This window comes from Pelagibius sp. (assembly GCF_965249265.1).
Lineage (GTDB): Bacteria > Pseudomonadota > Alphaproteobacteria > Kiloniellales > Kiloniellaceae > Pelagibius.
Window position 1 is genome coordinate 1,860,812 of record NZ_OZ252224.1, and the last position, 110,044, is coordinate 1,970,855.

Sequence of the window (110,044 nt, forward strand, 5' to 3'; positions counted from 1 at the left end):
AGATGGTGTATCCGCCCATAGTGCTTGTGCTATGGTGGTTTTCAGGGCCTTGCAGTCAGGGGGAAATCTAATGCGCAAGTTCGTAGCCGCGAGTTTTTTTGCATTCGGGATTGTAGCTCAAACCAGCTCCCATGCTGCCTCCTCAAATGATGTTCAGGAGGCTATCGATCTAATCGTCACCTTCTGTGTTGCCGGCGGAGAGTCGGTGACCCTGGTGGCCAAAGGCGAAGTGGAAGGAGGCTTCGCGCTTCGCAGATTGGGAGTCGGCGCCGAAGGTGAGATCGAGTTTACTTCGGAACAATCGAAGGGCTTGGTGAAGGGACTGCAGAGCGAGATCAACAGCCTTGCGGCGGAACAACAATCAGAGGCACGGCGCTGCATGCAGCCCTACATCGATCGGATGCTGCAATTTATCTTGGGTGATCCAGCTGCTGTGGCGCCTACGACGCAGGCAATAGTACGAACCAAATGGTTTTCGAGCCCCCGACTCAGTGCTAAGCGTAATCCAACCCAAGTCGCCGGAAATTTTGTTACGACTTGTGTGCGTGCTCCAGATGGTTGGTTGCTGAAACCTGAAACGGCGCATTTTGATCAGTATGAACTTCGCTTCTCAGCAACAGGGTACAACGTTCGCCTGCCAAGTAGGCTGATGAAGAGTAGCAGTGCGGTTGTATGCGGTGACCTACAGGCGGTTGGGAGTGGCACTGTTCTGGCCACCTTAAATGTTCAAGGCGAGAGACGAGAAGGGCTACACTTTCAGTGACCAACTGCATTCCTCTGCCATAGAGTCCGAAGGGTGGTGCAGTTCCCATTGCTGTCTAGCGTATGCTTGTCTGATTTTTCTTGCTGAATTGCAACCCGAACACCATTCCCTTCATCGCTTCTTCCACGTGCGCCGGCACATCTGCGATATATGTGTCATTGACGAGCGCGACGCTCTCCCACATGCCGGCTTCAGCGATCGTGCGCGCATCGAGCCGATGATCCTGCCGTAGCGTGTTTGCAAAGCTGTGCCGGAACCAATGAGGCGTTGCCTGGGCGATGACGCGAGCTCGGTCATCGAGGCCCATGGCTTGAAGGCGCGCGACGCAGCGATCACGTGCAGTCCTGAAGCTGTGTTGGATGATGCCCCCGCCGCCGATCCTCGGCTTGAAGGGTGTTCGTCTATGAGTCAGGAACATCTCCGGGAAGCGGTCGCGCCGCTGCTCGAGCCATTCCGTTAGCATGTTGACCGCATAGTCGTGCAGGGGCCGCGTGTAGGCGTTGCCGTTTTTTGTCTCGGGAAAGTGAATGCGGCCGCGCCCCGGCACTAGGACGAAGTGCTCCTTCTTCAGGTGGATCGTCTGACCGACCCTGGCGCCGGTGACAAGCAGGGTGGCGAAGAGGGGCCGCAGGTGAGGGGCAGCGCAGTCGACAAGTAGCTCACCTTCGCCCGGCAGATAGCGCTTCATCACGCTGTCACCCTTCTTGTGGGGCACCTTGGTGCGCTCCCAGTAGGGGGTCGCCGGCAGATGTCCCTTCTTCGTGGCGAAGGTGAGAAGGGCATGCATGGTGTTCTCGTGCCGGCGCTGCGTCTGGGGCTTCGCATCGGCAAATCGGCTGCGATAGTAAGCCTCGATATCGCCCCGACTGATTTCAGCGACGGGGCGCTTGCCGAAGGCGTCGAGTAGTTCGTTCAGGTTTCGGAGGTCAGCCGGGCCCGGCCCTACGGCTTTGATGTAATGAGCCGCAATGGTGGCGAGGAGGACAGGCGGGGGCCGTCCATAGACGGCCTGGTCGAGCAGTTCCGCTTCGACTTTGATCCGGAGGGCTTCTGCGGCCTCCCAGGCTTGAGGCGAGCTGATATCAAGGCCTGTGCTTCGGCGCACGCGGACGCTGGTTCCTGCAACGCGCAGAGTTCCGGTGATGTGGAGCTTCGTCGTACCGAGCCGGACGGCGACTTTGAGGCCGTGTCCGCGGCCACGATTGCCGCCTTTAGCGCCTGAAACTGGCTTTCCGTCCATACTTTCGACCTTCCTATGTAGCCGTGCAGCTGTAAGCGGCGGTCGACCGGGGCCTTGCGGAAGTCTTCAGCCAGACGAGTTTGCAGCCATCGCGCGCTTTTGCCAAGCCGTTGTGCAACTTTGGGCAATGTCAGGTGGTCGGGCCTCATTCTGAACTGGATCCTGGTGCCGGTAGAAGCTTCGGCATGTGGCCGCGATCATAAGCAATGGCGATCTGAGGCTTCATGAAGGCCCCGACCGTCTGGCCGTCTGGCAAAACGATCTGAGCCATGAATTCGTCTTCAAACTCTGTGATCCCGGTTTCCACGGCCTCCAGCTTGGCTTTGATCACCAGGGCCAAGGCCCGCCAGCGCTGCCTGACGGCTTGATCATAGGCGGCCTCAATCTGCTCTGCTGAGCGGCGCGTTCGCCGAGCCGGGGTCAAGGTGAATTCTTCATCGTTCCGGTCCGGCATGGGCAGCGTGAAGCGGATTTGCCGGCCGTGGGCTCGGAATGCGACGACGGCTTGGCCGACTTCCCAGCCATAAAGGAACTGGTCGGCCCCGTAGCGGGCGAGAATCTTCTCAATCTCGGCGCGCGATTTATCCGCTGCAACGGTGGTGGACTGCGCGTAGCGGGTCATTCCTCCATCCTCTCCACTTTGACGGACCACTCTCCATGGTCGATGCCGTCGCGCATGAAGGGGCCTAAGCGGAGTTGCATCCTGTCTTGGCGTGCGTCGATCATGGCCTCGATAAGCTTGCCGGCGGCCGTTAGCAACGGGGTGCGCGGCGTGTCGCTCATGCTGTGGCCCTCTGGCTGGCGGGCAGGGGCACCACATAGACTAGGCCGGTGTTGCGCCGGTTGCGGACCCAGAAGCCGGGCGGGAGGCTGTGACGGCGGCGAACCTCTTCCGCCACTGCTGCGATCCGTCCGGGCCGGAGGATGTGGTTTCCGTAGCGCCTAGGCACCGTGAAGGTGTCGAACACGATGTCATAGCGCCAAATGGCGTCAAACAGCCCGCGCCGCACTGCTCCTTCGATGTCGGCGCCCTGTCGGTGGTGCAACACCGCAAGGTGTTTAGCCGTTTCGATCCGGTCGCCGGGCTGGCCGATCAGTTGCCCAGACAGCTTGGCGAGCTTCTGATTGCGCCGGTAGAGTTTCTTATGGTTCCGGTCGTGCCTCCAGGGTTCCACGCGCTCCGCGTTGGCGTCGATGAAGTCGACTTCCAACAGTTGCCCGTCCAGGTCGCGATAGGGCTCCGCGCCGCTCTCCAGGGCTTGCTTGATGGCTTCATTGCGCTGGCAGACCTCCAAGGCGTCGGCTAGCCGGACTGTTCGCTGTGGCTCGGTCATGCTGCCTCCGGGAATTGCTGAATGCGCAGATCGGCCGGCCATTCGGCAGGATCGGCGCCGGCAGGGTCCGCAAGGCGCCGGCCGATGAGCGGGGCGGCTTCGGCGGGGACCTTCAACCCCTTGCCGGCCAAGCCGTTGTGAGGGTCGCTGGCGGCCGTGCCAAGCTGTTTCATGAAGAATGGCACCCCGGCCCGTTTGCAGGCGTCGCGGGTGTCCCTGGCCCATTGCAGATCGAAGGTCCGCGCGTGGTGGCCGCTCTCCCCGCCGACGATGACCCATTGGATGCAGCCGCCGAAGAGTCCTTCGGGGTCTAGGAAGGGCCACCATTTCACCGGGCCAAGGGCGGGTTCGTAACTGACGAAGGTTTTCCAGCCCTGACCGGCCATGTTCTTGAGGGCGGGAAGCCGTAGCTCAGCCATATCCTGGCTCTCAACCGTCACGCCAAGACGCATGTTGCGAAGGGGCAGGGCATGGCTCAGCAGCACATAATCATCGGACAGGTTCAACACCTGCTCGCCAATCGCGTTACAACGGTCCTGGTAAGTGGACCCAAAGGCAAGGTAGTCGCTCATGACCTTTTGCCGTTTCGTAAGGACCAGCCAGTCTAGGTGAGGTGTGAGGGCGATCACGGCCATCGCCTCGTCTCGCCAGACCTCCGGGACCTCCTTATCGAAGAAATCGGCAAGGCTGTTCGTGAATACCCTGATGCGTCGACCTTCCCGGATCGCCTGGCGCTCCAGCTTGAAAGCCGTCTTGATCGCGCTCTTGGACTTCCGCCGCGGCTGGCCGGCACCCCACTTCACCATGCCGCTGCGCTTTCCCCAGGCTTCGGCATAACAGTGATCGCAGGCCGGGCTTACCTTCGTACATCCCATCCAAAAGTTAATCGTCGCGTCCGTCCAGGCGATCTTTGAGGTTTCGCCCACTAGTTTGCGAGCTCTCGCTTGGCTGCTGCGATAACCCCTGGGTCCATGTCCTGCCTCGACAGCCATTGGAGATAGTCCCTGGGCACGTCACTGTATTTCTGCCCACGGTGCTTCCCGAAGGTGAGTTTGGTCAGGTACGATGGCTCTTGGGTCCAGCGCACCATGTCTTGCAGTGTCGCGATGCGCAGGGCCTCCAGCAAGATATGAGCCGTTACCCAGGCGTCCGGCAGTGCCCTGTGAGGCGGCATAGCGCGCTCGTCTAGATTTAGTCCAAGGGCATAGCGAAGCACTTGATTGGTGTGTCTTGGCGCGTCAGGCCAGAGCCGGAGCGCTACTTTGTACGTGTCAACCCAAATTGCCCCCTCTGGGTCGAAGAACGCCTTCTCAAAATCCGCGTTGTGAGCCACGAAGACATCCGGATGGCCGTCCTCCAGCGCAGCCCTGGCGTCATCCCAGGTCATGCCGGTCCTTGCTTGTTCTGCGGTGATGTGGTGCGTCGCCAAGGCCTCCAATGTCATTTCGGTGGTTGGCTGCACTAGGGTTTGCGAGCACGGCCCAACTTCTGGTGGGTCACCAACCAGATCGACAGCAGCGGCTTCGCAAACCGATGCGTCGGGTGGTAGGCCGGTAGTCTCAAAGTCGATTACGCGGATGATCATTTCCGATTTCCTTTTTGTGGTGAGCTTGTCGGCATAACCTTCTGCTCAATCTCTGCCCGCTTCTGGCCGAACGTCTTCCGATCCTCTTCTGACAGGGCGGCAATCTCTGCTTCGTTGTCTTTGCAGAGAGCGGAGACAGCCATGATGGACTCGCATTTCCCCAGGGCGGACAGGAGCGGCCGCAGTGCGGTGGTGGCTGCCTGGGTGGGAGGATCGGCCGGCGGTGTTTCCTCTGCGGGCTGTTCCTGGGCGGGCTCGGTCGGGGCATCATCGCCGAACAGGTCTTCGGGTGGATCGTCAGGGAGGGGCCGTTCGTCCGCCTCGGTGGCCGTCTTGGTCAGTTCTGGCAGGATCGGGTGGACGATCTTTCGCTCCGGCTGGCTGAGCGATTTCCAGTGCTTCTGCAGGGCGTCCTTGCCCAGCGTGGCAACCTCTCGGGCGGCGGATTGAAGTCTTTCCGCGTCATTGTTCTCAGGCGCTGCCGGATCGCCTCCGTCCTGGCTGGCCGCTTCTTTGTTCTTCGTCAGCGCGTTCTCAATCTCCGGCGTGCGGTCGTCTTCGAAGTGTTCCGCCCTGGTCGTCTCATTGTTCCTGATGGAATTGAAGATCAGTTCCAGGGCTGCCAGGTCTTGGGCCGTGGCGATATCGATCGATCTGCCGATCTTCCGTTCGATCTGCTCGCGGGTAACAGAGATGCCGGAGAAAGCACCGATGCAGTTCTTACGCCGCTCGGGGAGGTCGATACCCTTCCCATGCTCGACAGTCTCGCGGCAGATTGCCTTGGCTTCCTCGACCACCTCATGGGGGATGACTTTGAGGATCATCTCCCGGAGGCGCCGCGCTGCCGCGTTGGCGTTGTTCTCGTAGATGTCCCGCATATCGGTCAGGACGACGGCGCCGCCCTTCTTGTCGCGCTTGTGAGGCACGACGAAGCTGGTACTTGATCGGGTGTTGGTTTCCAGATCCCAGGCGACCGCCAGCATCTCGCTTTCGCCCTTCTCATCGTTGCGGTTCAACTCGACCACGCCGTAGTCGATGTTGCCCCAGCAGCGCGCCAGTTCGCAGGCAAGCTTGATGCTGGGACCTGTAACCTGACTGCCCGCGCGGCCATAGAGGAAGAAAGCAGCGGCGGCCAGTTCATGGACCTGACAGGCAACCTTGATCCGCTCGCGGGCTTTCGTCTCGTCTCGCGGCGCGGAGCGTGCCACTAGAAGGGCGCCCTGCACCTGGGCGATGGCCCGTTGGATTTCGACCTGTGTCGCCTCAGTGGACGGCAGGGCCTTGCCGGCGGCTTGGTTCAGGAGGTCTTGTTTGTCGGGTGCGTCGCTCATGCGGCGGTATCCTCTGCGAAGGTGTCGAATTCGCCGGCCTCGTGGCGTTGCTGAAGCTGATACTCGGCAAAGCCGGGAAGGCCGATCTGTTCCACCCGACTCGAATAGCCGGGCCATGTGTCGCGCTCCAGGCAGTCCGCGAATACGCGGATGGCGCGGCGGTTCTGTTGCTGCCCCCACTCGATGGCGATGCGATCCAAGGCGATCACCGTCACGATGAAGGGCGCCTTCTTCTCCTGGACGACAAAGAAGAAGTTCCGCGGCGCCTTGCCTGTCACCGCTTCGATGCCTTCAAGGTAAAGCGCTGCCTGCATGTGATAGCCATGGTTCCAGACGGCGCGTTGAAACTCGGCTGGCTTTGCGCTTACAGCGGTCTTGTAATCGGGGATCCAGTCCTGCACCGCCGGCAGCCAGTCGGGGCGGCAGCGCAGCCACACGCCAGTTTCTTCGTCCTTCCATGCCAGCGTCGGCTCGGCTTGGCCGTTCTCGAAGGCAGCCCCCGCAAACTCATGCTCAAGCACGGCCTGGCGCATGGCTTGGACGCTCTGGAATTCTTCATGCTTGATGACGGTCTTGCCCTCCGCAAGCGCTGCGTCTCTCTCCGCGCGCCCTGCCTTGGTGGTGAGTTTGACACCTTCTCCCAGAACATGGTTGTGGTCCCAGAACGTCTCTTTCTGCAGCAACCAATCATGGGTCGCGCGGCCAAATTCAAAGGCCGGCGTGGTAAAGTGCTCGCGGTGCGGATTGAGGGGCGAATTGACCCAGAAGAGTTTCGGGCAGCCGGCGTCGATGGTGCGAAGTCCGCTGCTGCTGATCGAGACTTCCTCGCAAGGATCGTTGTGATAATCCGCAAGGGAGATGTTGTAGATGCCGGGCGTGGTGATCTTGGTCATGCCCCCAACTCCAGCAGCACCATGATGAAGACATAGGCGACTGCGAAGGCAACGCACTTTCCAAGGGTGGAGAAGACACGGTCAGGCGCTGGCTCGACCTGGCGCTGAGCTTCTTCCTGCTGCTCGGCCGCGGCGGGGTCGTCGTTATCCACGACAAGGGTAAGGCGCTCTGTCATGGCTTTGCCCCGCGCCTCTTCGCCGCTTGGATTGTTCCAGCCCGACGAAACAGAAGGCCGCCAACAGTTTCTTCTGGCATGGCCGTGACGCTTCGAAGCTCGACTCCATCAGCAGCTACAGCGCTCACCAGAAAAAGCCCCCAGGCGGGCTCCCGCTCAGTATCGGCGCAGATTAGCAGAAGGTCATTGGCCATCAGGCGCGAAGCCACCGACGTGAAGTAGTCCGGGCTTGTTACGTCCGCCAGACTGTCGTCTGTCTCGTATCCGAAGACACAGAAGCTTTGCAGGGCCGCGATGGTTTCGAGGTTTTGGGAGAGGGCGCGAGTCATGGCTGTGATGCTCCGCAGTAAGAATCAACGTTGCGGTGATGGGCCTTGAAGGTGACAGCAACTACCCAAGGGTTTGCATCCCAGACAAAGCCGCGCTTGGCGTTTAGGGAATTCCAGAGGATCGCGAAGCCGCCTCTATGGCTGCTGGGAATGTGGTAATCTGGGTCACCATCCGGGCGGGCAATGACGGTCAAGAACTTCTCTTCCGCACCTTCGGACTGCGCATCCTCTTCGCTGATGGCCTGCACCCGCTCTATGCGAACGTCTGTGACTTCAAGGGTGAGGCGCGATGCCCAGCGGGGCATGTGGATGGAGGGGCGGCTATTCCACCAATGGGGCTCGCCGGTCTTGAAGTGCCAGTCCGTTGCTTTGCTTGTCGCCATGTACTGCAATCGGTCCACGGGCCAGCCTTCCGGCCACGCGTCGGCACTTAGGCTCACCCGCCGCCCGCAGTTATTGATTGCCCAGGTCTCCCGCACCCAAAGCAGGTCGCCGGGGGCGTAAGGGAGTTTGATGGGCGGAGTCACTTCGCGTGTTGGTGCTCCGCACGGCTCTCGTCCCTCTTCCCAACGGTCGAACCAACCGGCGTCAGGGTCAACGTCGTCACCCGGCCAGTACCAAGGCGCTATCGGCTGCGGCTTCAGCACCCGCCTTGTCTGCGTCTTCCTGCCGTCAAGGATTGCCCGCACCATTGGCCCGGAGAACAGGATAGGCTTAACCGTCATGGCTGCTTCTCCTGCGCGGAGAGGGCTAGGGCTTTTTCGGCCTCTGCGATGTCGCTCAGACAGTCAGCAAGCCAGCCGGGCAAGCCCTGCTCGTGATAGTCGAGGGCATGGTGATTCACCGCACAGCCCTCAGCGTTCTGGTAAAGCAGCTTCGCGGTTTTCAGCAGTGAGGTAAGCGCCTCTCTCAGCCCCTTGTCTTCGGGCTGGGTGGGGGAGAGTTGAGAAAGGTTTCTCCGCGCATCAGTCAGCGCACGAATGCCGCCCTCGTTCATGCCTGCCGCGTAGTCGGTGGTGAAGGGGCCCTCTTCGCCGCAGGCAACGTTGGTGTAGTTCTGGCGCTGCGCCTCTATCTCACCAACACACGCAGCCACCCCCGCAGCAAAGCCGTCAGAGGGTTGCTGGGGGAGGGCGCGAAGTTCCCGTTGTAGAGATAGATAAGTCTCCAGTTCAGCGCTGGCCGCTTCATTGTTGGGCATAGCGTGGACAATTGGGCGCATCTTCTCTATTCGCTTCTCCACAACCTCTACAGCAGCAGAGGGGGAGGGGCGGCGAAGCAAACCTAAAATTGCGCGCGCGTGTTCTCTGGCCTCGCCTTGTTTGAGGCTGTTGCCATTCTTGACCCACCCGGGCTTCTCTGTGCCCTTCGGCCCGTCATAGGGCATCAAGTTTTCGAAAATGAACTTGGCCGTAATCTCGACAGTCAGCTTTTCTGACGAACACTCTTTCGGCGCAAGGGTGGTGGTCATGTCAGCCGTCATTGGCGCGCTCCTGTGCAAGCTGTATAGCGCGGTCAACGACGCCTGAAATCCGCTCGACACCCATGGTCATTTCGTCGCTATCAACCCCGCCAAGCAGGTGCTCACATTCGGACGCGACATCGGCCAACGCTTCCCGCATTGTCGGGGCTGCTGCTTTCTCTTCTTGGGTGACAATCCGGCTCACGTCGTAGGTGCTGCGGACCCAATCAAGAGCGTCCACCCATGTTGCCAGAACCTTTTCGGATGACCGATGCTGCTCGGCAGCGTGTGAGCGTCCGGTGGAATAAGCCCGCTCGGCAAAACTGGCTTGCTCCATCCGCTGAGCATCCACGCGCGCCCGTTTCTTCCCGAGATCCTCTAGAAAGGACCGCTCTGCCGCACCCTCTTCTTGGGCGCGTGCAATGGCTGCGGCAAGTTCCGCGATGCCGTCAAAAACAGGCACGTTATCTGCCGGTGCTTCAGCGATGCGCCTTTCAAGGCCTGTCAATACCTTCTGGGCTGCCCCAAGCATTTCTTCTGTCGGAGTGGTCATGACGTTATTCCTGCCTGTTAGGCTGCCTCTGACTTGGCGGGTGCGTGCGAGGCGCAGAGGGCCATTAACGCGGCCTTGTGATCCCGCCAGAAGTCCAAGGCAGTTCTGCCCTCCATTTCCAGAATGCGACGGTCATCAAAGCCCGCCCATTCATCATGGCTGTGCAGTTCGCAGCCGATCTGCATGTGAGTGTCGAGAATGTAGACGAGCCAGCGCAGGCCATGAATTTGCAGAGGTGCCTTGGTGATGGTGACTCCTTTGCGCCATTTGGCATCCGCGAGGTTGGCACCCGCGAGGTTGGCACGCGCGAGGTTGGCACGCGCGAGGTTGGCACGCGCGAGGTTGGCACGCGCGAGGTTGGCACGCGCGAGGTAGGCACCCGCGAGGTAGGCATCCGCGAGGTTGGCATCCGCGAGGTTGGCACCCGCGAGGTTGGCACCCGCGAGGTTGGCATCCGCGAGGTTGGCACCCGCGAGGTTGGCACCCGCGAGGTTGGCATCCGCCTTAACCGCCAATTTCACAGCCGCCCCAAGCTTCACACGGTCGCTCGTGGTTTCTAGGCTTGCGTTAAGTTCAGCCTCAAAGAGAACAGAACCATTCCAGCGGTGTTTGATTGCGAATTTGAAGCTCACTGTCTCTCTCCTTCCGTGCCAGCCTTAGGCCGGGCGGTTCTCGTCGCGGTGTGCCCTCAAGGCGCGCTGAAATGCCTGTAATGGAGACAGGCCCTCTTCAAACAGCGGAAACCATTGCTCCGGGAATACGGTGAATTCGCCAGGCCCGTAGCCGTATCCGTCTTGGATGACGTCCAGATTTAGCTCCGCTATCCAGTCCTCAAACGTGTAGGCCGCCTCTTGGCTGGGGGACGCCTTGTTGCCGTAGTTGCAGGCTGCGCAAATCTGTGCGTCATAGAGCCACCGCTTGACTTCGCCGCAGCGCGGGCATTCCTCTTCTTTTTCGGCAAAGTGGCTCATCTCTCTCTCCTTACTGACGGAAGGCCAGATTGCCGACACGCTCTGCGCGGATGTCCGCATAGACCTCATCACGTATCCGCTCGCATTCCACGGCACAGTCGCCATAGCCAACGGCATCCAGTGCTTCGGTAAAGTCCTCGCCCTTCAACAGCCGGGCGCGCAGCAGCTTGAAGAACAGCTTCCGCCAATGACTGCGCGGGGAGTGGCGGTCATCCGCATGGGCGCACTCTGCGATGAAGTCCTTGCAGGTCGCCCGCGTGTCAAACCATGCGTACCAACGCTCGCGGCCAGCGTCTTGCAACGCCTCCTGAAAGCTCCGCAGCGGAAGCTTCAGATAGGAAGAGGTGGGCTTGGTGGCGGTCATTGGTTGCGGTCCTTATTCGGCTGCGTGCTGGCTGGTGATGATGCTGGCGTTCATGCGCCAAGCCATTGTCACGGCTTCGAGGCGGTTTGCTTCGGCAGAGCCCAGGTCAAAGGCTGCGGACCACTGACGGTTTGAGCGCCCGCGACTTTGGAAGGTGACGTTCAGTTTTGGTGCTCTGCTCATTCTCTCGTTCTCCGGGGTTAGGCGGTTACTCGCCGCAGCGAAGGTGAAGCTCGGCCATGTCGATCGCGTCTTTAATCACGATGTCTTGCTGGCCATTGTCGAAGCCCATGAGGGCTAGGGCTTTCCGGGCGCGCTTAACGGCACCGCGGCGCGTGCGGGGGTAGTGCCCGCAAATCCGGCGGCCCCTGCTGTCGCAATGGCGGTACCTGAGATGAGAGTTGACGTTCCAGCGCGAAGCCGACTTGTTTAGCGTCTCAATCAGCGTGTCCTGGACTTCGATTAGCTGCGTCATTCTCTCGTTCTCCTGCGGCCCCGCTGCCTGGGCTGGCGCGCCAAACAGCGGGAGCGATAATCACCAGGAGTGCCCGTCTTGCGATTGCGCCTCGGGGCGGGGGCTCAGCGATTTGCTGATAGAGAGAATGTAATAGGAAAAAGCCTATTTTACAATAGGCAAAATCCTATTTTGTGGACAAAGGAGCTTTTTGCCGGAAGAAATATGGATTCGAAGCTAGGGGTGGGCGGCAGAGAGGTGCTTCAGCCCTGGGGCTAGCTTAAAGGAGGAGCAATGGCAGATGACGAGGTAGATTTGGGCATCAATGGCGCGGGCCGTCGTCACCCGCCAGATCTTGGGGCGCCCGCCCGTGGCGCTGCAACACTTCAATCAGGCCTGCCGCAAGTGCTTCGGTGGTCTCTGCCGTTAGAACCACCTGCATCTCTACATTTTCACCTGTTCGCACAACCAAGGAGAAACAAGAACCATCGCGAGCCTCGCCAACCGCAACAGACGTGGCACTCAGATTTGGCAGATTGGTGAGTGTGTCGCCAACGTCGTGGGTCTTCGAGATGCGCCCGGCCAGCTCGAACAGGGCGCATGCCAAGACAGCGGTATGGTTTGCAGGAATAGTCAACACCCTGTTGACGTCGTCCTCGCCAGCGAATTTGAGCCCAACCGTATTGTTTTCCAAGGGCTGCATATCTATCACGCCCTTTGTGTTCCAAAACTGGCTACTCATTGAATCCTCTTCTGTATGGCGAAGTCTACATCCGCTGCCACTTGGCCACGATCCGGCCCAGGATTCGCGCCTCGGAGAGTGTGCGCTCGTAAGTCTTATATGCTTGGTTTGTCGAGGAAATTCTTATTGTTGGCGGGTCCGAGCCGTCAATGTACTCGACCCTTTTGGCAACCAGACCAAGCCCATCATGAAGCAGAAATGTGCCGGGTGGGGTAGGGCGCTTGTCGGCAACGTTGACTAACGCCTTGTCACCCGCCTCTAGGATGCCGGGCATGGAATCCCCCTCGATGGTGATCAAGTAAACCTCGGTCGGAGAGGCGTTCAACTCCATCCGTAGCCAGTTTGCGGGGAATCCCCAGGAGCCCTTGCGCTCATCATACTCAACTATTGAGCCCGACCCAGCCGAGGCTCGGACGTCCATCTCAGGGATTTCCGCTTGTTCGCCGACTCGCGGCGCGGCTTTGAATTCTGGGGGAGCCTCTTCACCCATGCCCTTTGGGATCATGCCGGTCTTGAAGGCGACCGCCGGCATTCCGAAGACCTCCGCTAGCCGGTCCCTGACGTCTTCGGGCAGGACGCCTGGTTTCCCTTGGGTGAGATACTGATGAAAGTAGGCATGGTTCTTGCCGACCTTGCGCGACAAGTTCGCATAATCCCATTCGTCATCGGATTGGTCTACGAGCTGGCGCAAGAGATCTCGCGCCGGATCCGACCCCTTGTCAGTTGTGCCGCTTCGCATGAACAACAATGTGCCAGCCTGAATAGGATTTGCGCCAATAGGAAAATGCCGATTGACGAATAGGATATTGCCTATTATCTTCCTATTCATCATGGACCCATTCGAGCAATTCAGGCGCCAGGTCGACGATTATCTAGGTGCAACCCAGACAGACCCAACAACCTTTGGGCGGCGGGCGCTGGGCGATCCGAATTTCGTCTTCCAACTTCGGGAGGGCCGCTCTCCACGATCGGCAACCATTCACAAGGTCATCGACTTCATGGAGGCGAACCCACCCGCCGTCTCCCAGCCGGACGCCGCAGCGTGAGCGATGGTCTCGCAATCCCCACGCGTTCTGCAGTCTTGCGCGGCGCCACTCGAAGCGTCGTCTATTTCGCCCAGAACTTGACGACCAGCGCTGTCAAGATTGGCTGGACTATCGATCTCCAGCGGCGAGTGGCGTCGCTCAAGTGTGGTGCCGGCGCTCATCTACGCGTCCTCCGCACCATCGACGGCGGGAGGGCAAAAGAGGCTTGGCTACACAAGCGTTTCGCAGCCCAGCGCGTTTGCGGCGAATGGTTCGAATTCCACCCAGGCATGCTTTCAATCATCCCGCCGGATGAGATCGTCCGGCCGCGAAGGGAGGTTGTCCGACGCGACGTTCGGTTGACCGTTCTGGAACGACTGCGCGATGCCGAGAAGATGGGGCGTGAGATCGGCCTTTCGGATCGCCTCATCCTGACAAGCTTCGTGTCCTCGCTGAACGACGATGAGTCGCGCACGCTTTTTGATGTCGTCAAAAGTAGAAGCCCGGAGGCCGCCTGATATGCCCTTCACCATCTCCGCCGCTATTTCTCCTATCGGTCGCAGTGCCATAGGCCGAGATATGACCGGCGGCGCCGTCTCTGACATCTGGAAAAGGGGAGGGCGCTTCCGGTGAGCGACGCAGCACGGCAGCTTGCGCAAAAGGATTATCTCTCGCTCAAGGCCGCATTTCGCCACCTTGTGGACTTGGCCGGCGGCTGCGAATTGGCCGCCGAACAGACCCGCGTTCAAAAGACTTCGATTAGCGACTACGGAAAACCGCACATGCTGGCCGCGTTCCCTCCGGCTGATGTTGTGGCGGATCTGCAGGCCGCGGTGGGGAGTCAAATCTTCACGCGCACTCTCAAGCAGATCGGGCGGGCGTATGCGAGCCAGGGCGCCGGCCTGACGGGTGACGACGTGATGGCGATGAGCGTCCGCCTTCAGGGCGAGCTTGGCGAGTTTGCGATTGTGGCCCTGGATGCCAATGCGGACGGGGTACTGAGCGTTTCTGAGGTTAACCGCCTCATCAAAGAGGCGCGCGACGTGGCGAACGCCGCAAATCATACCGTCGATCAGCTTTTGCAGCTTCGAGATAAGAAGGCCGCCGGCCCCCGCGAGGTTCGCGATGCCGGCTGAACCCTTCCCTCCGATGGACGCCCCGAAGTCCTTGCCCGTTGCGTCTGTTGTCACGTCCGCGCGGCTGTACTTGAAACTACCCCGCCGGCAGGGTGCCATCAGGCGTCGCGGCTGGTGGGAGATCTTTCAGAAGGGTCGCCGCGCGATCAGCGATGAAGTCGTCAAGTCTCGCGGCGATATCTTGTGCACTCTTGGCTTGATCGCGTGCAGATTCAAGAATGTTATCGATCACCTTGGACGGAAGCTCGGTTTCTTTTGGGTAAGAAAAGTTAACGCTTCCAATAGCGGTGCGGCGCGTTGTCATGTCCAGCGCAATCTCCTCGATGATGTTGTTCGGGAGACGTCCGATCTTTCCAATGTGAGATTGGAAGAGTGCCAGGACCGGCCCTTTAAGCAAGTCATCAGGAAGGTCACGGATTCGTATTGGGGTTTGCTTTACTCGCTCTCTTTCAAGGTGACTTACCATTGCATCCCAAAAGGCGTGAATCATTCGATATTCAGCGGCGAATACCGTGGCTGTGGTGATCGCATCCCTTGCGGCTTGCCGATCCTCCTTTTCGCGTTCTGCTTTGATCTGTTGCGCGTGGCGCAGGTTGGCAGCGCGCACCTGATACAACACACCAATATAAGCCAAGCCCGCCGCGCCGATAGCCAGAAAGCCGGTCATCAACGTCTGCCAGTCTCGCAGGCCGCGCCAGCCGAAGCCCGGCTCGGTAATCGTCGGCCATATGCCCAAAGAGAACAGGGTCAATCCCGCCCCAAGGAGCATGTAAAGCCCTGCCATCGGAAGTTGGTTTCGCATGGCGGATACTCTGCCCGGAGTTGCTCGCTCCTACAAGACACCTTCGACGCACGCCTTACCCCCCGAAGGCGCGCTGTCGTGACTGGTGGACCCCTGCCGCCAGTCCTCCCCGGCCGTCTGCGGACTTTTACGCCTTGGCTGCGGCGGTCGGGGAGCTTTAACTGATGAACGAGGAAGCGCTCCACAAGACCGTCGTGCAGTTCCTGATGTTGGCGTTGCCGGACGATGTCTTCTGGTATCACCCCGCCAATGGCGAAAAGCGTAGCAAGCGCACGGCATCGAAGCTCAAACGAATGGGTGTCCGCCCTGGCGTGCCCGACATCTGCATCGTTCACGAGGGCAGGGCCCTCTTCATCGAACTGAAGAAGCCCGGGACGCCTGTCGGGAATCGAATGGAGGGAAGGGGCTACCTCACGCAAACGCAGTGCGCTTGTCACCGCAGCCTGAAGCAGGCTGGCGCTGAGGTCGTGACCTGCTGGTCATTGGAGGATGTCCAGGACGCCCTAAGGCGCTGGTCGATCCTGCCGCATTCTAGCATCGGCGGCCTGTTCAAAGCGGAGGGCGCGGCGTGACGATAGCGGACCCCGTGATGGTCTCCGTTCTAGATGCGATCAAAAGGCTCGGCCCTGAGGTCAAAAATGCAGACATAGCCAGCAGGGCTGGCATGGCCCATTGCACCGCGCGTAGCTACGTCGGTCGCGCAATCCGTCGTGGTTGGCTTCGAAAGACCGGCCAGCGGTCGACCCGAAAGCTGCGTCTGACAGAGGCGGGTCACAATAAAATCCACCAACACCAGTGCTTTCGAAAGCCGGAAGCTGACCTCCCGGAGACGGTGCAAAGTCGGCCCTGCCTGATGTGTGGGAGGGAATTCGAATCAAGTTGGATCGGCAACCGGACCTGCGGACAGTGCAAGTCGACCGAAGCCTATAAGTCATCGCCGCCGGAGCGCTACTCTTCGGGTGGCAGGATATGAGCGCCCGCGCCCGCCTCCCGCAGCGCCCCAAGCGCCGGAAGATACCGCTATCGGTCAAGGTAATTGCCTGCGAGCGCCGCCTTTGCGAACTCCTGGGCACGGATCGGATTGAGTACAACCACAATCCGGCCCTGATCTATCGCGAGATCCGCGCCGACGGCAAAGACTACATCCCGGCGCAGAACGACCCGAACTGCATTGAAGCGCTCTCCCGCGAGGAACACGCCAAGGATACCAACGGGACTCCGGCAACGACCCTGGGCAGCGTCAAGCACGGTGCGGCCAAGATCGATCGATTGCGCGGCAAGACCAAGCAGGGCCCAAAGCGTCAGATCCCCAACGCCGGCTTTCCCAAGCCTCCGGAGGGCTACAAGTACCGCTGGGGCAAGAGGCCAATGGGCAAGCGGAAGGGGGCGGCATGAGCGAAGACGACAAGATCATCCGGGCCAACTTTGGCGCTCCGCAACCCTATGATCCGAAGGCGGACACGCGCCTTGTTCCGGCCGACCTGGCGCCACCAGTCAATCCGAAGGCCGGCTACGATCCGCTTGTCGCAATGCGTATGCGGGAGATGCTGGAGTTGCAGACCCGCCTTGTGCTGGCACAGGCCGAACTCCAGACCGTCACGGAAAGGCTGCAACAGCTAGCGCAGGAGGTGCTTGATGGCGATGCCGGCTGAAACAGAAGCGCCGCCTTGGGAGGCGGAGCAGCAAAGCGACGCTTGGGCGCCGCCGGCCAGCGAGGAAGCCGAGCTCGGCCTGCTGGGCGCGATCCTGGCGAACAATGCGGCCTATGACCAAGTGAGCGACTTCCTGCGGCCGGATCACTTCTTCGTCGGGATCAACGCAAAGATATTCATGGCCTGCGAAGCTTTGATCAACCGCGGAGAAACCGCCAACGCTGTAACGCTGGCCGGTCTGTTTGAGAACGAGCCGGCCCTGGAGCAGGTCGGCGGCAAGCATTACTTGTCGCAGATCCAGCATAACTTCGTGACCATCATCAACGCCAAGGATTACGGCAGGACGATTCACGACTGCTGGCTTCGGCGCCGGACGATCAACATTGCGGCCGAAATGTCCGACTATGCCTACCAGCCCGGAATCGATGTCGACGGACCCGCCATTGTCGAGCGGGCGCTGGATGAGCTTACGGACCTTTCCGAGTCGGGGCAGCGTGAAGGGGGCCTTGTCGGGCTATCCCCGCTCTCCAGGCGCGTTGCGGAGGAAACAGAGGCGATCCGCAAGGGTGAGGCGGTGCCGGGCCTGCCGACTGGCCTTGTGGACCTGGATAGGGCCCTTGCCGGCGGCTTCCAGCCCGGCCACCTGATTGTCATCGGCGCCAGACCATCCATGGGCAAGTCGGCGCTGGCTACCAACATCGCCCGCAATGTCGCCGCGGCGCAGCGCCGGGAACTGGACGGAGAGGGGCAGCCGGTCGACCAGAGCCAGCCTGTCGCCTTCTTCTCTCTGGAGATGCCCGATGAAGACCTTGCACGGCGCATTGCCTGTGAGCGTGCCGGGATCGAATTTGAGCGCACCAAGCAGCAAGACGGCATGAACGAAGATGAGGCCAGCCTTTTCATGCGGGAGTGCCTGGCGCTGGACGAAATCCCGCTGTTCATTGACGACACGGCCGGGCTTACCCCTATGGCGATCAGGAGCCGCGCGCTGGCCTTCAAGCGGCGCCATGGCCTCGCCCTGGTGATCATCGACTACTTGCAGCTTATGTCGGCCCAAAACGAGGCCGGAAACCGCAATGAGCAGATCAGCGCCATTACTAAAGCCCTGAAGGCCATGGCAAAGGCGCTGGGCGTCCCGGTGGTTCTGCTGAGCCAACTTTCGCGAGCCTTGGAGCAGCGCGACGACAAGCGCCCCATGCTCTCCGATCTTCGGGACAGCGGCACCATTGAGCAGGATGCCGATGTGGTGATCTTCCTCTACCGCGAGGAATACTATCTGGCCCGCAAGGGCGAGCCGCAGCGCCGGGAGGGCGAGGAAGACACGCGCTTCTATGAGCGCGTCAACGGCTATTCAGGCGCCCTGGAGGCCGCCCGCAACCGCGGCGACATCATCATCGCCAAGGCCCGTAACGGGAAGGTCTGCACGGTGCCGGCGATCTTCGACGCGGCAATGATGCGGTGGGGCGATCTGGCGCATCGGCAGCATGAATTCGAGGGATACTGATGAGCTACGGCAAGGTGCATGAGGGCTTTTGGGAAAGTGACCGTATCGGTGGGCTTAGCGACGGAGCGGCACTGCTGGCGCTTTTCTTATTAACCGGCCCGCATCGCAACGCTATCGGGTGTTTTAGGCTCGGCGTCGGCGCTATTAGCGATGTGCCGCGCTTTAATAAGTGGGGCGTCGACAAGATAAGCTCTTATTTGGATGAGCTTTGCTCGAAACAGTTCCTTATTCGAGACACAAATAAGGGCTGGATGCTGATCGATAAGGCGCTGGAGAAAGACCCGATCAAGGGCGAGAAGGCGGCTAAACATGCGCTCTCTTTGTCGACGTCAGTCCCCCGAAAAAGCGCCATATTTGAATCGCTTAGGGTCAGGTTAGAGCCTCAGTTAGTGGAGTTTTCTGAAGCCCTTTCGGATAAGGATGGGTGGCCCATGGAAAGGGCATGTGATGCCCCATCGAATGGGGATGCTATACCCCATGCTTCTCCTTCTCCTTTACCGGAACCTTCTCAGGACCCAGAACCAGTTAAACCATCTGCTGACGCAGATGGTCCCCCGAATAAGCCCGGCGCTGTCGAAGTCGATGAGGTGGAAGCAGCCGTGGAAGCCTGGAATGCATTCGCTGAGCGACACGGCTTGGCGAAGGTTCAGCGGATCACCGCCAAGCGGCGCAGTGCTTGCAAGATCCGGCTGACGGAGTGCGACGGCCTGGACGGGTTCGTGAACGGAGCTCTGCCCGCCATTGCCCGGAGCCCCTTCTTGCTCGGCGAGAACGACCGCGGCTGGAAGGCGGATTTTGATTTTCTGATGCAGCAGAAGAGTTTCACGAAGCTCATGGAGGGCGGCTATGACCGCAGCAAACCAACTCGCCCGAACGGATCAGACGCCCATACCGCCCAGGCTTCCGCCTTCGCTAGCGTGGCTGCCGGATTTGACGATCATGGGGGCGATCACAGCGATGCCGGAGAAGCTACCCCGGGAACAGGTACAGGAGGTCCGGGCTTACTTGAACCACCTGGAAATCTGGATGAAACCGGCGAGCCGGGCCTGGATCTCCGGGAGGGTAGTGACGCTTCTGGCGCACTATGCGGCGGCCAATGTGTCGGAGGCGATCCTGAGGGGAGTAGCGGAGGATTGGCTGGCGAAGCTGAAGGATCTCCCGGCCCATGCGATCCAGCAAGCGTGCCTGGATTGGCTGGGGCGGCCGAACGGGTACAAACCAACGCCGGGGGAGATTCGGGCGCTGGCTTGCCAAGCGCTGGGTCCACACCTGGACGAACGGCTGAAGCTGCGGGCCCTGCTGCAGCCGACCCTCTCGACGGAATGACGGACTTCCCGCCGATACCGGTAGGACTCGACCGCAGAGCGAAGAAGGAGACGGCCTCTTGACTGAACCGAAACCATTTTACGACGGTCGAGTTCATCCTGTTCAAGTTCCGCGCAGCAATCGGACTGGTTCCGGCCAGATATCGAGAGAGGTGACGTTGCGTGCTTACGAGGTTTACCGACGGCTCTATGGTTCTCAGGAAGCGCTGATAACAGGCGGTTGCCGTGGCGGATTTAGCGTCGGCGAATTAATCGCATTTCTCTACGCGCGTTCGTTTCCGGAGGCTGAGTGGCGAGAGCGAGAAAGAGAGGCCATTAGAGGCATGAACCTTGACGCACGCCGACTGAGCGAAACAGACAAGGGGCGTGAGTGACTTGGCGGATCGTCGAGCCGTTCGATATCTCTGCCTTGACCCGGACTGCAGGCATGAGTTTGACGCCGGTCCCGGCCCGGTCACTTGCGGGGCTAAGCACGCCCTTCCTGGTGGCGTGTCGATCCCCGGCGCCTGTCCGGCCTGCGGTGGGCTCTACGTCGGCCGGTTATCCTGGTTCGTCGTGATGACCAACGCGCGGGCCGAGGAAGCGGTAAACGATCGACTGAAGGATCTGGGTTACCTGACGCTGTTCTTGCATTACCGCGTGCCGGTGCGCCGCGCCAACCGCTTGTCCCGGAGGCAGCGCGCCGCCGTGGCGACCGAGAAGGCACCCGAGCTTGTCACCAGGCCGTACTTGTCGCGCTACATTTTCGTCGGGGTGGTGCCGGGCCAGGGGTTTTACGACATCAACAACGCGCCGGGCGTTTCGACCGTCCTCAGCAATGAGGCTGGACCGCGAACGCTCGAACCCAGCGAGATTGACCGCCTGCGGGCCGGGGCGGGCAAGGACGGGCTGATCCAACTGGAAGGTCCAGCTGAGATGGGGCGAACCCGGCTGACCGTGGGTGACGTGGTCCGCATCAAGGTTGGCCCCTTCGCTGGGTTCGACGGCACGGTCTGCCGCGATGACGGCAAGATGGTGACCATCTGGGTGTCGATCTTCGGGCGCCAGACGGAGGTGACGCTCCTGCCAAAAGCAGTTGAGGCGATATGAACGCTCCATTTGGTGCAATCAGTGCCCGTTGGCACCACCCCTTGACAAAAGTCCTTGGTTGAACTTAATTTCGCGTCAGACATCGGCGGTGGCAGCGAAAATCGCGACCACGCCGACTGCGGAGCGATCCTAAATTCTGCCAAGCAACCATCCCGCCCTGGCATCCGGCGCGGGCTTTTTCATGGCCAGAGGTTTGCCGCCCCGCCATTTCACATGAACCCCCGAGGTGGCCATGTCGGCCCTTAAGAACACGCGCCATGAGGCCTTTGCACAGGCGCTTGCCAAGGGCATGACGGCCGATGCTGCCTACGAGGCGGCTGGGTATAAGCCGAATAGGGGTAACGCGACGACGCTTAAAGCAAAGCAAAGCGTCCGGGATCGCGTTGCCGAACTGACTGAAAAGGCGGCCAAGAAGGTCATGGTCACCGTGGAAAGCCTGGCCGGTGAGTTGGAACAGGCCCGCTCGCTGGCCATCATTGAGAAGCAGCCAAGCGCCGCCGTTGGGGCCACGATGGGCAAGGCGAAGTTGTTCGGCCTTGGGGTGGAGAATCGCCGCCTTAGCGGGTCGGTGCAAATCGTCACACTGACAGCGAAAGACCTTGAAGGGCTGAGCGCCGATGAGCTTGCCGCTATCGAACAAGCCTATCCGGTTCTCGAAAAGCTCGGGCTTGTTGCAGGCGATTCGGGACCAGCGTCAGAAGCGTGAGATTGAACGCCAAGCTGGCGGCTGGCGGGATGAGAAGGCCAAGTGTGCCGCAGACATCCTCCATTGGTTTGACAACTGGGTTCATACTTACGATCCGCGCCTGGTCGGCAAGCCCGGCGGCGCCTACGTGCCCTTCAAGCTCTGGCCGCGACAGCGAGAATTCGTCCTGTGGCTGATCGAGCGGATCCAAGCCGAAGAGGAAGGTCTGGCGGAAAAGAGCCGCGATGTCGGCGCCACCTACCTGACCGGCGGTGTGGCGCTGCACCAGTGGCAGTTTAATCCGGGTTTTAAGGCGACGTTCGGGTCTCGAAAGGTCGATTATGTCGACAAGAAGGACAATCCGGATTCGATCTTCGCCAAAATCAGGATCATGGCGCGTCGCCAACCCGCAGAACTGATGCCGGAAGGCTTCTCCTGGGCGCAGCACGACAACTATATGCGTCTGGTCAACCCGGAGACGGGCTCAGTGATCTCCGGCGAGGGTGGTGACGACATGGGCCGTGGCGGCCGGTCCTCGCTCTACGTGGTTGACGAGGCCGCCTTTGTGCCGAACGCCGAAGCGGTGGAGAAGGCGCTTTCAGGTAACACGGATTGCGTCATTTGGGTTTCCTCGGTCAACGGCATGGGCAACCTCTTCGCCCGCAAGCGTCATTCGATCCTGAAGCCGCATCAGGTATTTCGGCTGCATTGGCGCGACGACCCGCGCAAGACTGAGGAATGGGCCCAAGCCAAGAAGGGCAGCTTTGCCGATCCAACCACCTGGCCAAGCGAGTATGAGATCGACTACAGCGCGTCCGTTGAGGGCATCTGCATCCCGGCCCTGTGGGTCGAGAGCGCCAAGCGTCTAAGCGCGCTGGAGCCTGGCCTTCGCGCAAGCAATGCCGGGGTGTTGGGGCTGGACGTTGGCGCGGGCAAGGCAAAGTCGGTCGCGATCCCCCGCATGGGCCCGGTGGTCAGTGTGCCACGATCGCGAGGCGACCCGGACACGATAGGGACCGCATGGTGGGCCCTTGAGGCTGCCCTGGAGACTGGTTGCGGCGCGCTGAACTTCGATGCGCCAGGCGTTGGCGCTGGTGTGTCTTCGGCCCTCATGCACCGGGACGACGATCCTGAGAAGGCGAAGCGCTTTGATGCGCTGGAGGTTCTGCCAGTCAATACCGGGGTGCCACCGAGCGAGCGGGAATGGCCAGATGGGCGCACTTCGCTGGAGATGTTCGGCAACCTAAAGGCTGAGGTCTGGTGGCTGTGCCGCACTGCGCTGCAACGTACCCATGAGCATGTGGCCTTCCTGGAGGGCCGGGAAGGAGGGGTCGAGCATCCGGTGACCGACCTTTTGGCGCTTCCCAGCGGCGACCGAGACAGCGACGAACTCTGTCACCAGATGTCCTTGGTCAAATGGGGCAGAAACGAGCGGGGCAAGATTGTGATCGAGAAGAAAGAGGCCCTGGCGCGCCGCGGGATATCGAGCCCGGACCATGCCGATGCCCTGATGCTGACCTTCGTTGACCCGCCGGCGGTGCCAAGGGCCGCCGTGTTTCTGCCTAAAAGGCTCCGCAAGCGATGACCAAGCTGCCCCCGCTTCTGAACGCGATAGCGACCCGCAGCCTTGGCGCCATGTTCCCGGGCTTCTTTCCGGGACATAAGCACAACCTTTACCGGGACTTCGGCTATCCCGAGACGCTGGAATTCAAACAGTTCTTCGACATGTACCGCCGCAATGGCCTGGCCAACGCGGCAATCGACAAGACGGTCCTGAAGGTCTGGCAGGACAATCCTTCTCTGCGGGAACGCGAGGGCAGCGACGAGGAAACCCAACTGGAACGGGACATCCGGCAGCGTTTCGACGATCTGCGCGTTTGGCAGCGCCTCGCGGAGGCGGGTCGCCGCTCCATGGTGGGCGCCTATGCGGGCGTGATCCTCCGGGTGGCTGACAGCAAGCAGTTCCAAGAACCAGTCGATACCGTATCTGGTGGAATCGACGGCCTCGTGGAGATCATTCCCGCCTGGGAAGGGCAGCTTACGGTCGGGCAATGGGACACGGATCAGACCTCCGAGACCTACGGCCAGCCCACCATGTTTCAGTTCAACGAGGCGGCGGTAGAGGGAGAGATCCAGCACGGCAATGCCCGCACATTCCAGCTTCACCCGGATCGCGTGATCGTCTGGTCTGACGACGGCACGATCCATGGCCGCTCGATGCTGGAGCCTGGTTACAACGATCTGGTGACGCTGGAGAAGGTAAGCGGCGCCGGCGGCGAGGGCTTCTGGAAGAACGCCAAGTCGGCGCCCGTCCTGGAGGTTGACAAGGAGGCGGATATCAGACGCATGGCCCAAGCGATGGGCGTGTCGGAAGAGGATGTCCGCGACAAACTCGACGAGCATGTGGAGAGCTGGCAGAAGGGCTTTGATCAGCTTCTAATGCTTCAGGGCATGGAGGCTAAGACCCTCGGCGTCACGCTCATCAGCCCGGAGCATTTCTTCCGCATCGCGCTTGAGAGTTTCGCCGCCAGTTTCGGCATCCCGCTGAAGATCCTGGTCGGGTCCCAGACGGGCGAGCGGGCCTCGACCGAGGATGCTGCCGAATGGGCCCACACCTGCATGGCGCGGCGCAGCAACGTAGTCCGGCCCGGAATCATGGAATTCGTCAACCGCCTGGAGCGCTTCCGCATCCTGCCGGAGAGGGACTGGTTCCTCGCCTGGACCGACCTGACGGAGAGCTCGATGGCCGAGAAGGTCGAGCGCGCCGACAAGATGGCCGGGGTGAACCAGAAGATGAACGCCACGGGCGAGTTGGTTTTCACAGGTGAGGAAATCCGAGCGGCGGTCGACCTGGAGCCGTTGAGCGATGCGGATCGTTTTGGCGAGGACGACGAGGAAGATCATGCCGCCGCCTTGCCGCCGCCGGTCGAGGAATGAGCGGCGGCATGATCGGCCATGAGTGCGAGCGCTTCGTCTGCGCCGCTGTTGAGTGAAGGAGCATTCCATGCCCCAAGTTCTGATCCATGTTCGCTGCAACAAGGCGGGCAAGGTCCGGCGTGAGAAGATGAACGGCCGCGAGGTCATCATCGTGCCGAGCGCCACCATGCCGGACGATGTCGTGATGAACGATATCCTCTACCCGGCTAAGGAGATCGAGGCCAGTTTCGCCAGCCTGGACCGCACCCCCGCACCTCTCGGCCATCCGACGATAAACGGCAAGTTCGTCTCGGCCCGCGACCCCGAAGGCATCAACATCGGCTGGGTCGGCGCCTTCAATACCAACGTGCGCCGCGAGAAGGGCCGCATCCTGCTCGACAAGGTGATCGACGTGGAGCGCGCCAATCAGTCCGAGGAGGGCCGGCGCGTCCTGAACGCCATCGAGAAGGGCGATCCGATCCACACTTCTACGGGCCTTCTGACCGAACTGGAAGCGGCCAACGGCGAGGTCGAGCACAAGTTCATTGCCCGCAACATGGTTTTCGACCACGACGCCATCCTGCTCGATGAGGACGGGGCGGCCACACCCGAGCAGGGCGTTGGCATGATGGTCAATGCCAAGGGCGAAGAGATCGAGGTCATCAATGCGTCCCTACCGGACATGGATGACCTTGATTGGGCGGTTGAGGCCGCCGTATCGGCGCTGGAGCGGCGTTCCGACGAAAGGAAGAACGTCATCGAGCGAATCAAGTCCGCGATCATGGAAGCCTTCCGACAGGCTCCCGAGCGGGGAACCACCACTGCTAACCGAAAGGAGTCCAAAGACATGGACGACAAGCAGTTTGAAGAGCTTTCCGCGAAGGTAAATACCCTCTCGGAAGGCTTCGACAAGATGGGCGAGACCATCGCCACAACTGTCGCCGAGGCTGTGAAGCCGCTCGTCGACGCCCAGGCCGAAATGGTCGCCAATCAGAAGGCGAAGGACGACGCGGAACTTGCCGATCTGCAGGCCAAGATCGTCAAGGCCAACCTGCTGGACGAGGATGCGGCCGGGGAGCTGACCCTCAACGCCGCTCGCGCCCTCGCCAAGAAGGCCGAGCCGGGCAAAGCCGCAGCGCTCAACGGCGCTTACAGCGGCAACGACGACGGCAAGGGCGGCTTCAAGCTGCCGGCCGCCGACAAGAAGGAGGCTTGAGCCATGGCACGGTTTAACAAGATCTTCCTCGGGCCCGTCGACAAGACGTGCCCGCAGGTGCGCGAGGCCGACGCCAGCGTGGCGCTGAAGCCGGGCCGTCTGGTGGTCATGTCCTCGGGCGAGTTCGCGCTGGCCGGGGCGGCGACGATCGGTCAAGTCCTGCTGGTGCAGGACAACTACCTGGCCATGAAAGGCGTCGACGACGATTGGGCGGCAGGCAATACAGCGGTCGCGATCGAGATGCAGAGCGACGAGCTTTACGCCGCCCGCATCGCCAACGGCGTCAACATCACGGCCAAAGGCACAGCCCTGACGCCCGCCGCCAACGGCACCTTGGCCATCGCCTCCACGTCCGGTCTGGTCGTCGCCTACTCGGACGAAATCTACAACAACAACTCCGGCAGCGAACAGCTTCTGCGGGTCCGTCCCGCGGGTAGCCAGTCCTACCTGTCGGCTGCTGTTTAAGGGAGACCTGACGATGCGATACTTCGACGAACAGCTCGTCGCCAACTCGCGACCCCATGCGGCTTGGTGGAGCGATGTCTGCGCCGTTCGAGAATATTTCCACCGCACCGAAGACGGCATGGCCGACGTTCACAACGCAGCCGCCGTGCTGCCGCGGGATGCCTGGCTGGATCTGGACGGCATCACGCGCCGCATCATGCGCGACGATGAGGGCCAGACCTTCATGGCCGACCTGATGCCGCTCGCCAAGGCGGTCAACATCGGCAAGTTGGTCCACCTCAACCGGGTTTCCAGCGATGCCGGCTCGGTCGTGCGCTCCATGAGCGGCCAAGTGCCGACCACCATGGATAAGGTGGTCTACGACTACCGGGGGTCGCCCGTGCCGATCTTCTCGACCGGCTACGGCCGGGAATGGCGTGAGTGGAACACCTTGTCGTCGGAGAACTTCGACGCCTTGGCGGACGACCAGGAGGCGCACACGGCGAAGATTCGCCGCGATATGGCGCTCTATGCGCTGGATGGTGATGCTGACATTACCTTCGAAGGCTACGATGCCACGGGCATTCGCACCAACCCGCTGTCGAAATCCATCGATCTCGGCGCCGGCGGTGCCAACATCGACCTGTCGGCACCAGCGACCACCTCTGACGCCATCGACGCCTTCTTCACCCAGACGTTTGGCGCGATGCTGGACGACAACTTGGTGATGCAGCCGGTGAACATCTACGTTTCGCCCGAGATCGGCCGGAATTGGGACCGCTCCTATAGCGGCTCGTCCGGCTTCAAGGGCGGCACGCTGATGAGCTACCTGCTGACCAACCGCCGCATCAACAAGATCGTCGTGACCTATGAACTGACGGGCAACGAGTTTTTCGGCTTTGTGCCGAATGCCGAGTTTGTCCGTCCGCTCATCGGTATGGCGACCAATACGACGGTCATGACCCGCAACAACCCCACGGACAACTACAACTTCCTCGTCATGGGGGCGATGGGTCTGGAAATCAGGGCCGACTTCAGTGGCAAGTCCGGCGCGTTCTACAGCGTCTCGCTGTAGCGCCAACCGGACCCGACGGGGCGGCTCTCCGGGGCCGCCCCATTCTCTCGACAAAGGAAAGCACCATGAAGCGAATTGAGATCACGGGGCGCGGCCTCTACGGCAAGGGCGGTAAGGAATTCGCCCTCGGGACCCAGCTTGAGGTTTCAGAGGTTCCCCGGGGCTGGGCTTCGCGCTGCCGCGTCCTCAACGATGACGACGGCAAGACGCTGGTCACCAATCCTGCTGACACCCTCGAAGGCGGGCAGGAAGACGACGATTTGGCTGCTCTGCGCGCCGAATACGAGGAAGCCGTCGGCAAGAAGCCATTCAACGGCTGGGACGCCGATACCCTGCGGGAGAAGATCGCCGCCGCCAAAGCCGCCAGCGAGTAACCGGGCGAGAGAGGCACCGATGCCCTACGGGACCGACCAAGGCTTCACCGATTGGCTAGCTGCGCGCGGTTATACGCTGCCCGGGGATGCGCCGTCGGGGGCAGTACTGCGTCAACTGGGTAGCGATTACGTCGATTCCACCTACGGGCCGCGCTTTCGCGGGCAGCCCACCGCCGGCTATACGCAGGCCGAGGCTTGGCCGCGCACCGGCGCGACGGCCCACGGCGGCGCGATTCCTGATGACGTGGTGCCGGTAGCGGTCGAGCAGGCCAGCTACTATGCGGCATGGCAGGAGGCCTCGTCTCCCGGATCGCTAAGTGCCGTGCAGTCCCAGGCGGGGCTGGTTAAGCAGGAGCGAGTCGAGGGCGCTGTCAGCGTCACCTATCAGGACGTTCAGCAAGAAAGTACCGTGCCGTACGATCCGCTGAAGCCCGACGCTTCGACGCCGATCCTCACAAAGGTTGACGGCATGCTGAAGCCCTACCTTGTACTGGCCGACTTCGGGGTCGGCGCATGGACTGTGGGGCCAGATATCTAATGCCGGGTTTCGACTATGCGGCGTCCCAGGCCACCGCGCAGCGCCTATTGGAGCGGTTCCGGCAAGGCACCATCCGCCTTGTCCGCACTATACCGGGTACGCCTGATCCTGCCGAGCCGTGGGTGCCCGTGGCAGATACGGTCGAGACCTATCGCCTGAACGCCACCGCCAAGTCCGTGTCGGACAAGCTGGTGGACGGCAGCCTGATCAAGGTCACCGATACCGAGATCACAGCCGGCGCCACGATGGAGCTTGAGAGTGTCCTGGTCGATGGCGTGCCGGATGGAGGTGCCACCTTGGGGCCAACCCAGATCGAGATAAAGCCCGCCGATGGCATTACCCTGGATGGCGAGGCCGCGGCAGTCCTGAGGGTCATGCGGGTGCCGCGGGCCGGGGTGGCGGTGGCCTGGAAGCTGATTGTGAGGAACTGAGATGACCGACAAGCCGACTCTCGTCGACATCCCGCCGAAAGACGACTTCCGCGCCGCACTGGACGGACTGCGGCGCGATCTGCCGAAGTTGGCCGAGCATGCGGCCCTGGTGGCTCAGATGAAGCGAGCCTACTTCGACGCGCTGGTGAAGGAGGGCTTCACCGAGGCGCAAGCCCTGGATCTCTGTAAGCATTCCGTGGCGCTGTGACGCATGGCCCGTCGCCCGACACCTCGACAGCGCATCGATGCCCTGCTGGACCGCCTGGAGCCCGGCCTGCGCCGCGCCTTCATGGACGCCGTGAACGATATTCGCTCGCGCGCCGAACTCGGCCGCATCGTGGAGCGCCTGGAGGTGGGGGACATCGAAGGCGCTCTGCGGTCACTTCATATCGACCGCGCTGCCTTTGGGGTATTCGAGGATGAGATCAGGCAGGCCTTCACGGAAGGCGGCCGGGACGCGGCGGAGCAACTGCCAAGGGTGCCCGACCTGGGCGGCGGGCGGCTTGTGCTGCGCTTTGATGCCCGCAACCCACGCGTCGAGCGGATACTTGCGGATCATTCGGCCACGCTGGTGACGCGCATCATCGATGACATGCGCCAAGCCTCGCGCCAAGTGCTGGCGGCGGGGCAGGTCGCCGGGAGCAATCCGCGCATCACGGCCCTTGACCTGATCGGGCGGGTGTCCCGCGCTAGCGGAAGACGGGAAGGCGGAATCTTGGGCCTGACAGCTCAGCAGGAAGGTTACCTCGCTTCTGCAAGAGCGGAGTTGCTGTCTGGCGATCCTGCGGCCATGCGGAACTACCTGACCCGTGAACGCCGGGATCGGCGCTTCGACCGGCAGGTGGCGGCTGCGATCCGCGAGGGGCGCGCATTGACCCGCATACAGGTGAGCAAGATCACGGGGCGCTATTCCGACCGCCTCTTGCAGCTTCGCGGCGAAGCGGTAGCAAGGACCGAAACGCTGTCGGCTCTGAACGCCGGCAAACACGAAGCCGCAGAACAGATGATCGAGCAGAGCGGGATCGATCGGCAGACAGTCACGAAGGTATGGCGCGCGACGAGGGACGGGCGTACCCGCGACAGCCATGCGTCGCTAAACGGGCAGACTGTCGGTATGGACGCTCGGTTCTCCAACGGGCTGCTGTACCCTGGCGAGCCGGGCGCCCCGGCGGCGGAGATCGTTAACTGCCGCTGCACACCGATCTACCGTGTCGACCACCTGAGCGGGTTGACCTGATATGGCCGGCACCTTCAGCGCCGCTGTAGACCGGTGGACGCTGAAAACCAAGCGCCGCACCGAGGCTGTCTTCAGGACCGCGACGCAGTATGTAGTCGAGGACGTGCTGGAGCGCACGCCGGTCGATACCGGCTACCTCCGGGCCAGTCTGACGGTTACCTTCAACGGCCCGGTGCCGGCGAGGGGACAGCAGGGCGACGGCTACATGGCCCCGCCCTTCGCACTGGTGATCGCGGGGGCGCAACTGGGTCAGGTCATCTACGCCAGTTTCGGGGCCAACTACGCCCTGCCGGTCGAGTATGGCAAGGAAGGCCGGGAAGGCGCCGGCATGGTGCGCTTGGCCGCCCAGGCATGGCCGCAGCATGTCGCTAAGGCTGTGGCGGAGGCGAAGGCGGCAGTAAAGGGTTCCTAGCCCGCTCAAGCCAAACAAGGGCGCCATAGAGCCCCGCCAGCGCAATCCTGAGGGCGTCGCGCCCGTCCTGAGTGGCGCCGTCGGCCTCAAGCACCTGTCGCATCAGATCGTGCAGCAGGATCTCGGCATCATCGTCTGAAAGTGGCTCGCTCACGGGCTGGAGGGTAACACTGGAATGGCGTCGGTAGAGGTCAATATCTGGATGGCCCTTCGTGGTCGACTGGAAACGCTCAGCGTTATTCCGGCCGCCCCGGTAGTCTACCCAAAGGAGGACGCGCCGGCAGGCAGGTATCTGCGGGTACAGCACCTTCCCAATCGTCTATCTCGCTTTGCCGTGGGGTCGGACGGATCCAACGAGCGGCCCGGTATCCTGCAGGTCAGCGTCATGTCGCCCATTGAGACGCAGGAGACCGCCGAGGTCGACATGGAGGTGGCCGGCCAAGTCGCGGCGCACTTCCCCGCGGATCTGATGCTGGAATTTGGCGGCTTGCAGGTCCGTATCACCAGGGCGCCCGATGTAGCCGGCGCTTACCGCGATGAGGCTCATTGGCGCACGCCGGTTTCGATTCCGTATGAGGCTCTGATCTAACCCCATTCCCGGCAGAGACCGGGTCGACGCCCTGGCCGCGCGCCGGGGTTTTCTTCATGCCATAAAGGAGACCCCAAATGGCCATCCATAAGACAGCAGGTGCCCGGCTTTTCATCAGCCCCACGGTAGCTCTGCCCGATACGATCAACGCCATGTCCGACGTGGACGCACTCGCGTATTTCGAGGCCCTGGTCGATTGGATTGAGATCGAGGAGGTCGAGGAGTACGGCGAGATTGGCGATTCCTCGGAGGAAATCAACTTCACGGCGGTGGGCAATCGTCGCGTGAGAAAGCTCAAGGGCCCGCGCAATGCCGGCACACAAGCGGTCGTTGTGGGCCGAGATCCGCTGGACGATGGCCAGGTGCAGCTCATCGCTGCAGAGGCGACGGACTTCAACTATCCGATCCGCATCGAGTTGGATGACGCGCGGTCGGTGAACCACAGCAAGTCGACGCTGTATTATGCCGGCTTGGTCATGTCGAAGCCGACAGGATTGGCGAACGTCTCGTCCGTAACGCGCCGGACCTTCAATATCGGGATCAACACGGCGGTCTACGAAGTTGCAAGCGCCAATCTGGTGGCGCCGGTCAACGCGCTCCTGCCTTCGGTCTCTGGCGTGGCGCAGGACGGACAAGTCCTCACTGCTATCGAAGGGTTGTGGAACAACGATCCCACGAGCTTTTCCTACCAGTGGCAGGCCGACGCCCTCGGAAACGGCACATATGCCGATATCGGTGGCGCGACGGCCAAGACCTATACGCTGGCCACGGACCAAGTTGGCGACAGCGTCCGCGTCATCGTCACGGCCACCAATGCGGCCGGATCGACGCCTGCCAACAGCGCCGGCACAGCCCTGGTGGCCGCCTAACCAGCTTCGCGCGTGAAGACGGGCCGCCCTGCTGTCGGGGCGGGGCGGTCCACCCCGACTCCCGACACCAAACCGACAAGGTGACAAGATGACTGAGAAAAAGGCGGCCTCTGCGGTCGCGGAAGACGTGTTCGACGTTTCCGAAGCCGACTCCATCGACGAAGCCGAGATGGAAGTCCTCGTGAACGGCAAGCCGACGGGATGGACGTGGACCTTCGCCGGCCCGGGCCACCCGCAGACCATCGCGCTAGGCGACAAAATGGCAAAAGAGCGGTTGGCCGAGGAGCGCCTGCAAGAGCAGGCCCGCGTCAACGGCCGGAAGTGGAAGGCACCCGTCGAGACCGTCGATGATGCGCGCTCGCGCAATGTCGGCCTGGTCGTCGGACGCCTGCTGGGCTGGTCTCCGGTGAAGATGAACGGCGAGGACTACCCATTTTCGCCTGCGAATGCCAAGACGCTGCTGATGGATCACCGCAAGGGCCAGCTTCTGCTACAGGCTCTTGAGTTCATCGGGGATGAGAACTCTTTTACTCCGCGCTCGGAGACAGCCTGACAGCCTGGGCCGAGCGCAGTTTTGATCTTGATCGGGTAGAGGAGGGGCGGTCTCGGCGTGACAGGCTGGAGTCCCGCCTGGATCGCGCCGTTCGGAAAGAACGGCAGGATGTGGTGGATGAACTGGAGGCCCAGCTTGCCACTCCGCCTTTCCCACTCGCGATCGAATATCTCTATCTGGCATGGATGCGCCTCAGGAAGCGCAAAGGGGCGGGGATGACCGGGCCGGCCCCTATCGAATGGCCCGATATCGACGCCTTCTGCCGCTTGACCGGGCAACGCCTTGCGCCTTGGGAGGTCAGGATTATCGAGGCGCTTGATGACGTGCATCAGCGCGTCATGGCCTTGGATGAACGCGACCCCGAGGCTATGAAGGCCAGCCTCCTTCAGGCTGGGAAGGCAAGGAGGTAGAGGTTGGCCGGGCACTCTCTGAGCCTCCGGTCTTATCGGCAATTCGCTGAAGCAGTGACACCATTCGGCCCAACGCCAGAAAAACCGCCGACAGCATGATTAGGCTGGCGGCCACCATCAAAGCGTCACCCAAAGGGAGGACGCGGGGGAAAACCGCGACAACGGCGATGCTGGCCCCAACCCAGCAAAGCCCGGCGATGAAATATAGAAACACAGTCATCTCGCTAACCCCCTTCAGATTCAGCCGCTGACAGTAACTAACAAGGTCATTCAATGGAAGATCTGGCGACTCTGGGCCTGGAGGTCGATTCTCGTCCGGTCGACAATGCGTCCAAGGATTTGGACCGCCTAAGTGCGGCCGCAGAGAAGGCTGAGCGCGCCACGACCGGCGGTCTTGGCAAGATTGGGCACGAGGGCGGTCAGTCCATGGATCGCCTGGAGCGTGCAAGCCGGAAGGCTGCGGATGCCCTGGGCGGCCTAGAAGCTCGCGGTCGCGCCGCCGCCGGCCGTTTGGGGGTGCTGGGCGATGTTCTGGCTACGCTTGGTCCGGCTGGGCTAGCCGTAGCCGCCACAATTGGGGTCATAACTGCCGGGTTGATCCGTCTCGGCAAGTCGATCATCGACAACGCTCGTGTTCTGGAGTCCTTGCGGGCGCAACTCCAGACCGTGACTGGGTCGGCGGACTTAGCGGCGGTGGCTTTCGACCGCATCCTGGAGTTCGCCAAGAGGACTCCGTTTGAAGTCACCAACATCGTCACAGCCTTCAATCGCCTGAAGGCTGCTGGCATTGACCCGACCACCGAGCGCCTTCAGGTCTTTGGCGATACGGCGGCCGCCTTCGGTCGCGACATCACAGATTTTTCAGAAGCCGTCATCGGCGCCGTTACGGGCGAGACAGAGCGGCTGAAGCAGTTCGGCATTATTACTCGAATTGAGGGTGATCGCGTGCGGTTCACCTTCCGCGGACTAACTCGCGAGGTGACGCGCGACGCTGCCGAGATTGTCGCCGCCTTGGAGGACATCGGGCGCCAGAACTTTGCCGGCGGTATGGCCCGCCAATCCGAAACCCTGGTCGGTGTTACGTCGAATCTTGACGATGCATGGTCTGCCCTTCGAGACACCATAGATCAGGCGGTAGGTGTTTCCGAAAAGTACAAAGACGCCCTCAAGCTTCTGACCGAGGAGTTGAACAAGAACGAAGAGGCCGTGAAGCGGCTAGACGGTTCAACTATTGAGGGTCTTGAGTATCGCCGTTTTGAAATCATCTCGGACCTGAGTGCGTTGGCCGCGCAAGCGGCGGCGAGACGCGCTGAGATCGAAACGCTCAGCCCGGTCGCTCGCAGCCTCGGGTTTGGCCCATCAATGGTGGAAGAGGACCTGGACGCGCTGAATCGTGAGGAGAAGGCCGCCAAGGAACTGCGCGACCGTCTGGTCGAGGTGAATGCCGAGATAAGCAAGAAGCACAGGATACAGGCCCAAACCACGCTTCTTGAAGCCGAGCAACAGCGCATTCAGGCAGCGGCTCTGGAGGCCGCGAAAGCTGAGGAAGAAGCCGCCAAGCGCGCCGAGGAAGCCCGCAAGGAAGCAGAGAAGGCCGCGGCGACGGCTGCCCGTGTCCGCAAGCAGGCATTGGGCGACATCGCATCCCTTGAGGCGGAGAATGCGGCTGCGGGCCTGGATGGACTCGATGCGCTGGCTCATGCGCGAGACGTGGAACTTGCCGAGCAAAAAAAGCGGCTGGACAAAGGGATCATCCTGGCTGAGGAATTCGCTCGCGCCCGCTTGGCTATCGAAGGCCGGTATCACAAGGAAGTGGCCGTCCTTGATGAGCGGGCCGCCGAAGAACTGCGCCGGCAGCAGGAGCGCGAAGCGGATCGGATCGCCAAGGACCGCCAGCGCGAGGCCGAACGGGCTACCGAAAAGCGACTGCGCGATGCGGAGAGAGAGGCGGAGCGGCAGGCCGAGATAATGCAGCAGCCCTTCCTGAACGCGATCGACGGGATACAGGATTCCTTCGTCGATTTCTTCGAGGATGTGCTCAACGGCGGGGTTAATAGCTTCAGGGACCTGGCCGACTCAGCAAAGCAGATTATGATTCGCCTGGCGGCCGAGGTCGCGGCGTTGCTGGTGTTCCGGCCCGTGGTCGGCGGTGTTCTCGGCTCGGCGGGCTTGGGTGGTCTGGCGGGGCAGCTCGGCGCGTCGGCATCCTCTCTGCCAGGTGGGGGCGGTGGCTTTGGGTTCGGCGTTCCGTCCATCCCCGGACTCGACAGCTTGTTCGGCGCGTCCGGCAGCCTGACGACGGCGCTGAACAGCTTCGGCGCCAGTCTCGGCTTTGCGGCGCCGGGCGGCACGGCGGCCAGCCTGGGGGTCGCTGCCGTGCCGGGTGGTGTCGGCAACGCCGCCTCGACGGGCGGACTCTTCGGCTCGACCACCTTTAGCAGCTTCCTCGGCGGTGCCGGGCTCGGCTTTGGGGCCGGCTCGCTGTTGAACAGCCTGGTCGGCGGCAATCCTGTCGGGGGCACCATCGGCTCGGCCGCCGGCGGGCTGGCTGGGGCCGCGATCGGCTCCGCCATTCTTCCGGGCATCGGCACGGTCCTGGGCGGCCTCCTCGGCGGTTCCGGGGGCGGTCTGTTCGGCGGTCTCTTCGGCGGCGACGGGCGCACGGTTGGGCCGAATGCGGTTGCCAGTCTCGGCGTTTCAAACGGTGCGCTCGTTTTCGGCACCGCCAACGCCGACAACGGCGGCAACCGTGCCGAGGCGGAGCGGTTCGCCCGCGACGTGGCGAGCACCTACAACGCCATCGTGGAATCGTTGGGGGCAGAAATCCTCAACGCCGGCGTCAACCAGGTCGGCACTTTCGGCGGGCAGTTCCGGGTCGGCCGGGCCTACAACGAAGGGCGTCTCGACCGCGCGCTCGGCACCGACTACCGCAGCGCGGTTGAACAGTCGGTTCTGTTCGGCTTCGGTCGTGCCGATTTGAGCGGCATCGATCCCGCCTTGGAAGAGGCGGTGAACCGCGCGGGTCAGATCAGCAAAGATCTCGACGAGTTCATGGCGAACATATCGCTGGCAAAAGCGATTCTCGGTGACGATCTGTTCGACGTTGAGGAGATTACCCAGGCCGAACAGGCGATAAAGCGTCTCAACGCAACGTTCGAAGACGCTGCTTCGCGTGCCGAAGCGCTGGGACTGGATGTCGCGAAGGTCGAGGATCTGCACGCCAAGGCGCTGCAGGACATGACGGATGGCTTCGACGAGGCGACCCAGTTGGCGATTCTCGGTTTCACCGATCCGATGCAGGCGGCCTTGGATGACCTGGCGAAGACCCAGGAAGAACGCCTGAAGGAGGCGGAGGCTCTCGGCGCCGACTTGGTCGCGCTGGAGAAGCTGAGCGCGCTGGAGCGGGCGCGGGTGATCGAGCAGAGCAACAACGGCCTGTCGGATTTCCTGAACGAGATCACCTTCGGCGGCCTGTCGGGCGCGGCGCCGGGCAATGCGCTCTCCGGCGCCCGTGGCGCCTTCGAGGCGGCGGTCGCCCAGGGCGCATCGGCGCAGCGAATCATCTCCCTGGGCCGGGAGTTCATCGGGGCGTCGCGGAGCTTCAACGCCAGTTCCACCGACTTCTTTGAAGACCTGGCGCGGGTGCAAGCCGTGGTGCAGAGCCGGATCGGCGGGACCGGCGGCGCCAACGACAACGCGGCGGCGGCCATTGCTGCCGCTTCCGACCGCCAGGCCTTGGATGCGGCCAGGATCATCGACGAACTGCGCAAAAGCGAAGAAGGGCAGGCAGCGTTGATCACGGCGTTGGAGGACATTCTGGCCGAACTGAAAAAGCAGGCAGCGTGAGGTAACCATGGGCTACGCGGACGATTCCCAGGCGCTCGACGCCAAGCTGAACGACCTGAAGAACAACACCACCCGGCTTGTTCTCTGCGCGGGCGAGCCGGCTGACTTCTCTGAAGCCCAAACGAACTTCGGCGTGGGTTCGGGCAAACGTTTGGGCGAGGTAACCGTCTCCGCCGCAGACTTCACCGGGCCGAGCGCAGGCGATATCGACGGCCGCAAGCTGGTTGCGAATGCGCAGGCCGCTGTGCCAATCACCATCACAGGCACGGCCGATCACGCCGCCTGGGTCGACACGAGTAACTCGCGGCTGAAGCATGTCCGGCCCTTGGCGGCGCCGATCGCGGTTTCGGCCGGCCAAGTCGGGACCATCGAAGCGCAGACCATCACAGACCGGCAGTCGGCAGCGCCGGCATGATCGTCTTCAAGGATCCCTTCGTCACCCTGTCGCCAGGTGCGGCGAATGCCTGGGTTACGATCGACCTGTCGAGCGAGGTCTCGGCCGCGGCGACCGGCGTCGCGATCCGGGTGCGCAATCTTGTCGACGGCGACCGCGATTGGGGTCTGCGCAAGCCCGGGGCGGCGGTCGCCTTTGTCGACGAGCTTGACGCCAACGCGGCGACCTTCGACTTCTGCGGCCTCAGTCCCGCGAAGGAAATCGAAGTCTGGGTCGGGGATACGATCAACATCGTCCTGGACCTGGTCGCCTACTTCGAAACGGAGGCGACGTTTCCGGATGAGATCCAAGGCGTCGGACTGGGCACCCGCGACACATACGAGACCGTTAGCATCGCGGGCTTCACCGGCTCCGAGACGGCGACAGCTGCTTTTCTGTTTTCGCGTCCGCGAGCGACCGATGTCTATGCCCGAAAGGCCGGGTCGAGTGACACGCTCCAAAGACAGAAAGACAACCTGCATGCCTACCTGGTGGGGCTTGACGGCAGCCAGCAATTCGAGTTCTACCGTGGAAGCAGTAGCGAGTCCCTCTACCTGCGCGGTTGGCTGACCGGCGGTGTGAACTTTCCAGACAACGCGACGGAGGTCACACCGGCCGCCGACGCGATCTGGACCGAAGTGACCTTGCCCGAAGGATCGCGCGCTGGGATCTTTTGGGTTCTCGATGGTGCGCAGCCGGGTCAATGGGGCATCCGGAAGAAGGGCAGTAGCGAGGCCGCGGTTTTCCGCCCGTCGCAGAGCGTGAGCCTGGCTCTGGCAGAGGCGGATGCCGAGCGCAAGATCGAAGTCTTTGCGAGCCTCGGCAGCACCGCGGGCAGACCGCAGATCTTTCTGATCGGCACGGTCCAGGGTTCTGTGGCCCTGGTTGCGGCGGGGGCAGAGAGCCTGACGGAAGCCGCGCCGGCCGTCTTCTCCATCAACAACGACTTCACGGCACTGCCGGCGGGGGCGGAGAGCGTCACAGAAGCCGTGCCGCCGGCGATCCGCGTTGCAGCGCCGCGCTGGCAGCGCGAAGCCGAAGTCATGGCGATCCTGTTTTCGGCCTATGACGAGGCCCTGGCCGCGACCATCGAGGGGCCGCCCTGGCCGGTTGGCCTGGAGCAACTGCCCGGCGAGGGTCTCTCCTTCATGGTGCTGGGCGGTGAGCGGCAGTTCTGCGTTGCCGATACGGACTATTCCTCCGGTCCCGACGATACGCCGGCGAACAAGGTCTTCGAGGTCAGGATCGAGAAGCGCCGCGGTTATGAGTTCTCCGTTCGCGCTTTCCGCGGCAGCCGGCCTGACGGCCGCGCCAGTGAGAGCAGCGGCAGCATCCGCCTGGCCAACGGCGACGGCGGCCTCGACTCCATCGCCCGGCTCGGCCTGACCGGGCGCACGCTGGAAGTCTTCACGGGCTATCGCGGCGATCCCTTCAGCCGCTTCGAAAGGATCTTTGTCGGTACGATCGGTGACGTTTCCTGGACGGAAGAGCGCCTGACCCTGGAGTTGCGCGACCGTCAGACGATCCTCAATCGCCCGGTACAGACGCGCTTCTATGCCGGCACCGGGGATGAACAGGGCACGGCTGAGCTGGCCGGCAAGCCAATGCCGATCGTGCTCGGCGAGAAGCGCAACGTCGAGCCGGCTCTGAACGATCCGCCGAATCTGATCTATCACGTTCATGATGGCGAAGCCGACGCGGTTCTTGAGACGCGCGACCGTGGCGCAGCTTTGACGGATAGCGGCCAGGCGCCAGCGAGCTATGCGGAGCTGAAGGCGTTGACACAGGGAGCCGGACAGGACATAGAGCCCGGCGAGTATGCGGTCTTGTACACCCCTGACGGGACCTGGCTGAAGCTGGGCGCTTCGCCGGACGGCCGCATTACCTGCGATATCCGCGGAGACGTGGCGGCTGGCAGCTTTGCGTCGACCCACGGCGCCATCGTGCGGCGCCTGGTCGAGACGCGCGCCGGGGTGGCGCCGATTGAGCTGGACGAGGCGGCCTTCGAGGCCCTGGATCTGGATCAGCCCGGCGTCGCCGGCTGGTGGTCGGGTCCCGAGGTGAAGGACTTAGCCCAGGCGCTGACCGAAATCATGGCCTCTGCCGGGGGCTGGTGGGCCTTCACGCCGTTGGGACTCTTGACGGTCGGTGTGCTCAAAGCCCCGGAAAACCCGGTCCTGGTGCTGGATCACAGCAACCTCAGCAAGCGCCGGCGGCCGGAGCGGCAGGGTCCGCAACCGACCTGGCGGTGGCGTGTCGGCTATCAGGCGCTGGGGGTGGTTCAAGATCCTGATGGGCTGGCCAGCAGCCTCACTGCGGAGGATCGTAAGTACTATTCGACCGCGGCGCGTTTCGCCGATCCGGCGGCAGCGACGGCGGAGTCGGTTCTGACCAAGCACCGCTTGGCGGAGGATGCCGAGACCGTGGGGCTCTGGGCGGAGGAAGACGACGCCGGCAAGGAAGCGGGACGGCGCCAGACGCTGCACGGCGCGCTGCGGGATATCTACGAATGTCCGGCCGAGGGGCTCGGGCGCCGCCTCTGGCTCGGCGACAGCGTGACCCTGAAACCGACGCAGCAAACGAACGCAGTTCGCTACGATCTGCCGAAGGACTTCGTTGTGATCGGTATTGAAGAAGGCGCCCGCTTCCGCAATCCGCGCCTGACGCTCTGGGGCTAGAGAGATGGGGAACTGTCTTCTCGCTTCACCGGCACTCTCCGATTCCGGCAGCGTTGCCGGCGGCGGCACGGTGGCCGCGGCCATGGGCTTCGGCAATCTGCTCACGATGCAGCCTTCGCAGCGCTGCCGCTGGACATCGCTGACCGGCATGTTCGCGACGCTTGATCTGGGTGCGGCCGCTGAGATCGATACGCTCTATTTCGGATCACACAACGGCAGCAACGCCGCGACGGTGCAGGTGCGTGCCGCGGCGAGCGAAGCCAATCTGACGGCGGCGCCGGGCTTCGATACGACATACGATCTCAACGTGGTCGACATTGTTGAGGACTGGCCGCACCTCAATTCACTGCGCTATCTGGCTACGGCCGAAAGCTGGCGGTGGTGGCGTTTCGACTTTGTCGACGCGGCCAATCCCGCGGGCCATTTCGATCTCGGTCGGCTCGCGCTCGCAAAGGCGTTCCGGCCCAGCGTGAACTTCGACTTCGGCAGTACCGCCGGATGGGTCGATAACAGCACGGTCGCGGAAACGTTGGGCGCCAACTTGATCCCGACTGAGGGCGGCCGGCGTCGCGTCTGGGAGCTGCTGTTCAACACACTGCCGGAATCGGAAGCCTGGGGCGATCTCTTCGAGTTCGACCGGCTGCGCGGGCTGTCGCGGGACCTGGTGTTCGCCATGGACCCGGAGGAAACGAGCCGGCTGCATCAAAGACTCTTTACCTGCCTGGTGCGCTCGCTGTCGCCGATCTCGCCGAACTACCCCGGCGCTGACGGGCAGGGCAATTGGGTGAAACGCTACCGGATTGAGGAGTTGGTCTGATATGGCCATTGCACCGGAGAACGTGCTTGAACTGACCGCGACCACCGGCGCCGGGACTTACAGCCTCGCCGGGCCGCCGGACGCCAACTGGCGGTCCTTCGTCAGCGGGGCGGGCGCCGATGCCCAGGTCTACTACGTCGCGCGCAACAGCGACGGCAAGAAGGAGTTCGGCATCGGCACGGTCGCGAGCGGCACGCCGGACACGCTGACCCGCGACACCATCATCGAATCGAGCAGCGCCGGCGCCGCGGTGAACTGGCAGCCGGCGGACGGGCAGGTCTACGTTCACAGCGCTGTATCCGGCCAGGCTGTCGAGAAACTGCTGTTCGGCTATGCCGACTTCTGGGCGGATGGCGGCGCCGCCGACGCCTATGACATCACGCCGTCGCCGAAGGTTACCGAGCTGGTCGCCGGTATGACCTTCAAGACCCGCATCGCCAACGCCAATCTGACGACAACGCCGACTCTGACAGTGAACGGTCTGGCGGCCCGGACGATCGTCTTGCCGGGCGGGGCGGCAGTGCCGGCCGGGCGCTTGCCGGCCGCGGCGATCTGCACCTTTGTCTACGACGCCACGGGCGACCGCTTTCAGCTTGTTTCCATGACTCAGGGGCTTGGGACAGCGGAGGGCGATGTCCCGGTGCTGCAGGCCGGGGGTCTTCTCGATCCGGCGCGCGTGCCGCTCCTCGCTGCAGCAACGGAGCTAACGATCGACGCCGGAAGCATCACGCCGACGGCCAACTATCACAGCGTCGACACGGAAGCGGATGGCGGCAATCCGGACGGCGTGGCGGCCGATGAAGTTACCACGATTTCCACGATCGGGCTGTACGAGGGCGCTGTGCTGACTCTTCGAGCGGAGGACGCCGCGCGCGTGGTGACCGTGAAGGACGGCATCGGCAACGTTGCCTTGTCAGAGGGCGATTTCGTGCTCGATGACTTGTCTAAGCGATTGGTGCTGCAGCGCCGCGCGGCCGGCTGGGACGAAGTTTCTCGTTCTTTCGACGCGAAGATCACGGACTGGGTCGAGTACACGCCAACCTTCACCGGGTTTGGCGTTGCGTCGGGTGTCTCAATCTGGTCGCGCCGGGTAGGCGACACGCTGGAGATCCGAGGCAAATTCACACTTGGCGTTCCCACGGCAGTCGAAGCGCGGATGACGCTGGGCTTTAGCGGCACCGATGCCAACGTGACGTCGGACACGAGCAAGGTGCCGTCAATTCAAGCGGCGGGACCGTGGTGGTCAACGGCGCCTGTTGCATTGTCCGGACACGCCCTCATCGAGAGCAACGTGGGCTACATCACCTTCGGATACATGGCCGCCGGGGTGCAGGGACTGGCAAAACTGAATGCTTCGACCGTTGGGTCAACAGGTCAGACCCTGTCGCTCAACGCATCCATTCCAATCTCAGGCTGGTAAAGCGAGGAACTAGAATCATGGCAATCGTTAAGCGATTTCACAACGACATCGATACCGTCGTGCCGACACAACCGCCGGCCTCCGCGCTGCCTGCTGGCTTCGTGATCCCGCCGGGTGTCTACAGTTTCGGCGGCGCAAACTACGACTGCACGAGCGAGGGGCTATACCGTTTCTGGGACCCGCTCGGGCAGACGCAGCAGCGACTCGTTTATCATAGCGACGTGGATGCCCTGATGTCGGGGCTGGCCTGGGTCGTGGTCAACGGCAGAGCGGATGAATCCCTGTCGGTTTTAGCCATGACGAACAAGGCGGTTACGTCGAAGCTGTCGATGTTGTGCGGCAGGACGGTGGAATGGGCCAAGGCGATCTGCGACTCCCTGGGGGTCGAGGCGCGGATCTGCAATGCCTTAACGGGCGCAGCGCCAACCAACTATTACGACGGTCACGTCATGATCGAGGCCAAGCTCGGCGGCGTCTGGAAGCTGTATGATCTCAGCAACAATTTCACTTATGGGGGCCTGCCGCTGAAGGACGCGCTGCCACTGCTGCCGGCAATACCCGATGTGGCGATCGCCGCCGACGGCTACGCGGTCGAGGGCTGGGCGCCGGGTAGCTTCGACGTGACCATGTGGCAGGAGACGACCATGCGAACGCCAGGGCAAAGCCGGTCCGAGCGTGAGCGGGTATTGCAGATGCCCGGTATCCTGCACAGCGACGGGCTGACATACTTCTATCTGCCCGCAGGCATGGAGTCGCGGCAGAGCTGGGTTCTCGCTCTCAGCAGTGCGTATCGCGTGGTCTCTAAGACGGCGTGGGAGGGGATGTTTTATCCCTGACAACCCGGAACGTCATGCCGGCAGGCGCGTCTAAGAATCCGACCTCGCGCAACTCTGGCCAGTGCGCAATCCAGCCCCGCACCTCCTCAGCAGTATGCCGGTGCGCAAATTCCGGGTAGTACCAATCAAAGTTGATGTGAGCGTTTTCTTCCAGCGACCACTCGTCGCGCCAGTAGCATTTCAACATGGTGTAATAGATGAGCCGTTGCACGTCATGCTCGCCGGCTTCAATCCCCAGCGTCGGCACAGCCGGAACCGTCACTTTGGCATCGATGTCGCTGAGCGCCTTGCCGAAGAGCGACAGTCGCTCCATCTCTGCCCAGGCCTCGGCAGGTGCCATGGTCCGCAGGGTTCGGCGCAGGTAGTCGTCCGCAAACTCGCGGATCGGCGCCTTCTGCTTGTAGATGTAGAATGCAAAGCTACCGCCCGGGGCCATCAGCCGGACCATCGAATCGAATGCCTCGCGCGTACTCCGTGTGTGGTGCAGAACGCCGATTGACATGATGTGGTCGAAGGACCCGAGCTTGAAAGGTGGGCTCAACAAATCGGCCTGCACGAGCCGCAGGTTGTCCAGGCCTTGGCCGTTGCGGGCGGCGGCCTCCACCGCGTCGGTGATGTCCATTCCGACCACCAACGCTTCGGGGTTAAGGGCGGCGGCGCGAACCGACACTCGGCCGTTGCCACAACCGGCATCGAGGATGGTTCCGGCGTCGGCCAAATCCTCCGCAAAGTCTGCTTCTGAAGCATGGCCTAGCGTGTCCATCGTCCACCGGACCATCGCCGCTGAGGTGTTGTTGTCCAAGCCGAAGGTCGGCGAGCGTTGCCACTTGTAGGCGAAAGCCTCAGCGGGACTCGAAGCGGCTGGTTCGACAAAGCGGAGTAACTCGCCCGTCGGCTTAGACCGGGGAACTTGCCGCAGGATGGCGTTCAGACGACTGTCAAACTGGTTCATAGGCACTGATTCGTTTAACGGCATGGTGGATTTTGCGGAATCCGTTGCCGCTGTCAATGGCTGTTTGCCCGTCGGGGTTGTGCGGCGGTTGGACGTAGCCGCGAACCCAGGCGCCGCGCAGAGGGTTTTCACTGCCGGCGGAATAGGAGAACCCATGCGCCCTTTTTGACCGCCGCCCTCGGGGCGGCTCTTTTGTGTCTGCCGTCGCCGGCCTTCGGCGAAGCGTCGCTTCACCTGGCCCAGGGCCCGCAGTGCGCGCCGCGGGAGGCGCTGCTGAAGGCCCTGGCGAAGAAATACAAGGAAGCGCCGGTCAACATGGGCGTCACCTCGACCGGATCGCTGATCGAGATCCTGGCCAGCCCATCCGGCTCCTGGACCATCCTGGTCACCGTGCCCGGCCGCCCGACCTGCATGGTGTCGTCGGGCCAGGGTTGGCGTTCATTACGGCGCTCAACACGAAAAGATCCGGAGGCGTAAACATGGATCGCAGTGAAGTGAAGGAGATCGCCCACGAGGCGGCGAAAGAAGCCGTCAGAGAGACGCTGGAGGCGCTGGGCATCGACACGCAGAACCCAGCGGAGGAAAGGGCCGATAGGGTGTTTCTGCGCGGCCAGCGCGTCGCCTCGGCGAAAGTCGCAATGGCAGTCCGCATCGTCTTCATCACTACAGCCTGCTCTGGCCTGGCCTGGGTGATTTGGGAAGGCTTTAGGCTGGCCGTGAGGGTGAAGGGCTCATGACCAAACACCTCTTCGCAACGGCGCCGGAGGATATCCCCGACAGCGCCGGGATCATGTACGCGAAGTTCCCAGACCTTGCGATGGCCGAAGCGCCGGAGGTTTTGGAATGGTCGGATCATTGGGATGCGCTGGTTAACCGGCAGTTCCGGGATCTCAAATTCGGCGCCGAAGACGATCCGGAGGATGCAGGCTGGCAGTTCGATCCTGCGCCGGATCACGAATGGGCGTCGCCTGAGCCGATCTTTGACCATGGCCGGCGTTTCCTCCGGGGCAACTGCAACGACTTCGCGCCCTTCCTGATGCTGCGTCTTATGGCGGCCGGCATCCCTCGCGGTGCCCTGCGCTTGGTGGTTTGCCGCTTCGGCGAACAGGGCCATATGGTGCTGGCGGTCGAAACGACAGCCGGGACTCTGATCTGTTGCAACGTCGCCGGCTGCTGGGCCTTGGGTGAAACAGCCTTGCAGCATCACGATTGGATCGCCTGGGAGGGCCATAACGGGGCCTGGGAGAGCCTGCAGCCCGTTGGCCTGGCCGATCTGCTGCCGGCGCCTGCCTTCTCGCCGGAAGACCTCGATATTCTCGCCAGGACGATTTACGGCGAAGCACGCGGCGAAGCCTGGGAAGGCAAGATTGCCGTGGGCCACGTCATCCGAAACCGGGCGGAGAAGAGGGGCACGAGCCCGGCCCGCGAAGCGCAGCGACCCTGGCAGTTCTCATGCTGGAATGAGAACGATCCGAACCGCGCGAAGCTGCTTGCGGTGACGAAAGTGAGCGCTGCCTTCCGGGACTGCTGGGCGGCCGCCGAAGCGGTTTTGACGGGCGCGGAGCCAGATCCGACCGGCGGGGCGCGGCACTACCACACGCCTGCCGTCTCGCCCTTCTGGTCGCGTGGCAAAGAGCCCTGCGCGGTGATCGGCGGCCACCTCTTCTTTAACGATATCGACTGAACAGCCGGGCGGTGCATCGCCCGCTGTAGCGCCTCTGAGCGCTTTCCCCCAGCCGCCTCCGGGCGGCTTTTTCATGCATGAAAGGAAAACCGATGAAGAAGATTCTTCTGGCCCTGCCCCTCGTGGCGTTCCTGGGCGCCTGTGGATACACCGAAAAGGCGCGTGAGTACGTCTTTGGTGAGGGTGCCTACTACGGGATGATCACTTCGTGCTCTCTGTCCGAAGGCGAGCGCGTCAAAAACCTCTTGGAGCTGAACCAGCGGGCCGAGGAAGAGGGCCGCGTTGAACGCGCCAAGGCACTCGACTGCAATGGCGACGGCGATTCGGATTTCTGACGATGTTGGAATCCGCGAAAGCCAAGTTTCTAGCCGCGGTCAAAGCCCATGCGGCGGCCGTGGGGGCGGGGCTGGCGACGGTGATCCTTGCCGCCCTGGGCGTCATTGCCCAGCCTGACGCGAGCCTTGTCGACGCGGCAGCGAAAGCTATTGGCGCCATAGGATCCGCTGCGCTTGTCGGCGCGGCTGCGTGGCTGGTGACATACATCAGCCCGAAGAACGGGGCGGCTCCGCCCAACGAGTAGTTTCCGCCCCGTCTCTCCTGCTTCTCCGGCCGCTCCTTCGGGGGCGGCCTCTTTTACACCGGATGGTGCCAGAAGTAGCTGATCTCTATGTCATAATTGCACACGGGTCGGGATTGAAGGCGCTCACTCAAGAGCTAATCCTTCTGCTCGCTCATGTTCAAGACTGACGCGTGTTAAAAACAGCGGAATAAGGCCAATTTTTGGACGTTGTATAAATGAGACAGATTAGTAGGAAGGAAGTCCGATATAGCGCCAAAGTGAACTGACAACCGAGGCTTTACTACCCACATAGGAGTTATGATACTGATCCCCCATTCATAGGTTGTAAAGGATGCGGGGGTATGTTCGCAGATTGGAAGAATGGGGCCGAAAAGACGGTCAAGATGATTCCGGGCTCCGAGCGTTTTTTCATCGGTGTCATTGGTCCGGGGGCGGCGCTGGTTCCATTTATGTGGGCGCAGTCTTCTGTGCGGTTAGATACGTTTCAGCCAATTGACATCGCTTTGGACGGCGCCAATTTTGGGGTTTGGTTTATCTGGGCTCTTTCGTTTCTGGTGACTTGGCGAACGCCGGAGGACACGATTTTTAAGTGCGCGCTCACAAGCCTTGGTCTTCCAGGTTTGTTTATCGGCGTTGTTGGTTACGGCGCTCAGATTGTCGTAAATTGATCTCATAGCGAAGGGAGAAAGCAACGATGCGATTAAATGCAACTTGGATTGCTTCTCTGGTGGCAACCTTCGTTGCCGCTAGTGCCTTCGCTGTCGGATTTGGTGCTCGCACAGATTCTGCCGCCGCCGATATGCCAGCACCTCTTGATGGGTTGGTTTATGCAGGTGAGTATGTAGAACTATCGCCACTCCGCCAGTTCAAACTTGCCACTGCCTCTTACGTCAATCCGAAGCTCTACAGGACCGCAGAGGTCGCTTACATTTATGATCTATCCAAGTTCAAGGGGCGGCCGTCGCCTGAACTAATCTCAGCCATGCAGGACGGTAGAGTGTGGTTTGGAATGGCTTCGGTTGACGGTGAGACGCTACATGTGGATCCGGCTAGCGCGGAGGACCTGACAGCTGTCATGCAGTTGGGTGGCCCGCAATCTCAATCCATTGACGCGCTTACTGGATGGATCGCAACATATCAAGATGCAGCCGATAAGGCTGGAGCCAAGATTAAGCTCGTAAGTAAACATGAAACTCTTTTGGGCGAAGCCGCTGGAGGCGTATTTGTATCCTGGGAGCCGAAGGAGGCCGTTAAGCAAACAGAACCTCGGCGTGAGGAACGCCTAGATCGCTAGAATGCTCAGAGCAACGGCGACGCGTGTATGGTGCCGGCTAAGCATTCCTGAAGCTACTGAATCGTATCATCCGGCGCTGGGGCTGTTTTCTGAAGTTCTTCGACGGCAGCCAAGATGCGTTTCCAGGTGCGCTGACCGTCTACGTCGCCCTTCTCCATAAGGGCGTCGGCTCGCGAAGCAGCCTCAAGCCCAGCGTCCTTGCCGTGCTCACGGATCAAGATGGACGCGGATCGGTAGATGTCGATATCCGAGATCGTGGGATGGCCTTTGCTCATTCAAGTAGGGTCGTGGTTCCACCACAAACCAGTGTCTGGGTAGACTTGTATTTGAACGGCCACATGCGAGGCTTTCGGTTGGCGGCAGCCGTGTTTTCGAGCCCGTCAAAGCTGATGGGCACTGCGTCGGCCCTATCGATGATTTCGCTAAGGGGCACGCGGAAATCGGAGGTCTTCTTTGCCGTTGCCGACTTGTCGTTAGGAAAGATCCACGCGATATACTTGCCGGTGTCATGGCGGCGTATCACTTTCCACCAGTAGTCCGGCGTCTCAATAGAATGAGTCTCGGTGAAGAAGTCGTTCCGCCGGTCATCACCCCAGATTATGCCTGCCCAGATCGTCAGGCGCGTCACGTCGCGATAGCATTCCGCGAAGTCCTCAGTGTGGCGCCACGCTCCACCTTTTCGATTGAAGGTCTTTTGTTGCGGCAAGATATTCGTGACGTAGAAAGTGTCGCTCATCGCCCTCTTGCTAAAGTCCATGTGGTTCGCAGGGACGACATGACCGCGATCCCATGGCCCTGTGGCCGGGTCGACGGTATCTGTTACATACGATTTCCCGGATGAAGGCTGACACCGGTTCGGCACCGATCGATCTCTTCTGAAGTTGCCGCTGCGCGACTCGTTTCTGGTATCTCGGTCCAACTCATAGCGGGCAAGGACAAGGCCGCCACGGTCGCAATCGAGCCAGACCTCAAAACCTCGATACTCTTTATGACGGAGCGTTGAGCTGCTCGCGGCACTTTCGGCAAGCATCGTGGCCTGGAAGTCGTTGCTTTCCGACCGAACCTCCTCGGTGGCGCTGGCGATCAGCGCAATAGCGAACGGCAAAACAAGTAAGCGAAGCATGGTCTATCCCCCCGGATTACCCCTGTTCCTCAATTCAAGCGCGATCTGGAAAATGTGTCTAGGGGTAGATTGCTCAACTAGGTAGTACGCGCAATGGTCAGTGGGACAGCGGATCAAGCGAAGTGGCAAGGATAGAACACCCAATGAACAAACCGTGTCAGCTTTGCGCCACAGTTCCTGCGCCGTTCTGCACTTTTCTGCGCGAAGCTGCACTTTGGGCTTGCGCGACCCCGGCGCAAGACGTTAGGAAATCTGCGCTTTTCCCGGCGAGGACAGGTGGCCGAGTGGCTGAAGGCGCTCCCCTGCTAAGGGAGTATGTGGTGATGAGCTGCATCGAGGGTTCGAATCCCTCCCTGTCCGCCAGTTTCCGGGCCTTTTAGGGCCTCTGGACCGAGCCGTCAGCGCAGCCCGATGGCTTGCGGGCATCAACGTTGGGTCAGATGCTCGACCCCAGTCTTTGCCCACTAACAGTTTCCCCGCAAGTGTGAAACCTCCGTGACAGACCCGGGTTGTTAACCCTTGATTAACCATGACGCAGCTTGACTGGCTGAGGTTTCGGCGGGTTTCACGTTCTCTTAGGACTCTCTGTTCATAGTTGGCGAAACCATGTGGTGCGGATAGCTTCCCAGGCTGATTCAGAGACGCAGTCCGGTGCCTGCTCGGCGCGAATTGGGGAACCCTGCAAGCAAGTAATCCGCTGTGTTTGCGCGCGTTTTCAGCAAGTCCGGCAACGGAGTTGAAGAAGCTGGATTCCTGCTTCGGCGCCAGAATGATAGGGGAGGACTGTCCACGGTATGTGGAAGGAACTGAAAAGCCGGATCGCAGCCCGACTGGATCAGTTGTTCATCCCCCGTGAACTGATTCTGAGGGCGAATGATCGCATTACGGTCCTTCGCCTGCCAGTTCGCGCACAGAAGCTTTGTGTTCTCGGCACCGTTGTAGTTTTCGGCTGGACACTTCTCGCCAGCGGCGGCTTCTTCTTTCAGGAACTGGTAATTGCCGGCAAGGATCGCGAGATCGAGCGTCAGAAACTGGACTATTTCGATCTGTTGGGTGAAGCCGCTGAATATCACGAACAGTTCGCAGAGATCACCCGTAACCTCGAAGACAATCAAACATTCCTTTTATCTGTTCTGAGGGACGGCGCCCGAGCCGAAGCAGAGATCTCGGCTATTGAGGGGCGCCTGAAAGGCAGTGAGACCGAGCGGGACCGGGTCGTTGTCGCGAGCGATGGTTTGAGGACCAAGCTAAGGCATTTCGAGAACGATCTGCAGGAGATCGTCAACCGGAACACTGAACTGCGCAGCCACGTTGAGGCAATGCGCGGTATTCTTTCCGATGATCGATCCAAGAAGGAAAGGGTCGCGGAAGCGCGAGTCAGACTTGGCCAGAGACTCCAGCAGATCGAGCAAAACCTCGAAATGATGGCCAATGCGAAGCGACAACTGGAGATTACGGTTGTTGACCTGCGTGAGGATATCGCATCTACGCGCGAGCAGTGGGCGGCCGCAGAGGAAGTCGGCGTCGACCTGCGTGAAGAAATTATTGCGCTTGAAGGTCAATTGGAAAGCGATCTTGATCGTCGCGACGCGCTCCAACGACAGATTGCAGCCCTGGAAGAATCTCTTGAAAACGCAACTCAACGCGGCGATGTGCTGCAGGAAGACAAACAAGGGTTGCAGATGCGTGTTGCTGAATTGCGTCAACACATGACGGACATGCGGGCGGCCCAGCACAGTATTGTGCAAAGGCTGCGCGACCGGACGGAATTGAGCGTCGACAGCATTGAGCGGACTGTCGCCATGACCGGGCTGGAACTGGATGAATTGTTGGCCGGCATTGAAGAGACCGGCATTGCTCAAGGCGGCCCATTTGTCGCCGGCGACTACAGCGGCGATTTCAATGGCGATTCGGAACTCGAAACCGCGCTCTCGCTGCTCGACCTCAGGTTAAGTCGTTGGAACGCATTACAGAAGGTGATGCGAACGTTGCCGCTTTCGGTTCCGCTCGACCAATATGCTATCAGCAGTGGCTACGGAAAACGCAAAGATCCCATAAACGGCCGAACGGCGTACCATAGGGGGCTCGATTTCCGCGCTGCCATGAGATCGCCGATTTTCGCCACCGCCCCCGGCACGGTAACCTATGCCGGTTGGAGCGGGCCCTTTGGCCGAATGGTCGAGATCGACCATGGGCACGGAATTCGCACCCGCTATGCGCACCTCAAAAAGATCCTTGTCAAATCGGGACAGGCGGTAGCTAATCGCGAGAAGATCGGGCTGGTAGGTTCCTCCGGCCGCAGTACGGGCCCTCATCTGCACTACGAAGTGCGCTATAAGGGCGTTCCACTCAACCCCATGAAGTTCTTGACGGCAGGCAAGCATGTTTTCAAAGACTAAAGAAACAAACGAGAGTTCCGAACCAGTGGCTTCTACCAAGTCAGAACCGAAGCGCAGTACCTCGAACACCGGCGTTCCTTCAATTATCAGCGCCGACCTGAAGATCACCGGGAACCTGAAAAGTGACGGCGATATCCAGGTCGATGGCTACGTCGAAGGCGATATCGACAGCGCGACGCTGACTGTTGGCGAAGGTGCTCAGGTGAAGGGGCATATCAGCTGTGATGCGGTTCGCATCTGTGGGACCATCGACGGTGCCGTGAAGGCAAAGTCCGTTGTCATGGCGAAATCCGCCCGGGTTATTGGAGACATCATCCATGACAGCCTTGCGATCGAAGCTGGTGCTTTCATCGAAGGCAACATAAAGCGCCTGGAAGGCGCCAGCCGTCCGGCGGCGGGTACCAGCAATGTCTCACCGGTGCCGACTGCGTCGACAGGCGCCGCCGCGTCGGGCGGGAAGCCGGCCGCAAGCTAGCGTTCCCCTTTGCTGCCGCCGCCGAGAACCGCGCGGTAAAGCTCCGGATCGACGTTGCCGCCGGACAAGGTCAGGGCCACTGTCCGGCCGGCACTGTCGTACCTGCCCGCCAGGATTGCCGCCAAGCAGACCGCGCCTCCCGGCTCGACAACCAGCTTGAGGGTGCGGAAGGCAAAGCGCATCGCGTTTTTGACTTCCGCATCTGAAACGGACAAACCGCGCTTCACGCGGGCCTTGTTGACCGCGAAAGTCAGGTTTCCTGGTTGCGGTGCCAACAAGGCATCACAGATCGATTTCTGGGGTCCAGTGTTGGCGGTTATTCTGCCTGATAGTAGGGATTGCTTTGTATCGTCGAATCCCTCCGGTTCCGCGGTAAAGACTTCTGTTTCCGGCGACAGTGTCTCCATTGCGAGCGCGCAGCCTGCGGTCAATCCGCCGCCTCCACAGCAGACAAGTAATGCATCGAGCTTGGCATTCATCGTTTCCGCCTGAGCTGCTATTTCAAGGCCGCAAGTGCCTTGGCCGGCTATGATGCCGGCGTCGTCATAAGGGCGTATCAGAGTTGCGCCTCGTTCCTCCGTGAGTGCCTTTCCAATTTCTTCACGTGATTCGTGAACGCGATCGTATAGAACGACTTCCGCCCCATAGGAACGTGTGTTCGCCACCTTGATTGCCGGAGCGTCTTTCGGCATCACGATCGCCGCAGGGATCCCAAGAATAGCCGCAGCGGCAGCCACGCCCTGTGCATGATTGCCCGATGAGTAAGCAACGACACCGCCGCTTCTCTGGTCCGGCGGAATCTGACTCATGCGATTGAAGGCGCCCCGAAACTTGAACGAGCCCGTTCTCTGCAGAGTCTCTGCTTTCAACAGAACTCGACCTTTTGCGATCTCGTTCAGCGCGGTTGATTCGAGGAGAGGTGTGATGGTTGCGTGACTTCGGATACGCTCCGCAGCCCGCGTAATGTCTTCGAAGGCGGGAGGCCTCGTGAAGAGGGCCATTGAACCAGAATCCATTCTCTTTCCCCTTCACTTTTGCCTATTGACCGGTGCTATCCAGGCCAAGCAACGGCAGCAGTTGATCAAGGGTCTTGATCGTTGCTTCTATTTCGCCAGGCAGACGCTCGGGTTCACGTTCGAATCTGTTGACCCAGGCAACGGTAAACCCAAAGTGAGCAGCGCCACGTGCGTCCCAACCATTGCTGGAGAGAAAGCAGATGGCTTCCTTGGGGATACCCAGTTTGTCGACGGCGAGCTGATAGACACTTGAGTCGGGTTTGTAGATACCGACCTCTTCGACTGACAACGCATGGTCAAGAACGCTGCCAAGACCGGCAGACTCTATGGCTGCTGTCAACATAGACGGGCTGCCGTTGGAAAGAATGGCTGTTGCCAGACCAGCGTTTTTCAGGCCTGTGAGAACCGGCAAGACTTCCGGATAGGCGTCCAGACTCATGTACATTGTCATGAGTTCGTCGTGAAGAGCGGTGCTTTCTGTGTTTGAGGCTGACAGAGCGAAGGCCAGGCTGTCGGCAGTTACTTGCCAGAAGTCTACATGAGCACCCATCAGACTTCTGAGCCAAGTGTACTCAAGTTGTTTTTGGCGCCACAGCTCAGAGACCATCGCGGCCTTTTCGCCGAGCTCCGATCCGCCCCGCCTCACTGCGGAATGGACATCGAATAACGTACCATAAGCATCGAAAACGCAGGCTTTGGCGGACTTGAATCCGCCAGAGGATGAGGTGCTCACTCTGTTGTCCTCAGCTTGTTGATTGGTTGCAGGCGGCGGCAGGCTGGCACGTCTTCTAGAAACTTGCGGGTGACACCCGAAGTGTCCAAGGATTTCCGTTTGTTGCAAGTGTATGGCGGTAGACGACCAAAGACTCCAGAATTCGTTGGACGTAGTTTCGGGTTTCAGAAAACGGAATTCGCTCAATCCAGAGAATAGGATCCACATCTGCGTCGCGGGGATCGCCAAAAGCCTTGATCCATCGGCGTGCCCGTGTCGGCCCGGCATTGTAGGCGGCCAGCGCCAGGATGTAGGAGCCATCGAACTCCTCGAGCAACTCATTCAAGTAGGAGCGGCCCAGGCGAAGATTGTAGTCCGGGTCTGATACCAGGCGGTTGCGGTTGTAGGGCAGTCCTTTGCCACGTGCGACCTGTCTGGCTGTTGCGGGCATCAACTGCATGAGACCGAGAGCGCCAACCGGGCTTCTGGCCCTCGGATAGAATTCGCTTTCTTGGCGCATGAGGGCAAGGACCAACGCTTTTTCGGGCCCGGGGCTGTCATTGGGTACTGCGCGGACCGGGTAAAGAAGGGGCCCCATTTCTATCGACTGGCGGCGCGCAGCTTTGGCGGTCCGTATAGCCAAATCATGTCGCCCAATTGCATTTGCCAACTTTGTGATGAGTAGGAACTCGGCCTCTGTACCCGCATCCTGCCGGAGGCGTGAAATGAATATCTGCTGAAGCCTCGGCTGGTCGAGCTGTCCAAGGAGCCTCACTGCGTTGACGAGTTCCCTGTTCATGAACTCGGCTTCGGTTTCTGCTGAGACGCTGGGCGGGTCGGCCAACCTGAGATCTGCTGCATCGCCGTTCCGCTGCGCCGCAAGTTGTCCATAGAACGTTGCGGAAAACTTGGCCGCGCGCGCGTACCATTGGCGTGCTTCCGTGTTGTTGCCGAGTGCACCAAGGGACTCGCCCGCCCAAAAGGCACCTCTTGACCTGCTTATTGGTGACGAAACACCTGCATAGAGGCTGCGGAAGTGATCGAGAGCCTCCTTAGGTTTGTTCAGAAATGCCAGGGAGATCCATCCAGCCAGCCATTCGCCTTCTGCGAATCCGATACCTTGAGACATGCCGTGATGTCGGCTGATTTCGTAAGCCAAACGGTTTTCGGAGCGGTCCAGAGCTCGCCACACTGCCCATTTTCGAAGACGCCACCAACTAGCCGCGTAATCACTTCCTCCGGGAGCCATGCTGAGGAGCTCGACGACACCCTCGAAGCGGTTGCGGCGTTGTCGCCAAGCTGCGCGGTCGTAGAGCAAGCCGTCGCTGTTGGCCAGTTCAGCCGGCACCCGTCGGATGGCCGCATCGACTCCGGGCTTGTTGCCATAGAGTGAAATTCGGGCTTTCGCCACGGCTGCATGACCGGCAGGAACGCGCTTGAGTTGGCGTTGGGCCGCCGCGTTCCGACGGTCCCAAAGCAGGCGGTTGAGTCTTTCCTGGTGGTCGGTATCAGAGAGGAACTGCGCGAACCGTTTCAGGAAAGAGGCCTCTTCGCGCGCATTGAAATCGATTGCTATCCAAAGGGCGGGGGCTTCTTTCTGCACGTCATCGGTGAGCCCCAGCCGAAAGAGAGCATCGACATATGCCAGTGCACCCACCCCAGTGATCGGCGGACGCTTGCCGAACCAGGCGCGTATCTTGGCTGGATCCCAGTCAGACGGCAGTCGCTGCTCCGCATTCCGGAGAAGTCTGAACCTGCCAGGCCACTTCTGATTAGCTTGCAGAAACTGATCAATTTCGGCGAAATCGCGTTTCGTGTTGCGGTGGCCGAGGTCTGCCCAGAGCGCAATCTTGGTGGCGAGTCTGATTTGCCCTCCGCGCGCCACTTCGAAGCCGCGGCTCGGTTGGCCGTTCTCAATCAACTGAAAGGCGGACTCGTAGAGTTCCCTGTCTTCGGCGCCGAGTTTAGCGTCAAGAGGGTCTGAGCTGATCGCAGGAGTGGCCCAGACGAACAACAGCACCCAAATAACCACCGCAAACGAGGGTGTGTGAATCAACGGATACTCCTTCGTGGTGACCCCAGAGACCTAATCAATAATGACAGAAATCAAAGGCCTAGGGAACCGAACTGCGTCTTTGACGCCGGCTTCCCCCAGCTTGCTCGATGCCCTGCCAGCAGTTATGTTCGCCGCACAGAAATAGGCGCTGCGGACTGCGGCGCTCAGGAATTGAGGAATGCCATCATGTCGGGCCCAGTATTCGTCGGATCTATAACTGCGCTGATCACGCCCTTTAAGAGCGGACGCGTTGACGAGACGGCCTTCCAGAGTTTCGTCGATTGGCAGATCAGCGAAGGAACGGAAGGCTTGGTTTCGTGTGGAACGACAGGCGAATCGCCGACTCTTTCTCACGAGGAAGACATGAGGGTAACGGCCCTTTGCGTCGAGGTCGCCAACGGCAGAGTGCCGGTGATCGCTGGGACCGGTTCCAATTCTACGGAAGAAGCGATACTGCTGACGCGCCATGCCAAAGAGGTCGGTGCTGATGCTGCACTAGTTGTGACACCCTATTACAACAAGCCGACCCAAGAAGGGCTCTATCAGCACTATAAGGCTATTCATGAAGCCGTCGATCTCCCTATTGTCATTTACAATATTCCGGGCCGTAGTATTGTAGACATGTCAGTGGATACTATGAAGAGGCTGGCTGATTTGCCGCGGATAATTGGCGTTAAAGACGCAACGGCTGATTTGGTCCGACCAGCTTTGACAAAAATTGCGATCGGCGAAGACTTTGCCCAGCTTTCGGGCGAAGACGCGACTGTGGTGCCTTTCCTGGCTCAGGGAGGACATGGTTGCATTTCAGTAACATCGAACGTGGCGCCCAGGCTCTGTGCCGATCTTCATGCGGCTTGGAAGCGTCGCGATTTTGATACAGTCGCAGAAGTGAACGCGCGCCTTATGCCCCTTCATCAGGCATTGTTTGCAGAGTCGAATCCGGCACCGGTGAAGTTTGCGGCAAGCTTGCTGGGGCATTGCGATAATGAGCTTCGTCTTCCCATGATCGCTGTGAGTCGAGAAACCGAGGCCAAGGTGCGCGACGCCATGGTCCATGCCGGTCTTCTCAACTAGGAAAACGGGGCCCTTGTTTTATGAAGGCGGGCACGAAGCAGATCGCCGCCCAAAACCGCAGGGCACGGCACGATTTCCTTATTGAGGACAGCTTTGAAGCAGGATTGGTCCTGACAGGAAGTGAGGTCAAGTCGCTACGCGCTGGCCGGGCTTCCATCGCAGAGGCCTACGTTGGAGAGCGATCCGGTGAGCTGTTTCTGCAGGGGGCGCACATTCCGGAGTATGCGGCGGCGACCCGTAACAATCACCCGCCGCGGCGGCTCCGCAAGTTGCTGGTCCATCGCCGTGAGCTTGGGAAGCTTGTCGGTCAGGTGCGTCGGCAGGGATACACGCTGGTACCGCTTTCGATCTATTTCAACGAAAGAGGGCGGGCAAAGCTTGAGGTTGGTTTGGCAAAAGGCCGACGCAAGGCGGACAAGCGGGAGAATATTAAGGCGCGGGATTGGGAACGCCGAAAATCACGGCTCCTGCGAGACCGTAGCTAGCAGGTTGCGTATCTGGTGAAATACGTTCTCGAACATCTCTGTTGTCAGTCGACCGGTGTTGGTGTTGTACCGGGAGCAGTGATAGCTGTCAGCGACATGGAGGTGCCCGATCGCATGCAGGTTGCCGTGCCCGAAGGGGTATAAGGACTTGCGGACGGACAAGGTGGTGAGCACCGCATTGTGAGACAATCCGCCTAGGCAGAGAATGACCTTGAGCTGAGGCATCTGCTGAATTTCCGCGGCCAGGAAAGGACGGCAGTTTCGCCCTTCTGTACCGGTCGGTTTGTTTTCCGGCGGAACACAGCGCACGGCGTTGGTTATACGACAGTCCGCCAAGGTAAGGCCGTCATCTGCAACTCGGTCATAATGTCCTTCTGCGAAGCCGAACTTTCCGAGTGTCTGATAGAGCAGGTCCCCCGCATAGTCTCCGGTAAAAGGGCGCCCGGTCTGATTGGCGCCTTTGAGACCAGGGGCCAGACCGACGATCAACAATCTGGCATTCAGAGGGCCAAATGACCGAACAGGGCCGTTGTGGTACTCGGGATAGCGGAGCTGGTTGGCAGTTCTGAACTCGACCAACCTGTCACAAAGACGGCAGTCAGCCGGCGGCTCTGAAAAGGGCATGGCGCAGACTTGACCAGTTCTTAAACGGCTTCGTCTTCGTAGTAATCGTCATCTGCCTCTTCTGAGTAGTGATCGTCTTCATAGCCATCCTGGCGCAAACGCTCCCCGGCCCGGGACCGATCAGACGGCAACTGGCGCGCAATCTGCGACTGCATTTCGGCAAGGTCTATAAAGGTGTCCGCTTGCCGTCGTAGCTCATCAGCAATCATGGGAGGCTGAGACCGGAGAGTTGAGACGACCGTTACCCGGCAGCCGCGCCTTTGTACTGCTTCGACGAGGCGGCGAAAGTCCCCATCTCCGGAAAAGAGAACGACGTGGTCCAGGCGGTCTACCATTTCCATTACATCGACGGCCAACTCAATATCCATGTTGCCCTTGACCTTGCGGCGCCCGGCAGAATCTGTGAATTCCTTGGTGGGTTTGGTCACCATCGTGTAGCCGTTGTAATCGAGCCAATCGACGAGGGGCCGTATCGGCGAATATTCTTGATCTTCTATAAGCGCGGTATAATAAAGCGCCCGGACAAGATTGCATTTGCTGCTAAATACATCGAGTAAGCGTTTGTAGTCGATATCAAAGCCTAAAGAGCGCGCTGTTGCGTAAAGATTGGCGCCGTCAATAAATAGGGCGACCCGTTCCTGGTCATAGAAATTCATGGGTATCCTTCCAAGCGAATAGCAAAGCGCCAATCCAGTAAGTCATTTATTACAACTTGGCGAATTTAATAACAATCAAAACACTCGAATTGGCTAATTGAGGAAATCTATCGATCATTCCTCGATATAGACTTATGCCACTATCTTGCCTGCGCAAGACCGTCTCCAGCAAGGTCACGACAGAGTGATTCTCGTAGCTTTAGGTTCAAATCTCAAAAGTCTTGATTTCGGCGATCCCCAGCAAGCGCTAGAGGCCGCTCTTCGAGCGTTCGCCGGGCGTGGAGTAGCTGTTGTCCATAAGAGTTCCTGGTACCGGAGCGCGCCAGTTCCCCCCTCCAGTCAGCCATGGTTTACTAATGGCGTGGTGAGCGTGGAGACAAAGCATGATCCCTTTCATCTGCTGGGCCTGCTGCACGAAATTGAGCGCGATTTCGGCAGAGTAAGAACTGTTAGGAATGAAAGCCGGATAATTGACTTGGATTTGCTTGCCTACGACGAGCTGCTTGCAGATGGGTCTTCGGGGCTTGTTCTTCCTCACCCTAGAATTGCGGAAAGGGCGTTCGTTTTGCACCCTTTGCGAGAAATTGTGCCGGCCTGGCAACATCCTGTCACGGGCGAAACACCTGATCAGATGCTAGAGCGGCTTCCCGAAGGCCAACAATTGCAGCGCATTGGGTAGTATTTCCGAGTAATTATGACTCGGTTTGAAGCTTGCCATGGTGCCGTCCGCTCCCTATATTCCGCGGCTCCGGTTGGAAACGGACCGGAGCTCATTCTAAAGTTGGAAGGTTGTAATCCATGGCTCGGGTAACGGTTGAAGACTGTGTTCTTCAGGTCCCCAATCGCTTCGATTTGGTCATGAAAGCGGCACAACGCGCGCGCGATATCTCGGCCGGTGCGCCTTTGACGCTGGAGCGGGACAATGACAAAAACCCTGTCGTAGCACTCAGGGAAATCGCGGATCAGACCGTTGACCTTCAGGTTCTCGGCGATGCCATCGTGACGGGGCTCCAGAAGCAAAGTGAACAGGATGAGCCCGAAGAGGACATTGTCGATTTTGATGCTCCGGTGATTCCCTCGGCGCCCGATCAGGATGCCGGACTCGACTCCTTGCTTGGCGAACAGGAAGCAAGCGCCACGGCAGCTCCCGACTCACAAGATTAGCCGCCCGCCTTCGTGCCGGGTAACTTTATTACTCAGTGACGATCTTTAGGCAAACATGGGCTTGGCGACCAGCGCACTAGCGCATATGCTGGAATCGTTATAATTCTTTGATGGCAGAGCGCGGGTCGGTCTAACATGATCCGGCAGTTTGAACTGGTCGAACGGGTCAAATCATACGATCCGGGCGCGGATGAGGACGCCCTCAACCGCGCCTATGTGTATGCCATGAAAGCCCATGGTGCGCAGACCAGGGCTTCTGGCGACCCCTATTTTTCCCATCCAATCGAAGTCGCGGGGATTCTGACCGAGCTCAAACTTGATGATTCATCGATCATCACAGCGCTTTTGCACGACGTTGTTGAGGACACAGACGCTTCCCTGGAGGATCTGGAGGAGAGGTTTGGGGCCGAGATTGCAAGGCTTGTAGACGGCGTCACCAAGCTGGGAAGACTTGAACTCCAGTCTGAGGAGACAAAGCACGCCGAGAACTTCCGGAAGCTTCTGGTAGCGATGTCCGAGGACATTCGCGTTCTCCTCGTCAAGCTGGCTGACCGGCTGCACAACATGCAAACGTTGCATTTCATCGCTTCGCCGGACAAGCGCCGGCGCATCGCACGCGAGACCATGGATATCTATGCGCCACTGGCAGAGCGCATTGGAATGCACGGATTTAAGGATCAACTCGAGGATCTGGCATTTGCGGAGTTAAACAGCGATGGCCGCGACTCGGTTCTCGCGCGTTTGGATTTTCTGCGTGGGCAGGGCCAAGACCTGTCGGACCGGATCATCGGTGAATTGCGCCGCACGCTGAGCTTGGAAGGCATAAACGCATCCGTGTCGGGCCGAATGAAGTCGCCTTACTCGGTCTGGCGCAAGATGCAGCGCAAGAATATAACTTTCGAACAACTATCGGACATCATGGCTTTTCGAATTGTGGTCGAAACAGCCGGCGATTGCTATCACACACTCGGGTTGCTTCACAGCCACTATCCGGTCGTTCCGGGACGATTTAAAGACTATATATCGACGCCGAAGCCAAACGGCTACAGCTCGCTGCACACCACAATTATCGGACCGGAGAGACACCGTATCGAGGTGCAAATCCGTACCGGGCAAATGCATGAAATTGCCGAATACGGTGTTGCCGCGCATTGGATATACAAACAGGACAGCCCGCAGGTCGAGGGGCGGCAGTACCGTTGGATGCGGGAACTGTTGGATATCCTTGAACACGCGGATAATCCTGAGGAGTTCCTGGAGCATACGAAGCTCGAGATGTTTCAGGATCAGGTTTTCTGCTTTACCCCAAAGGGGGCTGTGATTGCGCTGCCCAGCGGGGCGACGCCGGTCGATTTTGCCTATGCCGTGCATTCGGAAGTAGGGGATACCTGTGTAGGGGCCAAGGTAAACGGCAGGATGGTTCAACTGCGCGCGCCTCTACAAAATGGCGATCAGGTCGAGATCGTTACTTCCAGGGCGCAAACGCCCTCGCCGGACTGGGAACAGTTTGTTGTCAGCGGAAAGGCCAAGGCCCGCATACGACGCTTTGTCCGTCAGAAGCAGCTTGAACAATACAACGAACTGGGGCGCCAGATTCTTCAGAAGTCTTTCCGGCAAGAGGGATACGATTTCTCGGAAAAAGGGCTGCAGTCCGTATTGAAGCGGTTCAAAGCGGAGAGTCTCATTGAGCTCTATGCGGCGGTCGGCCAGGGACATTTGACTGGTCGTGAGGTGGTCACGGCGGTTTTCCCCGGGGCGAAAGAGGACCCGAACACCGCAAAGGTGGTTCCCTTGGCGCGGGCTCGGACCCGGTCTGGCAAAGGGCATGAAACCTCAGTCCCGATTAAGGGGCTGATTCCTGGGATGGCGGTCCACTACGCCCATTGCTGTCATCCGCTGCCTGGTGATCGAATCGTCGGAATCGTGACCACGGGCAAAGGGGTAACGGTTCACACCATCGACTGCGACACCCTGGAGAGTTTCCACGCAACACCGGAGCGTTGGGTAGACCTGTCATGGGACGTCGATGATGGCATCGAACAGAGAATAGGGCGACTACATGTGATCGTTGCGAATGAGCCAGGAAGCCTCGGTGGTTTGTCGACGATCATCGGAAAGAATAGTGGAAATATAAATAACCTTAAGATTGTAAATAGGTCTGTAGATTTCTTTGAAATGTTGATAGATGTTGAGGTCACAAGTGTGAAGCATCTGACGAATATTATTGCGGCGCTTAGGGCAATGCCAGTCATCACATCTGTCGAGCGAGCGCGCGGTTAAGGTCGCAGCTATCTTTTGGGGCTAAGATCGCCGAATGTTTAAGCGCCGTGAACCTCTCACCTTTTTAAAGCGTGCAAGCGAGATTCTATGGCCGAAAGGCGGATGGCGTCGGTCCGGGACCTATGTCGCCCACCGTCTAAGACGTTTACCCGGCACGCCTTATCGGATCGCCGCCGGATTTGCCTCGGGAGCGGCAATTTCCTTTACACCGTTTATAGGCCTTCATTTCATTCTCGCAGCCGTTCTGGCGGTGGTCTTGAGGGGAAACCTTTTGGCGGCTGCTATCGGCACTGTCGTGGGCAATCCTTGGACATTTCCCTTCATTTGGCTGTGGATTTACAGCTTGGGAACCTGGCTCATTGGCAACGATGACTTGACGGGGCTGCCGCAAAGCCTTTCATTGAGTTACATAGTCGATAACCCACTTGGGGTTTTGCTGCCTATGACCGTCGGCGGCATCCCGACAGCAATCTGTGCCTGGTTTGTGTTTTTCTGGCCTATTCAGCGAACAGTGGACCAGTATCAGAAGGCTAGGCGCCGGCGCACAAGACGTAAGCTGCGCCGGCTCCGCGGATTGGGTGACGGCCAGATTGATGAAACCTCGCGCTCCGGAAAGCTGGGAAGCGCGACCAAGTATACGAGGCAGCCATGAAGCGGCACTTGCGGCTAGGCGTTAACATAGATCACGTAGCGACGATCAGAAACGCTCGCGGAGGGGTCCATCCTGACCCTGTTCGTGCGGCCCGGATGGCCGCTGCGGCCGGAGCGGACGGAATCACGGCACATCTGCGCGAAGACAGGCGTCATATCTCGGACAACGATATCGAGCGCCTTACCGCGGAGCTTGAAATACCGCTCAATTTTGAGATGGCAGCGACAGAAGAAATGCTGGCGATCGCCCTGCGCCACCGGCCGCATGCCGCTTGTCTGGTGCCGGAGAGGCGCGAGGAGCGGACGACGGAAGGCGGATTGGATGCCGCCGGTGGACACAATCACCTGATGGAGTACGTGACGAAACTGAGCGAGGTCGGCTCTCGAGTCTCGCTGTTTGTGGAAGCTGATCCCGTACAACTCGAAGCGGCTGTTGCCCTCGGCGCTCCTGTGGTTGAGCTTCATACGGGCGCTTATTGCGAAGCCTTTATAGAAGACCCGGAAAGCGATCGGACGAAAGACTGCCTGCAACGGATTCGAGATGCCGCAGCGTTTGCCGAAAAGCTGGGCCTAGAGTGCCATGCCGGCCATGGTCTGACTTTCGACACCGTAGGTTCCATTGCGGTGATCCCGTCTGTTGCTGAACTCAACATCGGCCACTTCCTGGTGGGAGAAGCCATATTCGGCGGCCTCGACAGTTCGATACGTCGGATGCGCGCGTTAATGGACAAAGCCCGTGCCGAGGCCGATGGGGCCCGTTCGGCCTAGCTGAGGTTCAAAGAAGCGAACTGAAATGATACTGGGCCTCGGTAGCGATCTGATCGATATCAGACGAGTTGAAAAAACGCTTGAGCGCTTCGGCGACCGCTTCACGACGCGCTGCTTTACAGATATTGAGCGTCGGAAATCCGATCGCCGAGCGCAGCGGGCTGCAAGCTACGCGAAGAGATTCGCGGCGAAAGAAGCCTGCGCCAAAGCCCTGGGAACCGGGGTGCCGAGAAGAGGCGTCCATTGGCGAGATTTGGGCGTCGTCAACTTGCCGAGCGGCAAGCCGACTATGGCTCTGACGCAGGGCGCCGCGGCGCGGCTAGAGGATTTGACACCGTTGGGAATGAAGGCACAGATTGACATTACGATCACAGACGATTACCCGCTGGCCCAGGCATTCGTAATTATTTCTGCAGTTCCAGTTGATGCAGGAGTTCCCGGGAGTTCCCACACGGCTCCGACGGGTGAGTAGAGAGGCGATGGATAGATCGATGCGCAAGAATGGTCCGGAGGTCGATCCGGAGAAGGAGGTTGAAGGTGGCCAGACGTCGGTTGGCGCTTTCTTCGAAACACTGCGCACGGTCGTGATCGCCGTACTGATTGCGCTTGGTGTTCGGACTTTCGCCTACGAGCCGTTCAACATTCCGTCAGGCTCAATGGAGCCGACCTTGTTGATCGGAGACTACTTGTTCGTTTCCAAGCTGTCTTATGGTTACAGCAGGTATTCGATCCCCTTCAGCCCAGATCTGTTTGGTGGAAGAGTTTTTTTCACCGAGCCTGAGATTGGTGACGTTGCCGTGTTTCGAACGCCGCGCGACAACAAGACCGACTATATCAAACGAATCGTCGGTTTGCCCGGAGACGTGATCGAGGTCAGGGAAGGGGTACTACACATCAACGGCGAGGCGGCGAAGCGTGAGTTGCTGCTGCCATCGGAACTGGCGGAGATCGATTACCCTTCCGCAGAAGGTCCTGTCTATTTGGAGACACTGCCAAATGGCCGAAAGCATCTGATCCACGAGTGGCTGGGTGACGACGGTCCTGCGGATAACTGGCCGCCTCAGACCGTGCAGGCCGGACATGTTTTTGCGATGGGGGATAATCGAGACAATAGTCAAGACAGCCGCTCTATCGTTGGACAAATACCTTTCGAGAATCTTATTGGGCGGGCCGACGTCCTTTTCTTCTCCCACGATGGACAGTCGGCGTGGTGGGAGTTTTGGCGCTGGCCCGCGTCGATCAGGTTTGGCCGGATCGGCGATGCCATCGAATGATCGGCAAGGGCCCGCAGGCGCGTTCGGAACTGAAGATCGATCCTCGGGCGATCTTGAAGATCGGATTGAGTATAGGTTCTCCGATCCTGGGTTGCTGAGTCGTGCCCTGACCCATCCAAGTGTATCTGCGGATCCGTCGCATCTGGGCGGCGACTATGAGCGGCTGGAATTCTTGGGGGACCGCGTACTGGGCCTCGTTATCGCCGAGATGATTTTCTCACGCTTTCCCGAGGAAGCGGAGGGCAGTCTTGCGCGACGTCATGCCAAACTGGTTCGCAAAGAGACCCTGGCTGCTGTTGCGAGAGATTTGGACCTCGGGCGTTTCATGCGACTCGAGATGGGAGAGGGCGAAGCCAGTGGGCGCAACAACCCCGGGCTTTTGTCGGATGCTTGCGAAGCTGTTATTGCGGCCCTTTACTTAGATGGCGGCCTCAGTGCCGTGCAGCGGTTTATTGCAACCCACTGGCATGATTTGATTGAAGCTGACTTGGCGCCGCCGTCAGATTCCAAAACACGATTGCAGGAGTGGGCACAGGGTCGTGGTCTCGCGCTTCCACAGTACAACGAGATCTCCCGAAGCGGCCCACCTCATGCGCCGACGTTCACGATAAGTGTCGCAATTGAGGGTCATCTGCCGTTGGAAGGGCAGGGAAGATCCAAGCGGGTCGCCGAGCAGGATGCTGCGAGGAAGTTGCTGGCGGTATTGGAGGGTAAAGCGATTGGGTGAAAGCGGTGACCGTCAAAGGTGTGGCTTCGTCGCCGTGGTCGGTGCCCCCAATGCCGGCAAATCGACGCTGGTTAATCGGTTGGTTGGGGCAAAGGTCTCTATCGTAACACATAAGGTTCAGACCACGCGGACCCGTGTCCGGGGCATTGCAATAGCCGGGGACAGCCAGATCGTCTTTGTGGACACACCAGGTATCTTTGCGGCGAAACGCCGCCTTGAGAGGGCTATGGTGCAGGCCGCTTGGGCCGGCATTGAGGATGCCGACGTGGTTTTGGTCGTTCATGATGCCAGCCGGAAGAACATCTCTGACGACGCCCGGATGGTGATCGAGGGTTTGGCCGATACCTTTCATCGGCCGGTTTTAGTGCTCAACAAGATCGACCTCGTGAAGCGGGAACGGTTGCTGGCGCTAACAGCGCAGCTCACCGAAGCCGGTCAGTTCTCCGAGGTTTTCATGGTTTCGGCAGAGACGGGCGATGGAATTGCCGATCTGACTGAATTCCTTGCCGCCCGGATGCCTATCGGGCCATGGCACTTTCCGGAGGATCAGCTCTCCGATGTCACTCTGAGACTTATGGCTGCGGAGATAACACGTGAGAAGCTGTTCTTGAATCTTCATCAGGAGCTTCCTTACGCATTGACCGTCGAGTCCGAGGGATGGGAGGAGTTCAAGGATGGTTCAGTGCGTGTTCAGCAGACCGTCTATGTCGCACGTGATCAGCACAAGGCCATGTGCCTCGGCAAGGGAGGGCGCACCATCCGTGCCGTTCGCGAGGCAGCGCAGGCAGAACTGGAGGAGGTCCTCGGGCAGCCCGTGCATTTGTTCATCTTCGTGAAGGTACGGGAAAACTGGATCAACGATCCTGAACGCTATCGAATGCTGGGTTTGGAGTTCGATGCTTAGGGCCACTGGGTATCTTCAATTGAGTCTGCTTTCGGTTGTCGTGCCGTGAAGTGGGAGGACGAAGGCATTGTCATTGCCGTGCGCCCTCATGGAGAAACATCCACGATCGTGCAACTGCTTACCCATTCGCATGGTCGCCATGCAGGGCTGGTGCGCGGCGGACAAAGCGCGCGTCTCAGAGGGCTCTATCAGGTGGGTAACAGAGTGGCAGCGACATGGAGCGGTCGCTTGGCTGATCACCTGGGTAGTTTTGATTGCGAATTGGTCCGTTCATTCGCCGCTGAGGTGATGGATGAGCCGGATCGCTTGGCCGCGCTGGTTTCTGCGGCCGCGGTCTGCGAGGGGGCGATTCCCGAACGAGAGCCGCATCCGGCCTGCTATGTAGGAATGCTTGCTCTTCTGGATGCCTTGGGGGGTGATCACTGGGCGGAAGTCTATGTCCGCTGGGAGATGGGTCTGCTGGCGGAACTCGGCTTTGGTCTCGACTTGAGTCGTTGTGCCGGCGGCGGGGATAATGACCAATTGAGCTACATCAGCCCAAAGTCGGGGCGCGCTGTTTCTCTTTCGGCTGGAGCCCCGTACAAAGAACGGTTGCTGCCTTTGCCAAGCTTCTTGTTGGGGCGCGGAGAGGGGGGCGAGAATGAGGTTGTTGACGGGCTTGCCATGACAGGGTTTTTCATCGAGCGCCATCTCTTTCATCCGCATAACAAACCGCTACCGAAAGCAAGGCAGATGTTTGCGCAGCGTTTCGAAAAGGATGCGCTGGCCAAAGTGTCGCTGGGACAGCACCTCTCATCGGAGAAAGAGGCATGACCGAGGCGAGCAGTGCGGAGCAGCCGGTTGTCGTTGTTGGGGCCGGAATCATCGGTGTTTGCTGTGCGCTCTATCTGCTGCGTGGCGGCCATCGAGTGATACTTCTCGATCGTGGAGCGCCCGGCGAAGCGACGTCGTTCGGCAATGGCTCGATTATCACCGAGGAAGCGGTGGTGCCGGTACAGACGCCGGGTGTGGCGCGCCGAGTGCCTGGTATGTTGCTGGATCCCTTGGGCCCCCTGTCGATCCGTTGGGGCTATCTTCCAAAGCTTGCGCCCTGGCTTCTTCAATTTGTTCAAGCGAGTAGCCCGAAGCATGTTGAGGCGATATCGATCGCCCTTAAGGCCCTGCTGACCGGGGCGCAATCCGCCTACCAACCCCTCGTTGAGATGGCCGGAATTCAGGACATGATCCAACGCTCCGGATGGCTCTCGGTTTACGAGACCCAGAAGGGCTTTCAGGCCTACCAGCCGATGCTGGAGCTTCAGCGTCGCCGAGGCGTTCGGTTCGATGTCCTGCCAGCAGAAGAACTGCGGCAGTTGGAGCCAAGTCTGGCACCGATATTTGACCGAGGCGTTTTCTATCCGGATGTTTCGCACACCGTGAACAACTTTCGCTTTGTGCAGGAACTCGCAGCGGCCTTTGTGGAGGGAGGCGGCGAGATTCGGCGAGAAAGCGTTATCGGGTTTGACCGGGCGGAAGCCTCTGTTAAGGCGGTTCTCACTGAGGCTGGCCGGATAGACTGCAGCGCAACGGTCATAGCTGCCGGAGCCTGGTCAAAAAACCTGACAAAGATGCTCGGCTGGCGCCCTCCGCTGGAAACGGAGCGGGGATATCATCTGACGCTGCCGGAACCGGGCGTCAGTCCGCGCTTACCTGTCTATTCCACCGAGCGGGGGTTTGTATGCACGCCTCTCGAAAACGGCCTGCGAATTGCGGGGACCGTTGAGCTTGGTGGGTTGAAGGCTGAACCAAACTGGAAACGCGCAGAGGTACTGTACGACAATGCCAACCGCTGGTTTCCCGGACTTGAGCGTAGCGGGGAGACGCGCTGGATGGGCTTCAGACCCTCCATGCCGGATTCCCTGCCTGTCATCGGCCCGACCCCTGGCTGCCGCAACGTGCTCCTGGCCTTTGGACATGGGCACTGTGGTCTCAGCCTGGCCGGGCGGACCGGCGAGATCATCGCCGAGCTTGTCGCGGGGCGCGATCCGGGCATCGATATGGCGCCTTACAGGGTTGACCGCTTCTAGAATCTTCGGTCTTAAGTCGCGATCTGTTGATATCGTCCGTATCTCGGCTACTATATTTGGTGGTCCAACTTCCGATTCGTGTGCTGCTGTATGAGTTCCTCCGCTTCCGGCCAAATTCGTGATGTAAAGCTCTCCGATGCCTTGTCGGAGCGCTATCTGTCGTATGCCTTATCGACGATTATGGCCCGCTCACTTCCGGACGTGCGCGACGGCCTGAAGCCCGTTCATCGACGTCTGCTCTTCGCCATGCGTCAACTGCGACTTGATCCCTCTACCGGGTTCAAGAAATCCGCCCGGGTCGTCGGCGATGTGATCGGTAAGTTCCACCCGCATGGGGATCAGGCAATCTATGATGCGCTGGTCCGCTTGGCCCAGGATTTCTCGCTGCGCTTTCCCCTGATCGATGGGCAGGGGAATTTCGGCAACATCGACGGCGACAACGCAGCGGCCATGCGGTACACGGAAGCACGGCTGACGGAGGTGGCTGCGGCCCTCCTCGAGGGTATCGACGAGGACACCGTGGATTTTCGGCCGACCTATGATGGTGAGGCCGAAGAACCGGCAGTGCTGCCGGCCGCTTTTCCCAATCTACTGGCCAATGGTTCGCAGGGTATTGCGGTTGGGATGGCGACGTCGATTCCGCCGCACAATGTGGGTGAGATCTGTGATGCCTTGCTTCATGTCATCAAGACGCCAAATGCAACCATCGAAAAGCTGGTGGATTTCATTCCGGGTCCCGACTTCCCAACCGGTGGGTTCCTGGTGGAAGCGCGAGAGAACGTTGTCGCGGCCTACAAGACCGGCAAAGGAAGCTTTCGCCTTAGAGCGCGTTGGGATAGCGAGAAGATCAAGGGCGGCGGCTATCAGATCGTCGTAACCGAGATTCCCTTTCAGGTTCAGAAGTCGCGCCTGATTGAGAAAATTGCCGAGCTGCTCATGGCAAAAAAGCTGGCCATGCTGGCTGACATTCGCGACGAGTCGACTGATGAAATCCGCTTGGTTCTGGAGCCAAAAAGTAGAAACGTCGATCCGGAAGTGCTGATGGAGTCTCTCTTCAGGCAGACCGACCTTGAGACACGGGTCAGCTTGAACATGAATGTGCTGGATGCAGACAACACGCCCAAGGTGATGAACCTGCGCGAGGTTCTCCGCGCATTCTTAGACCACCGTCATGAGGTGCTGAAACGGCAGACTCTCTTCCGCCTAGACAAGATCGAGCATCGGCTGGAGGTGCTCGCCGGCTATCTGATTGCCTACCTCAATATCGATGAAGTCATCCGCATCATTCGGGAAGAGGATGACCCGAAGGCCAAGATGATTAAGCGCTGGAAGCTTAGTGATGTTCAAGCCGAAGCGATCTTGAACATGCGCCTGCGCGCCCTTCGCAAGCTTGAAGAAATCTCGATCCGTGAGGAGCATGACGCTCTGGTCAAGGAGCAGAAAGATCTCAAAAGCCTGATGAGGAATGAGAAGCGGCGTTGGGCGGTGATTGGCGATCAGGTCAAGGAAATCAAGGTCAAGTTTGGGCCGAAGAGTGACCTTGGCGCACGGCGCAGTGAAATTGGTTCTCCGCCCTCCGAAGTCGTCATTCCTCTGGAAGCCGTGGTCGAGCGTGAACCCGTGACAGTGCTCTGCTCCAGCAAGGGATGGGTCAGATCCTTGAAGGGGCACCAGGAGGACGTTTCCGACGCGAAATACAAAGAAGGCGATCGCGAGCGTTTTGTTGTCCACGCCCAAACAACGGACAAGCTGCTTGTCTTTGCCACCAATGGCCGGTTTTACACGCTCGGCGTCGACAAACTGCCCGGCGGCCGTGGGTTTGGAGAGCCTTTGCGCCTGATGATGGGTTTGCCTAACGACCAGGACATCGTTGGTTTGCTGGTCCATACGCCAGGCCGCAAACTCCTGGTCGCCTCATCTGATGGCAGAGGGTTCGTGGTGCCTGAAGATGAGGTGGTGGCCCAGACGAAAAACGGCAAACAGGTGCTGAACATAGCGGAAGGTGCCGAAGCGCTGGTTTGCTCTCCGGTGGACGGTGACCATGTGGCCGTTGTCGGTGAAAACCGAAAGTTGATCATCTTCCCTCTTGATGAACTGCCGGAGATGACCCGGGGCAGGGGCGTTATCCTTCAGAAATACAAAGACGGCGGCCTCTCGGACGCCAAGACATTCCATCTGGCTGAGGGCTTAACCTGGGTGGCCGGCGCCGGACGAATCAGGACGGAGACGAAGTTGACCGCTTGGCTTGGCAAGCGGTCACAGGCTGGGCGCCTGCCGCCGAACGGCTTTGCCCGATCCAACAAATTCGGTTGAATAAGCCGATTTGCCGTTGTTATCCAGGCCTCCACAGCCTATAAGCCGGTTAGCAAAGACAAGAAAAAAGTTAATGAACAGGGATTGATGGCGCCCGTTTACATATCGGGCTATTTCAGGGGGCTCAGCAAAATCCGTGAGTGGGTTGGCAGCTTTCGTCAATCTAATTGACAAAATCAATGAACATGTCGGCCGTGGCGTCGCTTGGCTGACGCTGCTGATGGTGCTGATCACCTTTGCTGTCGTGATTCTGCGTTATGTCTACGCGGTTGGCTGGGTATGGCTTCAGGAATTCTACGTTTGGCTTCATGGCATCGTCTTTATGTGCGGCGCCGGCTACACCCTGCTTCACAATGGCCATGTGCGGGTTGACATCTTCTATCGATCCAATGACGCCCGTTACAAGGCCTGGGTTGACCTGGTCGGGTCGCTCTTGCTGGTCTTGCCGCTGATTGTGGTTGTCTTCCTGGTTAGCTTTGACTACGTCACCGCATCGTGGCTTCGGCTGGAGCAGTCGCGCGAGGCAGGGGGGCTTCCCGGCTTATTCCTCCTCAAGAGCGTTATCCTGGTCTTTTGCTGTCTGACCGGTCTTCAGGGGCTGTCCCTTGCGGGGCGGAGCTTGCTGGTTCTGGGCGGCCATCCCGAGTTCAAGCCCAAAGACGAGGAAACGGAGCCCATCTAGCATTATGGACCCTGTTCTGCTTGGGGAAATTCTGTCCCTCGTCATGTTTGCTACCGCCTGCGTGGTTCTGCTGCTCGGCTTCCCGGTGGCCTTCACGCTCGCCGGCGTAGCCTTGGCCTTTGCCTTCCTCGGCTATGGCTTCGGCATCTTTGACATGCGCCTGTTGGGCGGATTGGCGTCTCGCTACTTCGGCGTCATGGTGAACGAGTTGTTGGTCGCCGTGCCGCTGTTCGTCTTCATGGGCGTTATGCTCGAGCGATCCAAGATTGCCGAGCAACTGCTGGAGACAATGGGTCTGATGTTCGGCCGCCTGCGCGGCGGCCTCGGCATTTCCGTTATCTTCGTCGGTATGCTCCTGGCGGCCTCGACCGGGATCGTTGGGGCGACGGTGGTTACGATGGGGTTGTTGTCTCTGCCGTCCATGCTGAAGGCCGGATATGATCCGCGTATTGCCTGTGGCACGATCTGCGCCTCCGGCACTCTGGGGCAGATTATTCCGCCCTCAATCGTTCTGGTGCTGCTGGGCGATATCCTGCAGGGCGCAAATACAGAAGCGCAACTGGCTCTCGGCAATTTCGCCCCGGATCCGGTTTCCGTCGTCGATCTTTTCGCCGGGGCCTTTCTTCCCGGAATGATGCTTGTCGGACTCTACATGCTCTGGATTCTTTTTACGGCATGGCGACGCCCGGAGGCCTGCCCGCCGCTGCAGCGGGCGGAGGGAGACGACGAACCGATCGGCCCCAGAATCCTGCGCGTGCTGATTCCGCCGGCATCTCTTATCGTTCTGGTGTTGGGTTCAATCCTTCTTGGTGTGGCGACACCGACAGAAGCCGCCGCAATGGGTTGCGTGGGCGCATTGCTGCTGGCCGGCAGAGCGGTGATGGAAGGGCGGCCCTGGCCCGTCTACCTTGCCGCCGGCTGTATGATCGCACTCGTGCCCCTGGTCACGTCTTTTGATCTTCGAATGCAGCGGGATGTGGTTCCCGCAACTGATCTTGCAGCCGCCATTGCCGCGGGCCTGTGCATTCTGGCACTCACATTCGGGCTGGTCGTGTCTCTCGGCAGAGTTTACCGGAGCGGGATTCTCGTCGATGTCATGCAGACGACGGTCAAGATCTCTGCCATGGTCTTTGTCATTCTTCTTGGCGCCTCTGTATTCAGCCTTGTGTTCCGCGGCCTGGGCGGAGAAGAGATCGTCTCAGACGTCCTGAATGCGATGCCCGGCGGTGCCTTCGGGGCAATGCTTGTCGTCATGGCCCTCATGTTTGTCATGGGCTTCTTTCTCGACTTCATCGAGATTGTGTTTGTGGTGGTTCCCATCGTCGGGCCGATCTTGCTTGCCATGGGCCTGAACCCGATCTGGCTTGGCGTCATGATCGCGGTAAATCTCCAGACGTCTTTCCTAACGCCGCCTTTTGGATTTGCCTTGTTCTATCTGCGCGGTGTCGCGCCGCCGAGCATAACGACGATGGATATCTATCGTGGTGTCCTGCCCTTTGTGATGATCCAGATTCTCGGACTCATCCTGATTGCTACGTTCCCGGCGACAGCGACTTGGCTGCCATCGGTACTCTTCGACTAAGGGTAGCGACGCGACCTACAACAGAATACATGCCTGAAACGAGAAAGAGGCCGGCGGAATGATCCGCCGGCCTCTTTTTTTGTGCCTGGATTCCGGCCGTTAAGCGCGAAACCAGTTGTCGATTAGTCGGCCCATTTGAAGGGCAGACCGCGCGCGTTATAGAACGCCTGCTCTGAGACTTTCGCGTAGGCGATCGACTGCTTGCGGAAGGTGATGATGGAATCCATGACTTCGCGGCTCAGATTATCCGCTGAAGCAAGGTCGCCAATGACCGTCCCCGCAAGTGTGCCGAGCGCGTTCAGCACGTCGTCCGGGAACTTCTTGAGCGTCACGCCATGCTCGCTGACCAGCGTGTTGAGTGCGCCGTTGTTCTTGGCAACAAACTCATTCAACACGTAACTGTTTGCGTAGGCATTGGCGGCCGCTATGACGGCTTTCAAATCGTCGGACAGTTTTTCCCAGGCGCTCAGGCTGACGAAGTTGTCGAGCAGCGTGGCCGGCTCGTGCCAGCCTGGGTAGTAGTAGAACTTCGCGCTCTTGTAGAGACCAAAGGCCAGGTCATTGTATGGCCCGACCCATTCCGTTGCATCGATTGCGCCGGACTGCAGGGCCGGAGGAATTTCGCCGCCCGGCAGATTGACCACGTTGCCGCCGGCCGCTTTGACGACTTCGCCGCCAAGGCCGGGGATGCGCATCTTCAGGCCCTTGTAGTCCTCCAGAGAGTTGATCTCTTTGTTGAACCAGCCGCCGGCCTGAACCCCCGTATTGCCGGAAGCGAAGAACTTGCAGCCCAGTTCGCTGTAAATCTTATCCGCCAGTTCCTGACCGCCGCCAAATTGGATCCAGGCATTCTGCTCCTGCGCATTCAGCCCGAAAGGTATGGAGGCAATGAACTGTGTGGCAGGAATTTTGCCCTTCCAGTAGTAAGGGGCGCCATGCCCCATCTCGATGGTTCCATTGGAAACCGCGTCCATCGTCTCAAACGGCGGCACGATCTCGCCGCCGCCGAACACCTCGACCGTTAGCTTGCCGCCGGAAGCGCGTCCGATGAACTCCGCCAGTTTGTTGGCGCCGGTACCCAGGCCGGGAAAATTCTTAGGCCAAGTCGTTTGCATGCGCCATTTCATCAGGCCTTGCGAGATCGCAGGTGCTGGCAAGCTTGAGGCCGCGACGGCGCCTGTCGCTGCAGCCGTCGTAACTGCGCGCCTCATAAACTGACGACGTTTCATGTCTATCCTCCCCGAATTGGATCAATGTCTTCCAGGTGACTTGTATTGAGTGTTTCGACCTTACCCTAAACACCGTGCCGCGAGAATAAGCGCGGGCAGGCGTGGACGCAACCAAGCCGATAGAGCCAAGGGCAACGAAATTCGGACTAATTTTCGGGTGGTGCGGCAAATGAAGGGGGCGTGGAGGACAGAACCTGCCAGGAGCCGTCGACAAGACCCTCAAGCGGCTGAAACCGCGTTTTGTACGCCATCTTACGACTATTTTCTATCCAGTAGCCGAGATAAACATGCCGTGCAGCGGCCTGCTCAGCCCTTCGAATCAGCCACAAAACGACGAAGGTACCGAGCGATCGCCGAGCTTCTGCCGGCTCGAAAAAGCTATAGACGGCGGAGGGGCCGTCTGCCAACCAATCCAACAGACACACCGCCACGAGACGCCCCTTGGAATCACGGAATTCCGCCAATCGCGTATCGATATCACTCGATTCTACCATAGAGCGATATTCCTGTTCCGCCATGCCGGCCATTTCGCCGTCCCCGTGGCGGGATTCGATGTAGCGGTCGAACAAGGCAAACTGTTCCTCTGAGGTCTTGTTGGGACCGAGCTCCACCGAAAGATCGGCATTGGTCCTCGCAATTCTTCGCAAAGACTTACTTGCCTGGAAGCGGTCGACGACAACCCGGACCGGTACGCAGGCATTACAGTTTTCGCAGGCCGGGCGGTAGGCAAACCGATGGCTGCGCCGAAGGCCGGCAAGCGTGAGCCGATCATAGGTCGACTGGGCGAGGGGGCCGCTTATCTCGGTCAGCAGCTTCCGTTCCATCTTGTTTTCAAGGTAGGGACAACGGGTCGGCTCAAGCACATAGAACTCCTGCAGGGGGCCGAAGCCTTCCTCGTCAGTGGAGAGCGGCGTGCGCGCTGTGCGATCTTGCTTCATGCTCTTTTTCGTTCTGCTTCCCGTGCGCTCAATTGTGCCCGCCGTGTCTAATCAGCTGCATCGCTTGCGGGCATGCTCGGGTAGCCGAAGAAGGCTGTGCCGAGCTCCGCGTGTGTTCTGATCAAGCGGACCTGAATCCAGTCGATAAACTCGTGGAGGCCTCTGCTTACAACTTCGTCCATGTTGGTTTCATCCAAAGCTGCGCAGAGTTCGTCCAACTCTTCGAGCGCCTTGCTGCCACCTTTCAGGCGATACCTCGATCGCAACTCGGTGAGGCGAGTGTCAATCTCGCGCACGCAGGCCCTTACCGATCGGGGAAATTGAGAATGGAACAAGAGGAAGCTGCCGACAGCATTCTGATTGAGGCCGCTGGGGTAGACGCGGCGGAAAGCGTGATATCCAGCCGCAGAGCGCAGTACGGCGTTCCACTGGCTTACATCAAATGGCGATCCAACAGACTCTTCCTTGGGTAGGAGTAGGTGGTATTTGACATCGAGGAGACGGGTCGTTTGATCTGCGCGCTCGATGCAGCGTCCGATCTGATAGAAGAACCATCCTTCGTCGCGGTAGAAGGTCCCTTCTGTGATTCCTGTATGCGTCTGGCAAGCCTCTTTAACGGAATTGCAAAAGCGTGCCAGACGCGGCTCTGTGAGCTCTTCTCGCTTCAGGCGCCGGATGGTGTTGGAGAAGATGTTGAGCTGTATCCACATCTCCGTGGAAATGAGTGGCCGGAGGGTGCGTGCATTTGCGCGCGCCGCATTGACCACCGAGATGATCGACGTCGGATTGCTTTGGTCAAGCGTGTAGAAGTATAGGACGCGATCTGCATCTGCTTCTTCGTGGAGCTCGGAGAAGCGTTCCTCGTCGCGATAGAGCTGCAGGATCGACTGCCAGTTCTGCCAGCCTCTTGAGTCCCTACTGAATGTCTCATTGACATCCAGAATTCTGGCCAGATTTTCAGCTCTTTCGATGTAGCGAGCCATCCAATAGATGGCTTCGGCATAGCGCGAGAGGAGTCTACTCAAGAACCCAGGTATCCTTTGAGCCCCCGCCTTGGGAGGAGTTGACGATAATTGATCCTTCAGTCAGAGCGACGCGTGAGAGACCTCCCGGCAGTACCCAGGTCGAACGGCCGGTTACGGCAAACGGCCTCAGATCGACATGTCTGGCGCCGACGCCTTCGTCGGTAAGAGTCGGGCAAACTGAGAGGTTGATCATTGGCTGAGCTATATAGTTTGCGGGATCAGCAAGAACGTCCGCTCTGCACTTCTCCAGCTCCGCTTGGCTTGCCCTTGGGCCAACCGTGATCCCGTAACCGCCGGCTTCGCCGACAGGCTTCACGACGAGATTGGCAAGGTTGTCGAGCGTGTAGGCCAAACCCTCGGGCTCCCGGCAGATGTGAGTGTCGACGTTAGAGAGGATCGCTTCTTCGTCGAGGTAGTAGCGAATGATCCTCGGCATGTATGCATAAACGGCCTTGTCATCCGCCACGCCCGTTCCGATCGCATTGGCGAGCGTAACGTTTCCTTTCTTGTAAGCGGCCATCAGTCCCTTGGCGCCAAGTACGCTGTCAGGGTTGAAGGCCTCCGGATCAAGAAAGTCGTCGCCAATGCGCCGGTAGATAACATGGACGGGATGAAGGCCGTCGATGCTTTTCATATAGACACGGTCGTTTTCGACCACAAGGTCGCTTCCCTCTACCAAGGGAACCCCCATTTCGCGCGCAAGGAAGATATGCTCGAAGTAGGCCGAGTTGTATGTGCCAGGCGACAGCAGAACAACTTGAGGGGAGGGTATGCCCTCCGGAGCCACATCAACCAAGGCATCGTGCAGTTTTTGACCGTAGTTCGAGACCGGACGAATGCCGATGTTCGCCATGAGGTCGGGAAAGCTGCGCTGCATGAGATGCCGATTCTCAACCACATACGACACCCCGGAGGGACAGCGTGCGTTGTCTTCCAGCACAACGAAACGACCATCGTCGCCGCGAACCAGGTCGGTCCCGTTGATGTGTACGTAGGTACCCTTGGTAACGTCGACATCTTTCATGGCGGGACAGTAGTTTGGATTGCCCTCAACCAACTCGCGGGGAACGACCCCGTCATTCAGGATCTTCTGGTCGTGATAAATATCCCAAAGAAAGAGGTTCAGTGCCGTCACCCGCTGTGTGACGCCGGTCTCGATCACCTTCCAGTCTTCCGCGGAGATCACTCTTGGAATGACATCGAAGGGCAGTATCCGGTCGATGGCATCTTTTTGGGTGTAGACTGTGAAAGTGATTCCGAAGCTGTAGAGCTCCAGTTCCGCATCCCGCGCCCGGCCGCGCAGGTCACCGAGATCGAGCGCGCCGAGCAGCTTGCGGATCCCCTGGGTGTGCTCGGCTGGTCGATCCTGGCTCCCCAGCATCTCGCAGAAGAACCCTGCGGGATCATAGGCTACCAATGGCCCAGAAGCGGCCGCGCCTGTATTTCCCAATTGTACTTCTCCCCGCGCCTTGTTCGGCCTCTTCGACCGTGTGACCGCCCTGATCTGCCTGGATATTCACCCAGAACTTAGTGATTTCCGGAATTATGGCAGGGAAACTGCCGGTGAAGCCAGCACTCAATGCACCACAGCCGTTCCGAGCGTCTGGCATGGCTCCATGGACCCTAGGGCGTAAGGGCGCTCAAGCCCTTAGTCGGATGATGACGGTGTTTGCCAGGATATCGTGAAGGGTCCGCCCACGCTCGTTGAAGAGCGCGACCAGCAGGATCAACCATGCTGTGAGGCTGACCGTCACATAGAATAGTGCTGTAACAATGATCGCCTGCAAAGGATTCAGGGGGCTGCCCTCCCAGGCCCGTGCCTCCAGGCCGAACAGGCGCATCCCAGGCGTGGCTCCGCGGGATGCCAGGAAGAAGCTATGATAGGCAATCGGCCAGAGAGCCAGGATGATGGCCGCCAAGGGGCTGAGCAGCCCCAGTGTGAGAAGGCCCATGACCGCAAGGATAAAACCAAGACACAGCCCAATGGTGGCGACGATTACGATATCAATCAGATAGGCAAGACAGCGGCGCGGAAGAAGCCCGACATAGAGAGACGGTGCTTCGCTCGGCGATGGCGGAGCGCCAACCCAAGGTCGGTGCAGTGGTCTGTCTGTTTGATGCATGGAGGAAGCCTAGTCGAGGTGAGAGGATAGCGGCAAGCGCTGCTTTCCTTGGCCCCGCTTCAGCCCGACTTGCCGTCCGATTGATAGACCGGTTCGTCACTTCCCGCCGCTTGTCGCAAGAGGACAATGGAGATGCGGCGGTTCCGCGGCGAGAAGGGGTCGTCTTTGATAAAGTGCTCTTGATCCGCTCTGCCGACCACCGAGACGATCCGCTCCGCGGGTAGGCCCGCGGCAATCAGAGCCCGCCGGCTTGAGTTTGCGCGGTCGGTCGACAGTTCCCAGTTCGAGTACCCGTTGTCCGATGCAAAGGGCGTGGCGTCGGTGTGCCCTTTGATGGCAACCGAGTTCTCCAGCTTACCGATCGCGTTGGTGACCAGGGCCAGCAACCGTTGCGTATGCGGATACATATCAGCGGAACCGGATGCAAACATCGACTTACCTTCCTGGTCGATAATCTGGATCCGCAGCCCTTCGGGTGTTTGGTCAACGACAAGATTTTTGGCGAAGTCGGCCAAGTCCGGAACCGACTGGATCGCCTGACGCAGTTCTGCTTCTGCGGCATCAAAGCGTTCTTGCTCCAGCTCTTGTGCCAGGCGGTCGACTTCATTCGAGCTGACCGGCTGGGTCTCTTCGCCGGGGTTGTTGGCCATCTGCTGGCGTTCGCCGGGTTTGCTTCCCTCTGTCGGGTCTTCGACAGGGTCCTCGACTTGATCCTCTGTTTCCTGGCTGGCGCCGGGCAGGGAGACGGTGACACCGACCGGCGAGGTATCGTTCGAGAGCGCTCCTTCGGAGGTCATGGTCTGGCCACCCAACACACCATCGGAGCCACTGGTGCTTTGAGAGACGCTTTCCGGCGCGAAAGCGGTGACGGGGGTGAAGTACTCGGCGATGCCGCGCTTCTGCTCCTCCGTGGTCGCATTGAGCAGCCAAAGCAGGAGGAAGAAGGCCATCATGGCGGTCACAAAGTCGGCATAGGCGACCTTCCAGGCGCCACCATGGTGGCCGCCACCGACCTTCTTGACCTTCTTGATGATGATGACCGGGGCGACATCGTTCGCTCCTGCTGCCATATCGACCTACCCCGTCTTTTTAGCTGACCGGGGGAAGGGCGCCGACCGCCTCTTCAACCTCATAGAACGTCGGGCGGTCATGACCCACCAATGCCTTGCGGGCAAACTCCACAGATACGGCGGGCGCAGAGCCGTGCATGTGCGCCAGCAGTCCCGCCTTGATGACGTGGAGGAACTTGATTTCGGCGTTGTAGACCGCTTGTGCCTTGGATGCCGTGGGGCCGAGGAAACCATAGGAAACCCAGACACCCAGAAAGGTGCCGACCAGGGCGCCACCGATCAGCTTACCGAGGATCTCCGGCGGTTCGCTGATCGACCCCATGGTTTTGATCACGCCCAGCACGGCTGCGACGATACCCAGCGCCGGCATGCCGTCCGACATCGCGGTCAGGGCATGGGCAACTTCCGAATGCTCGTGATGGACCAGTTCCAATTCCTCGTCCATTAGCGCCTCCATCTCATGCGGGTCCTCGGACCCGAGAGTCAGCATGCGCAGATAGTCACAGAGGAAGGTCGTCGCGGTATCGTTGGCCAGAACACCGGGGAACTGCTGAAAAAGAGCAGATTCCTGGGGTTTTTCAATGTGTTGCTCCAACCCCAGATTGCCTTTCGTCTTCGCCACTTTCAGGATTTGGTAGAGCAGCTGGAGCAGTTCCAGATAACTCTCTTTTTTGAACTGCGAGCCCTTCATGGCCTTGCCGAGGGCGCCACCGGTCGCCTTAAGAATGTGACTGGGGTTGGCGATCACGTAGGCGCCAATGGCCGAGCCGACGATGATTACCACCTCGAACGGCTGCCATAGGACGCCAAGCTTTCCGCCCATGGCCATATAGCCGCCGAGCGTACAAGCGATGACCATCAAAGTGCCGACAATTAGCCCCATAAGGCCCCAATCCGTAGTCTATGGCTGGCGATCAAAGGAGCTTCGAAGTTCGCGGATTTGGGTTAAGAAGTGGTTTAGTTTGCTTCGCTATCCGTCATAAATGGCTGGATTGCAGTGGCTTTTGGGGCTGGGATGGCACTAAGATCCGCCGCGCGAGCCGAATTCTGTGATTTACCGGATGATGATATGAGCTTTAATTCCCTCACCTTTCGTGAGGCCATGGGCCGATTTGCCACGGGGGTCACCGTCGTTACCACGCGCGATTCCGCCGGGGGAAACTGCGGTGTAACAGTTAATTCTTTTGCGTCTGTTTCGCTGGACCCGCCGCTGGTCCTCTTTTGCCTGGATCGGGCAGCGATGAGCTTTGATATCTTTGGCGATGCCGAGCGGTTCGCGATCAATTTCCTATCCGCCGACCAGCACGACCTATCGGTCCGTTTCTCGACGCCGACGACGGACAAATGGAATGGCGTTGACTACGACCTCTGGCCCTCAGAGCTGCCGGTGCTGAAGGGGTGCCTTGCCAACCTGGGATGCCTGAAAGATGCGGTTCACGATGGCGGAGACCACGTGATCATCGTCGGCAGGGTCGAGACCCTGCAGATAGACAATGCGAAATCACCGCTTGTCTACTATCAAAGCGGCTATCGGCAGATCGGCCAGTCGATCCAGCCGGCCTAGAGTTGGTGGTTTTAAGGGTATCGAGCTAGGCGAGCGCGTTTTGCAGGTCTGCGACCAGATCGTCCTCGCTTTCAATCCCGACCGAAAGACGCACCAGGCCGTCGCTGATGCCTAAGTCGGCACGGATTGATTCGGGGATCGAAGCATGGGTCATGATTGCCGGGTGCTCAATCAGGCTCTCCACGCCGCCGAGACTCTCGGCCAGGGCAAAGACCTCCACACGCTCCAGGAAACGTCGGGCTGTGTCCAGGCCACCCTTCAGGATGGCGGTGACCATGCCGCCGGGAGCATCCATCTGATGCTGTGCCAGATCATACTGAGCGTGGCTCTTCAGGCCCGGGTAGTAGACCTTCTCGACCTTCGGGTGTGCTTCCAGAAAGTCCGCCACCGTCTGGGCATTACTGCAGTGGCGTTCCATGCGCAGGGCCAGAGTCTTGAGGCCGCGTAGCGCAAGGAAGCTGTCGAAAGGTCCCTGAACGGCACCGACCGCGTTTTGCAGGAACGTCAGCCGGTCAGCCAACTCGGGGCTTTCGCCAACCACCAAGACGCCGCCGACCATGTCTGAGTGGCCGTTCAGATACTTAGTTGCCGAGTGCATGACCAGATCGAAGCCAAGTTCGAGCGGCCGCTGGACCCAGGGAGACGCGAAGGTATTGTCACAGGCACAGATAAGGCCGTGCCTCTTTGCGATCGCGGCGACCGCCTCCAGATCAACGAGTTTCAGAAGAGGGTTGGTCGGTGTCTCGACCCAGATCATTCTGGTTTCAGGCCGGATGGCGGCTTCCAGCTGATTCGCATCGGAGAGATCGACGAAAGAGAAATCAAGTCCGGCTGAATGCTTGCGCACGTTCTCAAAGAGGCGGTAGCTGCCGCCGTAGAGATCGTCCATCGCGATGATGTGGCTGCCGCTGTCCAGGCAGTCCAGGGTGGTCGCGATTGCCGACAGGCCAGAGGCAAAGGCAAAGCCTTTCTGGCCGCTTTCCAGGTCCGCAATGCAGCGTTCGTAAGCCATGCGGGTTGGGTTCTGTGAACGGCTGTATTCATAGCCCTTGTGGACGCCGGGGCTCTCCTGGACGTAGGTCGACGTCGCGTAGATCGGCGGCATGATCGCGCCGGTCGTCGGATCGGGAGACTGGCCGGCATGGATGACGCGCGTGGCGAAAGCGGGTCGATTTCGGCTTCTGGTCGAATCTGGCATAGCGGTTATTTCATCCGTCGGCGGAGGTGATTCAGCAGGTCGATGCGGGTGATCAATCCAAGAAAGCTGTCGCCGTCGAAGACAATCGCCACCCGATCCTGGGCGAAGATTGGCAGCAATGCATCGAGTGGCTGCTCGGCACTGATGGTTTCGAGTTTCGCGGTCATGGCGCTGGAAACCGGATCCTTGAAGCGCTCATCGGCGCCGAAAACCCGCAGCAGGATGTCACTTTCATCGATAATGCCGGCAATTTGGCCGTCGTCATCCATGACCGGCAGTTGGGAGATCTCATAGAGCTTCATGCGGCCGTAGGCGACGAGGAGGTTGTCCCCCGGTGCGACCGTGACGGTTCCGTGCTCGTCGTGCCTGCGGCTGATCAAATCACGGAGATCGCCTTTCTGCGGCCGCTCAATGAAGCCTTGATCGATCATCCAGTAGTCGTTGAACATCTTCGACAGGTACTTGTTTCCGCTGTCGCAGACGAATGTGACGACCCGCTTCGGCTCGCTCTGCTCGCGGCAGTATCGCAAGGCGGCGGAAATCAGGGTGCCGGACGACGATCCTGCAAGGATCCCCTCGATCCGCAACAGGTCCCGCGCCGTTGACAAAGACTCGCTGTCGGGAATCACGTAGGCGTTCTTGACGGAGGAAAGGTCGCAGTTGTCCGGCAGGAAATCCTCACCAATACCCTCGACGATCCAGCTTCCGACCTCATCCTTCAGCACGCCTGTCTTAACGTAGTCGGCCAGGATCGACCCTTCAGGATCGGCAAGTACCATCTCCGTCTTGTCGGAAACAGAGGAAAAAAAGCGCGACAGGCCGGTAATCGTTCCGCCTGAGCCCACGCCGCAGATCATGGCATCGAGGTCATGGTCCATCTGCTCCCAGATCTCGGGGCCTGTGGTGGTCTGATGAGCCTGTGGATTTGCGGGATTAGAGAACTGGTCGACAAAGAAGGCCCCGGTCTCAGCGGCGATGCGTGCGGCTATGTCCTGATAGTATTCAGGGTGCCCCTTGCCGACGTCCGAGCGCGTGAGGATGACGTCAACGCCCAGGGCCCGCAGATGGAAAATTTTCTCCTGTGCCATCTTGTCCGGCACGACGAGGGTCAGGTGGTAGCCCTTCTGCGCTGCGACCAGGGCAAGCCCGAGGCCCGTATTGCCGGCGGTGGCTTCGATCAATTTGCCGCCCGGCTTCAGGGTTCCATCCTGTTCCGCCGCCTCGATCATGGACTTGCCGATCCGGTCCTTAATCGAACCGCCCGGATTTTCACTTTCGAGCTTCAGGAAGAGGCGGCAAGGGCCGGTGTCGATCTTGGTGACCTCAATCATCGGCGTGTTGCCGATACGGTCCATGACGCTGTGAAAGACGGCGCCGTTTGGGGCCATTGTCGATTCCTCCCGGATAGAACAGCGACGGCTCTAGAGCTTCTTGGCTCTATCCCCTACGGGATTAGGCGGCGGGCCGCAAGGGTCCGGGTGCCTTGCCGGCTGTCAAAGAACGGTCACTGGGTTCCCTGGGCCGAGATATCGGACAGAATGCGGGTGGGAAAGCCGTCGGCTTTGAGGCTGGAAACGACCTCGCCGACATGCTCCGAATTGCGGGTTTCCAGCACGACGTCGACCTCAGCCTGCTTCGCCGGCACGTCGTAAAACAGCCTTTGGTGGTATACCTCGATGATATTGCTGCCCGTCTTGCCGATCAGACTGGCGATCCGGGCGAGAACGCCGGGACGGTCGATGATGCCGATCCGGAGCCGGACCATGCGCCCGTCGCGGATCAAGCCACGGGTCAGAATGCTTGAGAGAAGCTTGAGATCGATGTTGCCGCCGCAGATGACGGCGACGACCTTGCGGCCGGCGAAGCGCTTCGGGTTTGCCAGGAGGGCGGCGACCCCCGCCGCACCGGCGCCTTCGGCGATCAGCTTTTGCTCTTCCGCCAGGCGCTGGATGGCGCTTTCGATATCACTCTCGGCAACGATGGCAATGTCGTCAACCAGCTTGTCGATAATCGCCCGCGTCAGCTTTCCTGGGACCTTGACGGCAATACCGTCGGCCAGGCTTTGGCCGCCGGTCATGGTTTTCACGCCCTTGATCGAGTCGGACATGGAAGGGAACAGTTCACTCTCCACACCGATCATCTGAACCGAAGGATTGGCATCCTTGGCAACCGTCGCGACTCCCGACATCAGGCCGCCGCCGCCGATGGGGACGATAATGGCCTCGACATCCGGGCAGTCCTCCAGGATTTCCAGCCCTACGGTCCCCTGTCCGGCGATCACATCCGTATCGTCGAAGGGATGGACGAAAGTCAGGTTCTCCTCTTCGGCAATCTGATAGGCCGCTTCGGCTGAAGCATCCAGGGTGTCGCCAGTCTGCAGGATGCGGGCGCCAAAGGCGCGGGTCCGCTCGACTTTTGAAAAGGGGGCGAATTCAGGCATGACAATCGTCGCCGGAATGCCGAGACGTTGAGCGTGATAGGCGACTCCCTGAGCGTGATTGCCGGCGGACATGGCGATGACGCCGCGCTTGGCCTCGTCCTTCGAGAGATTGGTCAGCCGGATGTAGGCGCCGCGGTCTTTGAAGGAACCGGTGTGCTGAAGGTTCTCCAGCTTCAGGAAGAGCTCGCAACCAAGCTGCTCGGAAAGTCTGCCTGCACGCACAAGTGGCGTTCTGACGATCTGTCCCCGAAGCCGGTCGGCGGCACTGCGAATCTCTTCCAAGGTCGTTGTCATGGTGGCCCTTCCATCTGCCGTGCCGTCCCGCTTGTGCTGTGCCGGCGGTGGGCCTCCACCGGCCGGCTTCAGAGCCCTTATTCTGGCCGCGGTATTAGCTTTAGCTGTTCTGCGACCGCCCAGGTTTCCGGGGCCAGCGACACGTTCAGGCCGTCGCGCCAACGATAGGACAGGCTGCCATAGAGGTCGGAGAGAGGGTTGCCCGACTGTCCCGTGGCGATCATGAAACGCGAGTTATCGAGATCCGCCAGATCATAAACCGCCCGGTAACCGGCCCCATGAACGTTCTCGAAAAGGCTGTCTTCAGCCCCTCCAAGCCTTGCGGAGGCGCGGTTTATGGTGTCGTCGCTGCCGTCGGTTTCCACGTTCTGTGCGAAAATCGTACTGACAACCGGGATCCGGCTCAGGACCGGATGGGGAAAGCGTGCGCTGTGAGCCTCTCCCCAGCGCCACTGCGCCATGTCGCTGCCGAAGCGTGCGGACAGGCTGTCCAGCGCCAGATCGAGGGCTGCCTCAATCTGGTTGTCACAGGTTTCCGCGATCTCCGTGGTGATATCGTCACACCACGGGCTTTCTTCGCTGATCAGGCGTTCGACAGTATAGATGCCGCCATTGAGGAACTGCCGATACTCGCCGCCCAGTTCGTCCGCCAGAAGCTTACGCCCTAGGGCCCAGACCCAGGCCTGGAGGATGAGCGGTTCCGGCGCGTTGCGGTGCATGCGGTAGTCCCAGGCACGCAGCATCGAGACAGCGGCAGCGCTTCGTTCATCGCCGGCCGGGACCGAGAGAAGCCGCGGCAGGATGCGCTTCGCACCGTTGGCGACAATATCCTGCTGCAGGATCACCGAGTCCGCCACGGTATGCGTCCCCTCTTTGCCGTCCAGAACCGCGGCAAGCCGTTCCGCCCGATAGGGGGCCGGCCAGTCGACGGCGATAAGATGCGGATAGCTGTCGGGTACGATCCTGTTGTTCGCGTTGATCAGAAGATCGCTACGGGGATTGATCACCGAGGGCAGTTCCTCGAAGGGCACGAGACTGATCCAGTCGAAGGCGCCGTTCCATCCGGGGACCGGATGCTGACCGTTACCGGCCCGCCGGACCGGGACGCGCGCGGGCGCCGTAAACCCGATGTTGCCGTCGACATCGGCGTACATAACGTTCTGCTGCGGTGAGTGGAACTGGCGCAAGGCAAGCTGGAATTCGCCCCAGTCGCGGGCGTGGTTCATGCCGTAGAGGGCGTCAGCGGTACGGTCATCGGTCCGCAGTGCCGGCCAGGACAGCGCCAATACGGCTCCCGTTTCTGCGGAACCTGCCGGAATCACATCGCTCATCACCGGGCCATGTCGGGTCTCGCGGACGATGAGGCGTACGGCGTCGCCGTTTCGAACACGGATAACCTCGTCCCGGGTGGTGAAGGCCAACGGCCCCTCCGGTGACTCGTAGCGGTCAGGGTCATCGGCCAGAAGCCGCTCGATGAAGAAATCCTGGGTGTCGCTATGGGTGGTCGTCAGGCCCCAGGCCAGCCTTTCATTGTGGCCGAGAACAAGGAAAGGAACGCCGGGTGCCGTGGCCCCGGCCAGAGTAATACCGGGCGCCTCCAGGCGTGCTAACAACCAGGTGCCAGGCGCGTTGAGCGAGAGGTGCGGATCGTTGGCGAGGATTGGCTTACCGGACTCGGTCAGGGATCCGCCCAAGGCCCAGGCGTTGGAAGCGCCGCTCGGCTCCAGGCTGGGCGGCAGCAAGGTCGCCAGTTGTGTGGCGACGCTTTGATCAATCAAATCGGCCCGACCGCGCAGTGTCATCGGCGCATCCTCAGGATAGGCTGGCCAGAGTGCGGCGATCATTTCCGGACTGAAGCGCCCGGCCAGGCGTGTCCGGCTGAGCTCCGAGCGCCAGTTTTCCGAAAGGCGCAGTGCCATAAGGCGTCCCCAGAGGAGCGAGTCCACGGTCGTCCAGGGTTCGGGCTCATACCTGAGGATCTGGAATTCGAGGGGCAGGGGGCCACTGCGGGTTTCCAGAAAAGCGTTCACACCCTGGGTATAGGCATCCAGGGTCGCGCGGGTGGCCGGGGTCAGGTGGCTGAGGTTTGCCTCGGCCAGCTTGCGGAAGCCCAGCGTGCGGAAGAATCTGTCCAGGTCCAGCGTCGCTTCGCCGACAACCTCCGAAAGGCGCCCACTTGCGGTTCGGCGCATGAAGTCCATCTGCCAAAGGCGCTCCTGCGCGTGAACAAACCCGAGGCCCCGATAGAGATCCAGCTTGTTTTCCGCGCGGATGTTGATCAGGCCATCACGGTCTCTGAGGACGGTGACCTCCGCCGTCAAGCCTGGAAGGGATAGCTCGCCTTCGGTCGTCGGAAGAGAACCTTGCAGCCAGAAATAACCAGCAATGCCAACCACGACGACAAGGCCCGTAATCGTGCCGAGCATCCATAAGACGACCCTTAAGAGCTTTGGCATCTTGTTCCTATCGATTCCGGATTAAAAAGGGGGCAGGATTGCTGCATCCTAGACTCTCTTATGCCGTGGATTGATTGGATTGCCGTAGGGCCGATTTACAACGCCAACCGTTAAGGCATTCGTACGACAGGAGCAAGCTTCCGGCCAGGGCAGGCGTCCAGCCGGACAGATCCGCGCCGAGAGAAGAGAACGCGGGCTCTGATTAACCCTCAAGAGGATCAAAAGCATAACTTGAGCTGAATCATTGTTGCCCAATTTGCCGGCTGGTAGTCAATAAGAATACCAATAATCTCAACGGGGTAGCAATCGATGCCGAAAGGACTCAGAACGTGGTTGCCGGTTCTGCTGGTCGGCGTGCTGGTCCTGGGCTTTCTGTTGAACTTCAGGGAGGCGCCGGTTCGGGAGCCCGACGCCGCGGAGGTGGCCTACAGCGAGTTCAAGAGCCTGTTGCGGGAGCGCCGGATTGAGGCGCTGACAATACATGACGACCAGGCTTTCGCATCTTTGAAGGAGAATGACAGCTCCCAGGCGGGTGAAGAGTCATCTCAGATAGTCACCACTCTTCCAAAGATGCAGGACCCCGATCTCTTCGCCTTGATTGAGCAAAGCGGGGCTGATCTGGTGATTCGACCGGATGAGGCGGACGAAAACAATTGGCTCGTCGGCTTGCTTCCCTGGCTGATTTTTCTGGGGATCTACATCTGGTTCTGGCAGAGGATGCAGAGCAACCTTGTCGGACGCTTTGGCGGGCGCGACCCCTCGGACTTTCTCACCGGCTCGGCAAAGAAGGAATCCAAGGCGGTGCGCAAAATCACCTTTGATGATGTCGCCGGGCAGGACGCCGCCAAGCGCGAGGTCGGCGAGCTGGTGGACTTCCTGAAAGATCCGGAGCGGTACCGCCAACTGGGCGCAGAGGCGCCGCGTGGGGTGCTGCTGATGGGGCCGCCGGGCACCGGGAAAACGCTTCTGGCAAGGGCTTTGGCAGGAGAGGCCGACGTCGCTTTCTACCATACCTCCGCGTCCGAGTTCATCGAGATGTTCGTAGGGGTCGGCGCATCGCGTGTCCGCAAGATGTTCAGTGAAGCCAAGGAAAGGGCGCCCAGCATCATTTTCATCGACGAGTTGGATGCCGTGGGCCGAGTCCGCGGCACCGGCCTTGGTGGCGGAAACGATGAGCGTGAGCAAACCCTAAATCAGATTCTGTCGGAAATGGACGGTTTCTCTGGCCACGAAGCGGTCATTGTGCTGGCGGCGACCAATCGGCCGGACGTTCTGGACCCAGCGTTGCTGCGGCCCGGCCGCTTCGACCGACATGTGACCCTTGAGCTTCCGGACCGGGAGGCGCGCGCCGCAATCCTGAAAGTTCACACAAGAAAGTTGCCGCTGGCGCCGGATGTCGACCTGTCTCTGCTTGCCGCGGCGACGCCCGGATTCTCCGGTGCAGATCTGAAGAACCTGGTCAACGAGGCGGCTATGGCTGCGGCGCGCAGCAATGCTCACAGCATCACCTGGCAGCACTTCGACGAGATGCGCGACAAGGTGATGATGGGCTCGGTGCGCAGCCTGGCGATTCGCCCCGACGAGCGCCACCGCTTGGCGGTCCATGAGGCCGGTCACACCATTGTTGCCCACTTCCTCCCGCACGCCGACCCGATATACAAGGTCACGATTATTCCGCGCGGCCGTGCATTGGGGGGAACCCACATGCTGCCGGAGGAAGAGCGCCACACCCTGCCTGTCGACTACCTCAAGGATCGGCTGACGGTTCTGCTGGCGGGGCGCAGTGCCGAACAAGCCTTGCTCGGCGACGTGAGTTCTGGCGCTGACGACGATATCCAGAAGGCCACTCAGATGGCACGGGCCATGGTGGCGCGCTGGGGGATGTCGGAGGAGATCGGGCCGGTCGACCTGCGCCAAAGTGACGAACATCCCTTCCTGGGCCGTGAGATCGCTCAACCGCGCCGTTTCAGCGAGACAACTGCGCACGAGGTGGATAAAGCGGTCTCTGATCTCCTGCGTGGGTCGGCTGAAAGGGCGGACGCTATCATCGGCGCCAACCGAAAGGCCATGGAGAACCTGGTCAAGTGCCTCGAGGCGCAGGAGAGCCTGGATGCCGACGAGGTTGAGGCAGTCCTGGGCCCGGCGGTCAACAGAGGTGCGGCCGCTTAGCGCGGGAGATTGTCCCTTGCCGCCTTAACCCGGGCTTTCTATAGATGTTGCCGGACCGCTCCAATGGGGAGCGCAACGTCACCATAGGATGCCGGGGCTTCTTTGATCATGGCGGAGGTACGCAAAGCACGTCTGAATTGTCTGTCTCAATCAGGCTTTCATGAGATTTCCTACCGCATCTATGGGCCGGATCACCCGGTCCCGATCATCTGTGTTCACGGGCTGGGCCGCAACGCGCGCGATTTCGATTCTCTCGCCATGGCTTTGGCTGCGGCAGGACGGCGGGTTGTCTGCCCCGATATTGTCGGCCGAGGCGAGAGCGACTGGCTGCGCGCGCCGATGGACTACGGCTACCCGCAATATCTGGCGGATATGAACAGCCTTATCGCCCGCCTTGACTGCCGGGCCGTGGATTGGGTCGGAACGTCTATGGGTGGTTTGATCGGCATGATGCTGGCCGCCTTACCCGGAAACGCGCTGCGCCGCATGGTCGTCAACGATGTTGGAGCCTTTATCCCGAAAGCCGCTTTGCTGCGTATTCTCGACTACTTCGGCAAGGATCCGAGCTTCAAGGACACCGCAGCGGCGGAGCTGTACTTTCGCCAAGTCTACAGCGGTTTTGGTGACTTGACGGATGCGCAATGGCGACACCTGACGGAAACGTCTTTGCGCAGGGCCGATGGGCAGTTGCATCTTCACTATGACCCAAAGATCGCGGTGCCGTTTCACGCACAGGATATCGACGATGTTGACCTCTGGGCCCTTTGGGATGCAATTACCGCTCCGGTACTGCTGTTGCGCGGCGCCGACTCCGATCTCTTGACCGCGGAGACGGCCGAGGCCATGACCGGGCGTGGCCCGAAAGCGGAACTGCTGGAGTTTCCGGCCTGCGGGCACGCGCCGGCACTCCTTGATCCGCGACAGATGGCGCCTGTCTTGGAATGGTTGGCGGTCGAGCCGTGAAGCTCGGTTCTCCTGATGAAAGTCGAAAGCAGGAGATGGAGTCTTCCTTGGCGCCCACTTCTTATGTCCCCTCGACGTTTAGGGCCCGGGCACCGTGGTTCGGCGGTGACCTGCAAACCCTGCGCAACTTTCTGCGTCGACCGGCAATCGATCTCAGCCCTTGGCCCGAGCGCCGCCTGGAACTGGCGATGCATGACGGCAGTGGCGACCGGCTCGTTGCAAAGCTCCACGGACCGGCGCCGCCGAAGCTGGGTCTGGTCGTCCTTGTCCACGGCCTGACAGGCTGCGAAGACAGTTTCTACGTTCGTGCCTCGGCGCAGCAGTGGTTAGGCGCCGGCTACAGCGTTCTGCGCTTGAACCTGCGCGGAGCGGGGCCTTCGCGACCGCTTTGCATCCAGCAGTATCATGCCGGGCGCAGCGGTGATCTGCGCGACGCTCTGGTCTCTTTAGAGGCTCACGATCCCAGCCTGTTTGACCAGGGACTTTTTCTGGTCGGCTATTCGCTGGGCGCCAATCTGCTCCTTCGTTTCCTAGCTGATGATGCCGCGGCTTTTCCTGTAAAGGGCGCGGCCAGTGTTTCCGCGCCGATCGATCTGAAGGCCGCACAACGCCGTATCATGGCCGGTCGCAATTGGGTCTATCACAGATATCTGCTGGATCGCATGCGTGAGGAGGCGCTGGCGGCACCCGTTCCCTTGAGCGAGAAGCATCGGCAGGCGGTAATGAGTGCGGGTTCGGTCTATGCTTTTGATGATCAGGTCGTTGCTCCCGCGAACGGCTTTGCCGGGGCGGAAGACTATTACGCCCGCTGTTCCGCTCAGCGTTTTCTCCCACAGATTGCTTTGCCGACTATTGTCTTACATGCGGACGACGACCCCTGGATTCCGGCGGACAGCTATCGCCGCTTTGACTGGTCGCAGAACGAAGCGCTTTCGCTGGTAATGCCGCCGGCGGGTGGCCACGTCGGTTTCCATGGTCACGGTAGCAAGGTGACTTGGCACGACAGAGAGACTGGCCGCTTTTTCGCCGCAGTCACTGGGCGATAAAAAAACGGCCGGCATGGATCTGCCGGCCGTTTTATACAGTGCCTGGGTGCCGTCAGCTATTGGGTTGCTTTACGATCCGCAGGTAGGGTTTCACTTCGTTCCAGCCCTCGGGGAAGAGCTCTTTCGCCGCATCGTTATTCACGGCCGGCACGATGATGACATCCTCACCCTGCTTCCAGTTCACCGGTGTGGCGACCTTGTGCTCGGCTGTCAGTTGCAGTGAATCGATGACGCGCAAGACCTCGTCAAAGTTGCGCCCCGTGCTCATTGGATAGGTGATCATCAGCTTCACAGCCTTATCGGGCCCGATGACATAGACATTTCGCACGGTCGCATTGTCCGCTGCGGTACGTCCCGAAGCGCTGTCACCGGCACTGGCGGGCAGCATGCCATAGAGCTTGGCCACAGCCAGGTCGGAGTCGCCGATCATCGGGTAATTCGGTGCCGTGCCCTGGGTCTCTTCGATGTCCTTGGCCCAGCGATTGTGATCGTCAACGGAGTCAACACTGAGGCCGATGATCTTCACATTGCGCTTCTCGAACTCCGGCTTCAGTTTGGCGACATAGCCGAGTTCCGTGGTGCAGACCGGGGTAAAGTCTTTGGGATGGGAAAAAAGAACCGCCCAGCTGTCGCCAATCCAATCATGAAAACTGATCGGCCCCTCGGTCGTCTCTGCCTTAAAGTCCGGTGCGGTTTCGCCTATCTGCAAAGCCATCGTCCAATCCTCCATCTGAATGAATGCATCTGTCTGTTGGGGGGTAACCAGCACTGCAGGGCCGGACCGCAACAAGTACAAAATACAACTGGTCGATTTTTAGCGGGATTCAACCACGCTTCAGAAGCGCTGCCGCTTCAGGCGCCGAATAGCTGAGAATGGCGTCTGCGCCCGCACGTTTGAAGGCCATCAAGGCCTCCATGACTGCTTTATCATTGTCCAGCCAGCCATTCCCCGCCGCTGCCTTCAGCATCGCGTATTCACCGCTCACCTGATAGGCCGCCGTTGGCACGGCAAACTGTTCCTTTACCCGCCGGATGATGTCCAGATAGGGCATCCCCGGCTTGATCATGACGATGTCAGCGCCTTCCTGAAGATCAAGCGCCACTTCGCGCAAAGCCTCGTCACTGTTCGCCGGATCCATCTGGTAGGTTTTTTTGTCGCCAGAAAGGCTGGTGCCGGATCCGACCGCTTCGCGGAACGGGCCGTAAAAGCAGCTCGCGTACTTGGCGGCATAGGCAATGATGTTGACCTGCGTGAAACCGGCGCCATCGAGCGTCTCGCGAATTGCGCCGATACGTCCGTCCATCATGTCCGACGGGGCGACGACATCGCACCCGGCCTGCGCCTGAATAAGCGCCTGCTCGCACAGGACCTCCACTGAAGGGTCGTTCAGGATTTCGCCGTCCCGCACCAAGCCATCGTGCCCGTCGGCATTGTAGGGATCCAAAGCCACATCACAGATGACGCCGATCTCTGGAAAGGCCTGTTTGATCTTGCGCACGGCGCGGCAGACGAGATTCTCGGGATTGACCGCCTCGCGACAGTCCGAGGTTTTCAGACGATCGTCGGTGTAGGGAAAAACGGCGATGGTGGAGAGGCCCAACGCGCTTCCGCCGCCGACGGCATCCACCAGGCAGTCCAGACCCAGGCGATCCACGCCCGGCATTGCGTTTACCGGCAGACGCCCGTCTTCGTCATGGACGAAGATCGGCCAGATCAGATCATCCGTGGAGAGGGTGTTTTCCGCCACCATGCGCCGAACCCAGCCGGCGCGCCGGTTGCGCCGCATCCGGACCTGTGGAAAGGCGCCCAGGCTCTCGGGTTGGCTTAGCGGTGCTGTGCTGTCATCACTCGGGACAGCACGAAGGGACAGGCCTTCTTTTTGCGGTTGGTCGGTCATGAACCTCTCCTCGGCGCCCTTGTTCGATCTCGGTTTGGGCAAAGCACCTTTTGGTCAGTTTAGGCTGCTGACGGGTCCGCAACAAGCGTCGGGAGGGCCGCCAGGAGGCTCCGGGTCCGGTCGATTTGGGCATATTCACCGCCAAGCTGCGCCAAGCTGACCGCGTGGACGTCCTCCGCAGGCCAGACCCGACCGCTGGGGTCGCGAAGGTCGCAGCTTTTCGTCGCATCCTCGACGAGCCGGACCCGGAAGCCGAGGTTCGCCGCCATCCGCACCGTCGCATCGACCGAGTTATGCAGCAGTACACCGGCGATCACGAGATCGGTGATCTTGCGGTCCCGCAGCGCGGCTTCGAGGCCGGTCTCGATAAAGGCGTTGTTGGTGTGCTTTTGGATCACGATTTCACCCGCGCAGGGCGCCAGGTCTTCTTTGAAGTCGCAGCCTGCCTGGCCGGGGCGATAAGGCGAGTCGGCCTCGGTGGAAAGATGCTGGACATGGATCACAGGCCGGCGGTGCCGGCGCCAGGCCTTCAAAAGATCGGTTGCCTGCCGCTCGGCATCCGGATTGTTTTGGCGGCCCCACTTTGGGTCATCGATTGCCTTCTGGAAGTCGATGATCATCAAAACGGTTTGCTTTGAGGTTTCGTCTGACATTTCCCGTCCGCGCTTTTTGCGATTGTGTTTTGATAGAGGACCGGCTGCAACACGCAGCCGCAGCCGGTCCTCTAGCCGAAAGCACTACTCGGCGGCGGCGGCAGTCTGACCTGCCGCGGTCAGCGCTTGGTCGAGGTCCGCGAGGATGTCGTCGATGTGTTCGATGCCGATCGACAGGCGGACGTAACCTTCGGTAACGCCGGTGGCAAGCTGCTCCTCGGGCCCCAGTTGCGAGTGCGTCGTGGAAGCCGGATGAATGGCCAGGCTTCGTGCATCGCCGATATTGGCGACGTGATAGAACAGTTTCAGCGCATCGATGAAGCGCTGTCCGGCTTCTGTCCCGCCCGCCAGTTCAAAGCCAACCAGACCGCCGAAGCCGCCACTCAGGTAGGCATCTGCGCGCCGCCGGCTTTCTCCGTCCTGCTGAGAGGGGTGAATGACGTTGATCACATCGCTGCGCCCGGCCAGGAATTCGGCGACCGCCGTCGCATTGCGGCTGTGCTCGCGGATGCGCAGCGGCAAGGTCTCCAGCCCCTGGATGAACTGAAACGCATTGAAGGGGCTTAAGGCATAGCCCAGGTCGCGCTGCAGGGTGACTCTGGCTTTCAGGATATAGGCGATCGGCCCCAGCGGCTTTGCAGCTTCGGTCCAGACTGCGCCGTGGTAGCTCGGATCCGGTTGGGTCAGCAGGGGGAACCTCTCCCCATGCTTCTCCCAATCGAAAGTGCCCCCGTCGACCAGGATGCCGCCGATGGAGGTACCGTGACCGCCGATGTATTTCGTGGTCGAATAGATGACGATATGGGCGCCGTGTTTCAGCGGCTGACAGATGATCGGTGCCGCCGTGTTGTCGACGATAAGAGGGACGCCCAGTTCGTCACCGATGGCAGCAACTTCGCCGATGGGAAAGACCGCCAGCTTGGGATTGGGCAGCGTCTCCGCGTAGTACGCCCGGGTGCGTTCATCCGTTGCACGGCGGAAGTTCTCGGGATCGCTGGGATCGACAAAACGAACTTCGATCCCGAAGGTGTTGAAGGTGTTGGCGAAGAGATTCCAGGTGCCGCCATAGAGATCGGTCGAGCTGACGATATTGTCGCCGGCACGGGCGATGTTCTGGATGGCGATGGCGGACGCCGCTTGACCGGAGGACACCGCCAAGGCTGCGGCGCCACCTTCGATAGCGGTGATGCGCTGTTCCAGCACATCGCAGGTCGGATTCATGATCCGCGTATAGATGTTGCCGAGCTCTTTCAGCGCAAAAAGATTTGCGGCGTGGCCGCTGTCCTGAAATTCGTAGGATGTCGTTTGGTAGATCGGCACTGCCACGGCCCCGGTCTGCGGATCGCTGCGGTATCCCGCATGCAGTGCCAGGGTTTCGGGGTTCGCGCTTGTTTTCGGGGACTCGGTCATGTCTGGGCCCTTTCAGTTCAAAATCGTCGTGTCGTCATTTCCCCGAGGGGCCCACCCAGGAGTGGATTTTTTAGCTTTTGATGACGCGGAGCAAGCTACCCCTCAAATCGCCGCGGACCTCTTGGGGAGGTCAGTCCGATCCCGCTTGGAGATGCGGCACAAAAAAAGCCGCCACGGCTTGCCCGGGCGGTTTTCACCACTCGTTTAGCCGCATTTCTTTAGCGCCCGCAAGCTGAGATCAAATCGGCGCTTCGCTCATGAGGAAGCGCTTCCGGACCGGATTTGTCAAGAACCTTGTGCGGTGTGTTGTCGGTGGACTATTTCAATCCAGGGGTGGATTGCCGTGTTGACCGGGCGGCCAAAATGACCGACAACTATCCCGATTTTCGCCGAAGGTATTCGTCAACTAATAAGAGAAATTTGCCTCAGGTAGGGGTACTCCTGATGGGATTACTATGCCTGAAGATAGCAATGAGACGCAGCTTAATATCTTTCGGTTGTATGATGGTGCTTTCACTGACGCTAATGGCGTACGGTTGACGTCCTGCCCGGAGGTCCTGTCGGAGCTTCACAGATATTGGGAGGCCCGGCGCGGCGGGAACCGGTTTCCGGCAAGGGCCGATATTGATCCGGTCGACATTCCTGCGCTGCTGGAACACCTGCTCTTGGTCGAAGTGCTTGAGGACCCCCTGGACTTTCGCTATCGCCTTGTTGGCGGCCACATCGTCCATCATGCGGGCCACAACATTCAGGGAAAAACGGCGCTGGGGCTGATGGCTGACTGCGACAAGCGCGAGAAACCTGTTCAAACCATGGCCATGGATCTCGGCAAAATGGTCTCCGACCTGAAGGAACCGATTTTCGCTCACCTCCGCTACTATGCTGTCGCTGCGGATGCGGAAAAGTCGCTGCAGGCGCTCCTTCTGCCCTTGGGGGAGGGGGATGGCGATCTCAACATGGTTTTGGCGGGCCTGGATTATTCGTCCTAGGGAAGCCCGGGTTTGATCTGACTCCCCAGCGGGTCGTTGCATGGATTGACAGGCCGAAGACCCTCTCTATCATCGCCGCGGTAGTGCTCCCGCCCTTCAAACACCGGTTTGCGGTTCTCGATGTCTTTTGAGCTGAATGACGAACATCGCGCCTTTCAGGATATGGCGCGGCAGTTTGCGACCCAGGAAATGGCACCCTTCGCCGCCGACTGGGACGAGAATTGCGAATTCCCTGTCGACACGCTGCGCAAGTCTGCCGCGCTGGGTTTGGCGGGCATATACGTCCGCGGAGAGTCGGGCGGATCGGGTCTGACGCGCTTCGATGCGGCCCTCATTTTCGAGGAGTTGGCGGCCGCCTGTGTTTCCACGGCAGCCTACATTTCGATCCATAACATGGTCGCCTGGATGATCGACAGCTTTGCGGCCGACGCCCTGCGCGATGAATTTCTGCCCAGACTTCTGACCATGGAGCATTTCGGCAGCTATTGCCTGACCGAACCCGGTTCCGGCTCGGATGCGGCTTCCCTGAAGACCACTGCGGTGAGAGACGGCGATCACTACGTTCTCAATGGATCGAAGGCCTTCATCTCCGGCGGCGGCGCCAGTGATGTCTACTTGGTGATGTGCCGCACCGGGGGGGCGGGCGCTTCGGGGATCTCGGCCTTGGTGGTTCCGAAAGAGACCAAGGGGCTGTCATTTGGGAAGAAAGAGAAGAAGCTCGGCTGGAACAGTCAGCCGACGGCGGCCGTGATTTTCGAGGATGCGCGGGTGCCGCTAGCCAACCTGTTGGGTCAGGAGGGCGAGGGCTTCAAGTTTGCCATGATGGGCCTGGATGGTGGTCGCGTGAACATTGCAGCCTGTTCTCTCGGCGGCGCTCGGGCGAGCCTGGAGGCGGCGCGCGAGCATATGACTGTGCGCCGGCAGTTTGGCGAGCCTCTCAGCAAGTTCCAGGCCCTGCAGTTCAAGTTTGCAGACATGGCGACGGAACTGGAGGCCGCGCGCCTTATGGTCTGGCGCGGCGCCAGCATGTTGGATGCCAAGGCGCCGGACAGGACCCTCCACTGCGCCATGGCAAAGCGTTATGCCACGGATGCCGCCTTTCACATTTGCAATGAGGCACTGCAACTGCACGGCGGCTATGGCTACATTCGCGAATACCCGGTTGAGCGGTTTTTGCGGGATGTCCGCGTGCACCAGATTCTCGAAGGTACGAACGAAATCATGCGGGTCATTATCGCCCGCAAACTTCTGCAGGATTAGAACCAGTTTGGGAGACGGCAGGCCGTATGGCTGAGACAGATGAGATTGAATTTGAGGAGAAGGGCGGTACAGGCTTCATCACCCTGAACCGGCCAAAGGCGCTTAACGCTCTGACGCTCGGCATGATCCGGGCCATGATCCCCCAGCTTGAAGCCTGGCGGGATGACAAGAACGTCAAAGCCGTGGTGATCACCGGCGCCGGGGACCGGGCTTTTTGCGCCGGCGGGGATGTTCGCGCGGTCTATGAGGCCGGCAGGAACGGCGGCAGCCTGACAAAGGAGTTTTTCCGCGACGAGTACCGGCTGAATCGGATGATCCACGTCTTTCCGAAGCCCTACGTTGCCCTGATCGATGGCATCACCATGGGCGGCGGCGTCGGCCTCTCCGTACACGGCAGTCACCGCGTGGCGACCGAAAAAACAATGCTGGCGATGCCTGAAACGGGGATTGGTTTGTTTCCCGACGTGGGCGGCACCTATTTTCTTCCGCGTCTGCCCGGCCGGATCGGACTGTTTCTTGCCCTGACCGGCTGGCGTCTGGATGCCGCAGATGCGGTTTACTGTGGGCTGGCGACGGACTTCGTCTCCAGCGAAGGCATCCCCGGGCTTACCGATGCCTTTGGGACGGCTGACTGGGCCGCAGGCGATGCCGAGGCCCTGGTCGATCAGGTGATTGACGAAGCCAAGGAGGCGCCGGGTCCTTCGGCATTGGCGGAATTCCGTGAGGTTATCGACCGTTGCTTCGCCGCCCCCTCGGTCGAGGCGATCCTGGCCGCACTGGATGCGGAGCCCGGCGATTGGCCGGCCAAGATTGCCCGCATCATTCGCAAGCAGTCGCCGACGAGCCTGAAGGTCACGTTTGCTCAGATCGAAAAGGGCGCGGCGCTGGATTTCGACAGTGCCATGGTCGAAGAGTACCGCCTGAGCCAGGCATTCATGGCCGGGGCGGACTTTTACGAGGGGATCCGCGCGGTGCTGGTCGACAAGGATCATCAGCCCAAATGGCAGCCGGGCGATCTAAGTGCCGTTACGCCAGACATGATCGAGGCGCATTTCAGTCCTCTGGGAGATCAGGATCTGACTTTCGCATAGCGCGGCCTTGCCGCCGGGAAGCAGACCCGATTTTTCCGACAAGCAACAAGTAGTCGAGCAGGAGAACAGCATGGCGCAGATTGGATTCATCGGGCTGGGGAACATGGGCTTGCCCATGGCCAGGAATCTCCTGAAGGACGGTCACGACATTACCGGTTTCGACGTGGTCGCCGCCGCACAGGAAGCGGCGCGGAGTGACGGTATCGCCGTTGTTGCGGCTCCGACTGACATGCTTGGTGGCGTGGAGACCGTTGTGACCATGCTGCCCGCCGGCGAGCACGTGCGCTCGGTCTACCTGGGTGATGAAGGGCTTCTTGCGAAAGCGGCGCCGGGTACCCTGTTTCTCGATTGCTCGACGATTGATGTGGCGACCTCGCGGGAGGTCCATGCCGAAGCTGTCGATAAGGGACATGCAATGATCGATGCCCCGGTCTCAGGCGGTGTTGCCGGCGCAGAGGGCGGAACGCTCACCTTCATGGTCGGCGGACCCAAAGAGGCTTTCGCGCGGGCAAAACCGCTTCTCGAGATCATGGGGCGCAACATCGTCCACGCCGGCGGTGCCGGAAACGGCCAGGCGGCAAAGATCTGCAACAACATGATTCTCGGCATTTCGATGATTGCGATCTCCGAAGCCTTCGCGCTCGGTCAGAAGCTCGGCCTCGATCCCAAGGTGTTCTTCGACATCAGCTCGGCCGCTTCCGGTTCCTGCTGGGCCATGCTGAACCACAACCCCGTACCGGGTATCGTTGAAACCTCAGCTGCCAACCGGAATTATCAACCGGGATTTGCCGCGGCCATGATGCATAAAGACCTAAAGCTTTCTCAGGCGGCTGCCAGCCACGCCGGGGCGGCGACGCCGCTTGGTGCAGAGGCGGCCGCTCTCTACACGCTCTTTGTGAACGCCGGAAACGGCAATCTGGATTACTCCGCTATCATCAAGATGATCGGGGGCAGCGCGGCGGACTAGCGTCAACGCAACGAGCGACAGCGCGCAAGACCGACTGGCCTGGGTTCAGCCGACGCGTCAGCTGGGATTCGATGAGCCATTTGGCGCTTAGCCGGGTCAATATCCGGTTGTATAAGTCTGTGACAATTTTCAGAAATCCACGCAAAAACCAATAAAATCAATTGGATAAATCCCTTATCTGTTAAGTAAAGTTTAACGTGCTTCCGGCTAACCTCTTTACCATTGCGATTTGGGTTCTGTTGAAAGAGTCATGCGAGGGTACCGTGAAGTCTAAATATCTCGATCTGATCGGCTTGGTCGAACGGCTGCACCGTCAGTGTCTTGAAGTGATCAAGGCCGACCTGGACCGTCAGGGCATCCGCGACTTGAACAACGTTCAAGCGTTGATCCTGTTCAATGTCGGCGAAGAGGAATTGTCGATCGGTGAGCTGACCCAGCGCGGGTATTACCTGGGCTCGAACGTCTCTTACAATGTGAAGAAGATGGTCGAGAACGGTTACCTGATTCAGGAGCGCTCACCGCACGACCGTCGTTCTTTCCATGTGCGTCCTTCGGAAAAAGGCCTTGCCGTTTACCGCGGGCTGTCGGCGCTGTTCGATCAGCACGCAAGCCATCTGGCGGAAAGCCAGCTGACGGAAGACGGCCTGGACGCTGCGAACCACGCGCTGCGCCGCGTGCAGCAGTTCTGGTCCACCCCCGCAAGCCTCGCCCGGGATTTGAGCGCAGCGTAAACAGCTGCGCCTCCACCGAGGCCAAGACCCGTCGCAGTATCACAAAGCCCCGGCCGCTTCGGCCGGGGCTGCTGCTTTTCAGATACCCGACTTCCTAAAAGAAAGCCTGGATGCCGGTCTGCGCCCGGCCAAGGATCAAGGCATGGACGTCGTGGGTGCCTTCATAGGTGTTCACGGCTTCAAGGTTCATCGCATGCCGGATCACATGGTATTCGTCGGCAACACCGTTTCCACCATGCATGTCCCGAGCCTGGCGGGCGATATCCAGAGCCTTTCCGCAGGAATTGCGCTTGCATAGCGAGATCGCCTCGGGCGCGCCCTTGCCGCTGTCAAGAAGGCGACCGAGTTGCAGGACGGACTGGAGGCCGATGGTTATCTCTGTCTGCATATCGGCGAGCTTCTTCTGGATCAACTGGGTTGCCGCGAGCGGCCTGCCGAACTGCTTGCGCTCCAGCGTGTATGAGCGCGCGGCATGCCAGCAGAACTCTGCGGCGCCGAGAGCGCCCCAGGAGATACCGTAACGCGCTTTGTTGAGGCAGCCGAAGGGCCCTTTAAGTCCGCTTACGTTGGGTAGCAGATTTGCTTCCGGGACCAGCACATCGTCCATCACGATCTCGCCGGTGATCGACGCGCGCAGCGAAAACTTTCCTTCGATCTTCGGTGCGCTCAGGCCCGCCATGCCTTTTTCGAGGATGAAGCCGCGGATCGTGTCGCTATCGTCTTTGGCCCAGACGATGAAGACATCGGCGATCGGCGCGTTGGTGATCCACATCTTCGCGCCTTTCAGGCGGTAGCCGTCCCCGGTCTTGGTCGCCCGCGTTTTCATGCCGCCGGGGTCGGACCCGTGGTCCGGTTCGGTAAGGCCGAAACAGCCGACCAAGGCGCCGCTGGCGAGGCCGGGCAGGAAGCGCTGCCGCTGCTCTTCCGATCCGTAGGTGTAGATCGGATGCATCACCAGGCTGGACTGAACAGACATTGCCGAGCGATAGCCGGAGTCGACGCGCTCTACCTCGCGCGCGATCAGTCCGTAGCTGACGTGGTTGGCGCCGGCGCAGCCGTAGGTTTCCGGAATGGTGGAGCCGAGGAATCCGAGGGCTCCGAATTCGGTCATGATCTCCCGATGAAAGACCTCGTTCCGGTTGGCCTCCAGGATGCGGGGCATCAGCTTTTCCTGGCAGTAAGCCCGCGCGGCATCGCGTACCATCCGCTCTTCCTCGCTCAACTGTTCGTCAAGCAGCAGCGGGTCTTCCCAGGTGAACTTGGCTTTCTCTGAAGGGGCGGCAGCGGGGCCGCCTGCAGCGGCAATTGCCTGAGACATTCGTCGGATCCTTTGGATTGGGCTTTCTTCTCTTGTTGTCTGATATAGCGCAAATGCCGTCGCATCAAAAGCCACCGGCCAGGCGCGCGCCCGGCCGAGTTTTCACGGTGTCGCCGCAGTCCGGCTATCTGGCGCCCAAGGTTCGGGCCTTTGTCGACTTCCTTTCCGAAGCTTTCGGGTCTCCGCCGGGTTGGGACAGCCCGGTTTCCGCGGTTCGGGGCCGGGCTGACCAGACCCGTCACAATCACTTCATCGATCTGAAATGAAGCGCTGTTAAGGGTTTGTTTGCCATAGTTGATTGAAAATGGATTTATGTCTCAGTCTCGAGAAATCATCTTTGAGTTTCAGAGGGTCGGCGGCTATGTGAAGGTTTCCGCCGTCGACACACTGACCTCGGCGGAAGTTTCGATTGTCGGCCCTCCCTCCGCCGGCCAGGTGCAACTCGAACGTTTGGCGGCCCAGAAGCTGGAATATGTCCTGCGCCGGCGTGCTGCCGGGCAGCCTGGCGGCCTCGTCGTCTGATCCACCGGGCAGGCGGGCCTTCCTGAACGCCTTCCCGTTCCTGCGGCCGGTTACCGGCAACTGGCTCATCAACGACCCTCAATCTCCCAAATCCGGCGCCGCGACACCTTGTGGCGGCTTTTCATCAGACTGCGACATATGGTAGGGTCCGCCGGTTTCCGACGACAGGTGGGCATTATCAATCATGGCGAAGAAGTCGATCGCGATCGCGGCCGATCACGCTGGCTTTGACCTCAAATCCAAGTTGGTTGAAGACCTGAAGGCGTCGGGTTACGACGTCCAGGACCTCGGCACCAATGATGCCACGACGTCTGTTGATTATCCGGATTTCGGCCGGGCGGTGGCCGAAGCCGTTACCTCGGGCAAGGCCGAGCGCGGCGTCGTCGTTTGCGGTACCGGTATCGGAATCTCCATTGCCGCCAACCGGCATGCCGGCGTGCGGGCGGCTCTCTGCCACGATGAGACCTCTGCGCGCCTCTGTAGAGAACACAATGATGCCAATGTGTTGGCCTTGGGCGCTCGCCTCATTGGTGAGGTTGTGGCCAAGGACTGTGTCCGTACCTTCCTGAATACCGAGTACGCCGGTGAGCGCCATGCCCGGCGTGTGGCCAAACTGGGTTGATTGATCAACCGCTGAGGAGTTGCAAGCGACTATGACCGCTGCCAATGCTGCTGAAAGCCTGCCGCAGCAGGACACCTTTTTCTCCGCCCACCTGAGCGAGACCGACCCCGAACTCGCCGAGGCGATCCGCGGCGAACTGCGCCGCCAGCAGGACCAGATCGAGCTGATCGCCTCCGAGAACGTGGTCTCCCTGGCCGTGCTGGAGGCGCAGGGCTCTGTGCTGACCAACAAGTACGCCGAGGGCTATCCCGGCCGGCGCTACTACGGTGGCTGTGAATTCGTCGACGTCGCTGAGGAACTGGCCGTAAAGCGTGCCAAGCAGCTCTTCGGCTGTGAATTCGCGAATGTGCAGCCCCATTCCGGCGCGCAGGCCAACCAGTGCGTCGCCCTGGCGCTGCTGAAGCCGGGCGATACCATCCTGGGCATGGCGCTTTCGGCCGGCGGTCACCTGACCCATGGCGCCAAACCAAATCTTTCCGGGAAGTGGTTCAATGCCGTCCAATATGGCGTGCGCCGGGAGGACGGCCTGATCGATTTCGATGAGGTCGAAAGCCTGGCCTTGGAACATAAACCCAAACTGATCATCGCCGGCGGCTCCGCCTATCCGCGCTTTATTGATTTCGCCCGTTTTCGCGAGATCGCCGACAAGGTCGGGGCCTACTTCATGGTCGACATGGCCCACTTTGCAGGGCTTGTGGCCGGCGGCGTCCATCCCAGCCCGCTGCCGCATGCCCATATCGTGACGACGACCACGCACAAGACCCTGCGGGCAGGGCGCGGCGGTATGATCCTGAGCAACGACCTGGACCTGGGAAAGAAGATCAACTCGGCGGCCTTCCCTGGTCTGCAGGGTGGCCCCCTGATGCACGCCATCGCATCGAAGGCGGCGGCTTTCGGCGAGGCATTGAAGCCTGAGTTCAAAGCCTACGCTCAGCAGGTCGTCGACAATGCCAAGGCGCTCTCCGAAGCGATGGTGGCCGAGGGTTTCGATATCGTCACCGGCGGCACGGATACGCATCTTATGCTGGTCGATCTACGGCCCAAGAGCCTCACCGGGGTTGTCGCCGAGGAAAGCCTCGACCGCGCCGGCATCACCTGCAACAAGAACGGTATTCCCTTCGATCCGGAGAAGCCGACCGTCACTTCCGGTGTCCGTCTCGGCACACCGGCTGCGACGACGCGCGGCTTTGGCGTCGAGGAATTTCGTCAGGTCGGTGTCTTTATCGGCCGGGTGCTGGACGGTCTGGCAGCCGATCCGGACGACAACGGTGCGACCGAGCAGGCCGTTCGCGAAGATGTGCGGGCGCTCTGTGCGCGCTTTCCGATTTACCCGGACATGGTGATTTGAGCGCCGGGCCGGCCAAGAATAGCAAGACGCGGCGCCATCAGTGTCTGGTGAGCGCCGCCAAGAAGAGGGGGAAGTATGCGCTGTCCGTTTTGCGGTAACGAGGACACGCAGGTTAAGGATTCACGACCGACCGAAGACAACTCGGCCATTCGGCGGCGGCGGCAATGCTCGAATTGCGGCGCGCGTTTCACCACCTTCGAAAGGGTGCAGTTGCGTGAACTGACGGTCGTCAAGTCGACCGGCAAGCGCGAGCCCTTCGATCGGGACAAGTTGATGCGGTCCATGTCTTTGGCCTTGCAGAAGCGCAAAGTGGATCCCGAGCGGCTCGAACGCGTCGTCAACGGCATGGTCCGTCGCCTTGAATCCTCGGGGGAGTCGGATATTCCGACAAAGCTGATTGGTGAGCTGGTGATGGATGCGCTCGCCAACCTGGACCAGGTGGCCTACGTGCGCTTCGCATCGGTCTACCGCAACTTCCGTGAAGCGCGCGATTTCGAAGAATTCGTTGGCAAGCTCGGTGACGGCGACGACTGACCCCCACGATCGCGGCTTCATGCTGGCCGCGCTGGCTCTGGCGGCCCGGGGGCAGGGGCGGGTCGCCCCCAATCCAGCCGTCGGCTGCGTTCTGGTCAGGGAAAACAGGATCGTCGGGCGCGGCTGGACCCAGCCGGGCGGGCGGCCGCATGCAGAGACCGAAGCCCTGCGGCGGGCGCAGGGCCGCACCGCTGGCAGCACCGCCTACGTCACGCTGGAGCCTTGCTCTCACCACGGCCAGACCGCTCCCTGCGCTGAGGCCTTGATCGATGCCGGGGTCAGCCGGGTTGTCGCGGCACTGGAAGACCCGGACCCGCGTGTCGCGGGGCGCGGTATCGCACGGCTGCGCGATGCCGGGCTGCAGGTTGACCTGGGGCTTTGCGCGGAACAGGCGGAGGCGTTGAACGCCGGGTTCTTTTCCCGCCTCACCCGTGACCGGCCGGAAGTCACCCTGAAGCTGGCCACCTCTCAAGACGGACGCATCGCGACCCACAGCGGGCAGAGCCAATGGATCACCGGGCCGCTGTCCCGCCGCCATGCCCATCTGCTCCGCGCCCAGGCGGATGCGGTTCTGGTCGGCAGTGGTACGGCTGTTGTCGACAACCCGCGCCTGGACGTGCGCTTGCCAGGTTTGGGGCGGGTCTCGCCTCTGCGTGTTGTAATCGACGGACGCCTGCGCCTGCCGTTGACCCACGACCTGGTGGTGCGTGCCGGCGAGGTGCCGACCCTTCTCATCACCCACGAAGGCAACCCGCCTGAGCGGCTCGATGCCTACGCCGGGGCCGGTGTCGAAGTGCTTCGGGTGGGGATGGACGCCTCAGGTCACTGCGCCCTGCCGGAAGCTCTGGCCGGGCTCGCGGGCCGGGGAGTCAACCGCCTGCTGGTGGAAGGTGGCGGGCATCTGGCCGCGGCGCTCCTGAGCGCCGGCCTTGTGGACCGGCTCGCCTGGTATCGGGCGCCTATGGTTATCGGGGGCGACGGAATCCCGGCCCTTGCCGGTTTTGGCGTCGACAGGCTTGACGAGGCGCCTCAGTTCCGCCAGTCATCACGTCTGCGGCTCGGCCGGGACACTTTGGATTTGTTTGGCTCTCAGGATTGAGCCGGCACCGGCCTGCCAGAACCCCGAACCACGATCGATCCAATGTTCACCGGTATTGTCACAGACCTCGGCTCCCTTCGCGCGATTGAGCAGCGATCGGACGCCCGCTTTATCTTCGACACCGGCTATGACACCACGGCAATCGCGGTGGGGGCTTCGATTGCCTGTTCGGGCGCCTGCCTGACGGTGGTGGACAAGGGGGCCGGGTGGTTTGCGGCCGACGTTTCCGCCGAGACCCTCTCCAAGACCACCCTGGGGGACTGGCGGGCAGGCACCAAGGTGAATTTCGAGCGTTCGCTTCGGCTCGGCGACGAGCTGGGCGGCCACCTGGTCTCCGGCCACGTCGATGGCGTCGCCTCCGTGATCTCCCAGCAACCGGAGCAGGGGTCTCTGCGGATCGTCTTTGAGGTCCCGCCGGATCTGGCGAAGTTCATCGCGCCAAAGGGTTCGGTGGCGCTGGATGGGGTTTCCTTGACCGTGAACGAGGTTGAGGGGAGCCGTTTTGGGGTTAATCTGATCCCCCACACAGCCGCGGCGACAACGCTGGGCGGCAAGCAACCCGGCGACCGGGTTAACCTGGAAATCGACCAGCTCGCGCGCTACGTTCACCGTCTGCTGGACGGAAGGCTTTAGATGGAACAGACAGAAGAACCCTGGCGCCTGACTTTCGGCGAGATGATCTCGCCGATTGACGAGATCATCGAGGAAGCGCGTAACGGCCGGATGTTCATTCTGGTCGACGACGAAGACCGGGAGAACGAGGGCGACCTGATCATCCCCGCCCAGATGGCGACCCCCGATGCGATCAATTTCATGGCCCGCTACGGCCGCGGCCTGATCTGCCTGGCGATCACCCACCAGCGGATCGAGGAGCTGGGCCTGCCGCTGATGGCCAGGAAGAACGAGGCCCGAAATCAGACCGCCTTCACCACCTCTATCGAGGCGCGCGAAGGCATCACGACGGGTATCTCAGCGCCCGACCGGGCCCATACGGTGGCGACGGCAATCGACCCCAGCAAGGGGCCGGACGACATTGCAACGCCGGGCCATATCTTTCCGCTGATGGCGCGTGACGGTGGCGTTCTGGTTCGGGCGGGGCACACTGAGGCTGCCGTCGACCTTGCGCGGCTGGCCGGTCTCAATCCCTCGGGCGTCATCTGCGAGATCATGAACGACGATGGGACCATGGCCCGCCGTGACGATCTGATCGCTTTTGCCCAGCGGCACGGTCTGAAGATCGCCACCATCGCCGACCTGATCTCTTATCGCCGCCAGCACGACTCCTTCGTGGAGCGGCGCCTCGAAAGCCGCTTCGAGAGCCGTTTCGGCGGCGAGTTCAATCTCGCGGTCTACGTCAACACCATCAATTACGCTGAGCATGTAGCGATCTGGAAAGGCAAGCTTTCCGGCCCGGATCCGGTCCCCGTGCGCATGCACGCGATCAATGTCCTTGACGATATTCTGGGCGACAAGGCCAGCGGTAAGGCCGGTGACCTGCAACAGGCCATGCGCATCATCGGCGAAGAGGGCAGGGGCGTCGTTGTTCTGATCCGAGAGCCCTCGGCGGATGCCCTGTCGGCATCATTGAAGTCGAGGCTCGAAGGCAAGGCCAAGGCCGGCGGCGAGCTGCGCGACTACGGCGTCGGTGCGCAGATCCTGTTGGACCTGGGCGTCCGCGACATGGTTCTGCTTTCCAATACCAAGCGTACGGTGGTCGGCCTGGATGGCTACGGACTGCGCATCGTTGCCCAGCGCGCGCTTGGAAATGGGGGAGGGGAATGAGCGACCCTATCGATGACCGGCCACACATTCTGGTGGTCGAGAGCCGCTTTTACGAAGGTATTGCAGATGCCCTCTACGCCGGTGCAAGCGCAGCGCTGGACGCGGCGGGGGCGACCCATGAACGTGTCGATGTCCCGGGCGCTTTTGAGGTGCCGGCAGTGGTTCAGATGGCGGTCAAATCGATGGATTTCTTTGCCGGCCGGCGGCGCTTTGACGGCTATGTCACGCTCGGCTGTGTTATTCGCGGCGAGACCTCGCACTACGACTACGTCTGTGGTGAAAGTGCCCGGATGCTGCAGGACTTGGCCTGCCGCCATACATTAGCCCTGGGGTATGGCATCCTTACCTGCGAGAACATGGAACAGGCCAAGGTCCGCGCGGCGGTGGACCAGAAAAACAAGGGCGGAGACGCGGCTGCGGCCTGTCTTGCAATGCTGGACGTAAAGCGGCGCTTTCATCTGTTTCCGCGCTGATCGAAACCCTGAGTGCTGGATCGAAACCAAGTGACAAGCAGTAGCAAGTCTTCCGGCGGGAAAGCCGGTCATCGGCGACCCTCGGGCCTCAGCGCCGCCCGCCTGCTTGCGGTTCAGGCGCTCTACCAGATGACCGTGAACAAGGAACCGGCCGCGCAGGTTATCGCCGAATTTCTGAAACACCGCGTCGATGAGGATCTGGAAGGCCTGAAGCACGGCGCTGTCAATCGCGACCTCATGATCCAGCTTGTCCAGGGCGTTTCCGAGCAGGCGGATACCTTGGACGACATGCTGGCGGCGGTGCTGGACGACGATTGGACCGTCGAGCGCTTGGAAATTCTTCTGCTTGCCCTTCTGCGGGCAGCCACGTTTGAGCTCTCGGAGCGCGCGGAGGTTCCGGCCCGTGTGGTGGTCTCAGAGTATGTCGATCTCGCCAATGCCTTCTTCGATGGCCGCGAGACATCATTTGTGAATGGCCTGCTCGACCGCTTGGCGCACATCCTGCGGATGGAAGAGTTCGGCGACGCCGGCGCGCTGCCGGACATCTCCTGAACCGGATCGGTGGCGGCGCCTTGCCTCGCATCACCGGTGAATTCGCGCTGATTGAGCGCTATCTTGCGCCTCTTTCCACTGGCTCTGAGGGTGCCTTCGGGCTGAAGAACGACGCCGCCGTGCTGGATATGGCAGCCGGTGAACGCTTGGTGGTCACGGTCGATTGCATGGTCGCCGACCGTCACTTTCTCGCCGATGACCCGCCGGACAGCGTCGGCCAAAAACTGCTGCGGGTCAGCCTCTCGGACCTGGCTGCCATGGGGGCGGAACCGCTGGGTTACCTGCTGTCGGCCTCCTGGCCGCCGGATACGCAGGAAGCCTGGGTGGCTGCTTTTTGCGAAGGACTGGCGCGGGATCAAAGGCTCTTCAGCATCGCTCTGCTGGGCGGGGACACAACGGCTACGCCAGGGCCCATGACCCTCTCCCTTACGGCTTTTGGTCGGGTTCAAGGGAACGAGGTTCTGGATCGCGCATCCTTACGGCCCGGCGATGATCTTTATCTTTCCGGTACGCTTGGCGATGCATTTCTGGGACTGCAAGTCCTCCAGGGGAGAATCGACGGGCTGTCACCGGCGGCGCGCGAAGCGCTCGTTGCGCGCTATCGCTGTCCGGAGCCCCGGGTCGCTTTGGGCCGGGCTCTCCTGGCGGACGGCTTGGCGAAGTCGGCCCTCGATGTTTCCGACGGTCTGGCCGCGGACCTTGGTCATTTGCTGGAGGCTTCAGGTGTCGGTGCGGAACTGCGCCTGGACGCGATGCCGCTTTCGGCGGCGGCTGAGGAAGGGCTGGCGCGCTTGGGAGCGGCACCTGAGATTCTTGTTTCCGGCGGTGATGACTACGAGTTGCTCTTCGCTGCCGCCCCGGACCGCCGCGCGAAGATAGCCCGGCTGTCCGAGACACTGTCCCTGAGACTCACGCGCATTGGCCGGGTGAAGGCCGAAGCCGGCCTGACCGTCCTTGATGCCGCATCGCGTCCGCTATCCTTGGGGTCAGCCGGCTGGACTCATTTTTAGATATACTTTTCAATTGGTTAATGCTTAACGGCATCTTTACTCGCCCCCCTTATGAATGGCGGAGGGATTGGTCCTTTTACCTTGGAGCGGAGCCTCTTGCGGGTCGTCATTCTCATTGTGGTCGCGGTCGTGCTTCTGGTAGGCGCCGGTGGCGGCGCCTGGTGGTTTCTCATGGGCCCCGGCGCTCAAAAGACCGAGGAATTGATCTCTCAGATCAACAAGCCCGAGCCTGTTTTCGTGGAGCTCCATCCCCTGATCATCTCGCTGATTCAGGAAGGAGAGGTGACACATCACGTCACCATGCAACTGACACTGCAGCTTTATGACGCCTGGGATAAGGATCTCACCGATCGAAACATGGCCCGTCTTCGCGATGCTTTTCTGAAGGAAATGCATTCTCTCTATTCTCTGCGGATGGTGCGGAAGGCCGGGTTCGAGTCGCCGCTGGTGCAAAAGCGCATTCTCGAAATCTGCGACCGCCTGCTGGGGGAGGGGGTCGTGGCCGAGGTTCTGATCCGGGAACTGGAACGGCGCCAACCCAACGCTGCCTGAGGTCCTATTTGCAGCCCGGCCCCTCTGCCGGTGCGGCATCCCGACGCAGAGATCAGCTATGCTGAAAGAAGGCTAGTCTCCCCGGGCGCCGTCGCTACACTGGGGCCATGGAAGAAGCTTCGTTGCCCGCGCGCCGACCGATGATGCGCAACGTGATCCTGCTCGCGGTCTGTCAGGCCCTGGGCATGAGTTGCCTTGCCCTGTCGATAACCATCACCGCGCTGGTGGGCAGTGGCCTGGCTCCCGATCCGACCTTGGCCACGTTCCCTTTGGCCATCCAGTTCGTGGCTACGGCGGCCTTCACAATTCCCGCGTCTCTGTTCATGGGCCGGTTCGGCCGGCGTGCTGGTTTTACCCTCGGTGGTCTGCTGGGCGTTGCGGGCGGGATCGTCGCCTGTCAGGCCGTCATCATCTCCAGTTTTTCGCTCTTCTGCCTCGGCGCCGCTCTGCTGGGCGGATTTGCCACCCACATCGCGCTGTATCGCTTCGCCGCGGCAGAGGTGGCGGGAGCGGAGCACAGAAGCCGGGCAATCTCTCTGGTCATGGTGGGCGGCGTCGCTTCGGCGATCCTCGGGCCGGAACTGGCAAAATGGACCCGGGAACTCTTCGCACCTATTCTGTTTGCCGGCGGCTACGCCGCCATCGCCGCCCTTGCCTTCATCGGCCTC

The 110,044-nt window shown here is 60.4% G+C and carries 124 protein-coding genes and 1 tRNA gene (1 of these 125 only partly in view); 80 read left to right on the forward strand and 45 right to left on the reverse strand.

Annotation, left to right across the window (positions count from 1 at the left end):
- Positions 1-70: 70 nt before the first annotated feature.
- Positions 71-763, forward strand: coding sequence for a hypothetical protein (locus ACP146_RS08740; RefSeq protein ID WP_422366369.1), 693 nt, complete (start codon positions 71-73; stop codon positions 761-763).
- Between the two features lie 55 nt (positions 764-818).
- Here the strand turns inward: ACP146_RS08740 and ACP146_RS08745 are convergent, their stop codons facing one another.
- The 20 genes from ACP146_RS08745 to ACP146_RS08840 form a co-directional block, all read right to left on the reverse strand.
- Entirely contained in the window at positions 819-2,003 is a 1,185-nt protein-coding gene (locus tag ACP146_RS08745) for a tyrosine-type recombinase/integrase (RefSeq protein WP_422366370.1), read from the reverse strand.
- 145 nt (positions 2,004-2,148) lie between these two features.
- Positions 2,149-2,625 carry a hypothetical protein gene (locus ACP146_RS08750; RefSeq protein WP_422366371.1) on the reverse strand — a complete coding sequence of 159 codons (477 nt, stop codon included), beginning with the start codon at positions 2,623-2,625 and terminating at the stop codon, positions 2,149-2,151.
- A complete protein-coding gene (locus ACP146_RS08755; protein WP_422366372.1) occupies positions 2,622-2,786 on the reverse strand; it encodes a hypothetical protein in 165 nt (54 codons plus the stop codon). Before ACP146_RS08755 ends, ACP146_RS08750 begins: the two co-directional genes overlap by 4 nt.
- Positions 2,783-3,337, reverse strand: coding sequence for a hypothetical protein (locus ACP146_RS08760; RefSeq protein WP_422366373.1), 555 nt, complete (start codon positions 3,335-3,337; stop codon positions 2,783-2,785). Before ACP146_RS08760 ends, ACP146_RS08755 begins: the two co-directional genes overlap by 4 nt.
- A complete protein-coding gene (locus ACP146_RS08765; protein ID WP_422366374.1) occupies positions 3,334-4,329 on the reverse strand; it encodes a DUF5131 family protein in 996 nt (331 codons plus the stop codon). Before ACP146_RS08765 ends, ACP146_RS08760 begins: the two co-directional genes overlap by 4 nt.
- Positions 4,263-4,922 carry an exonuclease domain-containing protein gene (locus ACP146_RS08770; protein ID WP_422366375.1) on the reverse strand — a complete coding sequence of 220 codons (660 nt, stop codon included), beginning with the start codon at positions 4,920-4,922 and terminating at the stop codon, positions 4,263-4,265. Before ACP146_RS08770 ends, ACP146_RS08765 begins: the two co-directional genes overlap by 67 nt.
- Positions 4,919-6,253, reverse strand: a complete 1,335-nt coding sequence (locus ACP146_RS08775; RefSeq protein WP_422366376.1) for a hypothetical protein — start codon at positions 6,251-6,253, stop codon at positions 4,919-4,921. The genes ACP146_RS08770 and ACP146_RS08775 overlap by 4 nt, the downstream gene beginning before the upstream one ends.
- Positions 6,250-7,146, reverse strand: coding sequence for a PD-(D/E)XK nuclease-like domain-containing protein (locus tag ACP146_RS08780; protein ID WP_422366377.1), 897 nt, complete (start codon positions 7,144-7,146; stop codon positions 6,250-6,252). The genes ACP146_RS08775 and ACP146_RS08780 overlap by 4 nt, the downstream gene beginning before the upstream one ends.
- Entirely contained in the window at positions 7,143-7,322 is a 180-nt protein-coding gene (locus ACP146_RS08785) for a hypothetical protein (RefSeq protein WP_422366378.1), read from the reverse strand. Before ACP146_RS08785 ends, ACP146_RS08780 begins: the two co-directional genes overlap by 4 nt.
- Positions 7,319-7,651 (reverse strand): hypothetical protein, encoded by a 333-nt coding sequence (locus tag ACP146_RS08790; RefSeq protein WP_422366379.1) that lies wholly within the window; start codon positions 7,649-7,651, stop codon positions 7,319-7,321. Before ACP146_RS08790 ends, ACP146_RS08785 begins: the two co-directional genes overlap by 4 nt.
- Positions 7,648-8,376, reverse strand: a complete 729-nt coding sequence (locus tag ACP146_RS08795; protein WP_422366380.1) for a hypothetical protein — start codon at positions 8,374-8,376, stop codon at positions 7,648-7,650. Before ACP146_RS08795 ends, ACP146_RS08790 begins: the two co-directional genes overlap by 4 nt.
- Complete coding sequence (locus ACP146_RS08800) at positions 8,373-9,134, reverse strand: hypothetical protein (protein ID WP_422366381.1); 762 nt, start codon at positions 9,132-9,134, stop codon at positions 8,373-8,375. The genes ACP146_RS08795 and ACP146_RS08800 overlap by 4 nt, the downstream gene beginning before the upstream one ends.
- The gene (locus ACP146_RS08805; RefSeq protein ID WP_422366382.1) at positions 9,124-9,666 is read right to left on the reverse strand and encodes a hypothetical protein; all 543 of its coding nucleotides are present in this window, start codon (positions 9,664-9,666) and stop codon (positions 9,124-9,126) included. The genes ACP146_RS08800 and ACP146_RS08805 overlap by 11 nt, the downstream gene beginning before the upstream one ends.
- A 17-nt stretch (positions 9,667-9,683) precedes the next feature.
- Positions 9,684-10,298: a pentapeptide repeat-containing protein gene (locus tag ACP146_RS08810; protein ID WP_422366383.1), complete on the reverse strand. Its 615-nt coding sequence runs from the start codon at positions 10,296-10,298 to the stop codon at positions 9,684-9,686.
- Positions 10,299-10,322: 24 nt separating this feature from the next.
- Positions 10,323-10,637, reverse strand: a complete 315-nt coding sequence (locus tag ACP146_RS08815) for a hypothetical protein (protein ID WP_422366384.1) — start codon at positions 10,635-10,637, stop codon at positions 10,323-10,325.
- 10 nt (positions 10,638-10,647) lie between these two features.
- Positions 10,648-11,001, reverse strand: a complete 354-nt coding sequence (locus ACP146_RS08820; RefSeq protein ID WP_422366385.1) for a hypothetical protein — start codon at positions 10,999-11,001, stop codon at positions 10,648-10,650.
- 12 nt (positions 11,002-11,013) lie between these two features.
- Complete coding sequence (locus tag ACP146_RS08825; RefSeq protein ID WP_422366386.1) at positions 11,014-11,184, reverse strand: hypothetical protein; 171 nt, start codon at positions 11,182-11,184, stop codon at positions 11,014-11,016.
- 25 nt (positions 11,185-11,209) lie between these two features.
- Positions 11,210-11,476 (reverse strand): hypothetical protein, encoded by a 267-nt coding sequence (locus ACP146_RS08830; protein WP_422366387.1) that lies wholly within the window; start codon positions 11,474-11,476, stop codon positions 11,210-11,212.
- A 301-nt stretch (positions 11,477-11,777) separates the two neighbouring features.
- Positions 11,778-12,197, reverse strand: coding sequence for a hypothetical protein (locus tag ACP146_RS08835; protein ID WP_422366388.1), 420 nt, complete (start codon positions 12,195-12,197; stop codon positions 11,778-11,780).
- A 25-nt stretch (positions 12,198-12,222) separates the two neighbouring features.
- Positions 12,223-13,029, reverse strand: coding sequence for a S24 family peptidase (locus tag ACP146_RS08840; RefSeq protein WP_422366389.1), 807 nt, complete (start codon positions 13,027-13,029; stop codon positions 12,223-12,225).
- A 210-nt stretch (positions 13,030-13,239) separates the two neighbouring features.
- On the opposite strand from ACP146_RS08840, the gene ACP146_RS08845 reads away from it, so the two are divergent.
- Both ACP146_RS08845 and ACP146_RS08850 read left to right on the forward strand, forming a co-directional pair.
- Positions 13,240-13,740: a GIY-YIG nuclease family protein gene (locus ACP146_RS08845; RefSeq protein ID WP_422366390.1), complete on the forward strand. Its 501-nt coding sequence runs from the start codon at positions 13,240-13,242 to the stop codon at positions 13,738-13,740.
- A 111-nt stretch (positions 13,741-13,851) separates the two neighbouring features.
- Positions 13,852-14,358: a hypothetical protein gene (locus tag ACP146_RS08850; RefSeq protein ID WP_422366391.1), complete on the forward strand. Its 507-nt coding sequence runs from the start codon at positions 13,852-13,854 to the stop codon at positions 14,356-14,358.
- 76 nt (positions 14,359-14,434) lie between these two features.
- Here the strand turns inward: ACP146_RS08850 and ACP146_RS08855 are convergent, their stop codons facing one another.
- Positions 14,435-15,160 carry a hypothetical protein gene (locus ACP146_RS08855; protein WP_422366392.1) on the reverse strand — a complete coding sequence of 242 codons (726 nt, stop codon included), beginning with the start codon at positions 15,158-15,160 and terminating at the stop codon, positions 14,435-14,437.
- A 164-nt stretch (positions 15,161-15,324) separates the two neighbouring features.
- Here ACP146_RS08855 and ACP146_RS08860 point away from each other — a divergent pair, with 164 nt between their 5' ends.
- The 29 genes from ACP146_RS08860 to ACP146_RS09000 all read left to right on the forward strand — a co-directional run bounded on the left by ACP146_RS08860 (position 15,325) and on the right by ACP146_RS09000 (position 42,509).
- Positions 15,325-15,732, forward strand: coding sequence for a VRR-NUC domain-containing protein (locus ACP146_RS08860; protein ID WP_422366393.1), 408 nt, complete (start codon positions 15,325-15,327; stop codon positions 15,730-15,732).
- Positions 15,733-15,749: 17 nt separating this feature from the next.
- Positions 15,750-16,133, forward strand: coding sequence for a helix-turn-helix domain-containing protein (locus tag ACP146_RS08865; RefSeq protein WP_422369633.1), 384 nt, complete (start codon positions 15,750-15,752; stop codon positions 16,131-16,133).
- On the forward strand, positions 16,130-16,555 hold the full coding sequence (locus tag ACP146_RS08870) for a hypothetical protein (protein ID WP_422366394.1): 426 nt from the start codon (positions 16,130-16,132) through the stop codon (positions 16,553-16,555). Before ACP146_RS08865 ends, ACP146_RS08870 begins: the two co-directional genes overlap by 4 nt.
- Positions 16,552-16,812 (forward strand): hypothetical protein, encoded by a 261-nt coding sequence (locus ACP146_RS08875; RefSeq protein WP_422366395.1) that lies wholly within the window; start codon positions 16,552-16,554, stop codon positions 16,810-16,812. Before ACP146_RS08870 ends, ACP146_RS08875 begins: the two co-directional genes overlap by 4 nt.
- Positions 16,802-18,316 carry a replicative DNA helicase gene (gene dnaB / locus ACP146_RS08880; RefSeq protein WP_422366396.1) on the forward strand — a complete coding sequence of 505 codons (1,515 nt, stop codon included), beginning with the start codon at positions 16,802-16,804 and terminating at the stop codon, positions 18,314-18,316. Before ACP146_RS08875 ends, dnaB begins: the two co-directional genes overlap by 11 nt.
- Positions 18,316-19,704, forward strand: a complete 1,389-nt coding sequence (locus tag ACP146_RS08885; protein ID WP_422366397.1) for a hypothetical protein — start codon at positions 18,316-18,318, stop codon at positions 19,702-19,704. Before dnaB ends, ACP146_RS08885 begins: the two co-directional genes overlap by 1 nt.
- 426 nt (positions 19,705-20,130) lie before the next feature.
- Positions 20,131-20,730, forward strand: a complete 600-nt coding sequence (nusG, locus tag ACP146_RS08890; RefSeq protein WP_425032461.1) for a transcription termination/antitermination protein NusG — start codon at positions 20,131-20,133, stop codon at positions 20,728-20,730.
- A gap of 232 nt (positions 20,731-20,962) precedes the next feature.
- Positions 20,963-21,436: a hypothetical protein gene (locus ACP146_RS08895; protein WP_422366399.1), complete on the forward strand. Its 474-nt coding sequence runs from the start codon at positions 20,963-20,965 to the stop codon at positions 21,434-21,436.
- Entirely contained in the window at positions 21,399-23,000 is a 1,602-nt protein-coding gene (locus ACP146_RS08900; RefSeq protein WP_422366400.1) for a hypothetical protein, read from the forward strand. Before ACP146_RS08895 ends, ACP146_RS08900 begins: the two co-directional genes overlap by 38 nt.
- Positions 22,997-24,352, forward strand: coding sequence for an anti-CBASS protein Acb1 family protein (locus ACP146_RS08905; RefSeq protein ID WP_422366401.1), 1,356 nt, complete (start codon positions 22,997-22,999; stop codon positions 24,350-24,352). Before ACP146_RS08900 ends, ACP146_RS08905 begins: the two co-directional genes overlap by 4 nt.
- A 67-nt stretch (positions 24,353-24,419) precedes the next feature.
- Positions 24,420-25,547: a hypothetical protein gene (locus ACP146_RS08910; RefSeq protein WP_422366402.1), complete on the forward strand. Its 1,128-nt coding sequence runs from the start codon at positions 24,420-24,422 to the stop codon at positions 25,545-25,547.
- A 3-nt stretch (positions 25,548-25,550) separates the two neighbouring features.
- On the forward strand, positions 25,551-26,012 hold the full coding sequence (locus tag ACP146_RS08915) for a hypothetical protein (protein ID WP_422366403.1): 462 nt from the start codon (positions 25,551-25,553) through the stop codon (positions 26,010-26,012).
- A gap of 13 nt (positions 26,013-26,025) precedes the next feature.
- Positions 26,026-27,066 (forward strand): major capsid protein, encoded by a 1,041-nt coding sequence (locus ACP146_RS08920; RefSeq protein WP_422366404.1) that lies wholly within the window; start codon positions 26,026-26,028, stop codon positions 27,064-27,066.
- Positions 27,067-27,131: 65 nt separating this feature from the next.
- Positions 27,132-27,440, forward strand: a complete 309-nt coding sequence (locus tag ACP146_RS08925; protein ID WP_422366405.1) for a hypothetical protein — start codon at positions 27,132-27,134, stop codon at positions 27,438-27,440.
- Between the two features lie 19 nt (positions 27,441-27,459).
- Entirely contained in the window at positions 27,460-27,978 is a 519-nt protein-coding gene (locus ACP146_RS08930; RefSeq protein WP_422366406.1) for a DnaT-like ssDNA-binding protein, read from the forward strand.
- Positions 27,979-28,100: 122 nt separating this feature from the next.
- The gene (locus ACP146_RS08935) at positions 28,101-28,409 is read left to right on the forward strand and encodes a hypothetical protein (RefSeq protein WP_422366407.1); all 309 of its coding nucleotides are present in this window, start codon (positions 28,101-28,103) and stop codon (positions 28,407-28,409) included.
- Position 28,410: 1 nt separating this feature from the next.
- A complete protein-coding gene (locus ACP146_RS08940) occupies positions 28,411-28,617 on the forward strand; it encodes a hypothetical protein (protein ID WP_422366408.1) in 207 nt (68 codons plus the stop codon).
- 3 nt (positions 28,618-28,620) lie between these two features.
- Positions 28,621-29,646 carry a phage minor head protein gene (locus ACP146_RS08945; protein ID WP_422366409.1) on the forward strand — a complete coding sequence of 342 codons (1,026 nt, stop codon included), beginning with the start codon at positions 28,621-28,623 and terminating at the stop codon, positions 29,644-29,646.
- A 1-nt stretch (position 29,647) separates the two neighbouring features.
- Positions 29,648-30,058 carry a hypothetical protein gene (locus ACP146_RS08950; RefSeq protein WP_422366410.1) on the forward strand — a complete coding sequence of 137 codons (411 nt, stop codon included), beginning with the start codon at positions 29,648-29,650 and terminating at the stop codon, positions 30,056-30,058.
- A 175-nt stretch (positions 30,059-30,233) separates the two neighbouring features.
- Positions 30,234-30,647, forward strand: coding sequence for a phage tail terminator-like protein (locus tag ACP146_RS08955; RefSeq protein ID WP_422366411.1), 414 nt, complete (start codon positions 30,234-30,236; stop codon positions 30,645-30,647).
- Positions 30,648-30,724: 77 nt separating this feature from the next.
- On the forward strand, positions 30,725-31,516 hold the full coding sequence (locus ACP146_RS08960) for a hypothetical protein (protein WP_422366412.1): 792 nt from the start codon (positions 30,725-30,727) through the stop codon (positions 31,514-31,516).
- An 88-nt stretch (positions 31,517-31,604) separates the two neighbouring features.
- Positions 31,605-32,069, forward strand: a complete 465-nt coding sequence (locus ACP146_RS08965; protein ID WP_422366413.1) for a hypothetical protein — start codon at positions 31,605-31,607, stop codon at positions 32,067-32,069.
- A 113-nt stretch (positions 32,070-32,182) separates the two neighbouring features.
- A complete protein-coding gene (locus ACP146_RS08970) occupies positions 32,183-32,479 on the forward strand; it encodes a phage tail assembly chaperone (protein WP_422366414.1) in 297 nt (98 codons plus the stop codon).
- A 273-nt stretch (positions 32,480-32,752) separates the two neighbouring features.
- Complete coding sequence (locus ACP146_RS08975) at positions 32,753-36,325, forward strand: hypothetical protein (RefSeq protein WP_422366415.1); 3,573 nt, start codon at positions 32,753-32,755, stop codon at positions 36,323-36,325.
- A 7-nt stretch (positions 36,326-36,332) separates the two neighbouring features.
- Positions 36,333-36,740 carry a hypothetical protein gene (locus tag ACP146_RS08980; RefSeq protein ID WP_422366416.1) on the forward strand — a complete coding sequence of 136 codons (408 nt, stop codon included), beginning with the start codon at positions 36,333-36,335 and terminating at the stop codon, positions 36,738-36,740.
- Positions 36,737-39,436: a hypothetical protein gene (locus ACP146_RS08985; RefSeq protein ID WP_422366417.1), complete on the forward strand. Its 2,700-nt coding sequence runs from the start codon at positions 36,737-36,739 to the stop codon at positions 39,434-39,436. The genes ACP146_RS08980 and ACP146_RS08985 overlap by 4 nt, the downstream gene beginning before the upstream one ends.
- Before the next feature lie 4 nt (positions 39,437-39,440).
- Positions 39,441-40,253, forward strand: coding sequence for a hypothetical protein (locus ACP146_RS08990; RefSeq protein ID WP_422366418.1), 813 nt, complete (start codon positions 39,441-39,443; stop codon positions 40,251-40,253).
- Position 40,254: 1 nt separating this feature from the next.
- Positions 40,255-41,673 (forward strand): hypothetical protein, encoded by a 1,419-nt coding sequence (locus ACP146_RS08995; protein WP_422366419.1) that lies wholly within the window; start codon positions 40,255-40,257, stop codon positions 41,671-41,673.
- Between the two features lie 17 nt (positions 41,674-41,690).
- A complete protein-coding gene (locus ACP146_RS09000) occupies positions 41,691-42,509 on the forward strand; it encodes a hypothetical protein (protein WP_422366420.1) in 819 nt (272 codons plus the stop codon).
- Here the strand turns inward: ACP146_RS09000 and ACP146_RS09005 are convergent.
- Positions 42,475-43,461 (reverse strand): class I SAM-dependent methyltransferase, encoded by a 987-nt coding sequence (locus ACP146_RS09005; RefSeq protein WP_422366421.1) that lies wholly within the window; start codon positions 43,459-43,461, stop codon positions 42,475-42,477. The two genes, ACP146_RS09000 and ACP146_RS09005, sit on opposite strands and share 35 nt — an antisense overlap.
- Positions 43,462-43,626: 165 nt before the next feature.
- Here ACP146_RS09005 and ACP146_RS09010 point away from each other — a divergent pair, with 165 nt between their 5' ends.
- The 7 genes from ACP146_RS09010 (at position 43,627) to ACP146_RS09040 (ending at position 47,019) form a co-directional block, all read left to right on the forward strand.
- Positions 43,627-43,938, forward strand: a complete 312-nt coding sequence (locus ACP146_RS09010) for a hypothetical protein (RefSeq protein ID WP_422366422.1) — start codon at positions 43,627-43,629, stop codon at positions 43,936-43,938.
- Between the two features lie 2 nt (positions 43,939-43,940).
- Entirely contained in the window at positions 43,941-44,198 is a 258-nt protein-coding gene (locus ACP146_RS09015) for a hypothetical protein (RefSeq protein WP_422366423.1), read from the forward strand.
- Complete coding sequence (locus tag ACP146_RS09020; protein ID WP_422366424.1) at positions 44,195-45,145, forward strand: cell wall hydrolase; 951 nt, start codon at positions 44,195-44,197, stop codon at positions 45,143-45,145. Before ACP146_RS09015 ends, ACP146_RS09020 begins: the two co-directional genes overlap by 4 nt.
- 92 nt (positions 45,146-45,237) lie before the next feature.
- A complete protein-coding gene (locus ACP146_RS09025; protein ID WP_422366425.1) occupies positions 45,238-45,480 on the forward strand; it encodes a hypothetical protein in 243 nt (80 codons plus the stop codon).
- Between the two features lie 2 nt (positions 45,481-45,482).
- Positions 45,483-45,725 carry a hypothetical protein gene (locus ACP146_RS09030; protein ID WP_422366426.1) on the forward strand — a complete coding sequence of 81 codons (243 nt, stop codon included), beginning with the start codon at positions 45,483-45,485 and terminating at the stop codon, positions 45,723-45,725.
- Positions 45,726-46,066: 341 nt separating this feature from the next.
- On the forward strand, positions 46,067-46,393 hold the full coding sequence (locus tag ACP146_RS09035) for a hypothetical protein (protein WP_422366427.1): 327 nt from the start codon (positions 46,067-46,069) through the stop codon (positions 46,391-46,393).
- A gap of 26 nt (positions 46,394-46,419) precedes the next feature.
- The gene (locus ACP146_RS09040) at positions 46,420-47,019 is read left to right on the forward strand and encodes a hypothetical protein (RefSeq protein ID WP_422366428.1); all 600 of its coding nucleotides are present in this window, start codon (positions 46,420-46,422) and stop codon (positions 47,017-47,019) included.
- Between the two features lie 53 nt (positions 47,020-47,072).
- On the opposite strand, the gene ACP146_RS09045 is transcribed toward ACP146_RS09040, so the two are convergent.
- Both ACP146_RS09045 and ACP146_RS09050 read right to left on the reverse strand, forming a co-directional pair.
- Positions 47,073-47,294, reverse strand: a complete 222-nt coding sequence (locus ACP146_RS09045; protein WP_422366429.1) for a hypothetical protein — start codon at positions 47,292-47,294, stop codon at positions 47,073-47,075.
- The gene (locus ACP146_RS09050; protein WP_422366430.1) at positions 47,291-48,142 is read right to left on the reverse strand and encodes a DNA/RNA non-specific endonuclease; all 852 of its coding nucleotides are present in this window, start codon (positions 48,140-48,142) and stop codon (positions 47,291-47,293) included. The genes ACP146_RS09045 and ACP146_RS09050 overlap by 4 nt, the downstream gene beginning before the upstream one ends.
- Positions 48,143-48,412: 270 nt before the next feature.
- Between ACP146_RS09050 and ACP146_RS09055 the strand changes: the two genes are divergently transcribed.
- The 3 genes from ACP146_RS09055 (at position 48,413) to ACP146_RS09065 (ending at position 51,016) form a co-directional block, all read left to right on the forward strand.
- A tRNA-Ser gene (locus ACP146_RS09055) sits at positions 48,413-48,505 on the forward strand.
- Between the two features lie 431 nt (positions 48,506-48,936).
- Complete coding sequence (locus tag ACP146_RS09060; RefSeq protein ID WP_422366431.1) at positions 48,937-50,541, forward strand: peptidoglycan DD-metalloendopeptidase family protein; 1,605 nt, start codon at positions 48,937-48,939, stop codon at positions 50,539-50,541.
- On the forward strand, positions 50,525-51,016 hold the full coding sequence (locus tag ACP146_RS09065) for a bactofilin family protein (RefSeq protein ID WP_422366432.1): 492 nt from the start codon (positions 50,525-50,527) through the stop codon (positions 51,014-51,016). Before ACP146_RS09060 ends, ACP146_RS09065 begins: the two co-directional genes overlap by 17 nt.
- Here ACP146_RS09065 and ACP146_RS09070 read toward each other — a convergent pair.
- Genes ACP146_RS09070 through ACP146_RS09080 form a run of 3 tightly spaced genes read right to left on the reverse strand, consistent with a single transcriptional unit; the run spans position 51,013 to position 54,800 of the window.
- Positions 51,013-52,032: a threonine ammonia-lyase gene (locus ACP146_RS09070; RefSeq protein ID WP_422366433.1), complete on the reverse strand. Its 1,020-nt coding sequence runs from the start codon at positions 52,030-52,032 to the stop codon at positions 51,013-51,015. The genes ACP146_RS09065 and ACP146_RS09070 overlap by 4 nt on opposite strands.
- A 22-nt stretch (positions 52,033-52,054) precedes the next feature.
- The gene (locus ACP146_RS09075) at positions 52,055-52,765 is read right to left on the reverse strand and encodes a haloacid dehalogenase type II (RefSeq protein WP_422366434.1); all 711 of its coding nucleotides are present in this window, start codon (positions 52,763-52,765) and stop codon (positions 52,055-52,057) included.
- Between the two features lie 55 nt (positions 52,766-52,820).
- Positions 52,821-54,800 carry a lytic transglycosylase domain-containing protein gene (locus tag ACP146_RS09080; protein WP_422366435.1) on the reverse strand — a complete coding sequence of 660 codons (1,980 nt, stop codon included), beginning with the start codon at positions 54,798-54,800 and terminating at the stop codon, positions 52,821-52,823.
- A 186-nt stretch (positions 54,801-54,986) separates the two neighbouring features.
- On the opposite strand from ACP146_RS09080, the gene dapA reads away from it, so the two are divergent.
- The gene (gene dapA / locus ACP146_RS09085; protein ID WP_422366436.1) at positions 54,987-55,874 is read left to right on the forward strand and encodes a 4-hydroxy-tetrahydrodipicolinate synthase; all 888 of its coding nucleotides are present in this window, start codon (positions 54,987-54,989) and stop codon (positions 55,872-55,874) included.
- Positions 55,875-55,894: 20 nt separating this feature from the next.
- Positions 55,895-56,359 (forward strand): SsrA-binding protein SmpB, encoded by a 465-nt coding sequence (gene smpB / locus ACP146_RS09090; RefSeq protein WP_422366437.1) that lies wholly within the window; start codon positions 55,895-55,897, stop codon positions 56,357-56,359.
- On the opposite strand, the gene ACP146_RS09095 is transcribed toward smpB, so the two are convergent.
- A complete protein-coding gene (locus ACP146_RS09095) occupies positions 56,333-56,983 on the reverse strand; it encodes a uracil-DNA glycosylase (protein WP_422366438.1) in 651 nt (216 codons plus the stop codon). The two genes, smpB and ACP146_RS09095, sit on opposite strands and share 27 nt — an antisense overlap.
- A gap of 20 nt (positions 56,984-57,003) precedes the next feature.
- Complete coding sequence (locus ACP146_RS09100; RefSeq protein ID WP_422366439.1) at positions 57,004-57,639, reverse strand: NYN domain-containing protein; 636 nt, start codon at positions 57,637-57,639, stop codon at positions 57,004-57,006.
- Between the two features lie 184 nt (positions 57,640-57,823).
- Here ACP146_RS09100 and folK point away from each other — a divergent pair, with 184 nt between their 5' ends.
- From folK to ACP146_RS09170, 14 genes are all read left to right on the forward strand, one after another.
- Positions 57,824-58,318 (forward strand): 2-amino-4-hydroxy-6-hydroxymethyldihydropteridine diphosphokinase, encoded by a 495-nt coding sequence (gene folK, locus ACP146_RS09105; protein WP_422366440.1) that lies wholly within the window; start codon positions 57,824-57,826, stop codon positions 58,316-58,318.
- 119 nt (positions 58,319-58,437) lie between these two features.
- Positions 58,438-58,803 (forward strand): DNA-directed RNA polymerase subunit omega, encoded by a 366-nt coding sequence (gene rpoZ, locus ACP146_RS09110; RefSeq protein ID WP_422366441.1) that lies wholly within the window; start codon positions 58,438-58,440, stop codon positions 58,801-58,803.
- 135 nt (positions 58,804-58,938) lie between these two features.
- Positions 58,939-61,083: a RelA/SpoT family protein gene (locus tag ACP146_RS09115; protein ID WP_422366442.1), complete on the forward strand. Its 2,145-nt coding sequence runs from the start codon at positions 58,939-58,941 to the stop codon at positions 61,081-61,083.
- 34 nt (positions 61,084-61,117) lie between these two features.
- Positions 61,118-61,735, forward strand: coding sequence for a DUF2062 domain-containing protein (locus ACP146_RS09120; RefSeq protein WP_422366443.1), 618 nt, complete (start codon positions 61,118-61,120; stop codon positions 61,733-61,735).
- The gene (locus ACP146_RS09125; RefSeq protein WP_422366444.1) at positions 61,732-62,502 is read left to right on the forward strand and encodes a pyridoxine 5'-phosphate synthase; all 771 of its coding nucleotides are present in this window, start codon (positions 61,732-61,734) and stop codon (positions 62,500-62,502) included. The genes ACP146_RS09120 and ACP146_RS09125 overlap by 4 nt, the downstream gene beginning before the upstream one ends.
- A gap of 25 nt (positions 62,503-62,527) precedes the next feature.
- On the forward strand, positions 62,528-62,974 hold the full coding sequence (acpS, locus tag ACP146_RS09130; RefSeq protein WP_422366445.1) for a holo-ACP synthase: 447 nt from the start codon (positions 62,528-62,530) through the stop codon (positions 62,972-62,974).
- A 19-nt stretch (positions 62,975-62,993) separates the two neighbouring features.
- Complete coding sequence (lepB, locus tag ACP146_RS09135; protein WP_422366446.1) at positions 62,994-63,776, forward strand: signal peptidase I; 783 nt, start codon at positions 62,994-62,996, stop codon at positions 63,774-63,776.
- Positions 63,763-64,503: a ribonuclease III gene (gene rnc, locus ACP146_RS09140; protein ID WP_422366447.1), complete on the forward strand. Its 741-nt coding sequence runs from the start codon at positions 63,763-63,765 to the stop codon at positions 64,501-64,503. The genes lepB and rnc overlap by 14 nt, the downstream gene beginning before the upstream one ends.
- Positions 64,496-65,407, forward strand: coding sequence for a GTPase Era (gene era, locus ACP146_RS09145; protein ID WP_422366448.1), 912 nt, complete (start codon positions 64,496-64,498; stop codon positions 65,405-65,407). The genes rnc and era overlap by 8 nt, the downstream gene beginning before the upstream one ends.
- A 45-nt stretch (positions 65,408-65,452) precedes the next feature.
- Positions 65,453-66,220, forward strand: coding sequence for a DNA repair protein RecO (gene recO / locus ACP146_RS09150; RefSeq protein ID WP_422366449.1), 768 nt, complete (start codon positions 65,453-65,455; stop codon positions 66,218-66,220).
- Positions 66,217-67,473 (forward strand): NAD(P)/FAD-dependent oxidoreductase, encoded by a 1,257-nt coding sequence (locus ACP146_RS09155; RefSeq protein ID WP_422366450.1) that lies wholly within the window; start codon positions 66,217-66,219, stop codon positions 67,471-67,473. Before recO ends, ACP146_RS09155 begins: the two co-directional genes overlap by 4 nt.
- 90 nt (positions 67,474-67,563) lie before the next feature.
- The gene (gene parC, locus ACP146_RS09160) at positions 67,564-69,786 is read left to right on the forward strand and encodes a DNA topoisomerase IV subunit A (protein WP_422366451.1); all 2,223 of its coding nucleotides are present in this window, start codon (positions 67,564-67,566) and stop codon (positions 69,784-69,786) included.
- A gap of 136 nt (positions 69,787-69,922) precedes the next feature.
- Positions 69,923-70,468: a TRAP transporter small permease subunit gene (locus ACP146_RS09165; protein WP_422366452.1), complete on the forward strand. Its 546-nt coding sequence runs from the start codon at positions 69,923-69,925 to the stop codon at positions 70,466-70,468.
- A 4-nt stretch (positions 70,469-70,472) separates the two neighbouring features.
- Positions 70,473-72,050 carry a TRAP transporter large permease gene (locus ACP146_RS09170; RefSeq protein WP_422366453.1) on the forward strand — a complete coding sequence of 526 codons (1,578 nt, stop codon included), beginning with the start codon at positions 70,473-70,475 and terminating at the stop codon, positions 72,048-72,050.
- A gap of 122 nt (positions 72,051-72,172) precedes the next feature.
- On the opposite strand, the gene ACP146_RS09175 is transcribed toward ACP146_RS09170, so the two are convergent.
- From ACP146_RS09175 to motA, 7 genes are all read right to left on the reverse strand, one after another.
- Positions 72,173-73,279: a TRAP transporter substrate-binding protein gene (locus tag ACP146_RS09175; protein WP_422366454.1), complete on the reverse strand. Its 1,107-nt coding sequence runs from the start codon at positions 73,277-73,279 to the stop codon at positions 72,173-72,175.
- Between the two features lie 146 nt (positions 73,280-73,425).
- Positions 73,426-74,217 (reverse strand): arginyltransferase, encoded by a 792-nt coding sequence (locus tag ACP146_RS09180; RefSeq protein WP_422366455.1) that lies wholly within the window; start codon positions 74,215-74,217, stop codon positions 73,426-73,428.
- 47 nt (positions 74,218-74,264) lie between these two features.
- Entirely contained in the window at positions 74,265-75,242 is a 978-nt protein-coding gene (locus tag ACP146_RS09185; protein WP_422366456.1) for an alpha-E domain-containing protein, read from the reverse strand.
- A complete protein-coding gene (locus ACP146_RS09190; protein WP_422369634.1) occupies positions 75,235-76,623 on the reverse strand; it encodes a circularly permuted type 2 ATP-grasp protein in 1,389 nt (462 codons plus the stop codon). The genes ACP146_RS09185 and ACP146_RS09190 overlap by 8 nt, the downstream gene beginning before the upstream one ends.
- Before the next feature lie 259 nt (positions 76,624-76,882).
- Positions 76,883-77,365, reverse strand: coding sequence for an RDD family protein (locus ACP146_RS09195; protein ID WP_422366457.1), 483 nt, complete (start codon positions 77,363-77,365; stop codon positions 76,883-76,885).
- Between the two features lie 59 nt (positions 77,366-77,424).
- Complete coding sequence (locus tag ACP146_RS09200; RefSeq protein WP_422366458.1) at positions 77,425-78,435, reverse strand: flagellar motor protein MotB; 1,011 nt, start codon at positions 78,433-78,435, stop codon at positions 77,425-77,427.
- 19 nt (positions 78,436-78,454) lie between these two features.
- Positions 78,455-79,318, reverse strand: coding sequence for a flagellar motor stator protein MotA (gene motA / locus ACP146_RS09205; RefSeq protein ID WP_422366459.1), 864 nt, complete (start codon positions 79,316-79,318; stop codon positions 78,455-78,457).
- Positions 79,319-79,450: 132 nt separating this feature from the next.
- On the opposite strand from motA, the gene ACP146_RS09210 reads away from it, so the two are divergent.
- Positions 79,451-79,999, forward strand: a complete 549-nt coding sequence (locus ACP146_RS09210; protein ID WP_422366460.1) for a flavin reductase family protein — start codon at positions 79,451-79,453, stop codon at positions 79,997-79,999.
- 25 nt (positions 80,000-80,024) lie between these two features.
- Here ACP146_RS09210 and ACP146_RS09215 read toward each other — a convergent pair whose 3' ends face one another.
- The 4 genes from ACP146_RS09215 to ACP146_RS09230 all read right to left on the reverse strand — a co-directional run bounded on the left by ACP146_RS09215 (position 80,025) and on the right by ACP146_RS09230 (position 86,357).
- Positions 80,025-81,197, reverse strand: a complete 1,173-nt coding sequence (locus ACP146_RS09215; protein WP_422366461.1) for a trans-sulfuration enzyme family protein — start codon at positions 81,195-81,197, stop codon at positions 80,025-80,027.
- Between the two features lie 5 nt (positions 81,198-81,202).
- A complete protein-coding gene (locus ACP146_RS09220) occupies positions 81,203-82,585 on the reverse strand; it encodes a pyridoxal-phosphate dependent enzyme (RefSeq protein WP_422366462.1) in 1,383 nt (460 codons plus the stop codon).
- Positions 82,586-82,701: 116 nt separating this feature from the next.
- Positions 82,702-83,931 (reverse strand): threonine ammonia-lyase, encoded by a 1,230-nt coding sequence (locus ACP146_RS09225; RefSeq protein ID WP_422366463.1) that lies wholly within the window; start codon positions 83,929-83,931, stop codon positions 82,702-82,704.
- 77 nt (positions 83,932-84,008) lie between these two features.
- Positions 84,009-86,357 carry a penicillin acylase family protein gene (locus tag ACP146_RS09230; protein WP_422366464.1) on the reverse strand — a complete coding sequence of 783 codons (2,349 nt, stop codon included), beginning with the start codon at positions 86,355-86,357 and terminating at the stop codon, positions 84,009-84,011.
- 339 nt (positions 86,358-86,696) lie between these two features.
- On the opposite strand from ACP146_RS09230, the gene ftsH reads away from it, so the two are divergent.
- From ftsH to ACP146_RS09245, 3 genes are all read left to right on the forward strand, one after another.
- On the forward strand, positions 86,697-88,556 hold the full coding sequence (ftsH, locus tag ACP146_RS09235) for an ATP-dependent zinc metalloprotease FtsH (protein ID WP_422366465.1): 1,860 nt from the start codon (positions 86,697-86,699) through the stop codon (positions 88,554-88,556).
- 108 nt (positions 88,557-88,664) lie between these two features.
- Complete coding sequence (locus tag ACP146_RS09240) at positions 88,665-89,519, forward strand: alpha/beta fold hydrolase (protein ID WP_422366466.1); 855 nt, start codon at positions 88,665-88,667, stop codon at positions 89,517-89,519.
- 47 nt (positions 89,520-89,566) lie between these two features.
- The gene (locus ACP146_RS09245) at positions 89,567-90,565 is read left to right on the forward strand and encodes a YheT family hydrolase (RefSeq protein ID WP_422366467.1); all 999 of its coding nucleotides are present in this window, start codon (positions 89,567-89,569) and stop codon (positions 90,563-90,565) included.
- A gap of 52 nt (positions 90,566-90,617) precedes the next feature.
- On the opposite strand, the gene ACP146_RS09250 is transcribed toward ACP146_RS09245, so the two are convergent.
- From ACP146_RS09250 to ACP146_RS09265, 4 genes are all read right to left on the reverse strand, one after another.
- On the reverse strand, positions 90,618-91,280 hold the full coding sequence (locus tag ACP146_RS09250) for a peroxiredoxin (protein ID WP_422366468.1): 663 nt from the start codon (positions 91,278-91,280) through the stop codon (positions 90,618-90,620).
- A 109-nt stretch (positions 91,281-91,389) separates the two neighbouring features.
- Complete coding sequence (gene hemB, locus ACP146_RS09255; protein ID WP_422366469.1) at positions 91,390-92,463, reverse strand: porphobilinogen synthase; 1,074 nt, start codon at positions 92,461-92,463, stop codon at positions 91,390-91,392.
- 59 nt (positions 92,464-92,522) lie between these two features.
- On the reverse strand, positions 92,523-93,116 hold the full coding sequence (locus tag ACP146_RS09260; RefSeq protein WP_422366470.1) for a cysteine hydrolase family protein: 594 nt from the start codon (positions 93,114-93,116) through the stop codon (positions 92,523-92,525).
- 84 nt (positions 93,117-93,200) lie between these two features.
- A complete protein-coding gene (locus ACP146_RS09265; RefSeq protein WP_422366471.1) occupies positions 93,201-94,526 on the reverse strand; it encodes an O-acetylhomoserine aminocarboxypropyltransferase/cysteine synthase family protein in 1,326 nt (441 codons plus the stop codon).
- Positions 94,527-94,981: 455 nt separating this feature from the next.
- Between ACP146_RS09265 and ACP146_RS09270 the strand changes: the two genes are divergently transcribed.
- From ACP146_RS09270 to ACP146_RS09290, 5 genes are all read left to right on the forward strand, one after another.
- The gene (locus ACP146_RS09270) at positions 94,982-95,515 is read left to right on the forward strand and encodes a PAS domain-containing protein (protein ID WP_422366472.1); all 534 of its coding nucleotides are present in this window, start codon (positions 94,982-94,984) and stop codon (positions 95,513-95,515) included.
- 120 nt (positions 95,516-95,635) lie between these two features.
- Positions 95,636-96,775, forward strand: coding sequence for an acyl-CoA dehydrogenase family protein (locus ACP146_RS09275; RefSeq protein WP_422366473.1), 1,140 nt, complete (start codon positions 95,636-95,638; stop codon positions 96,773-96,775).
- A 26-nt stretch (positions 96,776-96,801) separates the two neighbouring features.
- Entirely contained in the window at positions 96,802-97,866 is a 1,065-nt protein-coding gene (locus ACP146_RS09280) for an enoyl-CoA hydratase/isomerase family protein (RefSeq protein WP_422366474.1), read from the forward strand.
- A gap of 70 nt (positions 97,867-97,936) precedes the next feature.
- Positions 97,937-98,833 (forward strand): 3-hydroxyisobutyrate dehydrogenase, encoded by an 897-nt coding sequence (gene mmsB, locus ACP146_RS09285; RefSeq protein WP_422366475.1) that lies wholly within the window; start codon positions 97,937-97,939, stop codon positions 98,831-98,833.
- A 197-nt stretch (positions 98,834-99,030) separates the two neighbouring features.
- On the forward strand, positions 99,031-99,564 hold the full coding sequence (locus ACP146_RS09290; protein WP_422366476.1) for a MarR family winged helix-turn-helix transcriptional regulator: 534 nt from the start codon (positions 99,031-99,033) through the stop codon (positions 99,562-99,564).
- Positions 99,565-99,658: 94 nt separating this feature from the next.
- Here the strand turns inward: ACP146_RS09290 and ACP146_RS09295 are convergent, their stop codons facing one another.
- Positions 99,659-100,882, reverse strand: coding sequence for an acyl-CoA dehydrogenase (locus tag ACP146_RS09295; RefSeq protein ID WP_422366477.1), 1,224 nt, complete (start codon positions 100,880-100,882; stop codon positions 99,659-99,661).
- A gap of 107 nt (positions 100,883-100,989) precedes the next feature.
- Between ACP146_RS09295 and ACP146_RS09300 the strand changes: the two genes are divergently transcribed.
- The 13 genes from ACP146_RS09300 to ACP146_RS09360 all read left to right on the forward strand — a co-directional run.
- Complete coding sequence (locus ACP146_RS09300; RefSeq protein WP_422366478.1) at positions 100,990-101,148, forward strand: hypothetical protein; 159 nt, start codon at positions 100,990-100,992, stop codon at positions 101,146-101,148.
- Between the two features lie 46 nt (positions 101,149-101,194).
- Positions 101,195-101,404 (forward strand): DUF6898 family protein, encoded by a 210-nt coding sequence (locus ACP146_RS09305; RefSeq protein WP_422366479.1) that lies wholly within the window; start codon positions 101,195-101,197, stop codon positions 101,402-101,404.
- 184 nt (positions 101,405-101,588) lie between these two features.
- On the forward strand, positions 101,589-102,026 hold the full coding sequence (gene rpiB, locus ACP146_RS09310) for a ribose 5-phosphate isomerase B (protein WP_422366480.1): 438 nt from the start codon (positions 101,589-101,591) through the stop codon (positions 102,024-102,026).
- Positions 102,027-102,057: 31 nt separating this feature from the next.
- Positions 102,058-103,374, forward strand: coding sequence for a serine hydroxymethyltransferase (gene glyA, locus ACP146_RS09315; RefSeq protein WP_422366481.1), 1,317 nt, complete (start codon positions 102,058-102,060; stop codon positions 103,372-103,374).
- Positions 103,375-103,449: 75 nt separating this feature from the next.
- The gene (nrdR, locus tag ACP146_RS09320; RefSeq protein WP_422366482.1) at positions 103,450-103,908 is read left to right on the forward strand and encodes a transcriptional regulator NrdR; all 459 of its coding nucleotides are present in this window, start codon (positions 103,450-103,452) and stop codon (positions 103,906-103,908) included.
- Entirely contained in the window at positions 103,892-105,007 is a 1,116-nt protein-coding gene (gene ribD / locus ACP146_RS09325) for a bifunctional diaminohydroxyphosphoribosylaminopyrimidine deaminase/5-amino-6-(5-phosphoribosylamino)uracil reductase RibD (protein WP_422366483.1), read from the forward strand. The genes nrdR and ribD overlap by 17 nt, the downstream gene beginning before the upstream one ends.
- Before the next feature lie 42 nt (positions 105,008-105,049).
- Complete coding sequence (locus tag ACP146_RS09330; RefSeq protein ID WP_422366484.1) at positions 105,050-105,640, forward strand: riboflavin synthase; 591 nt, start codon at positions 105,050-105,052, stop codon at positions 105,638-105,640.
- A complete protein-coding gene (ribB, locus tag ACP146_RS09335) occupies positions 105,641-106,789 on the forward strand; it encodes a 3,4-dihydroxy-2-butanone-4-phosphate synthase (RefSeq protein ID WP_422366485.1) in 1,149 nt (382 codons plus the stop codon).
- Complete coding sequence (gene ribH / locus ACP146_RS09340; protein ID WP_422366486.1) at positions 106,786-107,262, forward strand: 6,7-dimethyl-8-ribityllumazine synthase; 477 nt, start codon at positions 106,786-106,788, stop codon at positions 107,260-107,262. The genes ribB and ribH overlap by 4 nt, the downstream gene beginning before the upstream one ends.
- A 30-nt stretch (positions 107,263-107,292) precedes the next feature.
- Positions 107,293-107,814, forward strand: coding sequence for a transcription antitermination factor NusB (nusB, locus tag ACP146_RS09345; protein WP_422366487.1), 522 nt, complete (start codon positions 107,293-107,295; stop codon positions 107,812-107,814).
- Positions 107,815-107,834: 20 nt separating this feature from the next.
- The gene (thiL, locus tag ACP146_RS09350) at positions 107,835-108,824 is read left to right on the forward strand and encodes a thiamine-phosphate kinase (RefSeq protein WP_422366488.1); all 990 of its coding nucleotides are present in this window, start codon (positions 107,835-107,837) and stop codon (positions 108,822-108,824) included.
- An 81-nt stretch (positions 108,825-108,905) separates the two neighbouring features.
- Complete coding sequence (locus ACP146_RS09355; RefSeq protein ID WP_425032483.1) at positions 108,906-109,376, forward strand: flagellar basal body-associated FliL family protein; 471 nt, start codon at positions 108,906-108,908, stop codon at positions 109,374-109,376.
- A gap of 122 nt (positions 109,377-109,498) precedes the next feature.
- A protein-coding gene (locus ACP146_RS09360; RefSeq protein WP_422366490.1) for an MFS transporter crosses the window boundary here: on the forward strand, positions 109,499-110,044 show its start. 642 nt of this gene lie beyond the right edge of the window; the window shows 546 of its 1,188 coding nt (coding positions 1-546); it begins with the start codon at positions 109,499-109,501; its stop codon lies beyond the right edge, outside the window.

Excerpts from the sequence above, each read along its gene's own strand:
- acpS (WP_422366445.1), top strand. The coding sequence starts at position 62,528 with ATGATACTGGGCCTCGGTAGCGATCTGATCGATATCAGACGAGTTGAA.
- ACP146_RS08945 (WP_422366409.1), top strand. The coding sequence starts at position 28,621 with ATGGCCCGTCGCCCGACACCTCGACAGCGCATCGATGCCCTGCTGGAC.
- ACP146_RS08875 (WP_422366395.1), top strand. The coding sequence starts at position 16,552 with ATGAGCGAAGACGACAAGATCATCCGGGCCAACTTTGGCGCTCCGCAA.
- ACP146_RS08745 (WP_422366370.1), bottom strand. The coding sequence starts at position 2,003 with ATGGACGGAAAGCCAGTTTCAGGCGCTAAAGGCGGCAATCGTGGCCGC.
- ACP146_RS08765 (WP_422366374.1), bottom strand. The coding sequence starts at position 4,329 with ATGGCTGTCGAGGCAGGACATGGACCCAGGGGTTATCGCAGCAGCCAA.
- ACP146_RS09020 (WP_422366424.1), top strand. The coding sequence starts at position 44,195 with ATGACCAAACACCTCTTCGCAACGGCGCCGGAGGATATCCCCGACAGC.
- ACP146_RS09070 (WP_422366433.1), bottom strand. The coding sequence starts at position 52,032 with ATGGATTCTGGTTCAATGGCCCTCTTCACGAGGCCTCCCGCCTTCGAA.
- ACP146_RS08780 (WP_422366377.1), bottom strand. The coding sequence starts at position 7,146 with ATGACCAAGATCACCACGCCCGGCATCTACAACATCTCCCTTGCGGAT.
- ACP146_RS08925 (WP_422366405.1), top strand. The coding sequence starts at position 27,132 with ATGAAGCGAATTGAGATCACGGGGCGCGGCCTCTACGGCAAGGGCGGT.
- ACP146_RS08860 (WP_422366393.1), top strand. The coding sequence starts at position 15,325 with ATGAACGAGGAAGCGCTCCACAAGACCGTCGTGCAGTTCCTGATGTTG.
- ACP146_RS09215 (WP_422366461.1), bottom strand. The coding sequence starts at position 81,197 with ATGCCAGATTCGACCAGAAGCCGAAATCGACCCGCTTTCGCCACGCGC.
- ACP146_RS09230 (WP_422366464.1), bottom strand. The coding sequence starts at position 86,357 with ATGCTCGGCACGATTACGGGCCTTGTCGTCGTGGTTGGCATTGCTGGT.
- ACP146_RS08865 (WP_422369633.1), top strand. The coding sequence starts at position 15,750 with ATGGTCTCCGTTCTAGATGCGATCAAAAGGCTCGGCCCTGAGGTCAAA.
- ACP146_RS08855 (WP_422366392.1), bottom strand. The coding sequence starts at position 15,160 with ATGCGAAACCAACTTCCGATGGCAGGGCTTTACATGCTCCTTGGGGCG.
- ACP146_RS09015 (WP_422366423.1), top strand. The coding sequence starts at position 43,941 with ATGGATCGCAGTGAAGTGAAGGAGATCGCCCACGAGGCGGCGAAAGAA.
- ACP146_RS08895 (WP_422366399.1), top strand. The coding sequence starts at position 20,963 with ATGTCGGCCCTTAAGAACACGCGCCATGAGGCCTTTGCACAGGCGCTT.
- ACP146_RS08835 (WP_422366388.1), bottom strand. The coding sequence starts at position 12,197 with ATGAGTAGCCAGTTTTGGAACACAAAGGGCGTGATAGATATGCAGCCC.
- ACP146_RS09120 (WP_422366443.1), top strand. The coding sequence starts at position 61,118 with ATGTTTAAGCGCCGTGAACCTCTCACCTTTTTAAAGCGTGCAAGCGAG.
- ACP146_RS08870 (WP_422366394.1), top strand. The coding sequence starts at position 16,130 with ATGAGCGCCCGCGCCCGCCTCCCGCAGCGCCCCAAGCGCCGGAAGATA.
- hemB (WP_422366469.1), bottom strand. The coding sequence starts at position 92,463 with ATGACCGACCAACCGCAAAAAGAAGGCCTGTCCCTTCGTGCTGTCCCG.
- ACP146_RS08905 (WP_422366401.1), top strand. The coding sequence starts at position 22,997 with ATGACCAAGCTGCCCCCGCTTCTGAACGCGATAGCGACCCGCAGCCTT.
- ACP146_RS08830 (WP_422366387.1), bottom strand. The coding sequence starts at position 11,476 with ATGACGCAGCTAATCGAAGTCCAGGACACGCTGATTGAGACGCTAAAC.
- ACP146_RS08965 (WP_422366413.1), top strand. The coding sequence starts at position 31,605 with ATGACTGAGAAAAAGGCGGCCTCTGCGGTCGCGGAAGACGTGTTCGAC.
- rpiB (WP_422366480.1), top strand. The coding sequence starts at position 101,589 with ATGGCGAAGAAGTCGATCGCGATCGCGGCCGATCACGCTGGCTTTGAC.
- ACP146_RS09270 (WP_422366472.1), top strand. The coding sequence starts at position 94,982 with ATGCCTGAAGATAGCAATGAGACGCAGCTTAATATCTTTCGGTTGTAT.
- ACP146_RS08815 (WP_422366384.1), bottom strand. The coding sequence starts at position 10,637 with ATGAGCCACTTTGCCGAAAAAGAAGAGGAATGCCCGCGCTGCGGCGAA.
- ACP146_RS09280 (WP_422366474.1), top strand. The coding sequence starts at position 96,802 with ATGGCTGAGACAGATGAGATTGAATTTGAGGAGAAGGGCGGTACAGGC.
- ACP146_RS09005 (WP_422366421.1), bottom strand. The coding sequence starts at position 43,461 with ATGAACCAGTTTGACAGTCGTCTGAACGCCATCCTGCGGCAAGTTCCC.
- ftsH (WP_422366465.1), top strand. The coding sequence starts at position 86,697 with ATGCCGAAAGGACTCAGAACGTGGTTGCCGGTTCTGCTGGTCGGCGTG.
- ACP146_RS09220 (WP_422366462.1), bottom strand. The coding sequence starts at position 82,585 with ATGGCCCCAAACGGCGCCGTCTTTCACAGCGTCATGGACCGTATCGGC.
- dnaB (WP_422366396.1), top strand. The coding sequence starts at position 16,802 with ATGCCGGCTGAAACAGAAGCGCCGCCTTGGGAGGCGGAGCAGCAAAGC.
- ACP146_RS08915 (WP_422366403.1), top strand. The coding sequence starts at position 25,551 with ATGGCACGGTTTAACAAGATCTTCCTCGGGCCCGTCGACAAGACGTGC.
- ACP146_RS08885 (WP_422366397.1), top strand. The coding sequence starts at position 18,316 with ATGAGCTACGGCAAGGTGCATGAGGGCTTTTGGGAAAGTGACCGTATC.
- ribB (WP_422366485.1), top strand. The coding sequence starts at position 105,641 with ATGGAACAGACAGAAGAACCCTGGCGCCTGACTTTCGGCGAGATGATC.
- motA (WP_422366459.1), bottom strand. The coding sequence starts at position 79,318 with ATGGGGCTAATTGTCGGCACTTTGATGGTCATCGCTTGTACGCTCGGC.
- ACP146_RS08785 (WP_422366378.1), bottom strand. The coding sequence starts at position 7,322 with ATGACAGAGCGCCTTACCCTTGTCGTGGATAACGACGACCCCGCCGCG.
- ribH (WP_422366486.1), top strand. The coding sequence starts at position 106,786 with ATGAGCGACCCTATCGATGACCGGCCACACATTCTGGTGGTCGAGAGC.
- ACP146_RS09275 (WP_422366473.1), top strand. The coding sequence starts at position 95,636 with ATGTCTTTTGAGCTGAATGACGAACATCGCGCCTTTCAGGATATGGCG.
- dapA (WP_422366436.1), top strand. The coding sequence starts at position 54,987 with ATGTCGGGCCCAGTATTCGTCGGATCTATAACTGCGCTGATCACGCCC.
- ACP146_RS08910 (WP_422366402.1), top strand. The coding sequence starts at position 24,420 with ATGCCCCAAGTTCTGATCCATGTTCGCTGCAACAAGGCGGGCAAGGTC.
- ACP146_RS09200 (WP_422366458.1), bottom strand. The coding sequence starts at position 78,435 with ATGGCAGCAGGAGCGAACGATGTCGCCCCGGTCATCATCATCAAGAAG.
- ACP146_RS08750 (WP_422366371.1), bottom strand. The coding sequence starts at position 2,625 with ATGACCCGCTACGCGCAGTCCACCACCGTTGCAGCGGATAAATCGCGC.
- lepB (WP_422366446.1), top strand. The coding sequence starts at position 62,994 with ATGCGCAAGAATGGTCCGGAGGTCGATCCGGAGAAGGAGGTTGAAGGT.
- ACP146_RS08805 (WP_422366382.1), bottom strand. The coding sequence starts at position 9,666 with ATGACCACTCCGACAGAAGAAATGCTTGGGGCAGCCCAGAAGGTATTG.
- ACP146_RS09035 (WP_422366427.1), top strand. The coding sequence starts at position 46,067 with ATGTTCGCAGATTGGAAGAATGGGGCCGAAAAGACGGTCAAGATGATT.
- ACP146_RS09065 (WP_422366432.1), top strand. The coding sequence starts at position 50,525 with ATGTTTTCAAAGACTAAAGAAACAAACGAGAGTTCCGAACCAGTGGCT.
- ACP146_RS09190 (WP_422369634.1), bottom strand. The coding sequence starts at position 76,623 with ATGCTGGGGAGCCAGGATCGACCAGCCGAGCACACCCAGGGGATCCGC.
- ACP146_RS08740 (WP_422366369.1), top strand. The coding sequence starts at position 71 with ATGCGCAAGTTCGTAGCCGCGAGTTTTTTTGCATTCGGGATTGTAGCT.
- ACP146_RS09000 (WP_422366420.1), top strand. The coding sequence starts at position 41,691 with ATGGCAATCGTTAAGCGATTTCACAACGACATCGATACCGTCGTGCCG.
- glyA (WP_422366481.1), top strand. The coding sequence starts at position 102,058 with ATGACCGCTGCCAATGCTGCTGAAAGCCTGCCGCAGCAGGACACCTTT.
- ACP146_RS09265 (WP_422366471.1), bottom strand. The coding sequence starts at position 94,526 with ATGACCGAGTCCCCGAAAACAAGCGCGAACCCCGAAACCCTGGCACTG.
- ACP146_RS08755 (WP_422366372.1), bottom strand. The coding sequence starts at position 2,786 with ATGAGCGACACGCCGCGCACCCCGTTGCTAACGGCCGCCGGCAAGCTT.
- ACP146_RS08800 (WP_422366381.1), bottom strand. The coding sequence starts at position 9,134 with ATGACGGCTGACATGACCACCACCCTTGCGCCGAAAGAGTGTTCGTCA.
- ACP146_RS08950 (WP_422366410.1), top strand. The coding sequence starts at position 29,648 with ATGGCCGGCACCTTCAGCGCCGCTGTAGACCGGTGGACGCTGAAAACC.
- ACP146_RS08760 (WP_422366373.1), bottom strand. The coding sequence starts at position 3,337 with ATGACCGAGCCACAGCGAACAGTCCGGCTAGCCGACGCCTTGGAGGTC.
- ACP146_RS08840 (WP_422366389.1), bottom strand. The coding sequence starts at position 13,029 with ATGATGAATAGGAAGATAATAGGCAATATCCTATTCGTCAATCGGCAT.
- ACP146_RS09225 (WP_422366463.1), bottom strand. The coding sequence starts at position 83,931 with ATGACAACGACCTTGGAAGAGATTCGCAGTGCCGCCGACCGGCTTCGG.
- ACP146_RS09330 (WP_422366484.1), top strand. The coding sequence starts at position 105,050 with ATGTTCACCGGTATTGTCACAGACCTCGGCTCCCTTCGCGCGATTGAG.
- ACP146_RS09095 (WP_422366438.1), bottom strand. The coding sequence starts at position 56,983 with ATGCCCTTTTCAGAGCCGCCGGCTGACTGCCGTCTTTGTGACAGGTTG.
- mmsB (WP_422366475.1), top strand. The coding sequence starts at position 97,937 with ATGGCGCAGATTGGATTCATCGGGCTGGGGAACATGGGCTTGCCCATG.
- ACP146_RS09240 (WP_422366466.1), top strand. The coding sequence starts at position 88,665 with ATGGCGGAGGTACGCAAAGCACGTCTGAATTGTCTGTCTCAATCAGGC.
- rnc (WP_422366447.1), top strand. The coding sequence starts at position 63,763 with ATGCCATCGAATGATCGGCAAGGGCCCGCAGGCGCGTTCGGAACTGAA.
- ACP146_RS09175 (WP_422366454.1), bottom strand. The coding sequence starts at position 73,279 with ATGAAACGTCGTCAGTTTATGAGGCGCGCAGTTACGACGGCTGCAGCG.
- ACP146_RS08955 (WP_422366411.1), top strand. The coding sequence starts at position 30,234 with ATGGCGTCGGTAGAGGTCAATATCTGGATGGCCCTTCGTGGTCGACTG.
- smpB (WP_422366437.1), top strand. The coding sequence starts at position 55,895 with ATGAAGGCGGGCACGAAGCAGATCGCCGCCCAAAACCGCAGGGCACGG.
- ACP146_RS08795 (WP_422366380.1), bottom strand. The coding sequence starts at position 8,376 with ATGACGGTTAAGCCTATCCTGTTCTCCGGGCCAATGGTGCGGGCAATC.
- ACP146_RS09155 (WP_422366450.1), top strand. The coding sequence starts at position 66,217 with ATGACCGAGGCGAGCAGTGCGGAGCAGCCGGTTGTCGTTGTTGGGGCC.
- ACP146_RS09195 (WP_422366457.1), bottom strand. The coding sequence starts at position 77,365 with ATGCATCAAACAGACAGACCACTGCACCGACCTTGGGTTGGCGCTCCG.
- ACP146_RS09125 (WP_422366444.1), top strand. The coding sequence starts at position 61,732 with ATGAAGCGGCACTTGCGGCTAGGCGTTAACATAGATCACGTAGCGACG.
- ACP146_RS09295 (WP_422366477.1), bottom strand. The coding sequence starts at position 100,882 with ATGTCTCAGGCAATTGCCGCTGCAGGCGGCCCCGCTGCCGCCCCTTCA.
- ACP146_RS08975 (WP_422366415.1), top strand. The coding sequence starts at position 32,753 with ATGGAAGATCTGGCGACTCTGGGCCTGGAGGTCGATTCTCGTCCGGTC.
- ACP146_RS09305 (WP_422366479.1), top strand. The coding sequence starts at position 101,195 with ATGTCTCAGTCTCGAGAAATCATCTTTGAGTTTCAGAGGGTCGGCGGC.
- ACP146_RS08825 (WP_422366386.1), bottom strand. The coding sequence starts at position 11,184 with ATGAGCAGAGCACCAAAACTGAACGTCACCTTCCAAAGTCGCGGGCGC.
- ACP146_RS09040 (WP_422366428.1), top strand. The coding sequence starts at position 46,420 with ATGCGATTAAATGCAACTTGGATTGCTTCTCTGGTGGCAACCTTCGTT.
- rpoZ (WP_422366441.1), top strand. The coding sequence starts at position 58,438 with ATGGCTCGGGTAACGGTTGAAGACTGTGTTCTTCAGGTCCCCAATCGC.
- ACP146_RS08775 (WP_422366376.1), bottom strand. The coding sequence starts at position 6,253 with ATGAGCGACGCACCCGACAAACAAGACCTCCTGAACCAAGCCGCCGGC.
- ACP146_RS09180 (WP_422366455.1), bottom strand. The coding sequence starts at position 74,217 with ATGAAGCAAGATCGCACAGCGCGCACGCCGCTCTCCACTGACGAGGAA.
- ACP146_RS09060 (WP_422366431.1), top strand. The coding sequence starts at position 48,937 with ATGTGGAAGGAACTGAAAAGCCGGATCGCAGCCCGACTGGATCAGTTG.
- ACP146_RS09030 (WP_422366426.1), top strand. The coding sequence starts at position 45,483 with ATGTTGGAATCCGCGAAAGCCAAGTTTCTAGCCGCGGTCAAAGCCCAT.
- ACP146_RS09050 (WP_422366430.1), bottom strand. The coding sequence starts at position 48,142 with ATGCTTCGCTTACTTGTTTTGCCGTTCGCTATTGCGCTGATCGCCAGC.
- ACP146_RS08940 (WP_422366408.1), top strand. The coding sequence starts at position 28,411 with ATGACCGACAAGCCGACTCTCGTCGACATCCCGCCGAAAGACGACTTC.
- ACP146_RS08980 (WP_422366416.1), top strand. The coding sequence starts at position 36,333 with ATGGGCTACGCGGACGATTCCCAGGCGCTCGACGCCAAGCTGAACGAC.
- ACP146_RS09170 (WP_422366453.1), top strand. The coding sequence starts at position 70,473 with ATGGACCCTGTTCTGCTTGGGGAAATTCTGTCCCTCGTCATGTTTGCT.
- ACP146_RS08920 (WP_422366404.1), top strand. The coding sequence starts at position 26,026 with ATGCGATACTTCGACGAACAGCTCGTCGCCAACTCGCGACCCCATGCG.
- ACP146_RS08790 (WP_422366379.1), bottom strand. The coding sequence starts at position 7,651 with ATGACTCGCGCCCTCTCCCAAAACCTCGAAACCATCGCGGCCCTGCAA.
- ACP146_RS09025 (WP_422366425.1), top strand. The coding sequence starts at position 45,238 with ATGAAGAAGATTCTTCTGGCCCTGCCCCTCGTGGCGTTCCTGGGCGCC.
- ACP146_RS09250 (WP_422366468.1), bottom strand. The coding sequence starts at position 91,280 with ATGGCTTTGCAGATAGGCGAAACCGCACCGGACTTTAAGGCAGAGACG.
- nrdR (WP_422366482.1), top strand. The coding sequence starts at position 103,450 with ATGCGCTGTCCGTTTTGCGGTAACGAGGACACGCAGGTTAAGGATTCA.
- ACP146_RS08960 (WP_422366412.1), top strand. The coding sequence starts at position 30,725 with ATGGCCATCCATAAGACAGCAGGTGCCCGGCTTTTCATCAGCCCCACG.
- ACP146_RS08770 (WP_422366375.1), bottom strand. The coding sequence starts at position 4,922 with ATGATCATCCGCGTAATCGACTTTGAGACTACCGGCCTACCACCCGAC.
- ACP146_RS09100 (WP_422366439.1), bottom strand. The coding sequence starts at position 57,639 with ATGAATTTCTATGACCAGGAACGGGTCGCCCTATTTATTGACGGCGCC.
- ACP146_RS08990 (WP_422366418.1), top strand. The coding sequence starts at position 39,441 with ATGGGGAACTGTCTTCTCGCTTCACCGGCACTCTCCGATTCCGGCAGC.
- ACP146_RS08995 (WP_422366419.1), top strand. The coding sequence starts at position 40,255 with ATGGCCATTGCACCGGAGAACGTGCTTGAACTGACCGCGACCACCGGC.
- ACP146_RS08930 (WP_422366406.1), top strand. The coding sequence starts at position 27,460 with ATGCCCTACGGGACCGACCAAGGCTTCACCGATTGGCTAGCTGCGCGC.
- ACP146_RS08985 (WP_422366417.1), top strand. The coding sequence starts at position 36,737 with ATGATCGTCTTCAAGGATCCCTTCGTCACCCTGTCGCCAGGTGCGGCG.
- parC (WP_422366451.1), top strand. The coding sequence starts at position 67,564 with ATGAGTTCCTCCGCTTCCGGCCAAATTCGTGATGTAAAGCTCTCCGAT.
- ACP146_RS08820 (WP_422366385.1), bottom strand. The coding sequence starts at position 11,001 with ATGACCGCCACCAAGCCCACCTCTTCCTATCTGAAGCTTCCGCTGCGG.
- ACP146_RS09260 (WP_422366470.1), bottom strand. The coding sequence starts at position 93,116 with ATGTCAGACGAAACCTCAAAGCAAACCGTTTTGATGATCATCGACTTC.
- ACP146_RS09115 (WP_422366442.1), top strand. The coding sequence starts at position 58,939 with ATGATCCGGCAGTTTGAACTGGTCGAACGGGTCAAATCATACGATCCG.
- ACP146_RS09045 (WP_422366429.1), bottom strand. The coding sequence starts at position 47,294 with ATGAGCAAAGGCCATCCCACGATCTCGGATATCGACATCTACCGATCC.
- ACP146_RS09210 (WP_422366460.1), top strand. The coding sequence starts at position 79,451 with ATGGCACTAAGATCCGCCGCGCGAGCCGAATTCTGTGATTTACCGGAT.